This is a genomic window from uncultured Enterovirga sp., from assembly GCF_964242715.1.
Taxonomy (GTDB): domain Bacteria; phylum Pseudomonadota; class Alphaproteobacteria; order Rhizobiales; family Beijerinckiaceae; genus Enterovirga.
On sequence record NZ_CAXTAZ010000008.1, the window covers coordinates 1 to 111066 of the forward strand.

Annotated in this window: 113 protein-coding genes and 2 riboswitches (1 of these 115 only partly in view); of the genes, 70 read left to right on the plus strand and 43 right to left on the minus strand. The window is 69.4% G+C overall.

All coding sequences use genetic code 11. The features are described 5' to 3' along the window. The 23 genes from ACFE87_RS05990 to ACFE87_RS06100 all read left to right on the plus strand — a co-directional run. On the plus strand, nucleotides 1–277 hold a 277-nt coding region (locus tag ACFE87_RS05990), incomplete at its 5' end, for a division/cell wall cluster transcriptional repressor MraZ (RefSeq protein ID WP_375458710.1). Continuing rightward, nucleotides 274–1320 (plus strand): 16S rRNA (cytosine(1402)-N(4))-methyltransferase RsmH, encoded by a 1047-nt coding sequence (gene rsmH, locus ACFE87_RS05995; RefSeq protein WP_375458711.1) that lies wholly within the window; start codon nucleotides 274–276, stop codon nucleotides 1318–1320. The genes ACFE87_RS05990 and rsmH, both read left to right, overlap by 4 nt. Next, entirely contained in the window at nucleotides 1317–1796 is a 480-nt protein-coding gene (locus ACFE87_RS06000) for a hypothetical protein (RefSeq protein ID WP_375458712.1), read from the plus strand. The genes rsmH and ACFE87_RS06000 overlap by 4 nt, the downstream gene beginning before the upstream one ends. A 6-nt stretch (nucleotides 1797–1802) precedes the next feature. Beyond that, nucleotides 1803–3608 carry a peptidoglycan D,D-transpeptidase FtsI family protein gene (locus ACFE87_RS06005; protein ID WP_375458713.1) on the plus strand — a complete coding sequence of 602 codons (1806 nt, stop codon included), beginning with the start codon at nucleotides 1803–1805 and terminating at the stop codon, nucleotides 3606–3608. 110 nt (nucleotides 3609–3718) lie between these two features. Continuing rightward, on the plus strand, nucleotides 3719–5206 hold the full coding sequence (locus ACFE87_RS06010) for a UDP-N-acetylmuramoyl-L-alanyl-D-glutamate--2,6-diaminopimelate ligase (RefSeq protein WP_375458714.1): 1488 nt from the start codon (nucleotides 3719–3721) through the stop codon (nucleotides 5204–5206). Next, nucleotides 5203–6648 (plus strand): UDP-N-acetylmuramoylalanyl-D-glutamyl-2,6-diaminopimelate--D-alanyl-D-alanine ligase, encoded by a 1446-nt coding sequence (locus ACFE87_RS06015; RefSeq protein WP_375458715.1) that lies wholly within the window; start codon nucleotides 5203–5205, stop codon nucleotides 6646–6648. The genes ACFE87_RS06010 and ACFE87_RS06015 overlap by 4 nt, the downstream gene beginning before the upstream one ends. A gap of 1 nt (nucleotide 6649) precedes the next feature. Then, nucleotides 6650–7735, plus strand: a complete 1086-nt coding sequence (gene mraY, locus ACFE87_RS06020) for a phospho-N-acetylmuramoyl-pentapeptide-transferase (protein WP_375458716.1) — start codon at nucleotides 6650–6652, stop codon at nucleotides 7733–7735. Between the two features lie 25 nt (nucleotides 7736–7760). Next, a complete protein-coding gene (gene murD, locus ACFE87_RS06025; protein WP_375458717.1) occupies nucleotides 7761–9152 on the plus strand; it encodes a UDP-N-acetylmuramoyl-L-alanine--D-glutamate ligase in 1392 nt (463 codons plus the stop codon). A 3-nt stretch (nucleotides 9153–9155) separates the two neighbouring features. After that, a complete protein-coding gene (locus ACFE87_RS06030) occupies nucleotides 9156–10295 on the plus strand; it encodes an FtsW/RodA/SpoVE family cell cycle protein (protein WP_375458718.1) in 1140 nt (379 codons plus the stop codon). Next, entirely contained in the window at nucleotides 10292–11431 is a 1140-nt protein-coding gene (murG, locus tag ACFE87_RS06035; protein WP_375458719.1) for an undecaprenyldiphospho-muramoylpentapeptide beta-N-acetylglucosaminyltransferase, read from the plus strand. Before ACFE87_RS06030 ends, murG begins: the two co-directional genes overlap by 4 nt. 19 nt (nucleotides 11432–11450) lie before the next feature. Further along, the gene (murC, locus tag ACFE87_RS06040; RefSeq protein WP_375458720.1) at nucleotides 11451–12869 is read left to right on the plus strand and encodes a UDP-N-acetylmuramate--L-alanine ligase; all 1419 of its coding nucleotides are present in this window, start codon (nucleotides 11451–11453) and stop codon (nucleotides 12867–12869) included. 52 nt (nucleotides 12870–12921) lie between these two features. Beyond that, a complete protein-coding gene (locus tag ACFE87_RS06045) occupies nucleotides 12922–13104 on the plus strand; it encodes a type II toxin-antitoxin system HicA family toxin (RefSeq protein ID WP_375458721.1) in 183 nt (60 codons plus the stop codon). Continuing rightward, nucleotides 13104–13310: a type II toxin-antitoxin system HicB family antitoxin gene (locus tag ACFE87_RS06050; protein ID WP_375458722.1), complete on the plus strand. Its 207-nt coding sequence runs from the start codon at nucleotides 13104–13106 to the stop codon at nucleotides 13308–13310. The genes ACFE87_RS06045 and ACFE87_RS06050 overlap by 1 nt, the downstream gene beginning before the upstream one ends. Further along, nucleotides 13307–14272, plus strand: a complete 966-nt coding sequence (gene murB, locus ACFE87_RS06055) for a UDP-N-acetylmuramate dehydrogenase (protein WP_375458723.1) — start codon at nucleotides 13307–13309, stop codon at nucleotides 14270–14272. Before ACFE87_RS06050 ends, murB begins: the two co-directional genes overlap by 4 nt. A gap of 73 nt (nucleotides 14273–14345) precedes the next feature. Beyond that, nucleotides 14346–15281 carry a D-alanine--D-alanine ligase gene (locus ACFE87_RS06060; RefSeq protein ID WP_375458724.1) on the plus strand — a complete coding sequence of 312 codons (936 nt, stop codon included), beginning with the start codon at nucleotides 14346–14348 and terminating at the stop codon, nucleotides 15279–15281. Next, a complete protein-coding gene (locus ACFE87_RS06065; protein ID WP_375458725.1) occupies nucleotides 15248–16243 on the plus strand; it encodes a cell division protein FtsQ/DivIB in 996 nt (331 codons plus the stop codon). The genes ACFE87_RS06060 and ACFE87_RS06065 overlap by 34 nt, the downstream gene beginning before the upstream one ends. Then, a complete protein-coding gene (gene ftsA, locus ACFE87_RS06070) occupies nucleotides 16240–17568 on the plus strand; it encodes a cell division protein FtsA (RefSeq protein ID WP_375458726.1) in 1329 nt (442 codons plus the stop codon). Before ACFE87_RS06065 ends, ftsA begins: the two co-directional genes overlap by 4 nt. Nucleotides 17569–17638: 70 nt before the next feature. Then, nucleotides 17639–19330, plus strand: coding sequence for a cell division protein FtsZ (gene ftsZ, locus ACFE87_RS06075; protein ID WP_375458727.1), 1692 nt, complete (start codon nucleotides 17639–17641; stop codon nucleotides 19328–19330). Between the two features lie 263 nt (nucleotides 19331–19593). After that, on the plus strand, nucleotides 19594–20541 hold the full coding sequence (gene lpxC, locus ACFE87_RS06080; RefSeq protein ID WP_375458728.1) for a UDP-3-O-acyl-N-acetylglucosamine deacetylase: 948 nt from the start codon (nucleotides 19594–19596) through the stop codon (nucleotides 20539–20541). 160 nt (nucleotides 20542–20701) lie between these two features. Beyond that, complete coding sequence (locus ACFE87_RS06085; protein WP_375458729.1) at nucleotides 20702–21595, plus strand: outer membrane protein assembly factor BamD; 894 nt, start codon at nucleotides 20702–20704, stop codon at nucleotides 21593–21595. 12 nt (nucleotides 21596–21607) lie between these two features. Continuing rightward, nucleotides 21608–23272, plus strand: coding sequence for a DNA repair protein RecN (gene recN, locus ACFE87_RS06090; RefSeq protein ID WP_375458730.1), 1665 nt, complete (start codon nucleotides 21608–21610; stop codon nucleotides 23270–23272). A 187-nt stretch (nucleotides 23273–23459) separates the two neighbouring features. Further along, nucleotides 23460–25877 (plus strand): NAD-dependent DNA ligase LigA, encoded by a 2418-nt coding sequence (gene ligA / locus ACFE87_RS06095; protein WP_375458731.1) that lies wholly within the window; start codon nucleotides 23460–23462, stop codon nucleotides 25875–25877. A gap of 189 nt (nucleotides 25878–26066) precedes the next feature. Then, the gene (locus tag ACFE87_RS06100; RefSeq protein WP_375458732.1) at nucleotides 26067–27071 is read left to right on the plus strand and encodes a 3'-5' exonuclease; all 1005 of its coding nucleotides are present in this window, start codon (nucleotides 26067–26069) and stop codon (nucleotides 27069–27071) included. Between the two features lie 145 nt (nucleotides 27072–27216). Here ACFE87_RS06100 and ACFE87_RS06105 read toward each other — a convergent pair whose 3' ends face one another. Continuing rightward, on the minus strand, nucleotides 27217–29040 hold the full coding sequence (locus ACFE87_RS06105) for an aminopeptidase P family protein (RefSeq protein ID WP_375458733.1): 1824 nt from the start codon (nucleotides 29038–29040) through the stop codon (nucleotides 27217–27219). Further along, nucleotides 29037–29969, minus strand: a complete 933-nt coding sequence (locus tag ACFE87_RS06110) for a 50S ribosomal protein L11 methyltransferase (RefSeq protein WP_375458734.1) — start codon at nucleotides 29967–29969, stop codon at nucleotides 29037–29039. Before ACFE87_RS06110 ends, ACFE87_RS06105 begins: the two co-directional genes overlap by 4 nt. A 151-nt stretch (nucleotides 29970–30120) precedes the next feature. On the opposite strand from ACFE87_RS06110, the gene infA reads away from it, so the two are divergent. Next, nucleotides 30121–30396, plus strand: coding sequence for a translation initiation factor IF-1 (gene infA, locus ACFE87_RS06115; protein WP_375458735.1), 276 nt, complete (start codon nucleotides 30121–30123; stop codon nucleotides 30394–30396). On the opposite strand, the gene ACFE87_RS06120 is transcribed toward infA, so the two are convergent. Next, on the minus strand, nucleotides 30393–31349 hold the full coding sequence (locus ACFE87_RS06120; protein WP_375458736.1) for a hypothetical protein: 957 nt from the start codon (nucleotides 31347–31349) through the stop codon (nucleotides 30393–30395). The two genes, infA and ACFE87_RS06120, sit on opposite strands and share 4 nt — an antisense overlap. Nucleotides 31350–31728: 379 nt before the next feature. Between ACFE87_RS06120 and ACFE87_RS06125 the strand changes: the two genes are divergently transcribed. Both ACFE87_RS06125 and ACFE87_RS06130 read left to right on the plus strand, forming a co-directional pair. Further along, the gene (locus ACFE87_RS06125; RefSeq protein ID WP_375458737.1) at nucleotides 31729–32958 is read left to right on the plus strand and encodes a glycosyltransferase; all 1230 of its coding nucleotides are present in this window, start codon (nucleotides 31729–31731) and stop codon (nucleotides 32956–32958) included. Nucleotides 32959–33056: 98 nt separating this feature from the next. Further along, the gene (locus tag ACFE87_RS06130; protein WP_375458738.1) at nucleotides 33057–33803 is read left to right on the plus strand and encodes an ArsR/SmtB family transcription factor; all 747 of its coding nucleotides are present in this window, start codon (nucleotides 33057–33059) and stop codon (nucleotides 33801–33803) included. A 10-nt stretch (nucleotides 33804–33813) separates the two neighbouring features. On the opposite strand, the gene ACFE87_RS06135 is transcribed toward ACFE87_RS06130, so the two are convergent. After that, entirely contained in the window at nucleotides 33814–35691 is a 1878-nt protein-coding gene (locus tag ACFE87_RS06135) for an ABC-F family ATP-binding cassette domain-containing protein (RefSeq protein WP_375458739.1), read from the minus strand. 120 nt (nucleotides 35692–35811) lie between these two features. On the opposite strand from ACFE87_RS06135, the gene ACFE87_RS06140 reads away from it, so the two are divergent. Together ACFE87_RS06140 and ACFE87_RS06145 are read left to right on the plus strand one after the other, a co-directional pair. Then, entirely contained in the window at nucleotides 35812–36795 is a 984-nt protein-coding gene (locus tag ACFE87_RS06140) for a Gfo/Idh/MocA family protein (protein WP_375458740.1), read from the plus strand. 81 nt (nucleotides 36796–36876) lie between these two features. Next, the gene (locus tag ACFE87_RS06145; protein WP_375458741.1) at nucleotides 36877–37563 is read left to right on the plus strand and encodes a Crp/Fnr family transcriptional regulator; all 687 of its coding nucleotides are present in this window, start codon (nucleotides 36877–36879) and stop codon (nucleotides 37561–37563) included. 49 nt (nucleotides 37564–37612) lie between these two features. On the opposite strand, the gene ACFE87_RS06150 is transcribed toward ACFE87_RS06145, so the two are convergent. Then, a complete protein-coding gene (locus ACFE87_RS06150) occupies nucleotides 37613–39358 on the minus strand; it encodes an AsmA family protein (protein ID WP_375458742.1) in 1746 nt (581 codons plus the stop codon). Nucleotides 39359–39570: 212 nt separating this feature from the next. Here ACFE87_RS06150 and ACFE87_RS06155 point away from each other — a divergent pair, with 212 nt between their 5' ends. Both ACFE87_RS06155 and ACFE87_RS06160 read left to right on the plus strand, forming a co-directional pair. Next, nucleotides 39571–40311 (plus strand): CoA transferase subunit A, encoded by a 741-nt coding sequence (locus ACFE87_RS06155; RefSeq protein ID WP_375458743.1) that lies wholly within the window; start codon nucleotides 39571–39573, stop codon nucleotides 40309–40311. Between the two features lie 13 nt (nucleotides 40312–40324). Beyond that, nucleotides 40325–41005 carry a 3-oxoacid CoA-transferase subunit B gene (locus ACFE87_RS06160; RefSeq protein ID WP_375458744.1) on the plus strand — a complete coding sequence of 227 codons (681 nt, stop codon included), beginning with the start codon at nucleotides 40325–40327 and terminating at the stop codon, nucleotides 41003–41005. A gap of 9 nt (nucleotides 41006–41014) precedes the next feature. Here ACFE87_RS06160 and ACFE87_RS06165 read toward each other — a convergent pair whose 3' ends face one another. Further along, nucleotides 41015–41902, minus strand: coding sequence for a MaoC family dehydratase N-terminal domain-containing protein (locus ACFE87_RS06165; protein ID WP_375458745.1), 888 nt, complete (start codon nucleotides 41900–41902; stop codon nucleotides 41015–41017). Between the two features lie 201 nt (nucleotides 41903–42103). Here ACFE87_RS06165 and ACFE87_RS06170 point away from each other — a divergent pair, with 201 nt between their 5' ends. Both ACFE87_RS06170 and ACFE87_RS06175 read left to right on the plus strand, forming a co-directional pair. After that, nucleotides 42104–42469 (plus strand): SWIB/MDM2 domain-containing protein, encoded by a 366-nt coding sequence (locus ACFE87_RS06170; protein ID WP_375458746.1) that lies wholly within the window; start codon nucleotides 42104–42106, stop codon nucleotides 42467–42469. Nucleotides 42470–42626: 157 nt separating this feature from the next. Then, nucleotides 42627–43412, plus strand: coding sequence for an SDR family NAD(P)-dependent oxidoreductase (locus ACFE87_RS06175; protein ID WP_375458747.1), 786 nt, complete (start codon nucleotides 42627–42629; stop codon nucleotides 43410–43412). A gap of 161 nt (nucleotides 43413–43573) precedes the next feature. Here the strand turns inward: ACFE87_RS06175 and ACFE87_RS06180 are convergent, their stop codons facing one another. From ACFE87_RS06180 to ACFE87_RS06195, 4 genes are read right to left on the minus strand one after another with little or no spacing between them, the layout of a single operon-like run. Then, a complete protein-coding gene (locus tag ACFE87_RS06180; protein WP_375458748.1) occupies nucleotides 43574–44467 on the minus strand; it encodes an alpha/beta hydrolase in 894 nt (297 codons plus the stop codon). Next, complete coding sequence (purD, locus tag ACFE87_RS06185) at nucleotides 44464–45765, minus strand: phosphoribosylamine--glycine ligase (RefSeq protein ID WP_375458749.1); 1302 nt, start codon at nucleotides 45763–45765, stop codon at nucleotides 44464–44466. The genes ACFE87_RS06180 and purD overlap by 4 nt, the downstream gene beginning before the upstream one ends. Nucleotides 45766–45816: 51 nt before the next feature. Then, nucleotides 45817–46218: a type II toxin-antitoxin system VapC family toxin gene (locus ACFE87_RS06190; protein WP_375458750.1), complete on the minus strand. Its 402-nt coding sequence runs from the start codon at nucleotides 46216–46218 to the stop codon at nucleotides 45817–45819. After that, nucleotides 46218–46508 carry a type II toxin-antitoxin system Phd/YefM family antitoxin gene (locus ACFE87_RS06195; RefSeq protein WP_375458751.1) on the minus strand — a complete coding sequence of 97 codons (291 nt, stop codon included), beginning with the start codon at nucleotides 46506–46508 and terminating at the stop codon, nucleotides 46218–46220. Before ACFE87_RS06195 ends, ACFE87_RS06190 begins: the two co-directional genes overlap by 1 nt. A gap of 98 nt (nucleotides 46509–46606) precedes the next feature. Between ACFE87_RS06195 and xseA the strand changes: the two genes are divergently transcribed. Both xseA and ACFE87_RS06205 read left to right on the plus strand, forming a co-directional pair. Beyond that, nucleotides 46607–48199, plus strand: coding sequence for an exodeoxyribonuclease VII large subunit (gene xseA, locus ACFE87_RS06200; RefSeq protein WP_375458752.1), 1593 nt, complete (start codon nucleotides 46607–46609; stop codon nucleotides 48197–48199). Between the two features lie 36 nt (nucleotides 48200–48235). Further along, nucleotides 48236–48454 carry a DUF2093 domain-containing protein gene (locus tag ACFE87_RS06205; RefSeq protein WP_375458753.1) on the plus strand — a complete coding sequence of 73 codons (219 nt, stop codon included), beginning with the start codon at nucleotides 48236–48238 and terminating at the stop codon, nucleotides 48452–48454. On the opposite strand, the gene lpxK is transcribed toward ACFE87_RS06205, so the two are convergent. From lpxK to ACFE87_RS06230, 5 genes are read right to left on the minus strand one after another with little or no spacing between them, the layout of a single operon-like run. Further along, nucleotides 48451–49461, minus strand: coding sequence for a tetraacyldisaccharide 4'-kinase (lpxK, locus tag ACFE87_RS06210; protein WP_375458754.1), 1011 nt, complete (start codon nucleotides 49459–49461; stop codon nucleotides 48451–48453). The two genes, ACFE87_RS06205 and lpxK, sit on opposite strands and share 4 nt — an antisense overlap. Further along, nucleotides 49458–50759, minus strand: coding sequence for a 3-deoxy-D-manno-octulosonic acid transferase (locus tag ACFE87_RS06215; protein ID WP_375458755.1), 1302 nt, complete (start codon nucleotides 50757–50759; stop codon nucleotides 49458–49460). Before ACFE87_RS06215 ends, lpxK begins: the two co-directional genes overlap by 4 nt. After that, nucleotides 50756–51520, minus strand: a complete 765-nt coding sequence (locus tag ACFE87_RS06220) for a lysophospholipid acyltransferase family protein (protein WP_375458756.1) — start codon at nucleotides 51518–51520, stop codon at nucleotides 50756–50758. Before ACFE87_RS06220 ends, ACFE87_RS06215 begins: the two co-directional genes overlap by 4 nt. Before the next feature lie 10 nt (nucleotides 51521–51530). Then, complete coding sequence (locus ACFE87_RS06225) at nucleotides 51531–51761, minus strand: DUF4170 domain-containing protein (protein WP_375458757.1); 231 nt, start codon at nucleotides 51759–51761, stop codon at nucleotides 51531–51533. A 22-nt stretch (nucleotides 51762–51783) separates the two neighbouring features. Beyond that, nucleotides 51784–52587 carry an inositol monophosphatase family protein gene (locus ACFE87_RS06230; protein ID WP_375458758.1) on the minus strand — a complete coding sequence of 268 codons (804 nt, stop codon included), beginning with the start codon at nucleotides 52585–52587 and terminating at the stop codon, nucleotides 51784–51786. A gap of 223 nt (nucleotides 52588–52810) precedes the next feature. Between ACFE87_RS06230 and ACFE87_RS06235 the strand changes: the two genes are divergently transcribed. Further along, entirely contained in the window at nucleotides 52811–53272 is a 462-nt protein-coding gene (locus ACFE87_RS06235) for a DUF6101 family protein (protein WP_375458759.1), read from the plus strand. 25 nt (nucleotides 53273–53297) lie between these two features. On the opposite strand, the gene ACFE87_RS06240 is transcribed toward ACFE87_RS06235, so the two are convergent. Further along, the gene (locus ACFE87_RS06240; protein ID WP_375458760.1) at nucleotides 53298–53780 is read right to left on the minus strand and encodes a hypothetical protein; all 483 of its coding nucleotides are present in this window, start codon (nucleotides 53778–53780) and stop codon (nucleotides 53298–53300) included. Between the two features lie 154 nt (nucleotides 53781–53934). Here ACFE87_RS06240 and ACFE87_RS06245 point away from each other — a divergent pair, with 154 nt between their 5' ends. From ACFE87_RS06245 to ACFE87_RS06260, 4 genes are all read left to right on the plus strand, one after another. Next, nucleotides 53935–54681: a 16S rRNA (uracil(1498)-N(3))-methyltransferase gene (locus ACFE87_RS06245; protein ID WP_375458761.1), complete on the plus strand. Its 747-nt coding sequence runs from the start codon at nucleotides 53935–53937 to the stop codon at nucleotides 54679–54681. 127 nt (nucleotides 54682–54808) lie between these two features. Then, complete coding sequence (locus ACFE87_RS06250; protein WP_375458762.1) at nucleotides 54809–56176, plus strand: glutamate--cysteine ligase; 1368 nt, start codon at nucleotides 54809–54811, stop codon at nucleotides 56174–56176. 318 nt (nucleotides 56177–56494) lie between these two features. Beyond that, complete coding sequence (locus tag ACFE87_RS06255) at nucleotides 56495–56851, plus strand: DUF6481 family protein (protein WP_375458763.1); 357 nt, start codon at nucleotides 56495–56497, stop codon at nucleotides 56849–56851. A gap of 122 nt (nucleotides 56852–56973) precedes the next feature. Continuing rightward, nucleotides 56974–57765, plus strand: a complete 792-nt coding sequence (locus ACFE87_RS06260; protein WP_375458764.1) for a DUF937 domain-containing protein — start codon at nucleotides 56974–56976, stop codon at nucleotides 57763–57765. Between the two features lie 4 nt (nucleotides 57766–57769). On the opposite strand, the gene ACFE87_RS06265 is transcribed toward ACFE87_RS06260, so the two are convergent. Further along, nucleotides 57770–58096, minus strand: a complete 327-nt coding sequence (locus tag ACFE87_RS06265; protein ID WP_375458765.1) for a DUF1127 domain-containing protein — start codon at nucleotides 58094–58096, stop codon at nucleotides 57770–57772. A gap of 151 nt (nucleotides 58097–58247) precedes the next feature. On the opposite strand from ACFE87_RS06265, the gene ACFE87_RS06270 reads away from it, so the two are divergent. After that, the gene (locus ACFE87_RS06270; RefSeq protein ID WP_375458766.1) at nucleotides 58248–59138 is read left to right on the plus strand and encodes a LysR substrate-binding domain-containing protein; all 891 of its coding nucleotides are present in this window, start codon (nucleotides 58248–58250) and stop codon (nucleotides 59136–59138) included. Between the two features lie 22 nt (nucleotides 59139–59160). Here the strand turns inward: ACFE87_RS06270 and ACFE87_RS06275 are convergent, their stop codons facing one another. After that, nucleotides 59161–59328 (minus strand): Flp family type IVb pilin, encoded by a 168-nt coding sequence (locus ACFE87_RS06275; RefSeq protein ID WP_375458767.1) that lies wholly within the window; start codon nucleotides 59326–59328, stop codon nucleotides 59161–59163. Between the two features lie 164 nt (nucleotides 59329–59492). Here ACFE87_RS06275 and ACFE87_RS06280 point away from each other — a divergent pair, with 164 nt between their 5' ends. Next, nucleotides 59493–60458, plus strand: a complete 966-nt coding sequence (locus ACFE87_RS06280) for a homoserine kinase (protein ID WP_375458768.1) — start codon at nucleotides 59493–59495, stop codon at nucleotides 60456–60458. Continuing rightward, nucleotides 60446–60910 (plus strand): ribonuclease HI, encoded by a 465-nt coding sequence (gene rnhA / locus ACFE87_RS06285; protein WP_375458769.1) that lies wholly within the window; start codon nucleotides 60446–60448, stop codon nucleotides 60908–60910. Before ACFE87_RS06280 ends, rnhA begins: the two co-directional genes overlap by 13 nt. 197 nt (nucleotides 60911–61107) lie before the next feature. Here rnhA and ACFE87_RS06290 read toward each other — a convergent pair whose 3' ends face one another. Continuing rightward, nucleotides 61108–61614 carry a peroxiredoxin gene (locus ACFE87_RS06290; protein ID WP_375458819.1) on the minus strand — a complete coding sequence of 169 codons (507 nt, stop codon included), beginning with the start codon at nucleotides 61612–61614 and terminating at the stop codon, nucleotides 61108–61110. Between the two features lie 111 nt (nucleotides 61615–61725). Between ACFE87_RS06290 and ACFE87_RS06295 the strand changes: the two genes are divergently transcribed. Next, on the plus strand, nucleotides 61726–62352 hold the full coding sequence (locus ACFE87_RS06295) for a YqgE/AlgH family protein (RefSeq protein ID WP_375458770.1): 627 nt from the start codon (nucleotides 61726–61728) through the stop codon (nucleotides 62350–62352). Nucleotides 62353–62491: 139 nt separating this feature from the next. Here the strand turns inward: ACFE87_RS06295 and ACFE87_RS06300 are convergent, their stop codons facing one another. The 3 genes from ACFE87_RS06300 to thrC form a co-directional block, all read right to left on the minus strand. After that, on the minus strand, nucleotides 62492–65374 hold the full coding sequence (locus ACFE87_RS06300) for an EAL domain-containing protein (RefSeq protein ID WP_375458771.1): 2883 nt from the start codon (nucleotides 65372–65374) through the stop codon (nucleotides 62492–62494). Nucleotides 65375–65522: 148 nt separating this feature from the next. Next, entirely contained in the window at nucleotides 65523–66818 is a 1296-nt protein-coding gene (locus ACFE87_RS06305) for a M16 family metallopeptidase (RefSeq protein WP_375458772.1), read from the minus strand. Beyond that, the gene (gene thrC / locus ACFE87_RS06310; protein ID WP_375458773.1) at nucleotides 66815–68230 is read right to left on the minus strand and encodes a threonine synthase; all 1416 of its coding nucleotides are present in this window, start codon (nucleotides 68228–68230) and stop codon (nucleotides 66815–66817) included. Before thrC ends, ACFE87_RS06305 begins: the two co-directional genes overlap by 4 nt. Before the next feature lie 221 nt (nucleotides 68231–68451). Between thrC and ACFE87_RS06315 the strand changes: the two genes are divergently transcribed. Both ACFE87_RS06315 and sugE read left to right on the plus strand, forming a co-directional pair. Further along, nucleotides 68452–68703 carry a hypothetical protein gene (locus ACFE87_RS06315; protein ID WP_375458774.1) on the plus strand — a complete coding sequence of 84 codons (252 nt, stop codon included), beginning with the start codon at nucleotides 68452–68454 and terminating at the stop codon, nucleotides 68701–68703. A gap of 73 nt (nucleotides 68704–68776) precedes the next feature. Continuing rightward, nucleotides 68777–69091 (plus strand): quaternary ammonium compound efflux SMR transporter SugE, encoded by a 315-nt coding sequence (gene sugE / locus ACFE87_RS06320; protein ID WP_375458775.1) that lies wholly within the window; start codon nucleotides 68777–68779, stop codon nucleotides 69089–69091. Here sugE and ACFE87_RS06325 read toward each other — a convergent pair. From ACFE87_RS06325 to coxB, 8 genes are all read right to left on the minus strand, one after another. After that, the gene (locus ACFE87_RS06325) at nucleotides 69005–69850 is read right to left on the minus strand and encodes an SURF1 family protein (RefSeq protein WP_375458776.1); all 846 of its coding nucleotides are present in this window, start codon (nucleotides 69848–69850) and stop codon (nucleotides 69005–69007) included. The genes sugE and ACFE87_RS06325 overlap by 87 nt on opposite strands. After that, nucleotides 69847–70218, minus strand: coding sequence for a DUF983 domain-containing protein (locus ACFE87_RS06330; RefSeq protein WP_375458777.1), 372 nt, complete (start codon nucleotides 70216–70218; stop codon nucleotides 69847–69849). Before ACFE87_RS06330 ends, ACFE87_RS06325 begins: the two co-directional genes overlap by 4 nt. 95 nt (nucleotides 70219–70313) lie before the next feature. Beyond that, nucleotides 70314–71171 carry a cytochrome c oxidase subunit 3 gene (locus ACFE87_RS06335; protein ID WP_375458778.1) on the minus strand — a complete coding sequence of 286 codons (858 nt, stop codon included), beginning with the start codon at nucleotides 71169–71171 and terminating at the stop codon, nucleotides 70314–70316. A 92-nt stretch (nucleotides 71172–71263) separates the two neighbouring features. Further along, complete coding sequence (locus ACFE87_RS06340) at nucleotides 71264–71860, minus strand: cytochrome c oxidase assembly protein (protein ID WP_375458779.1); 597 nt, start codon at nucleotides 71858–71860, stop codon at nucleotides 71264–71266. Next, a complete protein-coding gene (locus ACFE87_RS06345; protein ID WP_375458780.1) occupies nucleotides 71857–72015 on the minus strand; it encodes a hypothetical protein in 159 nt (52 codons plus the stop codon). Before ACFE87_RS06345 ends, ACFE87_RS06340 begins: the two co-directional genes overlap by 4 nt. A gap of 2 nt (nucleotides 72016–72017) precedes the next feature. After that, nucleotides 72018–72974 carry a heme o synthase gene (locus ACFE87_RS06350; RefSeq protein WP_375458781.1) on the minus strand — a complete coding sequence of 319 codons (957 nt, stop codon included), beginning with the start codon at nucleotides 72972–72974 and terminating at the stop codon, nucleotides 72018–72020. A gap of 121 nt (nucleotides 72975–73095) precedes the next feature. Further along, the gene (gene ctaD, locus ACFE87_RS06355) at nucleotides 73096–74721 is read right to left on the minus strand and encodes a cytochrome c oxidase subunit I (protein ID WP_375458782.1); all 1626 of its coding nucleotides are present in this window, start codon (nucleotides 74719–74721) and stop codon (nucleotides 73096–73098) included. A gap of 34 nt (nucleotides 74722–74755) precedes the next feature. After that, nucleotides 74756–75568: a cytochrome c oxidase subunit II gene (gene coxB, locus ACFE87_RS06360; protein ID WP_375458820.1), complete on the minus strand. Its 813-nt coding sequence runs from the start codon at nucleotides 75566–75568 to the stop codon at nucleotides 74756–74758. Nucleotides 75569–75936: 368 nt separating this feature from the next. Here coxB and ACFE87_RS06365 point away from each other — a divergent pair, with 368 nt between their 5' ends. Next, nucleotides 75937–76467 (plus strand): invasion associated locus B family protein, encoded by a 531-nt coding sequence (locus ACFE87_RS06365; protein ID WP_375458783.1) that lies wholly within the window; start codon nucleotides 75937–75939, stop codon nucleotides 76465–76467. A 10-nt stretch (nucleotides 76468–76477) separates the two neighbouring features. Then, nucleotides 76478–77050, plus strand: coding sequence for a hypothetical protein (locus ACFE87_RS06370; protein WP_375458784.1), 573 nt, complete (start codon nucleotides 76478–76480; stop codon nucleotides 77048–77050). A gap of 3 nt (nucleotides 77051–77053) precedes the next feature. Here ACFE87_RS06370 and ACFE87_RS06375 read toward each other — a convergent pair whose 3' ends face one another. Next, the gene (locus ACFE87_RS06375; RefSeq protein ID WP_375458785.1) at nucleotides 77054–77758 is read right to left on the minus strand and encodes a DsbA family protein; all 705 of its coding nucleotides are present in this window, start codon (nucleotides 77756–77758) and stop codon (nucleotides 77054–77056) included. 82 nt (nucleotides 77759–77840) lie between these two features. Beyond that, nucleotides 77841–77942, plus strand: a riboswitch (glycine riboswitch). 1 nt (nucleotide 77943) lies between these two features. Then, a riboswitch (glycine riboswitch) is annotated at nucleotides 77944–78046 on the plus strand. Between the two features lie 77 nt (nucleotides 78047–78123). Here ACFE87_RS06375 and gcvT point away from each other — a divergent pair. From gcvT to gcvPB, 5 genes are all read left to right on the plus strand, one after another. Next, on the plus strand, nucleotides 78124–79284 hold the full coding sequence (gcvT, locus tag ACFE87_RS06380) for a glycine cleavage system aminomethyltransferase GcvT (RefSeq protein WP_375458786.1): 1161 nt from the start codon (nucleotides 78124–78126) through the stop codon (nucleotides 79282–79284). Between the two features lie 9 nt (nucleotides 79285–79293). Next, nucleotides 79294–79668, plus strand: coding sequence for a glycine cleavage system protein GcvH (gcvH, locus tag ACFE87_RS06385; protein WP_375458787.1), 375 nt, complete (start codon nucleotides 79294–79296; stop codon nucleotides 79666–79668). Nucleotides 79669–79676: 8 nt separating this feature from the next. Continuing rightward, nucleotides 79677–80147: an OsmC family protein gene (locus tag ACFE87_RS06390; protein ID WP_375458788.1), complete on the plus strand. Its 471-nt coding sequence runs from the start codon at nucleotides 79677–79679 to the stop codon at nucleotides 80145–80147. Between the two features lie 103 nt (nucleotides 80148–80250). Beyond that, nucleotides 80251–81597, plus strand: a complete 1347-nt coding sequence (gene gcvPA / locus ACFE87_RS06395; protein ID WP_375458789.1) for an aminomethyl-transferring glycine dehydrogenase subunit GcvPA — start codon at nucleotides 80251–80253, stop codon at nucleotides 81595–81597. Nucleotides 81598–81805: 208 nt separating this feature from the next. After that, on the plus strand, nucleotides 81806–83338 hold the full coding sequence (gene gcvPB / locus ACFE87_RS06400; RefSeq protein ID WP_375458821.1) for an aminomethyl-transferring glycine dehydrogenase subunit GcvPB: 1533 nt from the start codon (nucleotides 81806–81808) through the stop codon (nucleotides 83336–83338). A gap of 158 nt (nucleotides 83339–83496) precedes the next feature. Here gcvPB and ACFE87_RS06405 read toward each other — a convergent pair whose 3' ends face one another. From ACFE87_RS06405 to ACFE87_RS06440, 8 genes are read right to left on the minus strand one after another with little or no spacing between them, the layout of a single operon-like run. Continuing rightward, a complete protein-coding gene (locus ACFE87_RS06405; protein ID WP_375458790.1) occupies nucleotides 83497–83985 on the minus strand; it encodes an ATP F0F1 synthase subunit B in 489 nt (162 codons plus the stop codon). A gap of 9 nt (nucleotides 83986–83994) precedes the next feature. Continuing rightward, complete coding sequence (locus ACFE87_RS06410) at nucleotides 83995–84558, minus strand: F0F1 ATP synthase subunit B' (protein WP_375458791.1); 564 nt, start codon at nucleotides 84556–84558, stop codon at nucleotides 83995–83997. Between the two features lie 23 nt (nucleotides 84559–84581). Then, nucleotides 84582–84809 carry a F0F1 ATP synthase subunit C gene (locus tag ACFE87_RS06415; RefSeq protein ID WP_375458792.1) on the minus strand — a complete coding sequence of 76 codons (228 nt, stop codon included), beginning with the start codon at nucleotides 84807–84809 and terminating at the stop codon, nucleotides 84582–84584. 43 nt (nucleotides 84810–84852) lie between these two features. Beyond that, nucleotides 84853–85599: a F0F1 ATP synthase subunit A gene (locus ACFE87_RS06420; protein ID WP_375458793.1), complete on the minus strand. Its 747-nt coding sequence runs from the start codon at nucleotides 85597–85599 to the stop codon at nucleotides 84853–84855. A 57-nt stretch (nucleotides 85600–85656) separates the two neighbouring features. Continuing rightward, complete coding sequence (locus ACFE87_RS06425; RefSeq protein ID WP_375458794.1) at nucleotides 85657–86157, minus strand: AtpZ/AtpI family protein; 501 nt, start codon at nucleotides 86155–86157, stop codon at nucleotides 85657–85659. Nucleotides 86158–86202: 45 nt separating this feature from the next. Then, on the minus strand, nucleotides 86203–89655 hold the full coding sequence (locus tag ACFE87_RS06430) for a chromosome segregation SMC family protein (protein ID WP_375458795.1): 3453 nt from the start codon (nucleotides 89653–89655) through the stop codon (nucleotides 86203–86205). A 48-nt stretch (nucleotides 89656–89703) separates the two neighbouring features. Further along, entirely contained in the window at nucleotides 89704–90339 is a 636-nt protein-coding gene (locus tag ACFE87_RS06435; protein WP_375458796.1) for a DsbA family protein, read from the minus strand. Between the two features lie 36 nt (nucleotides 90340–90375). After that, nucleotides 90376–90912, minus strand: a complete 537-nt coding sequence (locus ACFE87_RS06440) for a DUF721 domain-containing protein (RefSeq protein WP_375458797.1) — start codon at nucleotides 90910–90912, stop codon at nucleotides 90376–90378. 97 nt (nucleotides 90913–91009) lie between these two features. On the opposite strand from ACFE87_RS06440, the gene ACFE87_RS06445 reads away from it, so the two are divergent. Together ACFE87_RS06445 and mutY are read left to right on the plus strand one after the other, a co-directional pair. After that, nucleotides 91010–91606, plus strand: coding sequence for a GNAT family N-acetyltransferase (locus ACFE87_RS06445; RefSeq protein WP_375458798.1), 597 nt, complete (start codon nucleotides 91010–91012; stop codon nucleotides 91604–91606). A 44-nt stretch (nucleotides 91607–91650) separates the two neighbouring features. Then, nucleotides 91651–92751, plus strand: coding sequence for an A/G-specific adenine glycosylase (gene mutY / locus ACFE87_RS06450; RefSeq protein WP_375458822.1), 1101 nt, complete (start codon nucleotides 91651–91653; stop codon nucleotides 92749–92751). Here mutY and ACFE87_RS06455 read toward each other — a convergent pair. The 3 genes from ACFE87_RS06455 to ACFE87_RS06465 all read right to left on the minus strand — a co-directional run bounded on the left by ACFE87_RS06455 (nucleotide 92729) and on the right by ACFE87_RS06465 (nucleotide 95799). Further along, nucleotides 92729–93916 (minus strand): site-specific DNA-methyltransferase, encoded by a 1188-nt coding sequence (locus ACFE87_RS06455; RefSeq protein ID WP_375458799.1) that lies wholly within the window; start codon nucleotides 93914–93916, stop codon nucleotides 92729–92731. The two genes, mutY and ACFE87_RS06455, sit on opposite strands and share 23 nt — an antisense overlap. A 138-nt stretch (nucleotides 93917–94054) precedes the next feature. Further along, a complete protein-coding gene (locus tag ACFE87_RS06460; RefSeq protein WP_375458800.1) occupies nucleotides 94055–94696 on the minus strand; it encodes a ribonuclease HII in 642 nt (213 codons plus the stop codon). Between the two features lie 68 nt (nucleotides 94697–94764). Continuing rightward, nucleotides 94765–95799: an L-threonylcarbamoyladenylate synthase gene (locus ACFE87_RS06465; protein WP_375458801.1), complete on the minus strand. Its 1035-nt coding sequence runs from the start codon at nucleotides 95797–95799 to the stop codon at nucleotides 94765–94767. Between the two features lie 45 nt (nucleotides 95800–95844). Between ACFE87_RS06465 and ACFE87_RS06470 the strand changes: the two genes are divergently transcribed. The 14 genes from ACFE87_RS06470 (at nucleotide 95845) to ACFE87_RS06535 (ending at nucleotide 109253) form a co-directional block, all read left to right on the plus strand. Further along, nucleotides 95845–97629: an acyl-CoA dehydrogenase gene (locus ACFE87_RS06470; protein WP_375458802.1), complete on the plus strand. Its 1785-nt coding sequence runs from the start codon at nucleotides 95845–95847 to the stop codon at nucleotides 97627–97629. A gap of 1 nt (nucleotide 97630) precedes the next feature. Further along, nucleotides 97631–98620, plus strand: a complete 990-nt coding sequence (locus tag ACFE87_RS06475) for a magnesium transporter CorA family protein (protein ID WP_375458803.1) — start codon at nucleotides 97631–97633, stop codon at nucleotides 98618–98620. Nucleotides 98621–98624: 4 nt separating this feature from the next. Further along, a complete protein-coding gene (locus tag ACFE87_RS06480) occupies nucleotides 98625–99188 on the plus strand; it encodes a DinB family protein (protein ID WP_375458804.1) in 564 nt (187 codons plus the stop codon). A 121-nt stretch (nucleotides 99189–99309) separates the two neighbouring features. After that, a complete protein-coding gene (locus tag ACFE87_RS06485; RefSeq protein WP_375458823.1) occupies nucleotides 99310–100032 on the plus strand; it encodes an SDR family NAD(P)-dependent oxidoreductase in 723 nt (240 codons plus the stop codon). Continuing rightward, nucleotides 100029–101138 (plus strand): hypothetical protein, encoded by a 1110-nt coding sequence (locus tag ACFE87_RS06490; protein ID WP_375458805.1) that lies wholly within the window; start codon nucleotides 100029–100031, stop codon nucleotides 101136–101138. The genes ACFE87_RS06485 and ACFE87_RS06490 overlap by 4 nt, the downstream gene beginning before the upstream one ends. Then, nucleotides 101135–101593 carry an NUDIX hydrolase gene (locus tag ACFE87_RS06495; protein ID WP_375458806.1) on the plus strand — a complete coding sequence of 153 codons (459 nt, stop codon included), beginning with the start codon at nucleotides 101135–101137 and terminating at the stop codon, nucleotides 101591–101593. Before ACFE87_RS06490 ends, ACFE87_RS06495 begins: the two co-directional genes overlap by 4 nt. 102 nt (nucleotides 101594–101695) lie before the next feature. Continuing rightward, nucleotides 101696–101947 carry a hypothetical protein gene (locus ACFE87_RS06500; RefSeq protein ID WP_375458807.1) on the plus strand — a complete coding sequence of 84 codons (252 nt, stop codon included), beginning with the start codon at nucleotides 101696–101698 and terminating at the stop codon, nucleotides 101945–101947. Between the two features lie 93 nt (nucleotides 101948–102040). Further along, nucleotides 102041–102916, plus strand: a complete 876-nt coding sequence (locus tag ACFE87_RS06505) for a YgfZ/GcvT domain-containing protein (protein WP_375458808.1) — start codon at nucleotides 102041–102043, stop codon at nucleotides 102914–102916. After that, a complete protein-coding gene (locus tag ACFE87_RS06510) occupies nucleotides 102913–103542 on the plus strand; it encodes a DNA-3-methyladenine glycosylase I (protein WP_375458809.1) in 630 nt (209 codons plus the stop codon). The genes ACFE87_RS06505 and ACFE87_RS06510 overlap by 4 nt, the downstream gene beginning before the upstream one ends. 41 nt (nucleotides 103543–103583) lie before the next feature. Beyond that, nucleotides 103584–104174, plus strand: coding sequence for a hydrolase (locus ACFE87_RS06515; protein ID WP_375458824.1), 591 nt, complete (start codon nucleotides 103584–103586; stop codon nucleotides 104172–104174). Between the two features lie 38 nt (nucleotides 104175–104212). After that, complete coding sequence (locus ACFE87_RS06520) at nucleotides 104213–106900, plus strand: DUF2339 domain-containing protein (protein WP_375458810.1); 2688 nt, start codon at nucleotides 104213–104215, stop codon at nucleotides 106898–106900. A 52-nt stretch (nucleotides 106901–106952) separates the two neighbouring features. Beyond that, nucleotides 106953–107246 carry an exodeoxyribonuclease VII small subunit gene (locus ACFE87_RS06525; protein ID WP_375458825.1) on the plus strand — a complete coding sequence of 98 codons (294 nt, stop codon included), beginning with the start codon at nucleotides 106953–106955 and terminating at the stop codon, nucleotides 107244–107246. Further along, nucleotides 107243–108007 carry a TlyA family RNA methyltransferase gene (locus ACFE87_RS06530; RefSeq protein ID WP_375458826.1) on the plus strand — a complete coding sequence of 255 codons (765 nt, stop codon included), beginning with the start codon at nucleotides 107243–107245 and terminating at the stop codon, nucleotides 108005–108007. The genes ACFE87_RS06525 and ACFE87_RS06530 overlap by 4 nt, the downstream gene beginning before the upstream one ends. Beyond that, nucleotides 107970–109253, plus strand: coding sequence for a class I SAM-dependent RNA methyltransferase (locus ACFE87_RS06535; RefSeq protein WP_375458811.1), 1284 nt, complete (start codon nucleotides 107970–107972; stop codon nucleotides 109251–109253). The genes ACFE87_RS06530 and ACFE87_RS06535 overlap by 38 nt, the downstream gene beginning before the upstream one ends. Nucleotides 109254–109255: 2 nt before the next feature. Here the strand turns inward: ACFE87_RS06535 and pdxH are convergent, their stop codons facing one another. Further along, nucleotides 109256–109864 (minus strand): pyridoxamine 5'-phosphate oxidase, encoded by a 609-nt coding sequence (gene pdxH / locus ACFE87_RS06540; RefSeq protein WP_375458812.1) that lies wholly within the window; start codon nucleotides 109862–109864, stop codon nucleotides 109256–109258. Between the two features lie 51 nt (nucleotides 109865–109915). On the opposite strand from pdxH, the gene ACFE87_RS06545 reads away from it, so the two are divergent. Next, a complete protein-coding gene (locus ACFE87_RS06545; RefSeq protein ID WP_375458813.1) occupies nucleotides 109916–110383 on the plus strand; it encodes an RT0821/Lpp0805 family surface protein in 468 nt (155 codons plus the stop codon). A 109-nt stretch (nucleotides 110384–110492) separates the two neighbouring features. Beyond that, nucleotides 110493–111066, plus strand: partial view of a DnaJ C-terminal domain-containing protein gene (locus ACFE87_RS06550; RefSeq protein ID WP_375458814.1) — the 5' portion only. Its footprint extends 338 nt past the window's final position; the window shows 574 of its 912 coding nt (coding positions 1–574); it begins with the start codon at nucleotides 110493–110495; its stop codon lies beyond the right edge, outside the window.

Here is a 111066-nt window from a genome sequence, read left to right on the forward strand (position 1 = left end):
GCGGGATCATCTCTCGACGGCCTTGTTCGGCACGAGCGAGATCCTCAAGGTCGATCCGGAGGGGCGCGTCGGCGTGACGGAGTCGGTAAGGGCACATGCAGGGCTGACGGATGCGGTCACCTTCGTGGGCCTGGGTCACAAATTCCAGCTCTGGCAGCCGGATCGGTTCCGCGCGCAACTCGAGGAGGCCCGGGAGCGCGTGCGGGAGCTGAAACGGAATCTCGGCCGGAATGGCGAGGCGAGTATGAGTTCATCACCGCCGAGAGCGCGGGAATGATGACGGGTTGCGGCGGAGGCCTGCATGCCGAAGCCGCTGGCGGACCGGCCCCTCATGTTCCCGTGCTCCTGGCCGAGATCTGTTCGGCGCTCAGGGCCGCCGAGGGCGGCATCTTCGTGGACGGCACCTTCGGGGCCGGCGGCTACACGCGTGCCCTCCTCGCCGCTCATCCGGCGACCCGGGTCGTGGCGATCGACCGCGATCCCGACGCGATCGCCCGGGGTGCGACGCTCGAAGCGTCATTCGAGGGGAGGCTGACGCTCGTCCCCGGCCGGTTCAGTGTTCTCGACCAGCTCGCCGCTGATGCCGGAGCAGAGGCCCCCGACGGCGTCGTCCTCGATATCGGGGTCTCCTCGATGCAGCTCGACGAGCCGGAGCGGGGCTTCTCGTTTCGCACGGACGGGCCGCTCGACATGCGCATGGAACGGTCCGGCCCGAGCGCGGCCGACCTCGTCAACGAGGCGCCGGAGGCCGAGCTCGCCACGATCCTGTACCGCTACGGCGAGGAGCGCCGCTCCCGCGCCATCGCCCGCGGCATCATCGAGCGGCGGCGGCGTGCCCCGATCCGGACGACGGCCGAGCTCACGGAGTTGGTGGCCCGGCATGTCAGGGCGGAGCCCGGCTTCAATCCCGCGACCCGCACCTTCCAGGCGCTTCGGATCGCCGTGAACGACGAACTGGGCCAGCTCGTCGAGGCGCTTCATGCCGCGGAGCGGGCGCTCCGGCCGGGGGGGCGGCTCGCGGTCGTGACCTTCCACTCGCTCGAAGACCGCATCGTCAAGCAGTTTCTCCAGGCCCGCACGAGCCGCCTCCCGCGCGGCTCGCGGCATATGCCGTCGCCCGATCCGGCGGTTCCGACCTTCGAGCCCGCGACCCGGGGTCCCGTCGTTCCCGGAGAGGCCGAACTGGCCCGCAATCCCCGCTCCCGGTCGGCGAAGCTCAGGGCCGCGATCCGGACCGCGGCCCCGCCGCTCGCCCCGCTCGCCGACCTCGCGGCGGCAGCAGGCCTTCCGGGTTCGACCCGGTCGGGAGGCGCCCGGTGATCCGCCTCCTGCACCTCGTCGCGATCACGATGCTGATCGCGTCGGCCGCCTACGCGTACTCGACGAAATACGAGACCCTCTACTACGCCGAGACCCTGGTGAAGACGAAGGCCAAGCGCGACCGGGAGCGCGAGGCCATCGCCGTCGCCAAGGCGGAATGGGCGCTGCTCACCCGACCGGACCGGCTGCAGCGGATGGTCGACCGGCATCTCGATCTGAAGCCGATGGGGATCGCCCAGCTCGTACGGCTCTCGGATCTCCCCGCAAAGCCCTCCAAGGGCGATGCGATCGGAGCGAAACTCGAGACCCTCGGTGTCGAGCCCGGCACGACCGGAAGCCTGAAAGGCGGTTCGCCGAGCCGCGTCGACCCGATCGGCGCCAAGCTCGACGCCCTGTCGAAGAACCGGCCGGCGGCGAAATCCGCCAAGGCCAAGCCGGCCGAGCCCAATACGTCTTCCAAGCCCTCGGCGAGGTAACCCGACATGTCGGTCGAGACCCATCGCGACCCCTACGAGGCCGACGGCGTGGAGCACGAGGTCGTGGACGACCTGCCGGAGGCGGAGCCCCGCGCCCCGCTCGGGCGTCGCCTGGTCGGCGGCGTGCGCGCCATGTTCCGGCTCAGACTCGACAAGAGCGCCGGCCGGGTGATCCTCGTCGGCGGAGCCTTCGCGGCCCTGTTCGCGACGATCAGCGGGCGACTCGTCTATCTTGCGGTTGCGCCGGTCGAGCAGGAGAGCATCCGGCGGTTCGCGTCGAGTGCCAGCGTCGCCTCGCGGCCCGACATCCTCGATCGCAACGGCGAGGTGCTGGCGACCGACGTCCGCACCGTCTCGATCTTCGCCGAGCCTCGGAACATCATCGACAAGGACGAGGCCGTCGAACTCCTGACCGCCGTCCTGCCCGACCTCAACGCGGCCGAACTCCGGGCCAAGCTGAACAAGAAGCGCGGCTTCGTCTGGGTGAAGCGCGAGGCGACCCCGAAGCAGCAGGCCGAGGTCCACCGGCTCGGCATCCCGGGCGTGGGCTTCGTCCCGGAATCGAAGCGCGTCTACCCGAACGGCGTCGCCGGGGCCCACATTGTCGGCTTCGCCAATATCGACAATGTCGGCATCGCCGGCATCGAGAAATACATCGACACCCAGGGCCTGCAGGACCTGAACGGCCTCGGCTTCGCCCGGACGTCCACCGATCTGAAGCCCGTCTATCTCTCGATGGACCTGCGAATCCAGCACGCGATGCGGGACGAGCTCGTGCAGGGAATCGCCCATTTCCGGGCCAAGGCCGCTGCCTCCATGCTGCTCGACGTGACGACCGGCGAGGTGGTCTCGCTCGTCTCGCTGCCGGATTTCGACCCGAACAACCCGGTGGACGCGCTGGAGAAGGACCGGATCAACCGGATGATCGTCGGCGTCTACGAGATGGGCTCGACCTTCAAGGCGCTCACGGTCGCCATGGCGCTCGATTCTGGAAAGGCCAACATCAACTCGAGCTTCGACGCCCGCTCGAAGCTGCAATATGGCCGCTTCTCGATCGGGGATTACCACGCCCAGCGCCGCGTCATGACGGTGCCGGAGATCTTCATCCACTCCTCGAATATCGGCACCGCCAAGATGGCGCTCGCCGTCGGCGTCGAGGGTCACAAGGCCTTCCTGCGCAAGATGGGCCAGCTCGACCGCATGAAGACCGAGCTGCCCGAGAGCGCGATGCCGATCGTGCCGGCCAAATGGGGCGAGCTCAACACGATCACGATCGCGTTCGGGCACGGCGTCGCGGTCGCCCCGATGCAGGCCGCGGCCGCGGTCGGCGCGCTCATGAACGGCGGCTACCTGATGACCCCGACCTTCCTGAAGCGCGAGGAGGCCGAAGCCAAGGCCGGCGCCACTCGGGTGATCAAGCCGGAGACGAGCGAGGCCCTGCGCTACATCATGCGGCTCAACGCCGTGAAGGGCTCGGCCTCGAAGGCGGCGCTCGCCGGCTATTTCGTCGGCGGCAAGACCGGCACGGCCGAGAAGGTCGTCGGCGGCCGCTATTCGAAGAACCGGCTCTTCACGACCTTCATGGCCGTGACCCCGTCGGACCAGCCCCGCTACCTCTTTGTCACCGTCTATGACGAGCCCCAGCCCGCGCCCGGCGACGGCGGCTACGCGACGGCCGCCTACAATGCCGGCGAGTCGACGGGCCGCATCCTCGAGCGCATCGCCCCGATGCTGTCGATCCCGCCCCGTTTCGACCCGCCCGCCAATCCCTTCCCGCTGATGGCCAAGCTCGGCGCCTGGGGCACGCGCTGATGGACGTCCGGCTGGCGCGAGATCGTGTTCTCCCGGCATCTCACCCGGGGACGGTCGGCTCGCGCCTGCCCGGGGGAAGCCATCCGGATACCAACCGTGTAGACATCGGCATGACACAGGGCCGGACCGCCACCCTTTCAGAGCTCTTCCCCGAGACCGGGCCGGAGGGCGAAGCGCTGCCGATCGCCGGCATCGCGGCCGACAGCCGCGGCGTCGCCGAAGGCTTCGCCTTCGTGGCGGTGCCCGGGACGAAGGCCAACGGCGCGGCTTTCATCGCCGATGCACTGGCGCGCGGCGCGACGGCGATCGTGGGCGAGGTCGAGCGACCGCCAACCCTCTTCCCCGAAGTGCCGTATATCCGCGTCGGCGACGCCCGGCGGGCGCTGGCGCTCGCGGCCGCGCGGCTTCATCCCGGCCAGCCCGGGACGATCGTCGCCGTGACGGGCACGAGCGGGAAGAGCTCGGTCGCGGATTTCACGCGGCAGCTTTTCGCGGCCCAGGGACGCGAGAGCGCGAGCCTCGGCACGCTCGGGATCGTGACTTCGCGCGGCGCCGATTACGGCTCGCTTACCACGCCAGACCCGATCACGCTGCACTACCAGCTCGAGGAACTTGCGGCCGACGGGGTGACCCACCTCGCCATGGAAGCCTCGTCGCACGGGATCGAGCAGCGCCGGCTCGACGGCGTCCGGCTCGCGGCGGCGGCCTTCACCAATCTCGGCCGCGACCATCTCGATTATCACGAGACGCTCGAGGCGTATCTCGAGGCGAAGCTCCGGCTGTTCCGTGAGTTGCTCGCCCCGGGTCTCCCCGTCGTCGTCAACATGGACGGCGCCGAGGCGGCGCGGGTGGTCGACGCTGCCGCGGCCCATGGCGCTCGTCTCGTTACGGTCGGGCGCGACGGCGAGGCGCTTCGGCTCCTCGATGTGGTCCGCGCCGGATTCGCCCAGCGCCTCACGGTTCGGATCGCCCGCCCGCGCGGCGGATCGCATCTGGACCTGCCGGTCGACCTGCCCCTCGTTGGGGGCTTCCAGGCGGAGAACGCGCTGGTGGCGGCCGGCCTCGTCATGGCGACGCTGCCGGATGTCGACCCTGCCGAAATCCTGGAAAGCCTGTCGGGGCTCACCGGCGTTCCCGGCCGCCTGGAGCGGGTCGGCGAGGTCCGGGGGGCGCTGGCCATCGTGGACTACGCCCATAAGCCGGACGCCCTCGAACAGGTCCTCGCGACGCTCCGGCCCTTTGCCTCCGGCCGGCTCGTCTGCGTGTTCGGCTGCGGCGGCGACCGCGACCGCGGCAAGCGCCCGATCATGGGCGGGATCGCCGCGCGAGGCGCCGACACCGTGGTCGTGACCGACGACAATCCGCGGAGCGAAGACCCGGCCGCGATCCGGGCCGAGATCCTCGCCGCCGCACCCGGCGCCCGAGAGATCGCCGATCGCGGCGAGGCGATCCGGACGGCCGTGCGAGGCCTCGGACCGGGCGACGTTCTCGTCGTTGCCGGCAAGGGTCATGAAACCGGCCAGATCGTGGGCGACCGGACCCTGCCGTTCTCGGATCATGATGCCGTGCGGACGGCCATCCGGGAGATCGCCGCGTGAGCCTGCAACCCCTCTGGACGCTGGACGAGCTGGCGGCGCTCCCGACAGCCCGGCTCGTCGGCGTGGCGAAGCCGGCGACCGGCATCTCGATCGATTCCCGCACCCTCGTCCCGGGCGACCTCTTCTTCGCGATCCGTGGCGTGGCGAGCGACGGGCATGACCACGTCCGCGGCGCCCTCGAAAGGGGGGCATCGGCCGCCGTGGTCGCCGAAGCGCGCGCGGGCGAGTTCACCGATGCCGGTCCTCTGGTCGCCGTCTCCGACACCCTGACGGCGCTTCAGGATCTCGGCTGCATGGCGCGGGCGCGGAGCCGCGCCCGGATCGTTGCCGTAACGGGCTCGGTCGGGAAGACCGGCACCAAGGAGGCGTTGCGGCTCGTCCTCTCAGGCTTCGGCCGGACTCATGCCGCGACGGCCTCCTTCAACAATCACTGGGGCGTGCCGGTCACGCTCGCCCGCATGCCGCGCGATGCCGAGTTCGGCGTGTTCGAGATCGGCATGAACCATCCGAGCGAGATCCTGCCGCTCACCGCGATGGTCCGGCCCCATGTCGCGGTCGTGACCACGGTCGAGCCCGTCCACATCGCCCACTTCCGCTCGGTCAGCGGGATCGCGGATGCGAAGGGCGAGATCTTTTCGGGCGTGGAGACGGGCGGGGTCGCGGTCATCACCCGGGACAGCCCCTTCTTCGACCGCCTCGCGGCCCATGCAGGGGCTTCGGCCGCCGGCCGGATCATCGGCTTCGGCGAGAATGGGAAGGCCGACGTGCGGGCGGTCCGGATTTCGGCCGGGCCGGATTCCTCCATGGTCGAGGCCGACGTGCTCGGCCGCCGCGTCGCCTACCGGATCGGGATGGCGGGACGGCATGTCGCCCAGAATTCTCTTGCGGTCCTCGCCTGCGCGGCCGCGCTCGGCCTCGACATCGGCCGGGCGGCCTCCGCCTATGCCGGCCTCACGCCGCCGGCCGGCCGCGGCGAGCGTTTGCAACTCTTCGCGCCTTCGGGCGAGTTCGTCCTGATCGACGAGAGCTTCAACGCCAACCCGGCCTCCATGCGGGCCGCCCTCGAAACGCTGGCCCTCTGCCACGTGCCTCCCGGCGGCCGCCGCATCGCGGTGCTGGCCGATATGGGCGAGCTCGGGGAAACCGGCCCGGCCGCCCACCTGGCGCTCGCCGGTTCGGTCGTGGCGTCCGGCGCCGATCTCGTCTTCGCGGCCGGCCCCCTCACGCGCCGCTTATGGGACGCGTTGCCCGAGCGGCTGCGCGGCGCCTATGCCGACGACGCCGGGGCGCTTGAGCGGCACGTCGTCGGCGCGGTCCGGGGCGGCGACGTCGTGATGGTCAAGGGCTCGAAATCGACTCTCGTGTCGAAGATCGCCGCCGCGCTCGCGTCACGTTTCCGCGCGCCCGCCGCCGACGCACGCGCCGCTACGGCCAGGACCTGACATGCTGATTTTCCTGGCCGACCTCAACGGCTACTTTTCGCCGCTCAACGTCTTTCGCTACATCACCTTCCGGACGGCGGGGGCGGTCGCGACCGCGCTCCTCTTCGTGTTCTGGCTCGGACCGGCGGCGATCTCCTCGCTCCGCATCCGGCAAGGCAAAGGCCAGCCCATCCGCGAGGACGGCCCGCAATCCCATCTCCTGACGAAGCGCGGCACCCCCACGATGGGCGGGCTGATGATCCTCGCCGGGCTCCTCGTCGCAACCGTGCTCTGGGCCGACCCGCGCAACCTCTATGTCTGGGTCGTGGTACTGGTGATGCTCGGTTTCGGGGCGATCGGCTTCTACGACGACTTTCTCAAGGTCACGAAACAATCCCATGCGGGTTTTTCCGGCAAGGGCCGGCTCACGCTCGAGATCCTGATCGGGCTCATCGCCTGCACGGCCATCGCCTTCATCGCGACGCCCGGCCTGTCGAACAAGCTATCGGTGCCCTTCTTCAAGGACCTGCTCCTTGATTTCGGCTGGTTCTACATCGCCTTCGGAGCCTTCGTGATCGTGGGCGCCGGCAATGCCGTGAACCTGACCGACGGCCTCGACGGTCTCGCGATCGTGCCCGTGATGATTGCCGGCGCGACCTTCGGCTTCATCGCCTATCTGGCCGGCAACGCGATCTTCGCCAACTATCTCCAGATCCGCTTCGTGCCCGGGACCGGCGAACTCGCGGTCCTGTGCGGGGCGCTCCTCGGAGCGGGCCTCGGCTTCCTCTGGTTCAATGCGCCCCCGGCCCAGGTCTTCATGGGTGACACGGGGTCGCTCGCACTCGGCGGCCTTCTCGGCACGACGGCGATCGCGACCAAGCACGAGGTCGTGCTCGCGATCGTCGGAGGTTTGTTTGTGGTCGAGGCCCTCTCGGTCTTCATCCAGGTCGGATATTTCAAGGCGACCGGAAAGCGCTTCTTCCGGATGGCTCCTATCCATCACCATTTCGAACAGATCGGCTGGACCGAGTCGCAGGTCGTGATCCGCTTCTGGATCATCGCCGCTTTGCTGGCCCTGGTCGGGCTATCCACGCTGAAGCTCCGGTGATGGACGCGGCGAGAGGCCCATTGCCGTGACCCCCGTCACGACCTTTGCGGGGCGGCGCGTCGCGCTGTTCGGGCTCGGCGGCTCGGGGCTTGCGACAGCGCTCGCCCTCCAGGCCGGCGGAGCCGACCTCGTCGCCTTCGACGACGATCCGGCGAGCGTCGGAAGGGCCGCCGGGGAGGGGGTTCCGACGGCCGAGCTCCGGGAGGAGGATTGGTCGCGCCTCGCGGCCCTGGTCCTGGCGCCGGGCGTGCCGCTGACCCATCCGGCCCCGCATTGGACCGTCGAGCGGGCGAAAGCCTCCGGGATCGAGGTCATCGGCGACATCGAGCTCTTCTGCCGCGAGCGGGCGAAGATCGCTCCGGACGCACCCTTCGTCGCGATCACCGGCACGAACGGCAAGTCGACGACGACCGCCCTCGTCGCCCACCTTCTGCGCGAAGCCGGGGCCGACGTTCAGATGGGCGGCAATATCGGCACGGCCATCCTGTCGCTCGCCCCTCCTGGGGACGAGCGCGTCCACGTGATCGAGATGTCCTCGTTCCAGATCGACCTCACGCCGTCGTTGGCGCCGAGCGTCGGCGTGCTGATGAACATCTCGCCGGATCATCTCGACCGGCATGGCAGCATGGAGCGTTACGCGGCCATCAAGGAGCGCCTGGTCGCGGGCGCCGAGACCGCGATCGTCGTGATCGACGACGCCCCGAGCCGGGCGATCTACGACCGGCGCGCGGCGAGCGGCCGTCCGGTCGTCGCCATCGCCGAAGATATGCTGCCGGCCGATGGCTACCATTACGAAGGCTCGCGCGTCTTCGCGACCCGGGGCACGACCACCCGCAAGGTCGCCGAATTGAAGGGGATCGGCTCGCTTCGCGGGGTGCACAACGCCCAGAACGCTGCCGTGGCTTTGGCCGTCGCCGACGCGCTCGGGGCCGAGGAGGAGAGCGTCGTCGCGGCACTCGCGACCTTCCCGGGCCTGCACCATCGAATGGAAGAGGTCGGACGGATCGGCACGGCGGTATTCGTGAACGACTCGAAGGCGACGAATGCCGATTCCGCTGAGAAGGCGCTCGCCTCCTTCGACGACGTTTTCTGGATTCTCGGCGGCCGGCCGAAGGAGGGCGGCATCGCCCCGCTCGCCGCGTATTTCCCGCGCGTCGCCAAGGCCTACCTGATCGGCGACGCGGCCCCGGACTTCGCCGCGACGCTGGAGGGTGCCGCGCCCTACCTGCATTGCGGCACGCTGGACCGGGCCGTCTCGGCCGCCGCCGCGGACGCCGCGGCCTCCGGCCTCGACGAGCCCGTGATCCTGCTCTCGCCCGCCTGCGCGTCCTACGACCAATATCCGAATTTCGAGCGCCGCGGCGACCATTTCCGCGATCTGGTCCGGGCTCTGCCCGGCATCACCCTGAAGGGCTGACCCATGTCCTCGCGCGCTGAACGGACCTTTGTCGGCGACTGGCTCTGGACGGTCGACCGGACCCTCCTGGCCGCGCTCGGCGCCCTGATGTTGGCGGGTCTCGTCTTTCTGATGGCGGGCGGGCCGCCGGTGGCCGAGCGATTGGGTCTCTCGCCCTTCCATTTCGTGAACCGGCAGGTTCTCTACCTGATACCGGCGGTCATGATCCTCGTCGCGGTCTCGTTCCTGCCGCTGCGGCTCGTGCGCCGGCTGGCTCTTCTCGTCTACGTGGCGGCCATCGCGCTCTGCGTTCTCGCCCTCCATTTCGGACCCGAGATCAAGGGCGCGCATCGCTGGATCCAGTTCGGGCCGCTCGGCATCCAGCCGTCCGAATTCGTGAAGCCGGCCTTCGTCATCCTGGCCGCCTGGGCCTTCTCCGAAGGCGCCCGGCGCCGGGACATGCCGGGCGCGCTGCTCGCCCTCCTGCTTCTGCCTGCGACGATCGCGCCGCTGATCCTGCAGCCGGATTTCGGCCAGACGATGCTGATCGCGATCACCTGGTGCGGCCTCTTCTTCGTGGCCGGCCTGCATTGGCTGTGGGTCGTCGGCCTCGGTGGCTTCGGCATGGTCGGGGTCGGGCTGGCCTACAAGCTCCTGCCGCACGTGCGCGACCGGTTCGAGCGCTTCATGAGCAAGGATTCCGGCGACAGCTTCCAGGTCGCGACCGCGCTCGACAGTTTCACCAAGGGTGGCTGGCTCGGCCGCGGCCCGGGCGAGGGGACCATCAAGCGCGTCCTGCCGGACGCCCATACCGACTTCATCTTCTCGGTGACGGGCGAGGAATTCGGCATCGTCGTCTGCCTCGCGGTGCTCGCGCTGTTCGCCTTCATCGTGCTCCGCGGTCTCGCGCTCGCGCACCGCAGCGAGGACACCTTCATCCGCCTCGCCGTGACCGGCCTCGTCCTGATGTTCGGCCTCCAGGCCTGCATCAACATGATGGTCAACGTTCATCTGATGCCGGCGAAAGGCATGACGCTTCCCTTCGTCTCCTATGGTGGCTCGTCCCTGCTCTCGCTCGCGCTCGGCATGGGCTTCCTGATCGCGCTGACCCGAAGGCGGCCCCGGGCCGAGATGCTGGACCGGCTGCAGCGGACGAGACCGTGACGGCACGGGCTCCGCTCGTCGTCATCGCGGCCGGCGGCACGGGCGGGCATCTCTTCCCGGCGGAAGCCCTGGCCGTGGTGCTGAACCGCCTCGGCGCCCGGGTGGCCCTCGCGACGGATGGGCGGGTCGACGAGATCGCCCGCACCTTCCCGGCCGAACGCGTCATGGAGATCCCGGCCGCAACCCCTTCCGGCGGCTCGATCCTGTCCAAGGGTTTCGCGGCGCTGAAGCTCGGACGGGGCGTGATGCGGGCGCTGTCGGCGCTCCGGGCCGACCGCCCGGCCTGCCTCGTCGGGTTCGGCGGCTACCCGAGCGTGCCGCCCGTCTTCGCCGCCACCATCCTGCAGATCCCGACCCTCATCCACGAGCAGAACGGCGTCGTCGGACGCGCCAACCGCTTCCTGCTCGGACGTGTGACCGCCATCGCGACCGGGTTCCAGATCGTGCGGGGCATCCCGGACGGGCTGGCCGGCAAGCGCTATCACACCGGCAACCCGATCCGTCCGGCCGTCGTCGAGGCGGCCCGCATCCCCTATTCGGAGCCGAGCCCCGACGGGGAGCTTCGCCTTCTCGTGTTCGGCGGAAGCCAGGGCGCCAGGGTGATGAGCGAGATCGTGCCGGCCGCACTCGCCTCGCTGCCGGCGGCATCACGGGAACGGCTCCGGGTCGCGCAGCAGGCGAGGCCGGAGGATTTCGAGACCGTGCGCCTCGCCTATGCCGAGGCCGGGATCTCGGCCGAGGTGGTCCCCTTCTTCGCCGACCTGCCTCGCCGGATGGGGGACGCGCATCTCGTCGTCTCGCGGTCGGGGGCCTCCACGGTCGCGGAACTCGCGGCCATCGGCCGGCCGGCGATCCTCGTGCCCCTGCCGGGTGCGCTCGACCAGGACCAGGCCGCCAACGCCGGCACGCTGGCCGAGATCGGCGCCGCGACCCTGATTACGCAGCCCGACTTCACGCCGGAGCGCCTCGCGGCCGAGATCGCGGCCCGCCTCGCCGACCCCTCCGGCTTGACCCGGGCTGCGGCGGCGGCGAAGAGCGCCGGCGTCACCGACGCGGCGGAGCGCCTCGCCGCGATCGTCCTGAGCCTCGGCAAGATCCCGGTTCCGGGCGATCAGCAAGGGGGCGCCGGGATATGACGATGTCAGGAAGACCCTCATGAAACTGCCCCCGAAGCTCGGCCCCATCCACTTCATCGGCCTCGGCGGCATCGGCATGTCGGGCATCGCCGAGGTGATGCACAATCTCGGCTACACGGTGCAGGGCTCTGACGCGGCTGACAATTACAATGTTCGCCGCCTCGCCGAGAAGGGCGTGAAAACGTTCATCGGCCACGAGGCTTCGAACGTCGACGGCGCCGCGGTTGTCGTCGTGTCGACCGCCATCAAGCGCAACAACCCCGAACTCACGATGGCGCGCGAAAAGCGTCTGCCGGTCGTCCGCCGCGCCGAGATGCTGGCCGAGCTGATGCGCTTCAAGAGCTGCGTCGCGATCGCCGGCACCCACGGCAAGACCACGACGACCTCGCTCGTTGCCACGCTCCTCGATGCCGGCGGGATGGACCCGACCGTGATCAACGGCGGCATCATCAACGCCTACGGCACCAACGCCCGCATGGGCACGGGCGACTGGATGGTGGTCGAGGCGGACGAATCCGACGGCACCTTCCTGAAGCTGCCGGCCGACGTCGCCATCGTGACGAATATCGATCCGGAGCATCTTGACCATTTCGGCTCCTTCGACGCGATCAAGGATGCCTTCCGGTCCTTCATCGACAACATCCCGTTCTACGGCTTTGCCGTCATGTGCATCGACCATCCGGTGGTGCAGGACATGGTCGGCCGGATCGAGGATCGCCGGGTCATCACCTACGGCGAGAACCCGCAGGCCGACGTCCGGCTGATCGACATCGACCAGAGGGGTGGCCGCAGCCGCTTCCGCGTGCTGATCCGCGACCGGAGGCCCGGTTACCGGCTCGAGCTCGACGGGCTCGAGATGCCGATGCCGGGCAAGCACAACGCCCTGAACGCGACCGCCGCGATCGCGGTCGCGCACGAGCTCGGCATCTCGCCGGACAACATCCGCAAGGGCATCGCCGGCTTCGGCGGGGTGAAGCGCCGCTTCACCCGCACCGGCGAGTGGAACGGGGTCGAGATCTTCGACGATTACGGCCATCATCCTGTCGAGATCGCGGCCGTGCTGCGGGCGGCCCGCGCCTCGACCGACGGGCAGGTGGTCGCGATCGTGCAGCCGCACCGCTACACCCGGCTGTCCTCCCTGTTCGAGGATTTCTGCACCTGCTTCAACGACGCCGACACGGTCATCGTGGCGCCCGTTTACGCGGCCGGCGAGCTGCCGATCCCGGGTGCCGACCGAGACGGTCTCGTCTCGGGATTGAAGTCGCGCGGCCATCGCAACACCATGGCGCTCGAGCGTTCCGAGGACCTGGCCGGCATCGTCCGAGGGCAGGCCAAGCCCGGCGACTACGTCGTCTTCCTGGGCGCCGGCAACATCACGCAATGGGCCTACGCGCTTCCGGGCGAACTCGCAGGCCTCGGCGCGGCAGAGGCGGCGTAACGGCGGGCGGATGAGGGCGCTGACGTAGGCTGGCGTGAGGGTCCGGGACGTCATGCGTCGGATCGAGGGCGAGGGCTGGTATCTCGTTGCAACCCGCGGCAGCCACAGGCAGTACAAGCACCCGGACCAGCCGGGACGGTCACGATCGCCGGAAAACCGTCCGACCGATATCGCGCCGGGAACATTGGGCAGCATCCTGAAACAGGCCGGCCTCGAGCCGGAAGGGAGACGGTGATGCGCTACGCTGTCGTCATCGAGGAGGCGGGCGAGGGTTACTCCGCCTATGTTCCGGACCTCCCGGGCTGCATCGCGACCGGTCGGACGATCGATGTGGTCGAGCAGGAAATTCGCGAAGCCATGCGCTTCCATCTCGAGGGAATGGCCGAGGACGGGGTTCCCGTTCCGCGTCCTACCAGTCGTGCGGAATACATCGAGGCGTGAACATTCTTCGGTCCCGACCAAGAGAGGGGGGACAGGGCGCGCTCGCCGCCGACCTCCGGGCCGCCATCCCGGGCCTGCGCGGATCGCTCGAACCGGATGCGCCCATGGCGCCGCTCTCGTGGTTCCGGGCGGGCGGGCCGGCCGAATTGCTGTTCACGCCGGCCGACGAGGCCGATCTCGCGCTCTTTCTCGCGCGCTGCCCCGAGGACATCCCGATTCTCGTGGTCGGGCTCGGCTCGAACCTCCTCGTGCGCGACGGCGGTGTCGTGGGGGTCGTGGTCCGGCTCGGAAAGCCGTTTGCCGCCGTCGAGATCCTGACCGGCCACCGGGTCCGGGCCGGCGCAGGCGCGCCGGATGTGAAGGTCGCGCGCGCGGCAGCGGAGGCCGGCATCGACGGGCTTACCTTCCTGCGCGGCATCCCGGGGGCCATCGGCGGCGCCTTGCGGATGAATGGCGGCGCCTATGGCGGAGAGACCGCCGACGTCCTCGTCGAGGCGCGCGCGCTCGATCGGCAGGGCAGGGCGGTGACGCTCACCCGTGACGACATGCATTTCACCTATCGGCATTGCGGCGTTCCGGAGACGCTGATCTTCACCGAAGCCCTGTTCCAGGGCCGTCCCGGCGATCCGGCCGCGATCCTGGCGGCGATGGGCGCGATCACCGACCAGCGCGCCGCGACCCAGCCCGTGAATACCCGAACCGGCGGCTCGACCTTCAAGAACCCGCCCGGTGCGAAGGCCTGGGAACTCGTCGACCGGGCCGGCTGCCGCGGCCTCCGCCGCGGCGCGGCCCAGGTGTCGGAGCTGCATTGCAACTTCCTCGTCAATCATGGCGGAGCGAGCGCGGCCGATATCGAGAAGCTCGGGGAGGAGGTCAGGCACCGCGTGCGGGAGCAGAGCGGGGTCGAACTGGAATGGGAGATCCGGCGCGTTGGCTCTGGACCGAACGGTTCCGAACGCTAAGGGTAGCTCACCCTCGGACCAGCGGAACGACTCGATCGTCTGCGTTGACCCGTCCTGACGAAAGTAGCTGCCGATGCCCACCACCGCCCCCAAACACGTCGCCGTCCTGATGGGTGGCTGGTCGGCCGAGCGGGAGGTGTCGCTGAATTCCGGGCGGGCCTGCGCCAAGGCGCTTCAGGAACAGGGCTACCAGGTTACGCCAATTGACGTGCAGCCGGACGTGGCGCGCGTGCTCCAGGCGGTGAGGCCGACCGTGTGCTTCAATGCCCTCCACGGCCGCTACGGCGAGGACGGCACGATTCAGGGCCTGCTAGAGCTGCTGCAGATCCCCTACACCCATTCCGGCGTGCTCGCCTCCGCGCTCGCCATGCACAAGGAGCGGGCGAAGCAGGTCATGCGGGCGGCGGGCGTGAGCGTGCCCGACGGGGTGGTCGTGAAGCGTGGCGAGGCGGCCACACGCCACGTGCTTCCGCCGCCCTACGTCGTGAAGCCCGTGAACGAAGGCTCGTCGGTCGGCGTCATCATCGTGCGCGAGGACAGGACCCATCCTGCGCAGGAGGTGGGCCGCGAGGATTGGCCGTTCGGCGACGAGGTCCTGGTCGAAAAGTTCATTCCCGGCAGGGAGTTGACCTGCGCCGTGATGGGCGACCGGGCGCTCGGCGTGATCGACATCAGGCCCGCCACGGGCATCTTCTACGACTATGACGCGAAGTATGCCGAGGGCGGCTCGATCCACGTCCTTCCTGCTGAAATTAAACCAAATATTTACCAGCGCGTCCAAGAGTTGGCGTTAACGGCGCATCAAGCACTCGGGTGTCGCGGCGTCAGCCGCACCGACCTTCGATACGACGACACGCCCGGTGGAACGGACGAGGTCGTCGTGCTGGAGGTCAACACCCAGCCTGGAATGACGGCAACGTCCTTGGTGCCCGAAATGGCGGCCTATGCAGGCCTTACGTTCGGCGAGCTTGTGAAATGGATGGTGGAGGACGCGTCCTTGAACCGCTGACCGGCAGCGCCGGTAGCGCCGGCGCAAGCCGGCCTGCGGCGGCGCGCCAGGACAGCCTTCTCGACCGCCTTCCCCGTCACCTGTTCAGGCTGTCCTCGCCCCTCGATTCTCTAGGTTTCCGGCGCCGCTCGTCGGTCGCCGTGCCGCTGTCCCGGCGGATCCCCCACCTCGCCGGCACCTTCCTGACGCTCGGCTTCTTCGGCCTGATCGCCGGCTACGGTCTCGTCCTGAACGGTGACTATGCCGAATTCGCCCGCACTCACGGCGACCCGCGCGACACGGTTGCGCGGGCGCTCGGCTTCGGGATCGAGAAGGTCACGATCGCTGGAATCGCGAGACTGCCGGAGAGCTACATCCTCGACCTCGCCGGCATCACGCCGGGCAGCTCGATGCCCTTCCTGAACGCGGCCGAGGCCCGCGAGCGGCTCCTCGCCGACCCCTTCATCCAGAGCGTCGAGGTCCGCAAGCTCTATCCGGGCGAGCTCGTCCTGACGCTGGTCGAGCGCGAGCCCTACGCGCTGTGGCAGCGGGACGGCGAACTCTTCGTCGTCGCGCGGGACGGAACCGCGATCGACCGGCTGCGCGACCGTTCGCTTGCCTCGCTTCCGCTCGTCGTGGGCGAAGGGGCGAACCTCCAGGCCCCGGCCTATCTGGCGCTCCTGGAGGCCGCAGGGCCGCTCCGCTCCAAGGTCCGGGCCGGCATGCTGATCTCCGGCCGCCGCTGGACCCTCAAGATGGAGAACGGGCTCGACATCCGGCTCCCGGAGGAGGGTGCCCCGGCCGCCATGGCCCGGCTCGTCCGGCTCGACCGCGAATCCGGTCTCCTCGGCAAGGATGTCCTGGCGATCGACCTCCGCATGTCGGACCGGGTCGTCGTTCGGCTCACCGAAGAGGCGGCGGCTGCCCGGAGCGAGAACGGCAAGAAGAAAATTCAGCGTGGCGTGAAGGGGATCGAGACGTGAGCCTGCAGGACCACGGACTGACACCCCGCCTGAAACCCCTCCCGACGCGCCGGACGGCGACGCTGTCGGTGCTGGATGTCGGCACGAGCAAGGTCGTCTGCCTGATCGCCGAGCTGCGCCCCGTTCCCGAGGGCGAGGCGCTCCGCGGTCGGACGCATCTCGCCCGCGTCCTCGGCATCGGGCACCAGCGATCGCTCGGCCTGAAGGGCGGCGCCGTGATCGATCTTGAAGCGGCCGAAAGCGCGATCCGGCCGGCCATCCACGCCGCCGAGCGCATGGCCGGCGTCGAGGTGAAGTCCGTCATCGTGAATCTCACGGGCGGCCGCCTCGCCTCGCATCATTTCGCCGCTCACGTGCCGGTTCGGTCCGGGATGGTCTGTTCTTCCGATATCGGTGGGGTGCTGGAGGTCGCGAGCAACCACACGCTTCGTCCCGGCCGCGCCGTCCTGCATGCGCTGCCGACCGGCTTCTCGCTCGATGGCCAGTCGAGCATCGTCGAGCCCTCCGGAATGATCGGCGAGAGGCTCGGGGTCGATCTCCACGTCGTCACGGCGGAAGCGGCCTCGTCCCGCAACCTGATGCTCGCGATCGAGCGCAGCCATCTCGACATCGAGGCCGTGATCGCGACGCCCTACGCGTCCGGCCTGTCCACGCTCGCAGACGACGAGGCCGAAATGGGCGTCGTCGTGATCGACATGGGCGGCGGCACGACCTCCTGGGGCGTGTTCTCGGGCGGCCACCTCGTCCATGCCGACGCGATCGCGGTCGGCGGCCATCACATCACCATGGACCTCGCCCGCGGGCTCACCACGACGGTGAACGCGGCGGAGCGCCTGAAGACGCTCTACGGGACTGCGCTGTCGTCGGGCTCGGACGACCGCGACATGGTTGCCGTGCCCCATATCGGCGACGACGACGAGCGCGAGAGCGCCCGCCACGTGCCCCGGGCCCAGCTCGTGCGGATCATCAAGCCGCGCGTCGAGGAGATCCTCGAACTCGTCCGCGACCGCCTCCGGAATGCCGGCTACGCCGCCCAGGCCGGGCGCCGGATCGTGCTGACCGGCGGCGCGAGCCAGCTGATGGGCCTGCCGGACGTCGCGAGCCGCGTGCTGCAGGGGCAGGTCCGGATGGGGCGCCCCCTCGGCATCAAGGGGTTGCCGGAAGCCGGCAAGGGCCCGGCCTTCTCGGCCGCGGTCGGCCTGCTGGTCTATCCGCAGGTCGCGCATATCGAGCATTTCGAACCCCGAGGACGGCGGCCTTTCGCCGGGTCTGGGACCGGGGGCTATTTCGAGCAGGTGAGACGATGGATCGGCGAAAGTTTCTGACGACGCAGGCGACGTTGGTCGCCGGCGCAGCACACGGGGCCAATCACGGGGCCAAGGAGAGGGTTCGGTCATGATCAATCTGCAAGCCCCGGACATCCGGGAACTGAAGCCCCGCATCACCGTCTTCGGTGTGGGTGGCGCCGGCGGAAACGCCGTGAACAACATGATCGAATCGGGCCTGATGGGCTGCGATTTCGTCTGCGCGAACACGGACGCCCAGGCGCTGTCGTCGTCGCGTTGCGAGCGCATCATCCAGATGGGCCTCGGCGTGACCCAGGGCCTCGGCGCGGGTTCGCAGCCCGAGGTCGGGCGCGCGGCGGCCGAGGAGGTCATGGACGAGGTCCGCGACCAGCTCTCCGGCTCGCACATGGCCTTCATCACGGCCGGCATGGGCGGCGGCACCGGCACCGGCGCCGCGCCGGTCATCGCCAGGGCTGCCCGCGAGATGGGCATCCTGACGGTCGGCGTCGTGACGAAGCCGTTCCAGTTCGAGGGCGTGCGCCGCATGCGGGTCGCCGAGGCCGGCGTCACCGAGTTGCAGCAGCATGTCGACACGCTGATCGTCATCCCGAACCAGAACCTGTTCCGGGTCGCGAACGAGAAGACGACCTTCGCGGACGCCTTCGCGATGGCCGACCAGGTGCTCTATTCGGGCGTCGCCTGCATCACCGACCTGATGGTCAAGGAAGGCCTCATCAACCTCGACTTCGCCGACGTCCGCGCCATCATGCGGGGCATGGGCAAGGCGATGATGGGGACCGGCGAGGCCACCGGCGAGAAGCGCGCCAGCCGCGCGGCGGAAGCCGCGATCGCGAATCCGCTCCTCGACGAGGTCTCGATGAAGGGGGCCCGCGGCCTCCTGATCTCGATCACGGGCGGGCGCGACCTGACCCTCTACGAGCTCGACGAGGCTGCCACCCGCATCCGCGAGGAGGTCGACAGCGAGGCGAACATCATCCTGGGCGCCACCTTCGACGAATCGCTCGAAGGCACGATCCGGGTGTCGGTCGTGGCGACCGGCATCGACCAGCCGGCGATCGCCGAAGCCCCGCTCTCGGCGACCGAGCAGCGGATCGCCGAGGTGGCCGAGCGGCTTCGCGCCGAGGCGCGCCTCCGGGCGACACCTCCGGCCGAGGCCGGCCGTCCGCCGGAAGTCTCGTCCAACGCCCGTGCCGCGGAAATCGTGGCTCAGGCGGCGGCCGAGATCCCGATGCCGAGCGTCGTCCATAACGACGTGACGCTGACCCCGGCCCCGGCCAAGGGCGCGGCTTACGAGCCGATCGCACCCGTCGCCCAGCCGAAGCCGGAATCGGTCGCCCCGCAGCCGACTCACTTCCTCCCCCCGGAAGCGGAGCGCGCCCTGCGCTCGCCCCGCATGCCCCGGATGGAAGAATTGCCCCAGCCGGCGCAGAAGAAGCTGCGCGCGCATCGCGGCGAGGGCGAGAGCATCGGCCAGGAGGCAAGGGGATTGCTCCGTAAGCTCGCGACCGTCGGCTTCGGCCGGCGGGAGGAGCCCGCGGCCCAGCCTCACGCGTCCTATTCGGAGCCGGCAGGCCTGCCGCCGCAGATCCCGGCTCCCGAGCCGGCCCCGCGGACGATGCCGTCCACCCATGCCGAATATGCCAAACGCGCCCCGGCCGCGATCCCGTACCGGCCCGCGACCGGCGGCCTCGACGCGCAGGGCCGGGTCGCCTCGCCGCCGCGCGCCAATGACGAGGATCACCTCGAAATCCCAGCCTTCCTGCGCCGCCATTCGAGCTGAACGCCCCTCCAGGACGCGACGGCCCCGACGTGTTTCGGGGCCGTTCGCGTTGGGAGAGCCGCGCGAAACACCTTTGTAACAGAGCGTAAGAAACCGTGATTTGGCCCCTCCCCGCGCCTGGACTAGGTTCTCCAGGCACATGTTGATGGGCAGCGCGTCCGCGTTGACAAGGACCGCGCCCGATCGGGGCATTAAACGGGCGAGATCAGGAAGCTGGCGGATGCAATGTCACGCCGCGGCGGAACTCGGCCCTAGGTGAGCGAATGAAATCGAGCCTGCAAGCCACTCTTGGCGCACCTGTCTCGCTGTCCGGCATCGGCGTTCATTCCGGCAAGACGGTCAATGTTCATCTCCACCCGGCGCAAGCCAATCATGGCATCGTCTTCCTGCGCACCGGTCTGCCGAATGGCCGTGACCGGCTGATCGAAGCCCGGCATGCTTCCGTGACCGCGACGGAACTCTGCACCGTCCTCGGCCAGCGTGAATCGGGCGCCGTCGCTACTGTCGAGCACCTGATGTCGGCCCTGAGCGGCCTTGGCATCGACAACGCCCTCATCGAGATCGACGGCGCCGAGGTGCCGATCCTCGACGGCTCCGCGGCCGCTTTCGTCGACGCGATCGACCAGGTCGGGATCGTCCGGAGCCGCGCCGTCCGCAAGCAGATCCGTGTGCTGCGGCCGGTACGGGTCGAAAAGGGCATCGGCTCGGCGGAATTGCTGCCGAATTCCAAGGGCTTCCGTCTCGACGTCGAGATCGATTTTCAAAATCCCATCATCGGCCGTCAGCGCAAGGTGGTCGACCTGACCCCGGTCTCGTTCCGGCGCGAAATCTCCCGGGCCCGGACCTTCGGCTTCATCGGCGATGTCGAGAAGCTCTGGAAGGCGGGCTTCGCGCTCGGCGCCTCGCTCGAGAACACCGTCGCGATCGGCGACGATCAGGTGATAAACCCCGAAGGCCTTCGCTTCGCCGACGAGTTCGTCCGTCACAAGATGCTGGACGCCGTCGGCGATCTCTCCCTCGCGGGTTACCCTCTTCTGGCGACGTACCGGTCCTATTGCAGCGGCCATCGCCTCAATGTCGCCGTCTTGGAAGAGCTTCTCTCCGATCGGGCAAACTACGCCATCGTAGACGGCGAGGCACGGCGCGAGTCGGGTTACGCGGAGATCGGAAACGGCATCGCCGTTCCGGCCTACGCCCCCGACCTGCACTAGGCAAGGCACCGGACATCACCACGGACGCATGGGGCCGAATACGGTTCCGGCCGGGTGTGGCGGAAGGGTCATAGCCGCTCTCGCCCCGATGTCGTAGTCGTCCTGCGAGACTGGGTGGCGTGTTGCCATCGCCGCCGCGACGAACGAGGGCCGACGCCGCATGTTCGACATCACTGCCTGGAAACGAGGGGCAACCCTTGCTCTGCGTGCCGCGCTGATCGCGGGGGCCGGTGCCGGTCTCGCCGGTTGCGATACGCTGTCCTCGCTCAATCCGTTCGATACCGCCGAAAAATACGAGATGAAGATCGTGGCCGACGTGCCGGCCGAGAAGGTCTACGATCAGGGCCTCGGTCGCATGAAGAACAGCGATCACGAGGGCGCCGCCAAGCGGTTTGCCGATCTCAGCAAGAACTATCCGTATTCGGAATGGGCGCGCAAAGGTCTCATCATGGAGGCCTACGCCAATTACGAAGGCCAGAAATGGGACGACGCGATCACGGCGTCCAAGAGCTACATCAGCAAATATCCGAACACGAAGGACGCGGCGTACGCGCAATATCTGTACGCGATGTCGAACTACAACCAGATCCCTGATACGAGCCGCGACCAGGAACGGGCAGAAAAGGCGCTGGTCGCTCTAACCGAACTCGTGCAGCGCTATCCGCAATCCGAATATGTCAGCGACGCGCGCTATCGCATCCAGGTGGCTCGCGATCAGCTCGCGGGCAATCAGATGGAGGTCGGCCGCTACTATCTCGAGCGCCGGAACTACACCGCGGCCATCAACCGGTTCCGCGACGTCGTCGCCAAGTACCAGACCACACGGCACATCGAGGAGGCTCTCGAACGGTTGACCGAGGCCTATATGGCGCTCGGCCTGACTGGCGAGGCCCAGACTGCCGCGGCGGTGCTCGGGCACAACTTCCCCGACAGCCAGTGGTACAAGGATTCCTACGCGCTGCTCCGCAGCGGCGGGCTTGAGCCGCGCGAGGATAGCGGCTCCTGGATCAGCCGGTCGTTCAAGGGGCTCAAAGTCGCGGTCGTCGGAGAGTAGAGCGGGCCGCGCATGCTTGCGCAGCTTGCGATCCGCAACATCGTCCTGATCGAACGGCTCGAGATCCGTTTTCCGGCCGGCCTGACCGTGCTCACCGGCGAGACCGGCGCCGGCAAGTCCATTCTCCTCGACGCATTCGCCCTCGCCCTCGGCGGGCGGGGCGACGGCGCGCTCGTTCGTCACGGGGAATCCCAGGGTCAGGTCACGGCCGTCTTCGACGTGCCGGTCGACCATCCGGCCCGGCGCCTCGCCGAGGCGGCCGATCTCGAGATCGATGGCGACTTGATCCTACGGCGCGTGCAGTTCGCCGATGGCCGCACGCGCGCTTTGGTCAACGACCAGCCCGTCAGTGTCCAGGCCCTGCGCTCGATCGGCGCGAGCCTCGTCGAGATCCACGGGCAGCATGCGGACCGGGCCCTCGTCGACCCCGCAAGTCACCGCGCCATCCTCGACGGCCATGCCGGCCTTGGCGCCGACGCCCGGGCCGTTGCGGACGCAGCCCGGCGGGTCCGCGACTCCCGGTCGGCGCTGGCCGAGCACGAGGCCCGGATGGCGGAGATCCGCAAGGAGCGGGATTACCTCGCCCATGCGGTCGAGGAGCTAATGATTCTCGCGCCCGAAGCCGGCGAGGAGGTTGCGCTCTCCGAACGGCGTCAGCTCATGCAGGGCGCCGAGAAGGTCGCGGCCGACCTCGCCGACACGGCCGAATCGATCTCGGGCCCGGTGCCCGGGCTGCTCGCCGCTTTGCGCAAGCTTGAACGGCGCTCCGCCATGGCGGCGTCCATCGTCGCCCGCCCGGTTGCCGCGCTCGACGCCCTGATGGTGGCTTTCGACGAGGCTGAATTGGCCTTGGCCGAAGCCATGCGGGCCGCGGAATTCGACCCGGCCGAACTCGAGCGGACCGAGGAGCGGCTGTTCAAGCTCCGGGCCGCCTCGCGCAAGTTCAACGTTCCGGCGGATGATCTCGCCGTCCTCCGCGACCGGTTCGCGACGGAGCACGCCGCGATCGAGGCCGGGGAAGAGGAACTGGCACGGTTAGCCACGTCGCTGGCCGAAGCCGATCTCGCCTATGTGGGCGCGGCCGACCGATTGTCGAAGGCCCGCCACGCGGCGGCCGCGACGCTCGATCGCGCCGTCGGCGAGGAACTCGTGCCCTTGCGGCTCGGACGCGCCCGCCTCTTCACCCGCATCGAGACCGACCGCAGCGCGCGCGACCCGGCCGGGTTCGACCGCGTCGAATTCTGGGTCGAGACCAATCCCGGCACCCGGCCTGGGCCTCTGATGAAGGTCGCCTCGGGCGGGGAATTGTCGCGTTTCATCCTCGCACTGAAAGTCGTCCTCGCCGATCGCGGCTCGGCCCCGACGCTCGTCTTCGACGAGGTCGATACGGGGGTCGGCGGCGCCGTCTCGGACGCGATCGGCCAGCGCCTGGCGCGGCTTGCCGACCGGGTGCAGGTGATGGCCGTCACCCACGCGCCCCAGGTCGCGGCGCGGGCGACGAGTCACTTCTTGATCGCAAAGTCCTCGCCCCGTGGCAGCGACCGTGTCCTGACCGAAGTCTCGGCCCTCCAGCCCAGCTCCCGCCGCGAGGAGATCGCCCGCATGCTGGCCGGCGCCCAGGTCACCGAGGAGGCGAGGGCGGCCGCCGGACGGCTGATCGAGGCGGGGCAGGTGTGAGGCCGATCTCGTTCGCTGAACGCGTCAGTGCGAACGGCCGTCATGGCGAGGAGCGTCAGCGACGAAGCAACCCAGGAGCCAGCGCGCCGGCCTCTGGGTTGCTTCGCTACGCTCGCAATGACGGAGAGAGGCCAAGCTCGCCGAAACCCTTCAATATGGCGCCGTGAGCGGAACGTCTGACAACGACATGCCGATAGATACCAAAGCTCGCGGCATCCCGGTCACCGATCTCACGCCCGATGCGGCCCGTGCGGAGCACGAATGGCTCGGGGCCGAACTCGCGGAGCACGACCGGCGCTATTTCCAGGACGACGCGCCCACAATTTCGGACGGAGAATACGACGCGCTTCTCCGTCGCTACGAGGCGCTCGAGGCGGCGCATACCGAACTCGCCACCGCCGACAGCCTGACCGAGACGGTCGGCGCAAAACCCTCCGACCGCTTCGCCAAGCGTCGGCACCGGGTGCCGATGCTGTCGCTCGGCAAGGCCTATTCCGAGGGGGACGTAGCCGATTTCGTCGCCCGGGTGCGGCGCTTCCTGCGGCTCCCGGACGATGCGCCGCTCGCGATGACGGCCGAGCCCAAGATCGATGGCCTCTCGCTCAGCCTGCGCTACGAGGGTGGCATTCTCGTCCACGCGACGACGCGCGGCGACGGCGCTGTTGGCGAGGATGTGACGCCGAGTGCCCGCACCGTCCGGGACATCCCGGAGCGGCTCAAGGGCGAGGGTTGGCCCGAGATCTTCGAGGTGCGGGGCGAGGTCTATCTCACTCACGCGGATTTCGCCGCGATCAATGCCGAGCAGGTCGCGGCAGGGAAGCCCGAGATCGCCAATCCGAGGAACGGAGCCGCGGGAAGCCTGCGGCAAAAGAACGTCGCGGTCACCGCGTCGCGTCCGCTCCGGTTCCAGGCCTATGCCTGGGGCGAGGTCGCCCCGGAGATGCCGGCCGCAACGCAAGCCGGCATGGTGGCCGTGCTGGCGGAATGCGGTCTCGAGACGAGCCCGCTCCTGCGGCTCTGCCACAACGTCGAGGAGATGCTGGCGCAGTATCGGGCGATCGAGGCCAAGCGCGGGGCCCTCGGCTACGACATCGATGGCGTGGTCTACAAGGTGGACGATCTCGCGCTCCAGGCCCGGCTCGGCTTCGTGTCGCGCGAGCCGCGCTGGGCCATCGCCCACAAATATTCGGCCGAGAGGGCCGTCACGATCCTGGACGACATCGAGATCCAGGTCGGCCGCACGGGCTCGCTGACCCCTGTTGCGAAGCTTCGGCCCGTGACGGTCGGCGGCGTCGTCGTCCGGAACGCGACCCTGCATAACGAGGACGAGATCGCCCGCAAGGACGTGCGGGTCGGCGACACCGTCGAGATCCAGCGCGCCGGGGACGTGATCCCACAGGTCTTGGGCGTGGTCGAGGGCAAGCGCCCGCCCCGGTCGTCGAAGCCCTACGACTTCCCGAAGACCTGCCCGGTCTGCGGCTCGAACGCGACGCGCGAGATCAATCCCCGCACCGGCCGCGAGGACGTGGTGCGGCGCTGCACCGGCGGGCTGATCTGCGCAGCGCAGGCCGTCGAGCGGCTCCGCCATTTCGTGGCCCGCAACGCCTTCGACATCGAGGGCCTCGGCGGCACGCTGGTCCAGGCCTTCCACGACCGCGGCCTCGTGCGGGACCCGGCCGACCTCTTTCGGCTCGGTTATGACGACGTGAAGGCGGCGCTCGAGGAGCACCGGGCGGCGCTCTCGGCCGAGCGCTACGAGCGCGAGGGGAGGGTGCCTCCGAAGAAGGGAAAGGCCAAGGCCGCAGCCGAGGAGGCGGTCTCCGTCAGAAAACTTCTGGACGCCATCGCGGAACGCCGGCGCGTGCCGCTGCAGCGTTTCATCTTCGCGCTCGGCATCCGGCATGTCGGCGAGACGACAGCGCGGGCGCTGACCCGGCATTTCGCGGATGTTGCGGCCCTCGTGGCCGGGCTCGATGCGGCCCGGGCCGCCCAGCCCGGAGCCGCCTGGTTCGAGCTCAGCACCGCGGAGAATGTCGGAGGCGTCTCGCGCGACGCGCTCGTCGCCTGGGGCGCCGAGCCGGCGCCGCCTGCCGAACTCTCGCTTGACGAGGTCCCCGTGCGCCTCAACACGAAGCAGCGCGAGGCCCTGCGCGAGCGCTACCCCGATGCTGCCGCTCTGCACGCGGTCGCGTCGCGGGCGGCGACCGGCGTTGCCGGCGAGGCCTATCTCGAACTCGCGCGCGACCCCGATATCGGCCCGGTCGCGACCGAGGCGCTGATCCAGTTCTTCGAGGAGGCGCATAACCGCAAGGCCGTGGAGGCTCTCGCGGCCGAGGTCGCTACCGATCCGCCGGAGAAAACAGCCTCTGCCTCGCCCGTGACAGGCCAGACCGTCGTCTTCACCGGCTCGCTCGAACGCATGACCCGCGACGAGGCCAAGGCCACGGCCGAGCGCCTCGGCGCGAAGGTGTCCGGCTCCGTTTCGAGCAAGACCGACCTCGTCATCGCCGGGCCGGGAGCCGGGTCGAAGCTCGCCCAGGCCGAGAAGCTCGGCGTGCGGGTGATCTCGGAAGACGATTGGTTCGTGCTGATCGGGCAGGGCTGAGCGGGGTGCGTGCTTCGAGACGCGGCCTCCGGCCGCTCCTCAGCATGACGCCGTTGGTGGATGGGACCCTTCAACCCGGCGTCATGCTGAGGAGGCCTGCGCAGCAGGCCGTCTCGAAGCACGCACCAGGGCTGCGCCCGTGACTCCGGCCCTCTACAATCGCCTGATTCGTTTAACCCCGAGAGGCCCATGCGGGCGGTGGCCATCGATTTCGAGACGGCGAACGAGCAGCGGACCAGCCCCTGCGCGGTCGGTCTCGCCTGGATCGAGGACGGCCGCGTTACGCGGCGCGCCTACAGCCTGGTGCGGCCGCCCGAGATGCGGTTCGAGCCCGGCAACGTCCGCGTCCACGGCATCCGGCCGCGGGATGTCGAAGGCGCGCCCGAATTGCCGGACGCGATCGCACCCTTCATGGCCGACCTCGTCGGCGCGACGGTGATCGCCCACAACGCGGCGTTCGACATCGCGGTCCTCTGCGGCACCCTCGCGCTCTACGGCCACGCGGTCCCGCGGCTGACCTATCTCTGCACCCGGACCATGGCGCGCCGGGCCTGGCCGCACGAACCGCGCTTCGGCCTCGCGGCGCTTTCCGCGAAGGTCGGGGTCACCTTCCGGCATCACCACGCCGAGGAGGACGCCTATGCCTGCGCCCGCGTCGCCCTCGCGGCCGCGGCCCAGGCCGGAACGTCCCGGATCGGGGAGGCAACCGAGCGGCTCGGCATCCGGGTGGGGCTCGTCGACGGACCCCTGCGCTCACCCTGCATGTCGATGCTGCAGGAGCGGCGGCGCGAAATCAGGGTGGCGAGGCGGGTCGCGCCTTCCGGCGAGGGCAGGCTCGCCTTCACGATCCGGGGTTCGACCGGCAGTCACCACGAGATCACCGGCGCCTTCGCGGGACAAGGCTACGCGCTGCGCTGCTCCTGCATGGCGGGGCGCCATCGGCTCCGATGCCGGCATGTGACCGCGCTCCTCGACGGCGAGATCACCGATTTGATCTCCGAGAACCACTACGATCTCGAGAAGCTGCGGGCCGTCGTGCAGGCGATCGGGGACGCCGGCATCCTCCCGCAGGAGGGGGTGTGCGCCCGAAAGGCTCAGCGCGACCCGGAGCCCGACGCCACCTCGCCCCCGATCTCCGCCGCGAAGGCGGCCGAGAGCAAGGCAGAGATCCGCCTCGGCTGGAGATCCGTGTAGGGGGTCGCTTCGGCCAGCTCTTGGGTAGTTGGAGCGGGTTCGCCGAACCATCCACGAATTTCGAGCCGATCTGCGTGATGTAGAGCACACGCTTCTTCTGGTCGTAGGGGTCGGCGAAGCCTGATCCTGGAGACGTCGAGAGTCTTCAGCTGAGCGGGCGGGTGGCGTTCGCGAGCCAGTCGACCGTGCCGGCGTCGACGAGGCCGGCGAGTTCGTGCGCCACTCGGGCATGGTAGTCGTCGAGCCAGGCGCGCTCCTCGGCGTCCAGCAGGCGCGGCTCGATGAGCTTGCGGTCGATCGGGGCCAGCGTCAGCGTCTCGAAGCCGAGCATCGGGCGCTCGCCGCCCGGGATCTCGCGCGGCTCGAGCAGGATCAGGTTCTCGATCCGGATGCCGTAGGCGCCGGTCTTGTAATAGCCGGGCTCGTTCGAGAGGATCATGCCGGCCTCGAGCGTCGCGGTGCCGAGTTTCGATATCCGCTGCGGGCCCTCGTGCACCGACAGGTAGCTGCCGATGCCGTGGCCGGTGCCGTGGTCGAAATCGAGCCCCGCCTCCCAGAGCGGCCGCCGGGCGAAGCCGTCGATCTGCGCGCCCGACGTTCCCTTCGGGAAGACGGCCCGGGCGATGGCGATATGGCCCTTCAGCACCCGCGTGAAGCGGTCGCGCATCTCGTCCGTGGGCTCCCCGACCGCCACGGTCCGGGTGATGTCGGTCGTGCCGTCGACATATTGCGCGCCGGAATCGACCAGGAAGAGCTCGCCTGCCTGCAGGGCGCGGTCGGTCTGCCGCGTCACCCGGTAATGCACGATGGCGCCGTTCGGCCCCGATCCCGAGATGGTCGGGAAGGACACGTCCCGGAGCGCCCCGGTCTCCTGCCGAAAATGCTCCAGCGCCTCGACGGCCGAGATCTCGGTCGGTTCGCCCGCGATCGTCTCGCGGTCGAGCCAATGCAGGAAGCGCGTCACGGCGGCGCCGTCGCGGCGATGCGCCTCCCGGGCGCCCGCGATCTCGGTCGCGTTCTTCACGGCCTTCATGGCGGTCAGGGGATCGGGGCCGAGATCCGCATCGAGCCCGATCTCTCTGAGCTGGCCCTTCAGCGCTTCCGCGCCTGTCGCCGAATCGAGGCGGATCCTGCCTTGCCCGACCGCGAGCCGTTTCAGCTCGGCGGGCAGCCGATCGGGCGAGGTGATGTCTGCGACGCGGCCGAGCACATCGGCGACGTCGTTCGTGACCTTGTCGGGATCAAGCAGGAGAACCGGGCGACCTTCGCTCGGCACGATGCCGTAACCGAGCGCGACAGGCGTGTGCGCGATATCCGCCCCGCGCAGGTTGAACAGCCAGGCGAGGTTGTGCGGATCCGAGATCACGAGGCCGTCGACGCGGTCATGCGCGAGCTTCGCGCGCAGGCGCTCAAGCTTCTTGCCGGTCGGCTCGCCCGCAAGGTCCTCGGGATGAAGCGCGACGGCGCCCCGCGGAGGAGCGGGTCGGTCCGACCATACGGCATCGAGCGGGTTCGTCTCGACCGGGTAGAGGCTCGATCCGACTCGCTCGACCGCCTTCCGAAGCGCCTCGGCGCCCTTGGCGGTGTGGAGCCAGGGATCGTAGCCGAGCACGCGGCCCTGGCCGAGATGCGCTTCGATCCAGGCCTCGGCCGTCGTCTCGGCCATCGGCACGACCGTCAGGAGGGAGGTGTCGACCTGATGCGCCGCCTGAAGGGTATAGCGCCCGTCGACGACGAGAGCGGCGTCGTCCCGCAGGATCACGGCCGTGCCGGCCGAGCCGGTAAAGCCGGTCAGCCAGACGAGGCGATCGGCCGAGGGCGGCACGTATTCCGACTGGTGCTCGTCCGCGCGCGGCACGACGAAGCCGTCGAGCCCCCGCCTGAGGAGTTCCGCCCGGAGCAGCGGAATGCGCTCTGTCCCCTGCGAGGGGCTCGCGAGGTCGTCGAAGGTCTGAAAACGGGCGGTCATAAGCGAGATCCGAAGAGAGGCCGCGGGCCCGCCCCGCCTCGGGCGAGGACCAGCGTCGCCCAGCCTTCGCGACTGGACCGGCTGCGGAGCGCGAGACCCTGGGTCCGGTAGGCGGCGACGATGCCGGCGACGTCGCGGTCGAGAAGGCCGGACAGGATGAGGCGGCCACCCGGCGCGAGCACGCGGGCGAGGGCAGGCGCGAGGCGGGCGAGGGGGCGGGCCAGGATATTGGCCATGACGAGGTCGAAGCCGCGCGTCCGGTTGGCCAGCCGATGCCGCACGCCGGGCGCGACGTAGAGCGCGAGATGGGGCGCGACCCGGTTCAGCCGGGCATTGCCGCGCGCCACCTCGATCGCGATTGGATCGATGTCGCCCGCGACCACGCGGGACCTGAGGGCCCGGGCGGCCGCGAATGCCAGGATGCCGGTCCCGGTGCCGACGTCGAGCACGCGGCGAGGACGCCCGCGCTTCAGCTCGGCCGCGAGCGCCGCGAGGCAGCCGCTCGTCGTGCCGTGATGGCCGGTGCCGAAGGCGAGCGCGGCCTCGATCTCGATCGCGACATCGTTCGGCCGGACGGCGGCGCGATCGTGGGCGCCGTGGACGACGAAGCGCCAGACCCGGACCGGTTTCAGCCCGTCGAGCGAGGCCCGGACCCAATCGGCGCCGGCGAGGGTCGAGAAGGTGGCCGCATCGACATCGTCGCCGACCGACGGGCGGGCGAGCTCGCGGATCGCCTCCTCGTCCGGCTCCGAGGCGAAATAGGCTTCGAGGAGCCAGGTCCTGCCGTCCTCGGATTCGAAGGCCGCGACCGCGGTCTCGGCCGGGTCGAAGACCTCGCCCAACAGCTCGGTCAGGGCGCGCGCCCGCACCTCGTCGGTCCTGAGCCGCAGGACATGCGTCGGCGCGTGCGGCGGCAATCCTTCCAGCATCGCCGGCCTGTAACAGAGGCCCGCGATCCGGCCAACGACCGGGAGCGGCCTCCTGCCCCCGCTTCCGCTTTTTCGTCGCGCGCCGGGCGGTTCTCGTGTAGAGCCGCCGCGCGCAAGCGACACGGCGACGCGACCGAAGGCACAAGGCTCGATGGCGAAAGAGGAACTGATCCAGTTCGAAGGTCTCGTGACCGAGGCGCTTCCCGATACGCGTTTCCGCGTGCAGCTCGACAGCGGCCACGAGATCATCGCCTACACGGCCGGGAAGATGAAGAAGAACCGGATCAAGACCCTCGCCGGTGACCGGGTCACCGTCGAGATGTCGCCCTACGATCTCGAAAAGGGTCGTCTCATCTTCCGGCACAAGGACGAGCGCGTCTCCACGGGTCCGCGCCCTCCCTTCCGGGGCGGCATCAGGCGTCGCTAGACCGGGGCGGTCTCGATCCCGGCGCGCGCCGCCTCCGCCCGCCGGCGTGTCTCGGCTGCGAGGTCGAAGCCGTCATCGGGAACGCGCGCGAGGAAGCGCTCGGCGATCTCGGTCACGAGGAGGTCCGGCTTCACGCTCGCGACGTGTTCCCAATCCACGCTCGCCGACCAGACGAAATGGACCTCCCGGAAGGTCTCGGCCAGCAGCGCCGTGAGCCGGAACGGATGATAATGCGCGCAGGAATCGCCGTAGAGGAGCAGCCGGCGCGGATCGGCCTCCGCTGACGGGTTCGTGTAGACGACATGCACGGCGGTATGCGGCGAGACGGGCGCCCGGCCTTCTTCGTAGTCAGTGACGATTTCGTTCGCGAAGGTCCGGACGGCGTCGCGTTGCAGGCCATAGACCCGGTAAGGCTCCGGGACCGGCGGGATCATCTTCGAACCGAGGTCCAGGAGCGAGTCCGTTTCGAGGAAGGGACGGTCCGTGAAGCCGCCCTGCGGGGTCGCGCCGAGCGCCCGGCAGAGTTCGCGATAGGCGACCAGGCAGCCGGCCAGCGTCCAATGGGTGTCGGTCCGCCAGTACAGGGCCTGGTTCCTGCCGGCCGACAGCATCGGAGGGACGAGATCGAGGACGAGGCGGGGCCGGCCTCGTGCCGCGACGGCCGCTGCGAGCCGCAAGGCCGGGGACTGGCCGGGATCCACGAGCGGCGTCGCACAAAGATGCGGGTAGACGGTCAGCTTCTCGGGGACGACCATGTGGAGATAACGGATCCGGGCGGCCCGTGCGCGATCGGCGCGGTGCTCGATCAGCCGGGACCAGGCGCGGAGCCGCCGCCAGCGCCCGAGGGTCGCCCGGTATTGGCTGAGGGCCGCGTTGCTGCCGCCGGTCAGGAAGAGCCAGCCGTCCCGCCCGACATGAATGGCGCGGGGCTGCCGCGAGGGGGAAACCTGCAAAGGCCAATCCGGATGCGCGGCCGGCTCCTGTGCCGGTCGCGTTCCGCTTACCAGCCCTGACCGCGATCCTGCCAATCTCCGGCGTTGGAGATGGCGGCGGGTGTGCGATACCGTCGCCTACCGCAGCGGACGGAGCTTGTGGCCCTGACCATCCCGAAGCTGCGCATCGTCCTGTCCCCGCCCGACGGCGTCATCCGCCTGGGTCCGCTCCCGGAAGGAAGACCTCGACGTGGGGCGCGCGCCGCAATCCAGGGCCTCGGCAAAGCGACCGGGGCCCTCATCGAGCGCCGGCAGTCCGGCGATGGCGAGCGCATTCCCTCGGGCGTTCGGGCGGAATGCGCCCACGCTCCGGCACGCCGGCGCTGAGCCAGCAGCCGCCTTGGCCAACATCCTCTTCGTCCACAACAACTTCCCGGCGCAGTTCGGACATCTCGGCGAGGCGCTGCCGGAGCGCGGACACCTGTGCCGGGCGATCTCCTCGCCGACGGGCCGGCCCTTGCCGGACGTGCCGGTGTCGCGCTGGGTGCTTGGGAGGGGAACGACGCAGGGCATCTTCTCGCCCGCCACGCGGGCGGAGGCCGACCTTCTGCGGGGCGAAGCGGCGGCCCGGGTGGCGTTGCGGCTGAAGGCCGACGGGTTCTCGCCGGATCTCGTGATCGGACATCCGGGCTGGGGCGAGACGCTGTTCCTCCGCGAGGTGTTTCCGCGCGCACGCCAGATCCTCTACGGCGAATTCTACTACCATGGCAGCGGCGGCGATGTCGGGTTCGACCCGGAATTCGGGGAGCCGGATTTCGACGAGCGCGTTCGGGTCTATGCCAAGAACGCGACCGGCGCGCTCGCCTATGCGGCAGCCGACCGCATCGTGTCCCCGACGGCCTTCCAGGCCGGATTGCTGCCGAACGTGTTCCGCGCGCGCCAGGTCGTCCTGCACGAGGGCATCGACACCGAGGCGATCTCTCCCGGGCCGGCCGGCCGAATCCGGCTTTCGGACGGGACAATGCTCGACGGGACGATGCCGGTCGTCACCTTCGCCAACCGCCGCTTCGAGCCTATGCGCGGCGTCCACACCTTCATGCGCGCGTTGCCGGCCTTGCAGGCGCGCGTTCCGGAGGCGAGGATCGTCATGATCGGGGCGGACGAACCCGGCGGCTACGGCGCCTCGGCGGGCGAGGGGACCACCTGGAAGGCCCGTCTGCTGTCAGAACTCGAGGGCCGTCTCGACCTGTCGCGAATCCATTTCACGGGCACGCTGCCGCACGCCCACCTTCACGCGGTGATGCGGCTCTCGGCCGCCCATGTCTATCTCACCTACCCGTTCGCCCTGTCCTGGTCGCTGCTGGAAGCGATGTCGCTCGGCTGCCTCGTCGTCGGGTCGGCGACAGCGCCCGTGCAGGAGGTGATCCGGCACGGCGAGAACGGTCTCCTCGTCGACATGCTCGACCCCGCAGCCATCGCCGAAACGCTCGTCGATGCCTGCACGGGCCCGCGGGAGCGCTTCGCGCCGCTCCGCATCGCGGCCCGCGGCACCGCATTACAGCGCTACGACCGCGAGCGGGTGTGCCTGCCGGCCTGGCTCGATCTCGTCGACGAGGTACTGGCCGGGTAGGCCGAGCTTGCCGCCAAGGCTGCCATCGAGATGATACGGCGCAGCCCGAAGCGCCCGGCTCTCAATTCTGGCATGGTGCCGGGACACGAGGCCTAAAGATGCTCAGCACGTCTGCCTTCGCCGAAACGGCTGCTCTGATCGGGGATCCCGCCCGGGCCAACATGCTGACCGCGCTGATGGATGGACGCGCGCTCACGGCGTCGGAACTGGCCCGCCATGCGGGCGTCGCTCCCCAGACCGCGAGCGGCCACCTCGCGCGGCTGACCACCGCCGGGTTGCTCGCCATGGAGCGGCAGGGGCGGCATCGCTATCACCGGCTGGCCTCGGCCTCGGTCGCCCAGATGCTGGAGAGCATCATGGCGGTCTCGGCCGATCTCGGTGGCGCTGGTGCAAACCGGCGGAAGAGTCCGGTCGTCGGGCCGAGGGACCAGGCGCTCCGGCGCGCCCGGACCTGCTACGACCACCTCGCCGGGCAGATCGCGGTCGCGATGGCAGACCGCCTGGTCGAGCGTGGATATATCGAATTCACGTCGGACGGGGGCGCGCTGACCGAGGCCGGAGCCGTGTTCCTCCACGGCATCGGCGTCGATCTCGACACCGCGTCCGCCCGATCGGCCGGCCGTGGAAGCGGCCGGGTCTTCTGCCGGCCCTGCCTGGACTGGAGCGAGCGACGCCCCCATCTCGCCGGCGCGGTCGGGGCCGCCCTCTGCCGGACCTGTTTCGACAAGGGCTGGATCCGGCGCGCCGACAACACGCGGGCCGTCGCGGTCACGCCGGCCGGTCAGCGAAGCTTGTCGGAGACGTTCGGCTTGCGGATCGGAAGCGAGGCGGTCGGCCTCGCCTGAACCGCCGGCCTCACCCGGCCGCAGCCTCGATCTCCCCGGACAGCGTCAGCCACTCGTCCTCGGCGCTGGCCAAGGCGGCCGCCGCCTCGCCCCGCATCCGGGCGATGTCGCGGGCCTTGGCCGGGTCCTCGGCATAGGCCCGGCCGCCGGCCATGGCGGTGTCGATCTTCTTGATCGCGGTGCCGAGCTTGTCGATGCGGATCTCGAGCGCGTGCAGGCGCTTGCGCAGGGGCGCGGCGGCGGTGCGGCGGTCGGCGGCGCGCTTTCGCTCCTCCGCCCGCTCGGCCTTGTCCTCCTCGGGCCGCGCCTTGGCGGGCGCGGGATCGGCCTCGCCCGAGAGGACGAATTTCCGGTAATCGTCCATGTCGCCGTCGAAGGATTTGACGGCGCCGTTGCCGACGATCCAGAGCCGGTCGGCGCAGGCCTCGATCAGGAAGCGATCGTGGCTGACGAGGATGACGGCACCCTCGTAGTCGTTGATCGCCTCCATCAGCGCGGTGCGCGAATCAATGTCGAGGTGGTTCGTCGGCTCGTCCAGGATCAGCATATGCGGGCTGTTGAAGGCGGCGAGCCCCATCAGGAGCCGGGCCTTCTCGCCGCCGGACAGGTTCTCGACCGGCGTGTCCGCCTTCTGGCCCGGGAAGCCGAACCGGGCGCAGCGCGAGCGGATCTTCGCCTCCGGCTCGCCCGGCATGCGCTCGCCGACCTGGAGGAAGGGCGTGGCGTTGGGCCTGAGCTCGTCGAGCTGGTGCTGGGCGAAATAGGCCACGTCCATCTTGGCTGAACGCCGGATCGTGCCGGCCTGCGGTTCGAGCCGGCCGCCGAGGATCTTGCAGAAGGTCGACTTGCCGTTGCCGTTCTGGCCGAGGAGCGCGATCCGGTCGTCCGGCAGGATGGTGAGGTCGAGCCGCTTCAGGATCGTTCGGTCGCCGTATCCGGCCGCCACGCCCTCCATCGCGATCAGCGGCGGCGACAGCGCCCGCTCGGGCGAGGGGAGGATGAAGGGCAGCGTATTCTCGTCGACCATGGTCGAGGATGGTTCGAGCTTCGCCAGCCGCTTCACCCGCGACTGGGCCTGGCGCGCCTTCGAGGCCGTCGCCCGGAACCGGTCGACGAAGGCCTGCAGATGCTTGCGCTCGGCCTCCTGCTTGGCCGCGAATTTCTGCTCGAGCCGGCGCTTCTCGGCATGCTGCTTGGCGAAGGACGTGTAGTTGCCGCGAAACAGCGTGAGCTTTCCGCGCTCGAGATGCAGGATGTGGTCGACCGAAGTGTCGAGGAGGTCGCGGTCGTGGCTGATGACCACGATCGAATGCGGGTAGCGGCCGAGATAGTCGTAGAGCCAGAGCGTGCCTTCGAGATCCAGATAGTTCGTCGGCTCGTCGAGGAGGAGCAGGTCGGGCTCGGCGAAGAGGACCGCGGCCAGCGCGACCCGCATGCGCCAGCCGCCCGAGAAATCCGAGCACGGCCGGGCCTGGGCGGCCGCATCGAAGCCGAGCCCGTGCAGGATGGTCGCGGCCCGGGCCGGGGCGGCATGCGAGCCGATATCGGTGAGCCGCGTCTCGATCTCGGCCCGCCGCATGCCGTCGGCCTGCTCGGCCTCCGCCATCAGGGCGGCACGCTCCGTGTCGGCCGCGAGGACGACCTCGACCAGCGTCTCGGGCCCGCTCGGGGCCTCCTGGGCGACCGCGCCGATCCGGGTCTGGCGCGGCAGCGAGATCCCGCCCGATTCGGAGGCGATCTCGCCCTGGACGAGCCGGAACAGGGTCGACTTGCCGGCGCCGTTCCGGCCGACCAGCCCGACCCGCGCCCGCGCGGGCAACGCCGCGCCCGCATGATCGAGGATCAGCCGGTCGCCGATGCGATAGGTTAGATCGGTGATGTGGAGCATGCCGGGTTCATGGCCGGGCGAGCCTCGCGAGGCAAGCGCCGGTCCGTGGAAGGACGGGCCGGCTCGACCCTGGGATCGCGCGCCGGTAGAGCAGCGCCCGACACTCTGGTGCAGGACGGCATGACCGAGCGAGCGGGACAGGACGGGCCCAAGGTGGCCGTGGTCGGGGTCGGGATGTGGGGCCGCAACCACGCCCGCAACTATGCCGAAATCGGCGCCCTCGCGGCGATCGTCGACCGCGACCTCGAAGCGGCAGCACGGCTGTCGGCCCAGCACGGGGTGCCGGTCGCGAGCTTCGACGAGGTACTGGCCGATCCCGGGATCAGCGCGGTCGCGATGGCGCTGCCGCCCTCGCAAAACCTGTCCCTCGGCCGCCGGGCGCTCGAGGCCGGCAAGCACCTCTTCGTCGAAAAGCCGATGGCGATGACGACCGGGGAGGCGGCGGAACTCCTGGCCGTCGCCGCCCGGCACGAACGCCGGCTCATGGTCGGCCATATCCTGCAATATCACCCGGCTTTCCTCGTTTTGCTCGAACTGGTTCGGGCTGGCACGCTCGGGCGGCTCCTGTCTCTCGTCTCGACCCGGCTCGATCTCGGCCGCATCCGCCGCGAGGAGGATGCGCTCTGGGCGCTCGCCCCCCACGACGTCTCCATGATCCTGGCCCTCGTCGGCGAGGAGCCGGACGCGGTGACGGCGCAGGGCGGCTATCACACGCACCCGACGATCGCCGACACTGCCGGCGTGGATCTCCGCTTCCCGAGTGGCGTCAGGGCCGAAATCCGGGTGTCCTGGCTCCACCCGTTCAAGGAGCAGCGCCTGGTCGTCGTGGGCGAGCGGGCGATGGCGGTGTTCGACGACCGGGAGCCCTGGGAGCGGAAGCTCGTCCTCTACCGCCACCGGATCGAGGATCGCGGCGGAATGCCCTTCGCGGAGCGGGCCGAGCCGGAGCCGGTCGCCGTCGAGCCCGGCGAACCGCTCCGCCGGGAATGCCTGCATTTCCTCGACTGCGTCCGGACCGGCGCGCGTCCGACGAGCGATGGGGAGGAGGGCCTGCGCGTTCTGCGCGTTCTGGAGAGGGCGAGCGCGAGCCTTTCGTGCGGCTGATCGCGGTCCTGTAGGCGTCCGCCCGAGGTCGGCTTGACAGGGGAGGCGCCTTGGTTCCTGCCTCCGGCGAGGGTGGATGGCATGCACCGGCTGGCCAATGTGGCGCTGTTCAAGGGGGCTGAGATCGATCTTGCTCCCTATGGGGCGCGCTCGCATTGCCGCTCGTTCAAGCCCGACGAGATCCTGGTCGATTTCGACGATTCCTCGACCGACGTGTTCTTCCTGATCTCGGGCGACGTCCGGGTGCTCATCCGGACGCGCTCCGGCAAGGAGGTCATTCTTGGCGAGATGCGGGCCGGCGCCCTGTTCGGAGAACTCGCGGCGCTGGATGGCATCGCCCGCTCGGCGAATGTCACCGCCCTGACCCGGGGCGAGGTCTGCGTCATGACCTCGGCCGTGTTTCGGGAGCTCGTCCTGTCCTCGCCGGTCGTGGCCGATCGGCTGTTCCGGCTGCTCACCGGCCGGATCCGCGAACTCGACGCCCGGATCATGGAGCATACCGTGCTCGATCTCCGGCACCGCCTCTATGCCGAACTTCTCAGGCTCTCGATCCCGCGGAGCGGCCATCCGGGCGAGCGGGTCGTGACGCCGCCGCCCTACCATCATGTGCTCGCGGCCCGGATCGGCTGCCGGCGGGAGCAGGTGACACGCGAATTCACCGCGCTCGATTCCGAGGCGCTGATCGAGCGGACGCGGGGCGCCCTCGTGCTCCGAAAGCCCGACCTCCTTCAGTCCCGCGTGGCCGCCGCCATGCGCGAGGATCCATGACCCGCGCCATGGGCCGCGAAGGAGACTCGGAGCAGCGCACGCCCGCTCGTCAGTGACGGATGTCCGTCGCTCCGGTCACGTCTTCGGGCGCCCTCGAACTCACGACCGGCTTTTCGATGGGTCCCCGGACGTCGAGGACGAGAAAGGGCCGCTCGGTCGCGGGTGGGTCGACCAGGCGGGTCGTGGCCTGGAGCGCGAGCGCCCCGTCGGAGAGAGAGATGCGGCCCCTGACGCGGGTCTGGGTGGTGATCGTCTGGACGCGGCCGTCGGTGATCTCGGCCACCCCGTCCGCGAAGTTCAGGTGGAGCTGGGCCTCGCCGAAACGGGTCCGGCCGCCGCGCCAGTCGGGCGTCGCTCCCGCCGCGCGCCTGACGTCGACCCGCTTCGCCGCCTCGTTCAGGGCAATGCCTGAGATCTCGCCGTCGCGGGCCACCAGCATCACCCGGCCGCGGAGATGGCGCGAGAGGTCGGCCTGGCTCTCGCCCAGCGCCTCGAAGGTCGCCTGACCACCGATCGTGCCTGAGATACCGCGGCCTGGCGCCGTCTTCGAGAGCAGGCTTTCGAGGTCGACCTTGTCGATCGAGACCTGGCCCCGCATGTCGCGTCCTTCGCCGTCGAGCGCGGCCGAGAGGCGGCCCTTGACCGAGCCGCCCGCCAGCGTCGCGCGTGCCACGGACACTTCGAGTCGCTCGCCGCTGACCAGGATGCCGGCCGCAAGATCGCCCAGGCGGAGATCGCCCATCCGCATGCCGGAGGCGGAGAGGCGCACGTCGTAATCGCCGCGGGGTGCGGTCGCCCGGGTCGGGTTGGCGACAGGCATCACCCAGCCGAGATCGAGGTCGCCGCCGGCGAGCGTCGCGCGCAGTTTCGGGCGCTCGCCGTCGACCCTGTAGGCAAGGCTGCCGTCGAGCCGGTCCCGTCCCAGGTCGAGGACGGCTTTGGGCCATTCGACGCCGGCCGAATCGAGCCGCGCGTCCCCGCTGAGCCCCGCCGGCTGGTCGAGATCCTGAAGATCGAGCCCGAGCCCCGTCCAACGGGCGAGCGATCCCAGCGAGGGGGTCTGGATCGCGAGCAATCCGGCATAATGCGGCGTCGGGCCGAGCGTGACGGAGCCCAAGAGATTCACGCGGCCGAGGCGGCTCGTGGCCCGGATGTCGAGCCTGTCGCTCGCGCCCCCGAGAAGCAGGCTTGGCGTCAGACCGGAGAGCGCGACCGAGACGAGTTCGCCTTTCCACAGGCCCGAGGCCGAGAGGTCGACATCGCCTCCCGCTTCCGGCCAGCGGATCGTCGCGTTCAGCCGGCGCCATTCCGTGACCTGCCCGTCGCCCGGATGGACGAGCGCGAGCTCCGAATCCGTGACGATGATCCGGTCCACCCTGGAGGGTCCTGGATCGCCGCCCGTCAGGCGCTCGCGCAGGCGATCGAGACCTGCCGTCCAGGCATTCCGGCCGGCGCCGTCGAGCGCCACCTGGATGCGCGCCCTCACGATCCGGACGTCGGAAAACCGCACGCGGGCGGTCAGGAAGGAGAGAAGCCGTAGGTCCCCGTTGAACTGGCCCACGGCCGAAAACGCGCCGGCTTCGTCGGCGAGCGTCACGCCCTGTATCTTCAGACGCGGGACTGGGAGAAACACCAGGGTGGCCCGGCCCTGCATCCCAAGCTCCAGTCCGAACTCATTCCGGATCTGGCGCGCAACCGCGCTCCTCAACCGATCGGACGAAATCTCCCAAGGGATCAGCGCCAGCACCAGAGCCATCACGGCCAACAGGCAGAGCGCGACGGATCGTCGGGACATTCAGGCGGCGGAGGCTGTCATGCGGGGGCGTCTGCCATGGCTTGGCCGGCGAAAGCGGGGCCGTGTCGCGTTCCGTCTAGCCCTCCCGGGCGAATTTGTCCAAGAGCCGACACAGGGTCCCGGTCGTCTTAGGAGCAACGCGCTTGGTTCGCGCAAGGCGCCCGGATATGGTCGAGGCAGGGAGGCGGCGCTCGCCGCGGGGAGAAAAGCGAATGAAGAAGGTCCACCCGGACGCGACGGCGGCCCTGTCCGGAATTCTGCGCGACGGCATGTCGATCATGGCCGGAGGCTTCGGGCTCTGCGGCATACCGGACGTGCTGATCGCCGCGATACGGGACTCCGGCGTGAAGGATCTGACGGTCATCTCGAACAATGCCGGAATCGATGCGGTCGGGCTCGGACTCCTCCTCGAGACGCGGCAGATCCGTAAGATGATCTCGTCCTATGTCGGCGAGAACAAGACCTTCGCGACGCAGTATCTCGCGGGCGAACTCGAGATCGAGTTCAATCCGCAGGGCACGCTCGCCGAGCGGATCCGGGCCGGCGGCGCCGGCATCCCGGCCTTCTTCACCAAGACCGGTTACGGCACGCTGATCGCGGAAGGCAAGGAGACCCGCGAATTCGACGGCGAGCATTACGTGATGGAGCGCGGCCTCTTCGCCGACCTCGCGGTCGTGCATGCCTGGAAGGGCGATACCGAGGGTAATCTCGTCTATCGAAAGACGGCCCGGAATTTCAATCCGATGATGGCGAGCGCCGCCAAGGTGACGGTGGCGCAGGTCGAGCATCTCGTCCGTCCGGGCGAGATCGACCCCGACCACATCATCACGCCCGGCATCTACGTGAAGCGCATGATCCACGTGCCGCAGGCCGAGAAGCGGATCGAGCAGCGCACGACCCGCAAGCGATCGCCAGAGCCCGCCGCCGCCTCGGCTGGCGGCGGCCCCATCTGATAAGGACAGTATCATGGCCTGGACACGCGATCAGATGGCGCAGCGCGCCGCCCGCGAGCTGCGGGATGGCTATTACGTCAATCTCGGGATCGGCATTCCGACCCTCGTCTCGAACTTCATTCCGGACGGAATGAGCGTTCAGCTGCAATCCGAGAACGGCATGATGGGGATGGGACCCTTTCCGTATGAGGGGGACGAGGATCCCGACCTCATCAATGCCGGCAAGCAGACCATCACGGAATTGCCGTCGACGAGTTATTTCTCGTCGTCCGACTCCTTCGCGATGATCCGCGGCGGCCATATCGACCTGTCGATCCTCGGCGCCATGCAGGTTGCCGAGAATGGCGACCTGGCGAACTGGATGATCCCGGGCAAGATGGTGAAGGGGATGGGCGGCGCCATGGACCTCGTCGCAGGCGTCAAGAAGGTCGTCGTCGTGATGGAGCATTCCGCCCGCAACAAGGACGGCACGACGGAGCCGAAGCTCCTCCACCGCTGCAACCTGCCGCTGACCGGCGCCAATGTCGTCGACATGGTGATCACAGATCTCGGCGTCTTCGCCATCGACAAGAAGGGCTCGGGCGGCATGACGCTGATCGAACTCGCGGACGGCGTTTCCGAGGAGGAGATCAGGTCGAAGACCGAGGCGTCCTTCGCGGTCTCCCTGTCCGGTCCGGCGCGGCAGGCAGCCTGAACGGTCCGGTCAGGCGCCGAGCGAGGCTCTGGCCGTCATCGTCGGGCGGCCTTCGGCGTCGAGCACGCGAAGGATCGCCTCGCTCTCCTCCTGCCGCCCCTCGATCCGGAAGGGAGCGAGGTCGAAGAGCGGCCGCTCGGCCCGGAACTCGAACCGGGCCGGGTGCCGGCCGAGGATCTCGGCCGCGAGCCCCATCAGCAAGGTCGCCTGCAGCGGGCCATGGACGATCAGGCCCGGATAGCCCTCCACCTCGGTCACGTAGCTGCGGTCGTAATGGATGCGGTGGCCGTTGAAGGTCAGCGCCGAGTAGCGGAACAGGAGGACCGGGGAGGGCACGATTTCGCGACCGGACCCGCCGTTCGGTTCTCGCCTCTCGGCAGGCGGGACGGCACGTGGCACGGCGGCGGGTGCAGACGGGGCCGCGACGTCCAGACCGCGATAGACGATGTCGTGTTCCTCCACGATCGCGACGCCTTGCTCGGTCACGACCTCATGCTCGACGAGGACGAAGACGAGCGGTCCTGTCCGGCCCTGCTTCATCTCGACCGAGACCACGCGCGAGCGTCGCTCGACCTCGTCCCCGACCCGCAATTCGCCCGGGAAACGCAGCCGGCCCCCGGCCCACATCCGGCGTGGGAGCGGCACCGGCGGCAGGAAGCCGCCACGTGCCGGATGGCCGTCTTCGCCGAGCTCCCGCATCGGAACGGTGGGCAGGGCGAGACACCAATGGATGCCGAGCGGAGCCGGGGCGCCGGGCGGGACCGCTTCCGGCCGGTCGAGAATCGCCCGGAACGCCTGGTCGAGCCAGGGTGTGATTGTCCCCGAGGCGCTTTCGGTTCGGCCCTGCCAGGTCTTCAGGTGGCCGATATCGACCGGATGCGAGGCGGCGGATGTCATTTTGTTTCGCCTCCAAGGAGAATGGACGTCATACCGAATTTCTGCCTCCAGCGCCCGGGTTGCGCCTGTTTGAGCCTAAAACGCCCGCCATGAGGGCCGAAATGGGCAAAAACTCACAGCGGAGTCGAGATTCCCCCGTTGACGCGGCCGTCAAGGCCGCACAAGGCTCGAAATCCTTATAAGCCGTAGAGGAGAGGCGGAATGGCCAAGGAAACCAAGACGACGACCGCGAAGGCGAAGGCGCCCCCGAAGGAAAAGGCGGCCCCGAAGGCGGCTGCTGCTCCCAAGGCTGCTGCGGCTCCCAAGGAAAAGGCCGCCAAGAAGGTGAACCCGGCCCTGATGAAGCCGATGAACCCCTCCAAGGAACTCGGCGCCATCGTCGGAACGAAGCCGCTTCCCCGCACCGAGGTCGTGTCCAAGGTTTGGGAATACATCAAGAAGAACAAGCTGCAGAACCCGAAGAACGGTCGCGAGATCCTGGCCGACGACAATCTGAAGAAGGTTTTCGGGATCGACAAGGTGACGATGTTCGAGATGAACAAGCACCTGTCTCGCCACCTCAGCTGACGTCCAGTCGCCTATCTGCTTCCTGAACGCGCCTCGGACGCTCGGCCTCTGCCGGGCTCCGTAGGTGGGCTGATCCGGTAGCCAGGCCATCGTCGCCACACCCTGCCATGCAGGGCGTCGGACGGGGAGGGTTACGCTCGGAAGGGGGCCGATCGCCATGAAAGTCGCCGGCAAGGTTGTCGTGGTGACAGGCGGGGCCGACGGCATCGGCCGCGCGCTCTGCGAGGCCTTTCATCGCGAAGGCGCGAGCGCGGTCGTCGTTGCCGACATGAACGGTCCGGGTGCCGAGGCCGTCGCTCGGAAGGTCGGCGGCGCGGGTTTTGGCTGCGACGTGTGCTGCGAGGCCGACATTCTGCGGGTCATTGCGGCGACGGAAGAGCGCTTCGGGCCGATCGGCCTGTTCTGCTCCAATGCCGGAATTCTGGCCGGCCTGGACCGGCGATCCGAGCATCCAGCGGGAGCGCCGGACGAGCTCTGGGCGCGGAGCTGGGCCGTGAACGTCATGGCCCATGTCTGGGCGGCTCGGGCGCTCGTGCCCCGCATGAAGGCACGGGGCGGCGGCTGGTTCCTGCACACGGTGTCCGCCGCAGGTTTGCTGTCCCAGGTCGGCAGCGCGATCTATTCCACCACCAAACACGCGGCCGTCGGATTCGCCGAAAACCTGGCCATCGCGCATCGCGACGATGGAATCCGGGTAGCTATCCTGTGCCCGCAGGGCGTGGACACGGCCATGCTCGGGCGCGATCGGTCGAACCCGGCCGCGCTAGACGGGGTGCTATCCCCGGACCAGGTCGCGGAGGCCGCGGTTAAGGGGCTCGATTCCGAGACCTTCCTGATCCTGCCGCACGAGCAGGTCGCCGGCTATATGCGGAACAAGGCCGAGAATTACGACCGCTGGCTCGGCGGCATGGTCAAGCTGCAGCGGCGAGTGCGGGAGATGTAATCGGGTCAAGTAGACGACTGCTTTGCCCGACGTGGAGCGTGCTTCGAGACGCCCGCTGCGCGGGCTCCTTAGCATGGCGCCGGTAGTGGATAGCAGCGGAGACTATCCCGGCGTCATGCTGAGGAGCGGCGCAGGCCGCGTCTCGAAGCACGCACGACCCGTCAGCCCAGGAATCGCTGCAACCCGGCGAGCGTCGCCTCTGACGCTTCTTCCGCCACGAAATGGCCGCTGGCGACCTCCGCGTCGATGATCTCCGGCGCGAAGGTCCTTCGCCACGTCTCGGGCGGCGCTTCCGCGCCCTCCCGGCGAAGATAGTGCGAAGTCCAGACGAGAAGGCTCGGGCAGCCGATTCGCCGCCCCGCCGCCATGTCGGCCTCGTCATCGGCGACGTCGGTCGTCTTGCCGGCCCGGTAATCCTCGCAGAAGGCGTGGATGCGCGAGGGATCGTTGCAGCTCTGCCGATAGGCATGCAGCGCGCGCGAGTCGAAGACGTCGAGCGATTTCGGGCCTGACCATTGGCGCATCAATCCCTCGAAATAGGGCGGGGGGTCACGGCCGATCTCCTCTTCCGGCACGGGCTCCGGCCGGGCGAGGTCGTCCCAATGTGCCGTGGGCTGGATGCCGGCCCGGACCCGGTTCCAGACCTCGAAGGTCGGCAGGATGTCGAGAAGCGCGAGCCGCTCGATCCGGCCGGGCTCGTCGAGCGCCAGCCGGTAGCCGACCCGGGCGCCGCGATCGTGGCCGGCGAGCGCGAAGCGGACATGGCCGAGATGCTCCATCACGGCGACGACGTCGCGGCCCATGGCGCGTTTCGTGTAGCGCTCCCCGCCGTGGCTGCCCGGCGCCGAGGACCAGCCGTAGCCGCGAAGGTCCATGCAGACGACCCGGTGCGTGCGGGCGAGCGCCGGAGCGATGCGGTGCCACATGGCGTGGGTCTGCGGAAACCCGTGCAGCAGCACGAGCGGCGGGCCCTCGCCGGCCGAGCGCGCGAAGATCCGGCCGGCCTCGGTGTCGATCCAATGCGAGGCGAAGCCGGGAAAGAGGTCGTCGCTCATGTCGCGTCCCCCTTGACGCTCGCCTCGCGCTCGACCGCCCGCCGGCCGATATCGCTCCGGCAGAATCCCTCCGGCCAGTCGATGGCGGCGATGCCCTCATACGCCCGCGCCTGAGCCTCCGCGAAGGTCGGCGCGAGCGCGGTCACGGCGAGGACCCGGCCCCCGGCGGCAACGAGCCCGCCGTCTGCGTCCCGCGCCGTGCCAGCCTGGAACACGGTCACGTTCTCCATCTGGCCCGCCTCGTCGACGCCCCGGATCGCCGAGCCGCGCTCGACCGGACCCGGATAGCCCTTCGTCGCCATCACCACGGTGACGGCCGGGAAATCCGACCAGCTCAGGCCACGAATCTCTTCGAGCACGCCGTCGCGGGCCGCCAGCATGGCGGCGACGATGTCGGTGCGAAGCCGCGGCAGCAGGACCTGCGCCTCGGGATCGCCGAACCTCACATTGTACTCGATCAGTTTCGGGCCATCCGCCGTCACCATCAAGCCGGCATAGAGGATGCCGACGAAGGGTGTCCCGCGCTGCCGCATGCCGTCGAGGGTCGGCCGGATGATCCGGGCCATGATCTCCTCGTCCAGTTCGGGCGTGATCAGGGTGGCCGGCGAATAGGCGCCCATGCCGCCGGTATTCGGGCCGCGGTCGCCGTCCTCCGCCCGCTTGTGGTCCTGGGCCGTGCCGAGCGGGAGCGCGCGCGTGCCGTCGCAGAGCGCGAAGACGCTCGCCTCCTCGCCGAACAGGCATTCCTCGACCACGATCTCGGCCCCGGCCAGGCCGAGCCCGCCGCCCAACATCAGGTCGATCGCGGCCTCTGCTTCTTCGACCGTCTCGGCCACGACGACGCCCTTGCCGGCCGCGAGCCCGTCCGCCTTGACGACGATCGGGGCGCCGGTGTCCCGGACATAGGCCTTCGCGGCGGCCGGATCGGTGAAGCGTGCGAAGGCAGCGGTCGGGATGTCGAAGTCGCGCGCGAATTCCTTGGTGAAGCTCTTCGAGCCTTCGAGTTGCGCCGCCGCTCGGGTCGGCCCGAAGACTTTGATCCCTTCCGCCTCGAGGTCGTCGACGATGCCAGCGACGAGCGGCGCCTCCGGCCCGACGACGACGAATTCCACGACCTCGCGCCGGCAGAGTTCCGCCACCGCCTGATGGTCGCTGATGTCGAGGGCGACATTCGTACCGTGCTCTGCCGTGCCCGGGTTGCCCGGCGCGATCAGGAGGCGCGCGCAAAGCGGGCTCGCGACGATCGCCTGGGAGAGCGCATGCTCGCGCCCGCCTGAGCCGATGAGAAGGATGTTCATAGGTGTGAGCCCGGCCCGGTCAGCGCTGCCTAGCCGCGCAGGCTTGCCGCATCAACAGGCGACGGCTTGCACGTGGCCCGCGGCCGCGTAGGCGAGGATATGGCGGTCGCGGGTAACGATCGGCACGCGGAGAGATCGGGCGGTTGCGACAAGGAAGCGGTCGGCGGGGTCGCGGTGGAAGTCGCCAGGCAGGTTTGTGGCAGCGAAGGCCGTATCCGCGTCCAGCGACACGACTTGGATCGACGATCCGGCAGTCGCCATCTCGAACCAGGCTTCCGGCGATGCGCTCAGGCTCGGACGCCCTACTCTGACCAGCGTTTCGATCTCCCATGCGCTCACGGCGGATACGTAGATTCCGTCCGCGAGAAGGGCCTCGTCGATCGCCATATCAGCGGCTTTCGACAGGCCTTGCCCGAAGCCGAACCAGAGCAGGGCGTGGGTGTCGAGCAGCATCAACGGTTCTGCTCGTCCCAATCCCGCAGCATCTCCTCTTCCCATTCCGGGTGGATGACGGGCTCGGTGATATCGACGCCCGGGGGGATCGAGACGGTTCCTCGGAGCCGTCCATAGAGGTCTTCGACACCAAGTTTGGCATCGGGCGGAGCGGCCGACACCGTGGCAACGGGCCGCCCACGCTTCGTCACGGTGATCCTGCCGATCTCGCCTCGCGAGAGCTGGTCGAAGAGCTTCAGGCTCTTGGCCTTGAATTCCGTGACGTTGAGGGTGAGTTCGGCCGCGGCCATGGCTGCTGGATCCAGATATGGCTGCATCATATGGCCATGTCGGTCGCGATCAACATCGGCTCGTGTCGTCGCGCTCAGAGCTGCGCTAGAATGACGGGATGAGTCCCGCCGCTGCCCCGTCCCTACCCGAGGTCACGAACGCGCCCGAATGGACGGTGTCGGAGCTCGCGGGTGCGCTCCGCCGCACGCTCGAGGATCGGTTCGGCCATGTCCGGCTGCGGGGCGAGATCTCGGGCTACAAGGGCCCGCACGCCTCGGGTCACGCCTATTTCTGCCTGAAGGATCGGGAGGCGCGGCTCGACGCCGTCATCTGGAAGACAGCCTTCGCCCGGCTGCGCTTCAAGCCGCAGGAGGGGCTGGAGGTGATCGCGACCGGCCGCATCACGACCTTTCCGGGCAAGTCGACCTATCAGATCGTCATCGAATCGTTGGAGCCGGCGGGCGTCGGCGCGCTCATGGCTTTGCTCGACGAGCGGCGGCGGACGCTCGCGGCCGAGGGCTTGTTCGCGGCTGAGCGGAAGCGCCGGCCGCCCTTCCTGCCGCGCGTCGTCGGCGTCGTCACGTCGCCGACCGGCTCGGTGATCCGAGACATCCTGCACCGGCTGGAGGACCGCTTCCCGCGCCACGTCCTCGTATGGCCCGTTCGGGTTCAGGGCGAGACCTGCGGGACCGAGGTGGCTGCCGGCATCGCCGGGCTGAACGCGTTGCCGCCCGGCGGGCCGATCCCGCGACCGGACGTGCTGATCGTGGCGCGGGGCGGCGGCTCGCTGGAAGACCTGTGGGGCTTCAACGACGAGGCCGTGGTCCGGGCAGCGGCCGCGAGCACGATCCCGCTGATCTCGGCCATCGGCCACGAGACCGACTGGACCCTCCTCGACCACGTCGCCGACCTCCGGGCCCCGACGCCCACCGGCGCGGCCGAAATGGCGGTGCCGGTGTGGCAGGATCTCGTCTTTCAGGTGGCCGCGCTTGCCGCTCGGTCGCGCGAGGCGACCGGACGGGTCGTCGAGGCCCGCCGGACGGAGCTTCGCTCCGCCGCCCGCGCGCTGCCGAGCGCGGAAGGGCTTCTCGCAACCCGGCGCCAGCGCCTCGACCTTGCCGCGACACGGCTCGCCCCGGCGCTCCTCGCCCATGCCCGCCTGCACGAGACACGGCTTCGGACCGCCTCCGACGCGCTTGCGCGCCATACACCCCGGATCGAACTCGCGACGGCCCGCACCCGGTTGGACGCGGTCGGCACCAAGCCGCAGGACGCGATCAGGCGCGGGCTGCGGGAGCGCGGCGACCGCCTCGGTGACCTCGCCGGACGGCTTCTCGTGGCGCGAAACGCGGTGCTCCATGCCGAGCGCCTCCGGCTGGACAGGTGCCGTGAGCGCATCGCAGGGCTCGCGGGCCGGGCCGAGCACGCCGCGCGCGGCGGACTCGAACGACGGCGCGCGCAGGTCGGTGCGGCGGCAGGCCTGCTTCAGAGCCTCGGCTACCGCTCCGTGCTCGAGCGCGGCTACGCCCTGGTCCGCGACGGCGAGGGGAGGGCGGTGCGCCGGGCGGAGGGGGTCGTGGCGGGCAGGGCGCTCGAGATCGAATTCGCCGACGACCGCCGCAGGGTCCTGGCCGAGGGCGGGTCCGTGCAGGCCAGCAGGGCGCCCCGGAAGGCCGCGCCCCTTGTCCAGGACACGCTGTTCGATATGTGAAGCGGTACGGCCGGGTACCGGCCAGGCGAGGCGGGGATGAACAGGCACGAAGGCGGCGGCGAGGCCGTCATCGAATACCGCGACTCGAATATCCGCGTGATCCGTCCCGGACGCTTCGTGCGCTGTGCGGCGACGGGCGAGGCGATCCCGCTCGAGGAGCTGAAATATTGGAGCGTCGAGCGGCAGGAGGCCTATGTGTCTCCCGACGCGGTGCTGCAGCGGCTCGGGCTTCCGAGACCCGGGCAAGCCGGCTAGCTCGGGCGGCCGCCGGGCAGCCTCTCCGCCAGGAGCCGCCGAAGCTCGTCCGGTTGAGCGAAGGCGAGCGTGACGGGAAGCGTGCGGATCAGCCCGAGGCGCGGCTCTGAGCCGGCGAGCGCCCGAAGCCGGACCTCGTCCTTCTCCGTCGTGACCGGCACGAGGTGATCGCGCTCGGCCGCGTCGAGCAGGTCCGAGATCTCGGGCGCCGTGAAGGGATGATGATCGGGAAAGTCGCGTGTCGCCGCGACCTCCAGGCCGGCCTCGCGGCAGGTCCGAACGAATTTTGCCGGTTGCCCGATTCCCGCAAAGGCGAGCACGCGGCGGCCGGCCAGCGACGCCGCTGCCTCCGGGGCGGGGATGAGCGCCGCCCGCAACACCGGGACGGTCCGGGCGGCGGCGTCGGCGGCGAACGCGTCGCCCCTTGGCCCCGGGCCCACGATCACCACGGCATCGATCCGGGACCATTGCGCCCGGAGCGGCGCCCGAAGCGGGCCGGCCGGCAGCACGCGGCCGTTCCCGATTCCGACTGCGCCGTCGAAGACGGCGAGGCTCAGGGTCTTCGCCAGAGAGGGGTTTTGGAGGCCGTCATCCATGACGATGACCTGCGCTCCGAGCGCCACCGCCTCGGCCGCGCCCGCGGGCCGGTCGCGGGACACGATCGTCTGGGCGTGACGGGCGAGAAGCAGCGCCTCGTCGCCGACGTCGCCGGCGACGTGACGAGCGGGATCGACGGAGACCGGCCCGGCCAGCCGCCCGCCATAGCCCCGCAGCAGGAAGGCCGGTCCCCATCCGGCCTCGCGCAACAGCGAAGCGACAGCGATGGCGGTCGGCGTCTTGCCGGACCCGCCCACGGTGACGTTGCCGACGCAGATGATCGGCACGGCGGCGCGTACGCCCTCCTGGCCCATGCGGCGCGCCGCGACCGCGCCATAAGCGAAGGCGACGGGTGCGAGACAGGCGGCGGCGAGGCCGGGCGGCCGCCACCAGAAGTCCGGCGCCTTCACCAGAGCGCCTCGCGGGGATCGCGGGGCGGCGGCAGGAAGGGCTCGATCGCGGCCAGCGTACGGGCAAGCGCGCCGCCGAGGCCGCCGACGGTCGCGGCCGCGGTCCGGGCCATGTCGCGCACGAGCCCCGGCTGCCGGAGAAGGTCCTCGGCCGCGGCCGCCAGCGCGTCGTCGTCAGCGACCGCCAACGCCCCGCCCGACCGGTCGAGCGCGGCATAGACGTCGGAGAAATTCGCGACATGCGGCCCGTGCAGAATCGCGGCCCCGAGCCGGGCCGGCTCGATCGGGTTCTGACCGCCATGCGGGACCAGCGATCCCCCCATGAAGACGAGCGGCGCCAAGCGGTAGAACAGCCCGAGGTCGCCGACCGTGTCGACGATGTGCAGGTCACCTGCCTCGTCGGGCCGGCCACCTTCCGATCGCCGCGTCACGGAGAGCCCGGCCGAGGCCGCATAATCCGCGATCTCGTCGCCCCGGGCCGGATGGCGCGGCGCCAGGAGGGTCAGGAGGTTCGGGCGACGCTGGCGCATCTGGAGATGGGCCCAGATCACGGCTTCCTCCTCGCCCGGATGGGTGCTGGCCGCCATCCAGATCGGCCGCCCCGCCAGGAGGCCGGCGAGGCTTTCGACGGCCCCGGGATCGGCCGGAAGGGGCGCGATGTCGAATTTGAGATTGCCGGCGACCTCCGTATGCGGAGCGCCGAGGGCGGAGAGCCGCTCCGCATCGGCCCGGCTCTGGGCCATGCAGAGCGCGAACCGCCCGAACAGGGAGGCGGCGACGCTCGGGGCACGGCGCCATCCGTCGAAGGAGCGGACCGAAACCCGACCATTCACCAGCACGAGCGGCACGTGCCGGCGGTCGAGTTCCAGGATCGTGTTCGGCCAGATTTCCGATTCGGCGAAGACGGCGAGGCAGGGCTGCCAATGGGCGAGGAAGCGGGCCACGAGATGGGGCACGTCGAGCGGCAGATATTGGTGGCGCGCCCCGGGAGGCAGGCGGCGGGCCAGGATCTCCGCCGAGGTGCGCGTGCCCGACGTGACCAGCACCTTCAGCCCGCGGCCGACGAGAGCCTCGACCACCGGCAGCAGGGCCTGCGTCTCGCCGATCGAGGCGCCATGCGCCCAGACGAGGTTGCCCGGGGGGCGTGCCCGGCCCGGCCGCGCCCGCCGTTCTCCCAGTCGGTCGGGATCCTCCTTGCCCTTGCCGGCGCGCCAGCGGAGCAGAGCCGGGGCCAGGGGCGAGAGGAGGATCGTGGCCGCCCGGTAGGCGAGAAGCGGTGCCGGGAGGCGGCGGGTCACGGCCCGGTCTCGCCCGGATCCTCGGCCGTGGCGTCGGACGAAGGGCGGTCGCGCAGCCCCGCACCGGGATCGCTCCGCCCGACGAGCGCAAAGGCGCGTTCGTTGACCCGGTCGAGCTCCCGTTCGACGGCGAGCCGCTTCTCCTCGAGGACGCCCTCGTCCGCGTCGGGCGGCACTGCGACGGCCTCACCGACGACCATCGCGCCGCGCCCAAAAGGCAGGCCGAGGCTCGCCCGGTCCCAGCTCCGGAACTCGCGGCGCCGGCTCGTCGCGACCGCGACCGGCACGATCGGCCGCCCCGACATGCGGCCCAGCAGCACGATGCCGGTGCCGCAGTGGCGAGCGATCTTCGGGATGTCGGCTGTGAGAAACATGTTCTCGCCGTCCGAGAGGGCCCGCAGCATGGCGCGGAGCGCGCTCGATCCGCCCTTCAGGCGCTGGTCGCGCCCCCGCGCGCCCGAGCCCCGGATCGCCCGGATGCCGAGATGATGGAGCGCGATCGCGTTCAGCTCGCCGTCGCTCGATCGGGAGACGAGGCTCGCCGCCCGGTCCTCGGGGCGGCGAAGGTAGGGCGCCATGAAATGCTGGCCGTGCCACATCGCCCCAATGAAGGGCTGCATCGGCCCGAGGCGGGCATAGGCGTCCGCCGGTTCGATCGTGAAGCGGTTCGTCCGCCGCACGAGGTCGAGATAGCGGGCGAACGACCAGCCGACCGCCTGCTGCACCGCAGGTTTCCGGGCGAGGTTTTTCAGCCGAGGCATCGCGCGAGGCTTACGCCGCAGCCGGATCGAGGAGGCGGTGCAGGTGGACGATGAAATAGCGCATGTGGGCGTTGTCGACGGTCGCCTGCGCCTTGCCCTTCCAGGCGGCGTGCGCGGCTGCGTAGTTCGGGAAGACCCCGACCATCTCGACCCGGGACAGGTCGCGGAACTCGGTCCCGTCCAGCCGCTCCAATTCGCCGCCGAACACGAGATGCAGGAGCTGCTTGCTGTCTTGACCCATCACGTCCTCTTCGCCGGCTCGTTCAGGGCGACGTGATGGCCTCGATCACGCGCTCTTGCAACGCCGCCGGGGCCGCCACGAGCTCGCCATGGCAGGGGTCGGGGCGGTTATACGGTGGCGCGGCGCCGGCGAGGTCGCTCAGGCGACCGCCGGCCTCGGTCAGGATGATGTCGGCGCCCGCGATATCCCAGTCTCGGGCGTCCGCCGAGATCAGGCCGAGATCGACCGCGCCCTCGGCGACCCGGACGATGCGGAGCGCGAGGGAGGGGATCCGGGGCGGCCGCCCAATCCGGGGATGCCGGCGCGCGAGCCGGTCCACCTGCGGCTTCGGACCCGCGACGCTGCACGAACCGAGATCCGTCGTGGCCGAGACGCGGATGGGCTCGCCGTTGCGAAATGCGCCCGCGCCCCGAGTGGCCTCGTACAGCGTCTTGTGCGCCGGCGCATGCACGATGCCGAGGACCGGATGGTCCTCGAAGAGGAGCGCGATCGCGACCGACCAATCGCGGCTGCCGGAGAGATAGGCGCGCGTGCCGTCGATCGGATCCACGATCCAGACGAGGTCGCGGCCGATCCGGCGGGCATCGTCGGCCGTCTCTTCGGACAGCCAAGCGGCGGCGGGCAGAAGCTGGCTTAGCCGCACCTTCAGGAACGTATCGACGGCGACGTCTGCCTCGGTGACCGGGGAGCCGCCGGCCTTGGACCAGATCCGGGCGGAGGTGGCGGCGCCCGGCCGGAAGTATCTCAAGGCGAGGTCGCCCGCCTCCCTGGCAATGTCCCGCACCTCGGGAAGCAAGCGTCGGGAGAGGTCTGCGGCGTCTCGCATGGGGGTCCGGGCTGTTGAGGACCTGTAGGGGAGGGCTGTCCCGGGAACAAGCCAATCCGATCGATCCGGGCAAGCTTCCGTTGATGATCGCGCCGGAAAGCGGAGGCGTGGCGGCACTTTGCCGGGTCGAATTAAGATGGCGGGAAAGGCCCGGGTCGCACCCTCCCGGCATCCGAGCGGCTCACCAGCACAGAAGCGGCCGGACTGATACAGGGCATCGACGATGACGAAGGACGACATGGCGGGAGCCTGGAGCGGGTCGGTCGGCGGCGAGGGTCTGCCGCTCGGCATCAGCACCTTGTCTAGCCGGATAGCGGGCGCGGCCCGCCCTGCGGGCCTGGCGCTGAAGCTCGACGGCGACGCGTTCAGGATCTCGGTCGCGGATGCGGCCGGGGCGTGCCTCGTCGAACTCGGGCCGTATGACGAAGACGAGGTCGTGGCGGTTTGGCGTTCGCTCGCCGCTTCGTCGGGCCTCCCGCTTCTGGTGCCAGGGGTCGATGGCGCCCTGGATCAGGCCTATCCGCAGATGGGGCGGCTCGTGCTCGGCCCGCGCGTGGACCGCCGAAGGCTCGCGGTCCTCTCCGGCCGCAGGCCGCGTTTTCTCGTCAGGCGGAAGCCTGCACGGCTGCCGCGGCGCCCGGTTATCTATCGTGAAAAAGAGATGGCCGCCGGGCGGAACCCCTGACCCGGGGGCGCTCAGTCGAACATCGTCAGAGAGCGCCCTGAGGCACCTGCGTCGCGCCCGACAAACCGTTACCGCCGAGAAGGCTGCTGGCTCCCCCGCCCTGGCCGCCGCCGCCATTCTTGGCCTGTTTCTCCATCTCGGTCTGTTTCGCCGCGACGGTGCAGGCCTTGCCCCGGATCTGCGACGCCTTGTCATGGTCGAGCTTGATGCTCTGCATGAAGGAATCCGGGATCTGGCACCAATCCTTGTTGGCCGTCGCCCATTTCAGGAGCGTGTTGCCGTTCTGGACGAGCTGGTTGAAGCCGGCGCAGGCGACCCGCGCGTCGATCTGCTTCTTGCCCGCCGTGGAGAGCTTCTCGGCGATCACCTTGCGCTGACCGAGATGGGTCTGCAGGTCGCCGCAGCCCGAGGCCTGCGCTGACGCTTCGCCGGCCGCCAGGACGGACATGGCGCTGGCGATGGCGAACGAGGCGAACCTCGCGGACTGGGTCCGGGACTTCGGCGACATGAGCACCCCCTTTGGCAACCTCCGCTCAGGCCGGAGATCATTATCACGAAACGGCGAGGCGACGCTGTGCCGTCGCAGCCACGCCTGGCTCGCTCGTGCGACCCGAAACACAGGATTGTGGCGGCTTTGGTGCGGGCCGGGATAGATTGGCCTCATGTCCCCTCGTGAAGTCTCCTTCCGCCGCCTCTTCGTCGAAGCCTCCTTGCGGGAGGGAGGAGAGGTCGAACTCGATCGGGCGGCCGCGAACTATCTCCTCAACGTCCTCAGGCTCTCGTCCGGCGCGGAGATCCTCGCCTTCAACGGCCGCGATGGGGAATGGCGGGCCGGGATCGAAGCGTCCGGCCGCAAGGCGGCGATGCTTGTGCCCACCTCCCTCCTGCGTGCGCAGACGCCGAGGCCCGATCTCCTCCTCCTGTTCGCTCCCCTGAAACACGGACGCCTCGACTACATGGTGCAGAAGGCGGTCGAGATGGGGGCCGGATCGATTCGCCCTGTCTTCACGGCCCGCACCGTGCCGTCGCGCATCAATCGGGACCGGATGCGGGCGAACATGATCGAGGCGGCGGAGCAATGCGGAATCCTGTCCGTACCGGAGGTCCTCCCCGAAATGGACCTGCCCGCCGCGCTCGAGGCGCTGGAACCCGACCGGCTTCTCGTCTTCTGCGACGAGGAGGCTCCGATCGGTCCGCCTGTCCAGGCCCTGACCTCGCCCGGGGGGCCGGGCGGGCCCGTGGCCGTGCTGATCGGCCCGGAGGGCGGGTTCGATCCCGAGGAGCGCGCATCCCTCCTTCGGCGCGAGCCGATCCGGCGGATCTCGCTCGGCCCCCGCATCCTCAGGGCCGACACCGCGGCGGTCGCGGCGCTCGCGGTCGTGCAGGTGGCGCTCGGGGATTGGCGCTGACCTACCCGTGCGTTGCAGCGCCGGGCCGAATGGTCCTATGAAGCCCCGCCCTCGGGGCCGGCGGCGCAATGCGCGCGTCGCATTCCCGCATCACGATCCGGGCTCTCGCCCAAAGCCGAGGTAGCGCATGGCGCGCGATGTCACGGACGCGGCCCCGATCTCCACGCGCGACGAACTCGTCGCCTGGTTCGCGGAGGGCGAGAAGCCGAAATCGGAATGGCGGATCGGCACCGAGCACGAGAAGATTCCGTTCTACCGGGCCGACCATTCCCCGGTTCCCTATGAGGGCGACGCCGGGATACGGGCGGTGATCGAGGGCCTCGCCTCGCTGAACGGCTGGGAGCCGATCCTCGACGACGGTCGGCCGATCGGGCTCGGCGACGAGGCCGGCGGCGGCGCGATCTCGATCGAGCCGGGCGGGCAGTTCGAACTCTCGGGCGCGCCCCTCGCGAGCGTCCATGACACGATGCGGGAACTCGAGCGTCACCTCGGCGAGGTGCGCCGCATCGCCGACCCGCTCGGGATCGGGTTCCTGACCCTCGGCATGAGCCCGCTCTGGACCCGGGCCGAGACGCCCGTGATGCCGAAACGTCGCTACCGCATCATGGCGGGCTACATGCCGAAGGTCGGCCGCTACGGGCTCGACATGATGTTCCGCACCGCGACCGTGCAGGTGAACCTGGATTACGGCTCCGAATCCGACATGGTGCGGAAGCTCCGGACCGCGCTCGCCCTGCAGCCGGTCGCGGCCGCGCTCTTCGCCAATTCCCCTTTCACCGACGGCCGGCCGAACGGCTTCCTCTCGATGCGTTCGGAGATCTGGCGGGACACGGATCCGAACCGGACCGGGCTCCTGCCCTTCGCCTTCGAGACGGGCATGGGCTACGACCGGATGGTCGACTACGCGCTCGACGTGCCGATGTATTTCGTGAAGCGCGGCGACACCTATCACGACGTGACCGGGCTCTCCTTCCGGGACCTGATGGACGGGCGGCTCGCGGCTCTGCCCGGCGAGCGCGCGACCCGGTCGGATTGGGCGAACCACATCTCGACGATCTTTCCCGAGGTCAGGCTGAAACGCTATCTCGAAATGCGGGGCTCGGATGTCGGTCCGCCCGCGATGATCGCCGCCCAGGCGGCCTTATGGACCGGGCTCCTCTACGACGAGGCCGCGCTCGACGGGGCCGCGGACCTGGTCCGGTTCTGGTCGGCCTCCGACCGCCAGGCGTTGCGCGACGAGGTCCCGCGCCTCGCGCTCGATGCCACGGTCGCGGGACGGAGCGCCCGGGACGTGGCGCGCGACGTGCTGGCGCTTTCCCGCGCTGGCCTCGCCCGGCGTGGGGCGAGGGACGATTCGGGACCGGACGAGACCGCCTTCCTCGATCCGCTGGACGAGATCGTGGCCGGCGAGGTGCCATCCGCGCGGTGGCTTCGGGCCTATGAGGGGCGGTGGAACCGGTCCGTCGACCAGAGCTTCAGCGAGGCGACATTCTGAACGGCCTTCGATGCCGGCGACGAGCGTTTGTTCATCATGCCCGCCATCGCCTCGTCAAAGGCGAAGACGAGGCGTGTTTCGCCTTGAATTCGAACGCGCGCGGATGCACATGCGGGTTGATCCTGGCGTCGTGGCGCAGGCCTTCGGGCCGCCGTGACGGGATCGATCCCGGACGAGGTCGAATGGGACAGGGACGTGAACCCGCGAGCCGAGCGTCGGCCCGCGGCGTTGGTGTCCGACCCGCGCCATGGTCGAGGCGTAGTGACGGCGAGGTTGGACGGCTGGTCCTGCAGGATTCGGCCGCGGATGGAGTGAGCATTGAAGGATCTTAAGTTCGACGAACGGGCCTCGGCTTCGCAAACCGCGAAGGCCGCCATGCTGGAGCGTTTTCGCGCCCGTCCCAAGGCGGATGATCCGGCGGTGCTCGCCCGGCAGGCCGAGCGCGCCGAGATCGCGAAGGCACGCGAGGCGCGGAGCGCGGAGCGCGAGAAGGCCCGCATCGCGGAAGAGGCTCGTCTCGAGGCCGAGCGCATCCAGCGCGAGAAGGAAGAGCACGAGCTCAAGGAACGCGAAGAACTTGACCGGATGGAGCGGGAACTCGCGCTCGAATCCGCCCAGAAGGCCGCTCGCGACGCCCGCTATGCCGCCCGCAAGGCTGCGAAACGCCGGAAATAGGCTTCTCTCGCGGCTCGCGCCGGGCTCTGCGTCCTGGAGCGGATCGTGTTACGGAGACGGGGGCGTCGCGGCCCGGATGTGGGCGCGACGACCAGGCCGGTCGAACCGGTCCGGAGCGCCGTATGGTCCATCTCTTCGACATCGCACGCCAGGCCCATGACGGGGCCGGCTTCGATGCCCTCTCGGGTCAGTTCGGGCTTGGTCCTGCCCAGACCCAGCGCGCCGTGGAGGCCCTGCTCCCGGCCTTCAGCCTGGCCTTCCAGCGCAACATGATGAACCCGTCGACCTTCGCCGACATGCTCGGCATGGTCTCGTCGGGCCGTTACGCCCCGTTTTTCGACGGGGCGGCGTCCCCCTCCTTCTTTCCCGGTGGGCAAGGTTCGGCCGACAAGCTCATGCAGCAGCTTTTCGGCTCGCCCGAGATCGGCCGGCAGGTGGCGAGCCAGGTCTCGGCCGTGACCGGGATCGGAGCCCAGGTGCTGCAGCAGATGATGCCGGCCCTGGCCGCGACGTTGATCGGAGGCATGTTCCGGCATGCGTCCGTGGGAGGCTTTGCCGAATTCCTGGATCGCTGGTCGAAGGCGATCAAGGCCGCCGTCCCGGCGCCGCGCCCGGCAGCGCCGCCTCCGCCCCAGGACCCCTGGACGGCCTGGGCCGATGTCGCAGGCCGCATGATGGGGAGCGGCGCTCGACCGGCCCCGCCTCCGCCCCCGCCCGACACCCCGCTCGAAGCCTGGACGAAGGCGATCGGGACCATGCTGGGCAGCGTCCCGAGCACACCGGCCTCGCCCATTCCGGACCCGTTCAAGGCCGTCTCCAGCATGTTCGAGACGGGACGCGAGGTGCAGGAACAGCACCTCGCGCAGCTTCAGCGCATCATCGGCGGAGCCTGGGCCACCCCCGCCAGGGGTTGAACCCTCAGAGGCAGGATTCGACCGCCCTCACGCGCCCAGCCGCAACCTGGAGCGCGCGCTGTCGGGCGCGATGGTCGACCGATCGAAGACGCAGCACGATCGAGGGATCGTGCGCGAGCGGCCCGGCGAGCGCGCCCCGCACGTCGCAGCGATCGAGGCCGATATCCTTCAGCATGCGGTCGTCGAGTTCGAGCATCTCCGTCACCCGCCGGCGGTTCGCGATGGCTTTTCCCATGGCCAGGATCCCGCGCACCAGATGCCGGACGCCGCGCTGCAGGACGTGCTGCGGGCGGGCTGACGTGGCGGCGAGCGATTCGAGGATCGTGGACATGACTGAGCTCCTGGTCGAGGCTCCTGGCGTCCCGCCTGCGGCGGGACCCGACGCGAAAGGCGTCGATGCAGGCCTATGGTCCCGGAGCTTGCATTCGTAAAACGAATGACTGAGATGGAATACATCACTAGCAGTGGTGGAGGGCCGTTCCATGCCGCACATGCTCGACATCGACCAGCTCCGCACCTTCGTGGCTATCGCCGATAGCGGGTCCTTCACCCGGGCCGCCGAGATCGTCCACAAGACGCAATCCGCCGTGTCCATGCAGATGAAGCGGCTCGAGGAAAGGGTCGGACGACCCGTCTTCGAGCGCGACGGCCGGGCCTCCAAGTTGAACGAGGATGGCGAGCGCCTGCTCGACTATGCCCGCCGGATCGTTCGGCTGAACAGCGAATGCGTCGCCTCCTTCGCCGAGACCGACCTGGTCGGGCGCATCCGGCTCGGGCTTCCGGACGATTACGCCGACCGCTACCTTCCCGAGATCCTGGCCACCTTCTCGCGGTCCAATCCGCGCGCGGAGGTGACGGTCGTCTGCGAGCCCACCCCTCTTCTCACGGCCGGAATGCGGGACGGCGAGCTGGACCTCGCCATCATCACGCAGGTCGACGGCCATACGATCTCGGAGGTGGTGCGGGTCGAGCAGCTGCTCTGGGTGGCCTCGGCCCGACACGGCGTCCAGGACGAGAACCCGGTCCCGCTGGCCCTCGGCCGCCATACCTGCGACTGGCGGCGCGCTGCGACGGACGCCTTGTCGGAGGCCGGGCGTCCGTTCCGGATGGCTTACGTCAGCTGGTACTCGACCGCGGTCAGCGCCGCGGTGGTGGCCGGCCTCGCCGTCTCCGTCCTGCCCGAGAGCGCCATCAAGAGCGGCATGCGCATCCTCGGCCAGCGCGAGGGGTTTCCGGCGCTTCCGACCTGCAAGATCGGCCTGATGCGGGCGCCGGGCGGGAGAAATCCCCTGGCCGACGCTCTGGCCGACCAGATCCGCGAGAGTCTGGACAATCTCGGATCGGGGCGGCAGACGGCGTTGGCTGCCGAATAGCGAGCCTCGCGCCGCCGCGGCCTCAGGGCAGGTAGGTGATGAAAGCCGTCTTCACCTTCACGAACAAACCGTTCGTGCCGGAGCCGGTGGCCGCCACCGACACGATGATCACGGCCGCGATCAACGCAGCGATCATCCCGTATTCGATCGCGGTCGCCCCCGACCTGTCCTTCAGCCAACGACCGATCATGTCTCTTCCACCCGAGAGAAGGACTATCGCAGGCCCATGTTTTCCCGGGGTTAACGGGATCGCACACGAGGCGGCTGCCCCGAACGGGCACCGGCGTCTTGACAGCTCGCCCCCCGCTTTTGCAGATGCCGCATGCTCCATTCCGTCCGCGGCCGCTCGACCTGATGGCCGTCTATACCGACGTGTCAGACGAGGAGTTGCGGGCCTTTCTCGCAGCCTATGATCTCGGTGACATCCTGGCCTTCAAGGGGATCGCCGAGGGTGTCGAGAACTCGAATTTCTTCCTCCAGACCTCGCGCGCCCGCTTCATCCTGACCCTCTACGAGAAGCGGGTGAGGAGCGAGGACCTGCCTTTCTTCCTGGGCCTCATGGAGCACCTCGCCGGGCGCGGCCTCACCTGCCCGGTTCCTGTTCGGGCGCGGGGGGGACAGGCGCTCGGGGAACTCGCCGGGCGCCCGGCCGTGATCGTGACCTTTCTCGAAGGGCTCGCCGTGCGGCGTCCGGCCCCGGCGCATTGCCGCGCCGTGGGCGCCGCCCTGGCGCAGCTCCACGAGGCGGGCAGCGATTTCGCCATGCAGCGGCCGAATGCGCTGTCGCTGCCCGCCTGGGAGCCGCTTCTGGCCCGTGCCGGAAACGACGCCGACCGCGTCGCGCCTGGATTGACCGAGCGAATCCGTCGGGAACTCGACCACCTGCAGGTCGCGTGGCCGTCACGGCTGCCGCCCGGGATCGTCCATGCGGACCTCTTCACGGACAACGTCTTCTTCGTCGGGGCCGAGCTCTCCGGCCTGATCGACTTCTATTTCGCCTGCACGGATGCCTTTGCCTACGACCTCGCCATCTGCCTCAACGCTTGGTGCTTCGAGCCGGACGGGTCCTACAACGCCACGAAAGGTGCCGCGATGATCGGCGGTTATGAGAGTGTCCGGCGCCTCGGCCCGGACGAGGTCGCCGCCTTGCCGACACTCGCGCGTGGGTCGGCCCTTCGCTTCCTGCTGACCCGGCTCGTGGACTGGCTGAACGTTCCGCCGGGCGCCCTCGTTCGCCCGAAAGACCCGCTCGAATACGATCGCAAACTCGCCTTCCACCGCCGCGTCGAGAGCGCGCGCGAATATGGATGGCGCTCGTGAGCGAGACGACGACCGAACGCGTCACCGTCTACACGGACGGCGCCTGTTCCGGGAATCCCGGCCCGGGCGGCTGGGGGGCGCTCCTCGTCTTCGGCGGGCGGGAGCGCGAGATATCCGGGGCGGAGCCGCATACCACCAACAACCGCATGGAGCTGATGGCCGCGATCTCCGCGCTCGACGCGCTGAGCCGGCCCTGCAAGGTCGATCTCTACACGGATTCCCAATATGTCCGGAACGGGATTTCGAGCTGGATCAAGGGCTGGAAGGCGAAGGGCTGGCTCACCGCCGACAGGAAGCCGGTCAAGAACGACGACCTCTGGCGCCGCCTCGACGACGCGAACCGCCGCCACGACGTCACCTGGCATTGGGTGAAGGGCCACGCGACCGACGCCCGCAACAACCGCGTCGACGGGCTCGCGCGGGCCGCGATCCAGTCGATGCGGGGCCGGTAGCGTAGGGGGCAGGCGGCCCGCCGAGGATCAGGCCGGCAGGCTGTGCGTCCTCGAGACCCCGCTTTCGCGGGGCGCCTCAGGATGAGGAGCGTGGCGGAAATTCCGGATCCACCCACGTCCTCATGCTGAGATGCGGGCCGGTCCCGCGAAGCGGGTGGGCGAGCCTCGAAGCACGCAGCCGGCTTAAGCTACATTGCTCAGGCGGCCTGCTGGCCTTCCCCGAACTGCTTCAGGAAATTCTCGGCGCCCGAGATGTCGGCCTTGCCGGGTGAATCCTCGATGTTGAGCGACTTCACCACCCCATCATCGACCAGCATCGAATAGCGCTGCGAGCGCGTGCCGAGCCCGAAGCCGGACCCGTCGAAGGACAGCCCGAGCGCCTTCGCGAAATCGCCGTTGCCGTCGGACAGCATCTCGACCTTGCCGTCGGCGCCGGTCGAGGCGCTCCAGGCCTTCAACACGAACACGTCGTTCACGGCCGTCACCGCGATCGCGTCGATCCCGAGCGCCTTGATCTCGTCGACGTGGCTGACATAGCCGGGCAGGTGGTTGCGGTCGCAGGTCGGCGTATAGGCGCCCGGCACTGCGACCAGCGCCACCTTGCGGCCCTTGAAGATATCGTCGGTCGTCTTCGCGGCCGGGCCGTCTGGCGTCATGACGCGGAAGGTCGCCTGCGGAAGCTGGTCGCCGAGCTTGATCGTCATCTGCATGTCTCTCCGTCTGAATGCGTCCGCTTATCCCGGCGCCGGCCGTCCGTCGAGGTCGCGGCCGGCCTGGTCGCTGGACAATGGCGGGCCGGCGCGTAGCATGGTGGGATGCGCACGAGCCGATCACCGGATCCGGCCACGAGCCGGGGAGCCCATGCCGGGTATCTCGACGGGCAGATGCTCGTCGCCATGCCCGGGATGCAGGACGACCGCTTCCGCCGCACGGTGATCTACATCTGCGCCCATTCCGCCGAGGGCGCGATGGGCATCGTGCTGAACCGGCCGGCGGCCGATGTCAGCTTCTCGGAGCTGCTCGTCCAGCTCGACATCATCCCCGAGGGCGACGAGATCCGGCTCCGGCCGCAGACCGAGCGCATGAAGGTCCTGATGGGCGGCCCCGTCGAAACGAGCCGCGGCTTCGTGCTGCACACGCCCGATTTTTTCCTGGATCAGTCGACGCTCGCCATCGACGAGGAGGTCTGCCTGACAGCGACGGTCGACATCCTGCGCGCCATCGCACGGGGCGACGGGCCGGAGAACGCCGTCCTGGCGCTCGGCTATGCGGGCTGGTCGCCGGGCCAGCTCGAGAGCGAGATCCAGGCGAATGGCTGGCTGAACTGCCCGGCCGATTCGAGCCTCGTCTTCGAGGCTTCGATCGAGCTGAAATACGACCTCGCTCTCCGCAAGATCGGCATCCATCCCGGCATGCTGTCGAGCGAGGCCGGGAGGGCGTGAGAGCACGCCGTCATTCCGGGGCCGCGAAGCGGAACCCGGAACCTACGGACGGGCGGGAGAACAGGAAGCAATCCACGCCCCGTGCGGCCGCGGGTTCCGGGTTGGCGGCTTCGCCGAGCCCCGGAATGACGATCGAACCTCAGGCGTCCGCCTTCGCTGCTCCGACGAGCTGCCGGGCCTGGGCGACCGTCATCGGCTCGCCGAAGACGAAGCCCTGCGCGTAGTCGCAGCCGGTATGGTAGAGTTCGATGGCCTCGCTCTCGCTTTCGGCGCCCTCGGCGACCACGTCCATGCCGAGTTCCTGGGCGAGTTTCACGATCGAGCGCAGGATCACGGGCTTGCCGGCGGTGAGGTCGCGCACGAAGGACTGATCGATCTTGATCGTGTCGAATGGGAAGCGCTGCAGGTAGGACAGCGCCGAATAGCCCGTGCCGAAATCGTCGAGCGAGAGCCCGGCGCCCAGCTCGCGGATGCGAGTCAGGATCTGGGCCGCATATTCCGGGTTCTCCATGACCAGGCTCTCGGTCAATTCGAGCTTGAGGGAGCCCGGGGCCACGCCCGTGCGAGCCAGCACCGTCTTCAGATCGTGCAGCAGGTCCTGTTTCAGGAGCTGACGGCTCGACACGTTGACCGAGGCGAAGATCGGCGGGTCGACGTCCAGCGCCCGCTGCCAGGCCGCGAGTTCATGCGCGGTGCGCTCCAGCGCGAACAGGCCGAGATCGACGATCAGTCCCGTTTCCTCGGCGATGGGAATGAAGGTCTGCGGTCCGATCGCGCCGAAGCGGGGATGGTCCCAGCGCAGTAGCGCCTCGAAACCGGCGATGGTCCGGTCCTCGAGCCGGACGATCGGCTGGAAGGCGACCCGCAGCTCCTCGCGGTCGATCGCGCGTCGAAGATCGCCCTCGAGGCCGAGCCGGTCGCCGCGCGACGTTTGCCGCATCGACGGGTCGAACCGCTCGACCTGATCGCCGCCGAGCCGTTTCGCATGAGCGACCGCGATCTCGGCCGTTCGGATCAGTTCCTCGGCCTTGACCCGCGCCTCCGGGTCATGGCGCGCCACGCCGATCGAGCCCGTGAGGAAGATCTCGCGTTCGGAATAGGTGATGGGGGTCGAGAGCGCCTGCCGGATCTGTTCGGCCAGGACGTCGATCCGCTCCTCCTTGTGCTCCGACAGGAGCAGGATCGCGAACTCGTCGCCGGCGAAGCGGGCCAAAGTGTCCTGCGGTCGGAGCAGGCGCGAGAGGCGGCGCGACGAGGTGAGGAGGATCGAGTCGCCGGCCGAATGCCCGACCGACTCGTTCACATGCCGGAACCGGTCGATGTCGAGCACGATCACGGTGGGGCGGAAGGCGTCGTCGCCGCTGGTCAGCGCCAGCACCGCCTCGAGCCGATCCAGGAACAGGTGCCGGTTCGGCAGCCCGGTCAGGTTGTCGTGGACCGCGTCGTGCAGGATGCGTTCTTCTGCGGTCTTGGTGTCGGTGACGTCGGCGAGCGTGCCGATGATGCGGATCACCTCACCGTCGGTCCCGACCACCGGGCGAGCCTTGAGGCGGAACCAGTGAAAAGCCCCGCCGGCTGAGCGCAAGCGGAAGTCCAGGGCGAGCCGGCCGCGCCGGTTCTCGATCACCGAATCGAGGGAGGCCCGGTATTTCTCGCGATCGAGCGCGTTCACGGCGTCCAGCCAATCGGCGCCGCCTCCGCTGAGGGTGCCGCGCTTCAGTCCGAGCTGGTGTTCGAGGTCGGGCGAGACATAGACGCGATCTCCGACCACGTCCCAATCGAAGACGAGATCGCCCGAGCCCGTCAGCGCCAGTGCGCGCCGCTCGGCGTCGTGCCCCAACCCGCTGGCCAGCGTGCCGCCCGAAAAGGCATGCTGCATGACGGTGAAGCCGATCAGCATCACGATGAGGACGAGCCCGCCGATCAGAGCCGGCTGGACGAGGTCGTTGCTGAGCTGCCCGACGACGGTCAGGCCGGCCGCCCCGACCCAGACCACCAGCAGGAGCCAGGTCGGGATCAGCATGATGGCGCGGTCGAAACCCCGGATCGCCAGGTTGAGCACGAGGATCAGGCCGACGACGGCCAGGACCCCGATCGAGATGCGGGCGACGCCGGCCGCGATCGGAGGGTCGACGACGGACAATCCGATCAATGCGGCCAGGAAGACGAGCAGGAACAGGCTGACCGTCGAGTAGCGGACATGCCAGCGATTCAGGTTCAGATAGGCGAAGAGGAAGACGAGAAGCGTCGCGGCCAGGACCGCTTCCGCCCCCGCCCGATAGATCCTCTCGGCCTGTTCCGGGATCGGGAAAATGCGCTGGAAGAAGCCGAAGTCGATACAGGCATAGGCGAGCACCGACCAGGCCAGCGCCGCGGCCGCCGGGAAGACGAGGGCGCCCTTGACGACGAAGACGATGGTGAGGAACAGCGCGAGCAGCCCCGCGATGCCGATGATGATGCCCTTGTAGAGGGTGAGGCCGTTCAGCTTCTGCTTGTAGGCCTCGGCTTCCCAGAGATAGACCTGCCCGACATTGCCCGTCGCGAGCTCGGCCACGAAGGTGACGGTCGTGCCGGGATCGAGCGTGATCTGGAACAGGTCGGCATCCGATGACGGCTCACGCTCCGGCCGGATGCCTTCGCTCGCCGTGATCGCAGCGATGCGGGTCGAACCGAGATCGGGCCAGACCACGCCCGAATTGACCAGACGGAAATGCGGCGTGACGAGCAGGCGCTCGATCTGCTCGTCGGATGAATTCGTGAGCGCGAAGGCGATCCAGCCGGGGCTCGTCCCGGATTCACGCGCCTTCACGGCGATGCGCCGCACGATCCCGTCGCGACCCGGGGCGGTCGAGATCTGGATGAGGTCGCCGCTCGAGTTGTAATGCTCGATCATCGGCGTGAGGTCGATCGCCACGTTCTGGGGCGAGACCCGGACGGCTTCCACGGCCGCGGCCGACCCGGACACGAGAATCGGACCGAGGAGCGCGGCGATGAGCCCGATGAAGAGGTGGAGAAAGCGCAACGTGGAGAGGGTCCGGGCCCTGGGATCCGGCTTCGGCCTTGGTACCGGCGCTCCTGCCCGGCGGCAAGGCGGAACGGGTTGAAAGGACCGGCCGGCCTCGCGGGATCGATGGATGGGAATGTGGAGTTGCGCGCTCTTTGCGGCTGAATCAGGGTCGCGGGTCAGCCTGGAATCCCGCGCCGATGCGGGCCGTCGACTGCAGCGTCCGGATCGGCCCGATCGCCGCGACCGTGACCGGCCCGGCGAGGGTGCGGCGGCCGGCTTCGCGGACCTGATCGAGCGTCACCGCATCGACATGCGCGACCGTCTCTTCCGCCGGGATGATCCGGCCCCAGGCGAGCAACTGCCGGGCGGCGCGCTCGATGCGCCCCGCCGGCGATTCGAGGGCGGCCAGCAGCGACACCTTGAGCTGCGCCTTGCCGCGCGCGAGTTCGTCCGCCTCGAGCCCTTCGGTCGTGGCCCGGGCCGTCGCGGTGACGACATCGACGAGTTCAGCCAGGTCTTCCCGCGATGTGCCCGCCCCGATGCCGAAGAGGCCAGAATCGGTGAAGGGCCAGTGGAAGGCATCGATCGCGTAGGCGAGGCCGCGCGTCTCGCGGACCTCGTACCAGAGCCGGGAAGTGAGGCCGCCGCCGAGCGCCTGGGCGAACATGTGCAGGGCGAAATAGGCCGGGTCGCGGAAGGAGACGCCCGGCAGGCCGATGACGAGATTGGCCTGTTCCAGCTTGCGGCGGAGGCGCTTCTCGCCTCCGGTGTAGCTCGCGGGCCCGAGCGTCGGTGCGTCTCGGGCCGGGATCCCGCCGAGCGCGGCCGCAGCGCTCGCGACGACCGCCTCGTGCTCGACCGCTCCGGCCGCGGCGACGACCATGCGGGCGGGCGTGTATTCCCGCTCCATGAAGCGCTGGATCTTGGCGGCGTCGAAGCTTCGGATCGTCTCAGGCCGGCCCAGGATCGGGCGCCCGATCGCCTGGCCGGCGAAGGCATGCTCCATGAAGGCGTCCATGACGACGTCGTCCGGAGAATCCTCGACCGAGGCGTATTCCTGCAGGATGACGTTCACCTCGCGGGCGAGTTCGACCTTGTCGAAGAGCGAGCCCGTCAGAATGTCGCCGAGCACGTCGATGGCGAGGCCGGTATCCTCGCCCAGCACCCGCGCCGTGTAACTCGTGAACTCGGTCGATGTCGCGGCATTGATCTCGCCCCCGACATTCTCGATGTCCTCGGCGATGCGGCGGGCGCTGCGCCGCGTCGTGCCCTTGAAGGCCATATGCTCGATGAGATGCGACAGGCCGTGCTCGTCGTCGTGCTCGTGGCGCGATCCCGCCGCGACCCACACCCCGACGCTCGCCGTCTTCACGCCCGGCAACGCCTCGCTCACGACCGCGATGCCGTTGTCCAGATGCGACACCCGGATGCCGGGCTCCGACGTTACTGCGCCGCTCATGCCGCGTGGTTCCGGACCGCACGCGCTTCGCGCCGGATATGGGCTTCCACCGCGGCGGGGTCGTTCGGCAGGATCGTGATGCGTTCGGGCTGGGTCATGAGTTCCGCGAGATGTGGGGGGAGGGCGGGCCGCATGCCGCTCGCGCGCAGGACCGCGTCCGGGAATTTGGCCGGATGCGCGGTCGCGAGCGCGACGACCGGCACGTGGGGATCGGCCGCGAGATGCGCCCGGGCCGCCCGAACTGCGATGGCGGTGTGCGGGTCGAGCAGGTAGCCGGCCTCGCGCCAGGTCCGGCCGATCTCGTTTTCGACCTCGCTCTCCGGGACGGCATGGCCTTCAAACTCGGCCCGGATCGCCGCGAGCGGCGCGTCCGCGATGGCGAAGGACCCCGATTGGGCGAGGCCCGCCATCAGGCGGCGCACCGCCTCCGGGTCGCGGCCATGCGCCTCGAAGAGAAGCCGCTCGAAATTCGACGAGACCTGGATGTCCATGGAGGGTGAGGTGGTCGGCACGACCGCCGTCACCTCGTAGCGGCCGGTTGCGAGCGTGCGGGCCAGGATGTCGTTCGCATTCGTCGCGATGACGAGCCGCTCGATCGGCAGGCCCATGCGCTTGGCGACCCAGCCGGCGAGCACATCGCCGAAATTGCCCGTGGGAACGGCGAAGGAGACGGGGCGATGAGGTGAACCGAGCGCGACGGCTGCCGTCACATAATAGACCGCCTGCGCGGCGATGCGGGCCCAGTTGATGGAATTCACGCCCGAGAGTTGCATCTCGTCGCGGAAGGCCGTGCGCCCGAACAGGGCCTTCACGATCGCCTGGCAATCGTCGAACGAGCCCTCGATCGCGACGGTGTGGATATTCTCGGCCGCGATCGTCGTCATCTGCCGGCGCTGGACGTCCGACACGCGCCCGTGCGGGTAGAGGATGAAGACGTCGACACGACTCGAGCCTTCGAAGGCGGCCACGGCCGCGCTGCCGGTGTCCCCCGACGTCGCGCCGACGATCGTGGCGCGCCTGCCCCGGGCCGCGAGCGCGCTCTCCATCATGCGGCCGAGGAGCTGCATCGCGACGTCCTTGAAGGCGAGCGTCGGGCCGTGGAAGAGTTCCTGTACGAACAGGCCGTCGCCGATCTGCACGAGCGGGCAGGTGGCCGGATGACGAAATCCGGCATAGGCGTCGTCGATCATCCGGACGAGATCCGCGTCCGCGAACTCGCCTCCCGTGAGACGACGCAGCACAGCGGCGGCGACCTCGGGGTAGGGCCGGCCCGCGAAGGCCGCGATCTCGGTCCTGCCGAGACTCGGCCAAGTCTCGGGGACGTAGAGGCCCCCGTCGCGCGCGAGACCGGCGAGCATCGCGTCGGTGAATGACAGGGCGGGCGCCTCGCCCCGTGTCGAGATGTGCAGCATGTGGGTTCCGCTGTCGCGTTGCGACCCTAGTGTCTCGGCCGCGAGAGGCCAAGACGAGGGTGGATCGGGCGGCCCTGAACCCACGATGACGGCGGAACGATTTCGGCCTTCCAAAATGTTCTCATTCACAAGAAACTATCTGGGCGGAGTGGTCGTTTGTTCTCGTGCTTCGGTCGGCGGAACCGCCCGGTTATCGTCGTGAAGCCCTTCGGGAGAAGATAATGCGATTCACCCTGTCTGCCTTGGTCGTGTCCGTCGGCCTCGCCGGCTTCGGCATGGCTGCGCACGCTGCGCCGGTTTCGACCACGAACCCGCTCGGCTCCATCGAGTCCTCCGACATCCACAAGGTCCAGATGATGGACCGGATGGAGCGCCGCATGATGCGTCGTCGCATGGAGCGCCGTATGGATCGCCGGATGGAGCGCCGCGTCATGCGCCGGAAGGTCGAGCGCCGCATGATGCGTGGCATGTGATCGGACGGGCGTTCCCGGTGATGCGGAACGCCTGTCATCGTGACGCGGGCCGAGGTTCTGCCTCGCCCGCGTCATGACTTGGTTCATCCTCATCGTCGCTGGGCTGTTCGAGATCGGCTGGGCGATCGGACTCAAATACTCGGAGGGATTCACGCGCCCGCTGCCGACGGCGATCACTGTGGTCAGCATGGTCGTGAGCATCGTTCTCCTCGGAATCGCGCTAAAGACATTGCCGGTCGGCACCGCCTATGCGGTCTGGACGGGCATCGGCACCGTCGGTGCCGCGCTTCTCGGCATGACGCTATTCGGCGAACCGGCGACCCTGATGCGGCTCGGCTGCATCGGACTGATCGTGGCCGGTATCGCGGGCCTCAAGCTCGCCGGCTGACCCGGGCTCCCGGCCCGTCCAACGGCGCCATGCGAAGGCGCCGAACACCGCGATCAGGGTTCCGGCCAGGCCGAACCATGTCACGGCATATTGCAGGTGGCTGTTCCGAAGCGTCAGTTGGGTCTGCCCTCCCTTCGGCCACCCACCGGTCTGCGGAGTCGCGTCGGCATCGACGTAGAACGGGGCGACACGCGTGAGCCGCTTCGCCTCCGCAATATCGGACAGATTTCGGACGAACCAGCTGTTACGCCCCGCGTCGTTCCCGGGGACGAATAGCGCCCGCGTTTCCGGAGCGCGAACCAGGCCCACGATGCGGGCTTCGGACGGGCCGCTCGCGGCCGCGCTCAGGGTTGCGTCGCGCAACTCGGTCGGCACGAAGCCGCGATTGACGACGACGACCGAGCCGTCGGAACGCCGGAGAGGCGTGAACAGGTAGAAGCCCTGCACGGCCAGCCCGCGACGCTCTTCTGCCAGCCCGTGGATCGGAACCGTGAGATCGTGCAGGAGGGTGCCACGAAGTTCGATGCGTCGGAACTCGTCGGCTTCCGCGCGCCAGTCGGACCACGACGCCTCGGGCAGGACCTCGCCCGCCTCGCCGTAGGCGCGGCTTTCGATCTGGGCAAGAAGGCCCTCTTTCCAGCTCTTGCGATCGAGCTGCCAATTCCCGAGCGAGACCAGGACAGCCAGTGCGATTCCAGTCGCGACGGCGGGCATCGCGAGCGATGCGAGGCGTGTCCGAACCGCCGGTACCTCGCTCATGACTTCAACCGGCCCTGCTCGGCCTTCCGCCCGAATTGCAGCGCGATGAGAAGGCCCTTGGCGGGCCGGAGAAGCGCCAGACTGAGCCCCAACATGGTCGGCCCCCAGAGCAGGGCGTGGACCCAGAGCGGCGGCTCGTAGGTGAATTCCACCATCATCGCGAGCCCGACCACGACGATCCCGACGAAGCTCATCACGAAGAAGGCCGGACCGTCGCCCGAATCGGCGAAGGCGAAATCGAGACCGCAGACTTCGCAGCGTGGGCTCACCGTCAGGTAGCCGTCGAAGAGATGCCCGCGCCCGCAGCGGGGACAGCGGCCTCGCCATCCTGTGGTGAGAGCCGGAGGCGTCGCACGGTCGAAAGCCAAAGCTTGGAACTCCCGGCGGACCGCAGCCACAATCCGCAAAATGAAAAGGGCGGCTCGGGGCCGCCCATTTCATATGGTGTCGAGATACGTGCTCGTCAGTGTGCCGCCGTCGCGCCGCCCGAGCCCCAGACGTAGATCGCGGCAAACAGGAACAACCACACCACGTCGACGAAATGCCAATACCAGGCCGCGAATTCGAAGCCGAGATGCTGGGTCGGCGTGAACTGGCCCCAATACATCCGAAGCAGGCAAACGGCGAGGAAGATGGTCCCGATGACGACGTGGAAGCCGTGGAAGCCCGTCGCCATGAAGAAGGTCGCGCCGTAGATGTGGCCCGCGAAGCCGAAGGCGGCGTGGCTGTATTCGAAGACCTGGCAGACGGTGAACAGGACGCCGAGGGCGACGGTCAGCCAAAGCGCCTGCTTCACGCCGTTCCGGTCGCCCTCGATCAGGGCGTGGTGGGCCCAGGTCACGGTCGTGCCCGAGGTGAGCAGGATCAGCGTGTTGAGAAGCGGCAGATGCCAGGGATCGAAGGTCTCGATGCCCTTGGGCGGCCACACGCCGAGCTTGTCCGCCCGGAGATACTGCATCGCATCGCCGGCATAGAGCGCGGCGTCGAAATAGGCCCAGAACCAGGCCACGAAGAACATCACTTCGGATGCGATGAACATCATCATGCCGTAGCGGTGGTGCAGCTGCACGACGCGCGTGTGGTGATGGCCGGGCCCGGCCTCCCAGGCGACGTCGCTCCACCAGCTCATCATGGTGTAGAGGACGCCGAGGATTCCGGCGCCGAGCACGTAGGGTCCGATCTTGAACGTCTCGGGACCAAGCCCCTTCATCGTCATGACGAGGCCGATCATCATCGTGAAGGCCGAGAGCGACCCGATCAGGGGCCACGGGCTCGGATCGACGAGGTGGTAATCGTGCTTGACCTGGGTGGCCTCTGCCATGATCCGCTCTTCTCCGCCGTCCCGCGGGCCGGCAAACCTGCTTCCATTCGCTCCGCCCGGCTTACGCCGGTCGGCTGCATTCTGTCACGCCTTCACGTCTTCGGCTTGCCCGAGTCAACGGCTGCGACCGGCTCGCCGTTCCGGGAGGCGAAATAGGTGTAGGACAAGGTGATGGACGAGAGACCGTCGAGATTCCGGTCCTTGGCGAGTGCCGGGTCCACGTAGAATACGACCGGGAAATCCATCGACTCGCCCGGTGCCAGGGCCTGCTCGTCGAAACAAAAGCACTTCATCTTGACGAAGAAGGCTCCTGCCTGGCCGGGCTGGACGTTGTATGTGGCGATCCCACGGCTCATGGCCGGGCCTTCGTTCTTGACCCGAAAGAACACGGTCCGGGTCTCGCCGATACGGGCCGCCACCTCGGGCATCTCAGGGGAGAAGCTCCAGCGGAGCCCGGGCGCGACATTCGTATCGAAGCGGACCGAGACCTTCCGGGAGAGGGTTTCGGACGCTTCCGTCGAGCGGACCATCGGCGTGCCGTCATAGCCGGTGACCCGGCAGAACATGTTGTAGAGCGGCACGGCGGCATAAGCCGCGCCCACCATGAGCAGCGCGAGCGAACCGCAGGCGACGAGCGTCATCCGGCGGCCACGGCGATTGCCGACGTCCGTCGTGACGCGCGCGGTCACATCGGCCTCGCCAGGATCTGGGGCCCGATCTTCGCGATCGTCACGGCGTAGAACAGCAACACCATGAAGCCCAGCGAGATCGCGATGGCGATCGAGCGCGACCGCCGCCGCTTAAGGTCCGCCTCGCTCGGAGGAGGGAGGCTCGGCCCTGGCATGCTCACGTCGCCGACCATGGCAATGCCCGGAAGAGACCGAATCCGTGTTCCGACAGGAGCGTCGCGAAGAGGAGCAGCAGGTAGAGGATCGAGAAACCGAACAGTTCCATGGCGGCCCGGTCCGCGGACTCGCCGGTCCGGCGCCGGTAGACCTTCACGGCCAAGGCCAGCATCGCCCCGCCCGAAAGGGTCGCGATCGCCATGTAGCCGGTACCGCCGAAGCCAAGCGGGCCCGGCATGAGGGCGAGCGGCACGAGGACGAGCGTGTAGAGCAGGATCTGCAGGCGCGTCGCGTCCGGGCCGGCGACATTCGGCAGCATCGGAATGCCGGCGCGGCCATATTCTCCCGACTTGACGAGCGCCAGCGCCCAGAAATGCGGTGGCGTCCAGACGAAAATGATTGCGAAGAGGACGATGGTGTCCAGGTGGACGGCGCCGGTCACGGCAGCCTGACCGATGATCGGGGGAAGAGCGCCCGCGGCCCCGCCTATCACGATATTCTGTGCCGTGACCCTTTTCAGGCCCATCGAATAGACGACGACGTAGAACAGGATGGTGAGCGCGAGAAGAAGCGCGGAAAGCCAGTTCGCGATGAGCCCGAGCGCCAGGACGGAGCCCACCGAAAGGGCGGTTCCGAATGCGAAGGCTTCGCCCGGCGTGACCCGCCCGGCCGGGATCGGACGCGTCCGCGTGCGGGTCATCACCGAGTCGATGTCGGCGTCCCACCACATGTTGAGGCAGCCCGACGCGCCGGCGCCGATCGCGATCATCAGGAGCGACGCGGCCGCCAGGACCGGATGGATGCCAGACGGCGTCACCAGCATGCCGACCAATGCCGTCAGCACGACGAGCGACATCACCCGCGGCTTCAGAAGCATGAAATAGTCGCGCACCTCCCCGCCGCCGGCAATCGCGGCGGGAGCAGTGATGGGATCGAAGGTCTTGGACAGCGTGGTCATAATGCTCAGTCTGCAGTGACGGCATCAGAGCCTTGCCGCTCATCCCGGCGGAAGCCGGGATCCAGCGGGCATAGGCTGAGAAGGCTCCTCGGTCCCGGCTTTCGCCGGGATGAGCGGTTGGTCAATGGTGATCGGTGTCGGCGATGACCGGCAGCGTCTCGTATTGGTGGAACGGCGGCGGCGACGGCAACGTCCATTCGAGCGTGGTCGCGCCGGCACCCCATGGGCTGTTCGCGGCCTGCTCCTTCGACTGGAAGGCGCGCCAGAGTCCGTACAGGAAGATCAGGAGGCCGAAAGCGAACAGGTAGGAGCCGAACGAGGCGACCCGGTTCCAGCCCGCGAAGGCATCCGGATAATCCGCATAGCGTCGCGGCATGCCGGCCAGGCCGAGAAAGTGCATCGGGAAGAAAAGCACGTTCGCGCCGATGAACGAGACCCAGAAGTGCAGGATGCCAATATTCTCCGGAATGATGCGGCCCGACATCTTCGGGAACCAATAATAGATCCCGCCGAAGATCATGAACACGGCGCCGAGCGACAGCACGTAGTGGAAGTGCGCGACGACGTAATAGGTGTCGTGCATGTAGCGGTCGATGCCGGCATTCGCGAGCACGACGCCGGTGACGCCGCCGACCGTGAACAGGAAGATGAAGCCGATCGCCCAATGCATCGCGGCCGAGAAGCGGATCGAGCCGCCCCACATGGTCGCGATCCAGGAGAAGATCTTCACGCCCGTCGGCACCGCGATGACCATCGTGGCGAAGACGAAATAGGCCTGCGTCTGCAGCGAGAGGCCGACCGTGTACATGTGGTGGGCCCACACGACGAAGCCGACGACGCCGATCGCGACCATCGCGTAGGCCATGCCGAGATAGCCGAAGATCGGCTTCTTCGAGAAGGTCGAAATGATGTGCGACACGATGCCGAAGGCCGGCAGGATCATGATGTAGACTTCGGGGTGGCCGAAGAACCAGAACAGGTGCTGGTAGAGGACCGGATCGCCGCCGCCGGCCGGATCGAAGAAGGTCGTGCCGAAATTGCGGTCGGTCAGCAGCATGGTGATCGCTCCTGCCAGGACAGGAAGCGCGAGCAGCAGCAGGAACGCCGTCACCAGGATCGACCAGGCGAAAAGCGGCATCTTGTGCATCGTCATGCCGGGCGCGCGCATGTTCAGGATCGTGGTGATGAAGTTGATGGCGCCCAGGATTGACGCCGCGCCCGCCAGGTGAAGCGACAGGATGGCGAAATCGAGCGCCGGGCCCGGATGCCCGGTGGTCGAGAGCGGCGGGTAGACCGTCCAGCCGCCGCCGAAGCCGAGAGACCCCGGCGCGCCCTCGAAGAAGAGGGAGACCACGAGAAGGCCGAAGCCCGCGACCGTCAGCCAGAACGAGACGTTGTTCATGCGCGGGAAGGCCATGTCGGGCGCGCCGATCATCAACGGCACGAACCAGTTCCCGAAGCCGCCGATCAGCGCGGGCATAACCAGGAAGAATACCATGATCAGGCCGTGGCCCGTCACGAAGACGTTGTAGGTCTGCGGGTTCGAGAAGATCTGCAGCCCCGGCTCCTGCAATTCGAGCCGCATCGCGATCGACAGCGCCGCGCCGACAAGACCCGCGCAGAAGGAGAAGATCAGGTAGAGGGTGCCGATGTCCTTGTGGTTGGTCGAATACAACCACCGACGCCAGCCGGTCGGCGTGTGGTGCTCGTGATCATGGGCGTGATCGAGGTGGGCTGCATGTGCCATCGGGAGACCCTTCGGTCCTCGTGTTCTGACGGAATCAGTTCTGGATGCGGGAGTCGGCAAGCTTGCGTGCCGCTGCCGGCGGTTCGATCGCGGCGTATTTGGTCTGCGCTTCCGCAACCCAGGCCGCGTACTCGGCGTCGCTGACGACCCGGATGGTGATCGGCATGTAGGCGTGGCGCTGCCCGCAGAGTTCCGAACACTGGCCGTGATAGGTGCCCTCGCGCTCGGCCTTGAACCAGGTCTCATTCAGGCGCCCCGGCACGGCGTCGACCTTGATGCCGAAGGACGGCATCGCGAAGGCATGCAGGACGTCTGCCGCGGTGACCTGAACCCGCACGACTTTATTCACCGGGACGACGACGTCATTGTCGGTCGCCAGGAGGCGGATCTGGCCGGGCTTCAGGTCCTTTTCCTCGACCAGGTTCGCGTCGAACTTGAACCCGCCCTTGCCGTCCTTGTCGCCCGGATACTCGTACCCCCAATACCAGGCGTTCCCCGTAGCCTTAATGGTCATGTCGGCCGGCGGGATGATGAGCTGCGCGCGCAGAAGCCGGAAAGACGGGATCGCGATGATGACGAGGATCAGGACGGGGAGGATCGTCCAGGCGATCTCGATCGCCGTGTTGTGCGCGGTCTTGGACGGTGTCGGGTTCGCCTTCTCGTTGAAGGCGAAGGCGCAATAGGCGATCAGGCCCGCAACGAAGAGGGTGATGGCCGTGATCAGCCACATCAGGATGGTGTGGAAGGAATGCAGCTGTTCCGCGATCGGAGTGACCGGATTCTGCATCGCGATCTGCCAGGGTTCGGGCCGGCCCGTGCCGGCGGCAAGCGCGACGCTCGCCCACATGCCCACGACGACAGCACCCAGTCCGGTGCCCACGGCCTTAGCACTCACTCTCACGATTCCAGACCCTCTCGGACCCTGCGGGTTCGGCTCTGCGTCTCGGTCTGCGGCAGCGAGATCCTGGGAACGCCCGGTCGCAGATCAGGCGCCTCGGCGCCGCACTTTCGAACCGTTTAAGACCACAAGGCGCAGGCCGACGCAATCGCGCGGGCCGGTCCGGAAATGCGTCATAAGGGCCTCTCCCGGAGCTCCGGCGACGGGCGCCGCGTCCAGCCGACCAGGCCGCCCGGTTCGCGCTTGACAGCCCCGCCCCCGCATGGTCCGAAACCGCGCTTGCGAGCGGGCTCCCCTTCGAGCCCGGAGGAGTGGTGATGTCGACGCGTTTCCCTTCGGGGCGGTGCTGCCGGCGATGGACCCTGGCGGCCGTCGCGCTGGTGGCTTTGGCCCTGTCAGGTTCTCCGCCGGCCTTCGCTCAGGGCGTCGTCCGCAACTCCTTCCGGGATTGGCAGCTCCGCTGCGAGACACCGGCCGGCGCTCAGGCCGAGCAATGCGCGCTCGTCCAGAACGTCGCGGCCGAGGATCGCCCCAACATCACCCTCCTGGTCATCGTGCTGAAGACCGCGGATGCGAAAAGCCGCCTGCTCCGGGTCGTCGCGCCGCTGGGCGTGCTTCTGCCGGCCGGGCTCGGCCTCAAGATCGACAATGTCGATGTCGGGCGGGCGGGCTTCGTCCGGTGCCTCACGACGGGTTGCGTCGCCGAGGTGGTGATGGAAGACAATCTCTTGAACCAGCTCAAGACCGGCAAGCAGGCGACCTTCATCGTCTTCCAGACGCCGGAGGAGGGGGTCGGGATCCCGGTCTCTCTGGAAGGTTTCGGGCCCGGATTCGACGCGCTGCCCTGAGGTCGATGCGATGCGGTTCACGATAAAGTTGGGTTCGGGGCCGCTTCTCCTCGTCGCCATGCTGGCGCTGCCGGCCTGCACCTCGTCCGGCTCGGGGGGCAGCGACATGGGATCGACCCTCGGCAACATGCTCCGTTACGGCAGCACGACCGAGCCCCCGCTCGCACGTGCGGTCGAGGTCGAGGCCACGGAATGTCCGGCCGTCACGGTGGCGGACGGCGGAGCCGCCCTCCGGCGCGGCACGAGCCAGATTTCCATCGCCAATGTCGCCCGGGAATGCATCGAGCGGGCGGGAGGCGCGATCTCCGTCAAGGTCGGGCTGGAAGGCAGGGCGCTGCTGGGGGCGGGCGGCGGCGGTGGCCGCTTCGACGTGCCCGTCACCTTTCAGATCAAGCGCGGCGATCGCGTGATCGTGAGCCGGCTCAAGCGGGTCGCCGTCACCATTCCGGCGAACGACACGCAGAGCTCGTTCATGGCGATCGAGAGCGACATGATCGTGCCGCCCGGCACGGGAGAATACGAGATCGAGGTCGGGCTCGGGGGCGCGGCTGCTGCTGCATCGCCCCGCCGCCGCCGGGGTTGACGATCAGCAGCTGATCGACCCGCAGCGCCGGGCGGAGGCCACGATCCGGGCAAGCGCCTGGGCACCGGGATAGCCCAGCACGGTCGCGCCCCCCACCACGTAGGACGGCGTCGCCGAAATACCGAGCGAGGCCGCGAGCCGCTGTTGGCGGGCGAGCATCTCGCCGATTTCCGAGGACGCGGCCAGCGTTTCGAGTTTTCCCCGCTCGGCGCCGAATTCGACAGCCGCGTCGAGCGCTCTTGGCCCGTCGATCCGGCCGGGCGTCTCGAAGAGGCGCCGATGCAGGCCGTAGGATGCGCCCGCGCCCTTCAGCGTGAGGAGCGCGAGATCCACCTTGGCGGCCGCGGCCGAAGCCGGCGACAGGATCGGGTTGTTGACGAGCCCGACCCGCAGGTCGGGCTCTTCCATCCGGAGCGCGTCCCGCGCCTTTTCCGCTGCCCGACACCAGGGACAGTTATAATCGTAGAATTCGATGAGCTTCACCGAGGCGGAGCGCGGCCCGGCCCAGATCGCACCGGGCAAGTCCTCGATATCCTCGACGAGTTCCACCGGTGCGCGGTAGTTCGGCACGGGCTGGCCATTGTCGCCCATGACGGCGAACCACTGGTTCGCGGCCTGGGCCCGGGCCGGGGCCGAGAGGAGGCCGAGCCCGCCCGCAAGGGCGAGCGTTCCGAGACGTCGTCGATCGATCAGGCGGATGGCGGTCATGGGCCCTGGATGCCGGAGCGAAGCGGCGGAAGCGCGGCGGCGATTGACAGCTTCGTCGCACCCTCCCTAAGAAACGGTGCCGCTGATCCCCGCGGGAGAGTTCGGACGGAGCCGCGAGGCATCGTTCGACGCCGAAGGCGCAACCGCCCCGGAAACGCTCAGGCACCAGGACCGCGGGGAGCTGGCACTCTGGAAAGCGACGCCGCGACACACGCGGCGTCCACCGAAGGGCGTAACCCGTGCGGCACAGGCCGCAGGGGGAAATCTCTCAGGTCCCGGGACAGAGGGGGCGCGTTTCTTGCGGCTGCGAACCCTCGGGTTGCGCGGTCCGCGGGAGAGCAGCGCAACCGTGTCCGGGGTGATCGATGGCCGACCAAGAGACCGCCGAGCCCGCCCAGCAGGCGGAGGCACCCCTCGCAGAGACGCCGCTTGCGTCCCTCCATATCGCTGCGGGCGGCCGTATGGTCGCCTTCGCCGGCTATGCGATGCCGGTCCAGTATCCGTCCGGAATCCTGGCCGAACATGCCTGGACGCGCGAGCAGGCCGGCCTGTTCGACGTCTCCCATATGGGCCAGGCCAAGCTCGTCGGCCCCGATTTCGCGACCTCGGCGCGCGCGCTCGAGGGCATGGTGGCCGCCGACGTGCTCGGCCTTCGTCCCGGCCAGCAGCGATACACCCAGATCCTGAACGAGGAGGGCGGCATCGTCGACGACCTGATGGTCGCGCGGCCCGCCGATCCCGCCCAGGACGGTGAGATCCTCCTCGTCGTCAATGCGGGCACCAAGGATGCGGATTATCGCCTCATGGCCGCCACCCTTCCGGACGGTGTCTCGCTCCAGCCGATGCCGGACCGCGCTCTCCTCGCGCTGCAGGGTCCGCAAGCGGCGGACGTGCTGGCCCGGTTAGAGCCCTCGCTGGCCACGATGAGCTTCATGCAAACCGCCTCCGCGACCCTCGCCGGGATGCCGGTTCATCTCAGCCGGTCGGGCTATACAGGCGAGGACGGCTTCGAGATCTCGGTCGCGGCCGGGCAGGCGGCCGACCTCTGGGCCCTGCTCCTCCGGGACGAACGCGTGCGCCCGAGCGGGCTCGGCGCCCGCGATTCGCTGCGGCTCGAGGCGGGGCTTCCGCTCTATGGTCACGATATCAACCAGGAGACCTCGCCCGTCGAGGCCGGCTTGACCTGGTCCATCGGCAAGCGACGGCGCGAGGCGGGCGGCTTCCCGGGCCAGATTCGCATCGCGCGCGAGATCGCGGAGGGCCCGGTGCGGCGCCGCGTCGGCATCCGGGTCGAGGGCCGCAGCCCCGCCCGCGAGCATGCCGACATCCTCGACGCGGCCGGCGAACTGATCGGCAAGGTGACGTCGGGCGGCTTCGGCCCGACCGTCGGGGCGCCGGTCGCGATGGGCTATGTCGTCCCGGATTTCGCCGCCGTCGGCACCGCGGTCGGACTGGTGGTCCGCGGCCGCACCGTGCCGGGCCAGATCGTCAAAATGCCGTTCGTCCCACACCGCTACAGGCGCTGAGGAGCATCCATGACCGTTCGCTACACCAAGGATCACGAATACGTCTCGGTCGAGGGCGACGTCGCGACCGTCGGGATCACCGACTACGCGCAGTCGCAACTCGGCGACGTGGTCCATGTCGAATTGCCCACGGTCGGCCGGACCCTCGTCAAGGGCGAGGAGGCCGCGGTGGTCGAGAGCGTGAAGGCGGCGAGCGAGGTCTTCGCGCCCGTATCCGGCACGGTGACGGCCGTGAACGGCGAGCTCGAGGACATGCCCGCGACCGTGAACGAGGATCCGGCCGGCCGCGGCTGGTTCATGCAGCTCGAATTGTCCGATCCGGCGGAGCTCGACGGGCTCATGACCGAGGCGGATTACGCGGCCTATGTGGCCTCGATCAGCTGACCGTAGCGATGTCGCACAGCTACTCGGCGGTGGTGGAGTGGAGGCGGGGCAGCGATGCCTTCCTCGACAACCGCTACAGCCGCGGCCATCGCTGGCTCTTCGACGGCGGCGTCGAGGTGCCGGCTTCCTCCGCGCCCTCGTCGGTGCCTTTGCCTTATTCGCGCGAGGACGCCGTCGATCCCGAGGAGGCCTTCGTGGCGGCCCTCTCCAGCTGCCACATGCTGTTCTTCCTCCATCTCGCGGCGAAACGCGGCTTCGTGGTCGAGAGCTACCGGGACGCGGCGAGCGGGCACATGGCCCGCAACGCGAACGGCAAGCTCTTCATGAGCGCGGTCACGCTCTCGCCGGAGGTCATCTTCGGCGGCGACGCCGTCCCGGATGCCACCGCCATCGAGGCGCTCCACCATGCCGCTCACGACGAATGCTACCTCGCGAATTCGGTCCTGACCGAGATCACGATCGCGGCGCCGGCCCGATGACCGGCGCCCCTCTCCCGCTCGTCCCGGCTCAAGCCGGGACCCAGAACCCCTCCTGGGCCCCGGCTTGCGCCGGGGTGAGCGGCCAAACCCGAAGGTTTGCCTGATGCGCTTCCTCCCGCTGACCGAGACCGACCGCGCCACGATGCTCGGCCGGGTCGGCATCGACTCGATCGACGCCCTCTTCGCCGACGTGCCCGAAGGCGCGCTCCTGCCGGAGCCGCCCGACTTGCCGCGGCATCGGGGAGAATTGGAGGTCGAACGCATCCTCGGCCGCATGGCCGCCCGGAACGTGCCCGCCTCGAGCGTGCCCTTCTTCGTCGGCGCCGGCGCCTACAAGCATCACGTCCCGGCAAGCGTCGACCACCTGATCCAGCGCTCGGAATTCCTGACGAGCTACACGCCCTACCAGCCCGAGATCGCGCAGGGGACGCTGCAATATCTGTTCGAGTTCCAGACCCAGGTCGCGGCGCTGACCGGCATGGAGGTCGCCAACGCCTCGATGTATGACGGCTCGACCGGCACGGCCGAGGCGGTGCTGATGGCCCACCGGGTCACGAGGCGCCGCCGGGCGGTGCTCTCCGGTGGCCTGCACGCGCATTATGGCGAGGTCGTCCGCACCATCTCGCACATGTCGGGCGACGACGTCGTCTCTCTGCCGCCGGACGTGCGGGCGAGCGAGGACATCGTGGCCGCGATCGACGGCAGCACCTCCTGCGTCATTGTCCAGAGCCCGGACATGTTCGGCAACCTCCGCGACCTCCGGCCGATCGCCGAGGCGGCGCACCGCCACGGGGCGCTCCTCATCGCCGTCTTCACGGAGGCCATGTCGCTCGGCCTCGTCGAATCGCCCGGCGCGATGGGGGCCGACATCATCGTCGGCGAAGGCCAGTCGATCGGGAACGCGCTTTCCTTCGGCGGCCCCTATGTCGGCCTGTTCGCGACCCGCACGAAATACATCCGCCAGATGCCGGGCCGGCTCTGCGGCGAGACGGTCGACGCCGAGGGCCGCCGCGGCTTCGTGCTGACCCTCTCGACACGCGAGCAGCATATCCGCCGCGACAAGGCGACCTCGAATATCTGCACGAATTCAGGCCTTTGCTGTCTGGCTTTCACCATTCACATGACGCTTCTGGGCGAGACAGGCCTCGCCCGCCTGGCCCGGGTCAATCACGCGAATGCCGTCGCGTTGGCCGACAGTCTGGCCGACTTGCCGGACGTCGCGGTTCTCAACACGACCTTCTTCAACGAATTCACAATCCGGCTCCCGAAGCCAGCTGCCGCGATCGTGGAAGCCTTGGCGGAGCGTGGCATCCTGGCCGGGGTGCCCGTGTCGCGCCTCCTCCCCGGACAGGGCCTCGACGACCTCCTCCTCGTCGCCTCGACCGAGGTGAACACGGATGAGGACCGGGCGGCTCTCGTCCAAGGCCTCTCGGAGGCGTTGACTCGATGAGGGCAGCCCCAACCTCGCTCTCCCCCCGCAAGGCGGAGGGGAGGGCCGGCTCGCCGCAGGCCGCAATCGACCCCGACACGGGAATCGCATCATGTTGAACCGCCAAGGTCGCCAGACCTCCCTCACGGCTGTCGCCGACGAACCCGCCGTGTCCGGCGCGCCGGATGGCGAGCGCCCGCCGGTCGGGCGCGCGGATGCGTCCGGCTCGATGCGGGCCCATCATCCGACCTTCACGGGCAATCGGGCGCTGGCCCAGATCGAGCCGCTGATCTTCGAGATCGGACGGCTGGAGGCGACGGGGGTCGATCTCGACGAGCCCGGCCCCCACCGGACGCGGCTCGGCGGGCTGGAGCGGCAGGAGCCCATCGGGCTGCCCGGCCTCTCCGAACCCGAGACGATGCGGCATTACGTGCGGCTCTCCCACCAGAATTACGGCATCGATACGGGCCTGTTTCCGCTCGGCTCCTGCACGATGAAGCACAATGCCCGGCTGAACGAGCGCATGGCCCGGCTGCCGGGCTTCGGTGACATCCACCCGCTGCAGCCGATCTCGACCGTGCAGGGCGCACTCGCGCTCATGACGGAACTCGCCCGCTATCTCACGACGCTTACCGGCATGCCGGCCGTCGCCCTTCAGCCGAAGGCGGGCGCGCATGGCGAACTCCTCGGCATGATGGCGATCAAGGCTGCCATCGCGGCGCGCGGCGAGGCCGCGACCCGTAACGTCGTGCTCGTGCCGGAATCGGCGCACGGCACCAATCCGGCGACCGCCGCCCTGATCGGCTTCAAGGTGAGGCCCGTCCCGGCCCGCGACGACGGTTGGGTCCACATCGCCGATGTCCGCCCGCTGCTCGGCCCCGACATCGCGGCCATCATGCTGACGAACCCAAATACCTGCGGCCTCTTCGAGCCGCGGGCCAAAATGATCGCCGACGCTCTGCACGAATGCGGCGGCTACTTCTATTGCGACGGCGCCAATTTCAACGCCATCGTCGGCAAGGTCAGGCCCGGCGATCTCGGCGTCGACGCCATGCATATCAACCTGCACAAAACCTTCTCGACCCCGCACGGGGGAGGCGGGCCCGGCGCCGGACCTGTCGTCCTGTCCGAGGCGCTCGCGCCCTTCGCGCCGGTGCCCTTCGTGCGCGACGATGGCCAGGGCTTCCAGCTCGTGGAGAATGCGGACGACGTCGAGGGCGCATCGCCTTTCGGCCGGATGACCGCCTTCCACGGCCAGATGGGCATGTTCGTGCGGGCGCTCGCCTACATGCTGTCGCACGGCTCGGATGGGATGCGGCAGGCTTCAGAGGACGCCGTGCTGAACGCCAATTACGTCCGGGCCTCTCTGTCCGACCTGATGTCGCTGCCCTTCGGCGACAAGCCCTGCATGCATGAGGTCTTGTTCGACGATCAATGGCTCGAAGGGACGGGCATCACCACGCTCGACATGGCCAAGGCGATGATAGACGAGGGCTACCATCCGATGACGGTGTATTTCCCGCTCGTCGTGCACGGCGCCATGCTGATCGAGCCGACCGAGTCCGAATCGAAGGCCTCCCTCGACCTCTTCATCGCTTCCCTGCGCGACCTCGCCATGGCCGCGAAAGCGGGAGACACGGCCCGTTTCAAGGGCGCACCCTATCACGCTCCGCGACGGCGGCTCGACGAGACGCAAGCGGCGCGGAAACCGGTGCTCAGGTGGGTGCCGCCGGCTCCCATGCCGGCCCAGGCGGCGGAGTAGCAGAACTCGCCTGCGCCTCCCTCATCATCTCAAGGAGCTGGTGGCGAACGCCGTCGGAGTCTCAAGGTACGCAGGGCGCTCTTCGCGTCAAACCGTCATGCGTGCTTCGAGACGCAAGGCTTCGCCTCGCTCCTCAGCATGACGCCCTGGGGTGCTCCCTACGAATGCAGCTTGCTGCGAATCTCGCCGAGCGAGCGGACGAGGAGGTCCTCCCCGCCTTGGCCGCGAACCTGCTCGCGGAGCACGGCTTCGGAAACCTTGACGGCGGCCTCGGCAGCGGCCGCACGGACCTGCTGCGTCGCCTGCACCTCGGCCTGGGCGATCTTCGCCTCGGCCGCGGCGGTGCGACGGGTGACGAATTCAGCCATCCGCTCGTGGGCCTCGCGGGCCACGCCCTCGGCCTCGACGCGGGCGGCGGCGACCATCTCCTCGGCCTCGCGCTCGGCTTCGTCGCGACGGCGGGTATAGTCGGCAAGGACGGCGGCAGCCTCCTCACGGAGGCGCTTCGCCTCGTCGAGTTCCGCTTGGACAAGGCGGCCGCGGCCGTCGATCGCGTCGGTGATCTGCCGGAATCCGCCGACATACCAGATGACCCCCATCAGGATCACGAAGGCGACGAGGACCCAGAATTCGGCCGTGAAAAACATGACGGGCGCCTAGTTCCGAAGGGTGCGCTCGAGCGCGGATTCGACCGCGTTCGGGTCGGGAGCCCGGCCGGTCAGCCGTTCCACGATGGCGGAGGCCGCCTCCGAGGCGATCGATCGGACATTCGACATCGCAGCTTCCGTCCCCGACCGGATCGTGGCCTCGGCCGCGGCGAGCTTCTCGGCGAGGTCGGCTTCCAGCGCCTTGCGCCTGGTCTCGGTCTCGGCCGTCAGCCGGTTCCGAGTCTCCTGGGCGATGGCCTTGGAACTGGCCCGGGCCTCCGCGAGCGACTGCTCGTAGGCCGCCTCGGCGACATGCGACTGGTCGCGAAGACCTTGCGCCTCGTCGAGGTCGCGCCGGATGCGCTCCTGGCGATCCTTGAGGATGGCGCCGATCTTCGGGAGCGTGAGCTTCGACATGACGTAATAGAGCAGGCCGAAGGCGATCGCGAACCAGATGAGCTGGCCCGCGAAGGTTTCGGCCTGGAAGGGCGGGAATCCCGGCTGGTGGGGAGCCTGTTCGGCCACCTGCGACCCCGTGCGAGGGGTCCCGGCGGGCGCCTGCGCCTGTGCCATCGGCGTGTCCCGTGACCTCTCGATCAGACCGCGAACAGCAGCAGCAGCGCGACGAGCAGCGAGAAGATCCCGAGCGCCTCAGTCACGGCGAAGCCGAAGATCAGGCGCGCGAACTGTCCGTCTGCGGCCGACGGGTTGCGCAGGGCACCGGCGAGATAGCTCGAGAAGATGTTCGCCACGCCGATGGCTGCTGCGCCCATGCCGAGGGTGGCCAGGCCGGCGCCGATGTACTTGGCAGCAACGGGATCCATTGTGAAAGGCTCCTAAACGAAGATCAGAGGGGAGGAAGTCGGCTCAGTGGCCGGGGTGAAGCGCGTCGTTCAGATACATGCAGGACAGAAGCGCGAACACGTATGCCTGCAGGAACGCCACGAGGAACTCGAGCGCCGTGAAGGCGACAGCGAGGGCCAGGGGCAGCGGTGCCAGCAGGACGGTCCAGGCGCTGTAGCTCAGCAGCGACGCCACGAAGGCGGCGAAGATCTTCAGAGCGATGTGCCCGGCCAGCATATTGGCGAAGAGGCGGACCGACAGGCTGATCGGCCGCGAGAGGAAGGAGATGACCTCGATCACGGCGACGAGCGGCAGGATGTAGCCCGGGATGCCGGACGGAACGAAGAGCTGGAGGAAGTGCGTGCCGTGCTTTGCGAAGCCGTAGGCGATGACGGTCGTCACCACCACCATGGCGAGCGCGAAGGTGACGATGATGTGGCTCGTGACCGTGAAGCCGTACGGGATCATCCCGAAAAGGTTCAGCACGAGCACGAAGGTGAAGAGCGAGAAGACGAGCGGGAAGAAGCGCATGCCCTCTTCGCCGGCGGATTGCCTGACCGTCGTCGCGACGAACTCGTAGCTGAGCTCCACGAGCGACTGCAACCGTCCCGGAACCAGCGCGGCCGTGCGGCTGGCCGAATAGACGGCCAGCGAGATCAGGCCCGCGGCAGCCAGCATGTAGAGGCTGGATTGCGTCAGCCCGATCTGCGGGATGATGGGCAGAAGCTCGAACTGATGGATCGGGTCGATCTTCGTCGTCGGATCGGCCATCTCAGCGTCAGTGCCTTCGCGTTCTCGCCAGCGTCGAACCTCTCGACGCCGTTCGACCTATGGATCCGGCTTCCGTGCACCACCTTCTCGTCCCAGTACCGCCGACGTTCCGGCAGACCGAATGACGTTGAAGACGCCGGCCACGAAGCCGAGCAACAGAAAGACGATCAAACCCCAGGGCGAGGTTCCGAGGCCCTTGTCGAAGGCCCAACCGAGCCCGCCGCCGACAAGAACGCCGGCGATGAACTCGCTCGATGCACGAAGCGCGCGAGCGAGACCCGAGGGATCGGACGACGACGCGCGTGCGGCCGATCCTGGTGGCGGGGCAGGGCGCCTCGCTTCCAGTTCGGCCCCGAGACGCTGAAGTCTCCCGGACAGATCGCCTCCGGGGGCCGCCTCCGACCTCTCCCCTCGACCGTCGCGCGAGTCTTTGCCGTTCATGGCGAAACCCGAATGCCGACGAGCAGGATGGTCCGGACACCCCCCGAAGCCGGCGGCACCATAGTTTCCGGGTCCTGAGGTGTCAAGAATGAGGCGGAACCCGTAAGTCACTGACATCGCACGAGATACGTGCTTTTCCGCGATCCTGGCCCGAGATTCTGGCTAGCCCGCCTCACGCAGGCGCTCGGCCGCTTGAAGGTCGACGGACACGAGCTGGGATATCCCGCGCTCCGCCATCGTGACCCCGAAAAGCCGGTCCATCCGGGCCATGGTGATGGGGTTGTGGGTGATGACCAGGAAGCGCGTATCGGTGTCGGCGATCATCGCCCGCAGGAGATCGCAGAAGCGCTCGACATTGGCGTCGTCCAGAGGGGCGTCGACCTCGTCCAGGACGCAGATCGGGGAGGGATTCGTCAGGAACACGGCGAAGATGAGCGCGGTCGCGGTGAGTGCCTGTTCGCCCCCCGAGAGGAGGCTCAGGGATTGCGGCCGCTTTCCCGGCGGTCTTGCCATGATCTCGAGACCCGCTTCGAGCGGGTCGTCCGAATCGACCAGCGCCAGCTCGGCCTCGCCGCCGCCGAACAGGGTCGAGAACAGCCGGCGGAAATGGCCGTCTACGATGCCGAAGGCGGCGCGGAGACGTTCGCGGCCCTCCCGGTTCAGGGCCGAGACGGCCTGCCGCAGACGCTTGATCGCCTCGACCAGGTCGTCCCGCTCGGCGGCGAGCCGGTCCCGCTTCCCTTCAGCCTCGGCGAGCTCCTCCTCGGCCCGAAGATTGACCCCGCCGAGCCGCTCCCGGTCGCCCTTCAGGCCGGCGAGTCGGGTCTCGACGGTCACGGGATCGAAGGGCTGATCGCGCTTCAGGCCCGACTGCGCGACGAGGTCGGCCGGGCTCGTGTCGAAGGTGTCCGTGATCGAGCGCGCGAGGTCCGCGACGCGGCGGGACAGGGCCTCGCTGCGCGCCTCAGAGGCCGCGCGGGTTTCCCGGGACCGAGCGAGATCCTCGAGAGCGGCCCGGGCGGCCCGGTCGGTCTCCACGACGGCGCGCTCCGCTCCCCGCAGCCGGTCGGCGGCTTCGGTCCGGTGGCTGTCAGCAGCCGAAATCTCGGAGGCGAGGCCGCGGCGGCGCTGGATGAAGGCGTCGGGCGCGCTCTCGAGTTCGGTCCGTTCGGACGTGGCCTCGGCGAGACGCTGGCGGAGTTCGGCCGAAGCCGCCTCGCTCCGGGCGGTACGCTCCTGCCAGAGGCGGAGGTCGGCGGCGAGCGCGGTCCGGCGCTGCACCGCGATTTCCGATTCGCGAAGAAGGGCGGCCAGCAACGAGCGGGTCTCCGCAGCTCGCGCCCGATCCTCCGCCGCTCTGGCGCGCGCTTCGGCGTGACGGCGCTCGCCCGCCGCGCCGTCCGGCAGCTCGGCCAGGAGGCGCTCAGCTTCGGCGGCGCGGGAGAGGGCCTCGCTCTCGCCCGCCTCGACGCGGAATGCCGCCTCGACCAGGGCCGAAAGCCTGGCCCGCGCCTCCGCTTCGCGGCGCTCGGCCCGGGCGAGCTCGTCCCGGGCGACGTCGAGCGTCCGGCGGCTGCGGGTCGCGGCTTCGACCGCAGCGCTCTCTGCCCGGGCGGCGTCGCGCGAGCGGGTCTCCGCCGCGATTGCGACGGTTCGGCGCTCCTCGGCCACGGCCCGGGCCGAATCCGCCTCGCGGGCGAGGCCGGCGATCCGGTTCTTCTCGGCCAGCCGGCGGGCTGCGGGCGAGGGCGAATCGGCCGTCGCGGCGAGCCCGTCCCAGCGCCAGAGGTCTCCCTCAACCGAGACGAGCCGCTGCCCGACGGAGAGCTGATTCGCGAGGCGCGGCGCGTCGGCGCGCGTAACGAGGCTGATCTGCCGCAGACGCCGGCGCAGAGCCGGCGGTCCATCAACGACGGCAGAGAGCGGCGTCGTGCCGGCAGGAAGCGGAGGATCGCCCTCGCCGCTCCCCGTATCCTGCCAGCGCAGCGACGCGGCCGGATCGGTCGACGCCTCGAGATCCTCGCCGAGTGCAGCCGCAAGGGCGCGCTCGTAGCCGGGCTCCACGCTGAGGGTTTCGAGAATCGTGGCAGGTCGTTTGCCGCTCTCGGACGAGAATAACCGTCGCAGCGTCGCAAGCTCGGTCTCCGGCCGTTGGGCTGCCTTCTCGGCATCCGCCACGACGCCCCGCTCGCGCCTCTCGGCCTCGCGGGCGCCGCCCAGGGCCTGCCGGGCCGCGGCGGCCTGCGCCTCGGCGTCGCGGACTGCCTCGGTCGCGGCGGCAAGCGCCGTGCGCAGAGGGGCTGATCCGGTTCCGGCGAGGCTCGCCTCGATCGCGACCCGCTCGGCCCGGACGCGGGCCACCTCCTTGGCGGCACGTGCGGCGCGCTCGGCCTCGCCGTCGCGCTCCCGCCGCAAGGAGGCGCGCCGGGCGGTCAGGTCCGCGACGTCGCGCTGCGCGGCGGCAAGCTCGGCCTCCGAGGACGAGAGCGCCGCGTCGGCTCCGGCGAGGGCCGTCTCCAGCTCGGCTCTCCGGGCCAGTCCCGCCTCTTCGCCGCCCTCCAGGCCGTCCCATTCCGCGAGGAGGCGCGCGATCGTGTCCTTGGCGTCGCGGCTCAGCTGAGCCTGCCGCCCCGTGTCTCGTTCGAGTTCGGCGATCCGGCGGCCGAGTTCCGCGAGCCGGTCGGCCGCGCGGCGCTCCTCCCCTTCGAGGTCGGTCCGGGCCTGCGCCAGCCGGCGCAGGGCAGCCGCGGTCGCAGCTTCGGCCTCCCGGAGGGGACCGAGTTCGTGCGCGGCGACGGCCTGGGCCTTGGCGGCCTCCACCTGTGCAAGGGTTCGGTCGGCCACCACGCGCATATCCGCCCGCGCCGCCTCTTCTGCGGCAACGCGTTCCCGTTCCGCCTGGAGCCAGGCCGCGGCGGCGAGCCTGGCTTCTAGCGTCCGGATTTCGGCCGAGAGGCCGCGGTAGCGCGAGGCTTGCCGCCCCTGCCGCCGCAGGCTGTCGGCTTGGGAACCGAGTTCCCGAAGCACGTCCTCGACGCGGACGAGGTTCTCCTCCGCCTGCCGGAGCCGGAGTTCGGCCTCGTGCCGACGGGCATGGAGCCCGGCAATGCCGGCGGCGTCCTCGAGGATGCGGCGCCGCGCCTGCGGCTTCGCGGCGATGAGTTCGCTGATCTGGCCCTGCCGGACCATGGCTGGCGAGCGGGCGCCGGTCGCGGCATCGGCAAAGAGGAGCTGGACATCGCGCGCCCGGGCTTCGCGGCCGTTCACGTGGTAGTTCGACCCCTGCGCCCGCTCGATCCGACGCGACACCTCGAGCAGATCCGCATCGTTGAAGGCCGCTGGCGCCGAGCGGTCGGAATTATCGATCGCGAGCGTGACGTCGGCCGTGTTGCGGCTTGGGCGGGTCGCGGAACCGCCGAAGATGACCTCGTCCATGCCCGAGGCCCGCATGTTCTTGTGCGAGCTCTCGCCCATCACCCAGCGCAGGGCCTCGACGAGGTTCGACTTGCCGCAGCCGTTGGGTCCGACGATGCCGGTCAGGCCGGGCTCGATCGGGACATCGGTCGGTTCGACGAAGGTTTTGAAGCCGACGATGCGGAGCTTCGTCAGCCTCATGGCCGCAGGCCCTCCGGCCGGCGCGCTCGCGCCGGGGTCAGGCGAGGATCAGGCGCCGATGATCGGCTTGATGATCGTCTCGAGTTCGTCAATCGACTGGGCGCCGGTCTTCCGCTGGCCGTTGATGAAAAAGGTCGGCGTCGATTCGACCTTGAAGGTCTCGGCCGCACGGTTCTTGACCGCGTTGACCGCCTCATAAAGGGCCTGGTCGCGCAAGATCGCGTCGAACCTTTCCTGTGAGTATCCGGCCTGACGGAGCGTCTGGCGCATGCCGTCGAGCGGCTTCGCGCCCGCGATCCAGCTTTTCTGTGTTTCGAAGAGAAGATCTACGACCGGGTAGTATTTGGCGGACTTGTCGGCGCGGGCGAGCATGAAGCCGGCGGTCGCGATCGGATCGAGCGGAAACTCGCGGAGAGCGAAGCGGACCTGCCCGGTATCGACCCAGCGCTTCTTCAATTCGGGCCAGGTCGTGTTGTGGAAGGTCGCACAATGCGAGCAGGTGAGCGACGCGTATTCGATGATCGTGACCTTGGCGGTCTCGGAACCGACCCAGGCATCGCCGAGCGGGCCTGGCTTCATCAGCTCGGTCGCCGAGACGTTCTGGGCCCGGGCCGGTGACAGGCCCGCGAGGGTGGCGCCGGTCGCGGCAGCCGCGAGGACGATCGTGTCGCGCCGCGTGATCATGGTCGTTCTCCGGGATGACCGGTGTCAGCTAAGACCTCACCCGGATCGTGGCAAGGCAAGGTCGGCCTCATCCGGCTCGTCCGGACGGGTCGCCATGGCGCGGCCGAGCCGCTCCATCGCCTGTCGCAGCGCCGCCTCGTCGAGCCCGGCGACCGCTTCCGCGATCCGGATTCGGGCCGATTCGGGGAGCGGCGCCTTCTCGGCTTTCGGTGGCTGCAACCGGCCCACCGGACCCTGTTTCAGGACGAGTCGTCCCACGCAGCGCCAGCCATAGACGGCGTTGATCCGCTCGAGGACGAGCGGCGCCAGATGCTGCAATTCGAGCGCGAAAGCCCCGACGACCCGCACGACGAGCGTCGCGGGGTGCGGCGCGCCGTCGCTCTCCCCCGGCCGACGCCGCGGCCACTCGACGCGGACCGGTCGCGAGGCCTCGGCCATGCGCTCGCCCACGATTTCGGCCCAGGACGCGACGAGGTCGGCTCCCGTAAAGCCCTGCGCGGCGAGGGCCGGCCCGAGGACCGGCCCGACGAGATCGGCGAGCGGCTGCGAGCGGCCCTGTCCCTTGCGCTTCATCCGGCCATGCTAGCCGGCCTGCCCCGCTGGGCAAACCGCGACCGCGACGCCTCTCGTCGACGGTGACGGCAGGCGCCGCTCCCGTTAGGACCAAGCCATGGAATCGCCCGCGCTCCCGGGCTCGGACGGACCCGCGGCGCTCCTCGCCCGCGCCTTCATGGACGAGCCGCTCTTCACCTATCTCTGGCCGGACGCGGGGCAGCGCCGCCGCCGGGTGCCGGGTTTTTTCGACCTGATGGTGTCGACGGGCCGCGAACACGGCCTGTGCGAAACGAGCCCGGGTCGGGAGGGCGCCGCGATCTGGCGCAGGCCCGGCGAGTGGCAGCTCGGATGGGGAACGGTGGCCCTGAACCTGCATCGCTTCCTGCCGCTGTTCGGGACGGCTGTCGGGCGCGCGCTCCGCATCATCCGCCTCGTCGAGCATCGTCATCCGACGAAGCCGCATTGGTATCTCGCCTATCTGGGCGTCGCCCCGGAATTCCGGGGCAGGGGGGTCGCGCGCTCTCTCCTTCGGAGCCGACTCGATCTTTGCGACCTCGAGGGGTTGCCGGCCTATCTCGAGACCCAGAAGGCCGACAATCTCGGGCTGTACCGCTCGGTCGGGTTCGAGCTCGTGGGCGAAGAGCGCGTTCCGGGCGGACCTCCCTGTTACTTCATGTGGCGGGAGCCCCGATCAGGGCCGGAGGTCGCCTGAGCGCCTCGGCCCCGCCCCGGCGCAAGGCGGCGGGACCGCCGGCGATCACCGAACCCGACCGCGCAAAGGCCGAAGACCTGCTGCGCTGGTATGACCGGCACCGGCGCGACCTGCCCTGGCGCGCGAAGCTCGGCGAGGCCGCCGACCCCTACCGGGTCTGGCTGTCCGAGATCATGCTCCAGCAGACCACGATCGCGGCGGTCCGGCCCTATTTCGCCCGGTTCCTGGAGGTGTTTCCGACCATCACGGCACTCGCTGCAGCCCCGAGCGAGGCCGTGATGAGCGCCTGGGCCGGCCTCGGCTATTACTCCCGCGCCCGCAACCTGCATGCCTGCGCCAAGGCGGTGGCGGAGAGCGGCGGGGCGTTCCCCGACACGGAGGATGGTCTTCGCCGCCTGCCCGGCATCGGCGCCTACACGTCTGCCGCCATCGCTGCCATCGCTTTCGGCCGGAACGCGGCCGCGGTGGACGGCAATGTGGAGCGCGTCGTCTCCCGGCTCGAGCGGATCGAGACGCCGATCCCGGCCTCTCGGCCCGAGATTCGGCAGGTCACCCTGGCGCTCGTCCCGCCAGACAGGCCGGGCGATTTCGCCCAGGCCGTGATGGATCTCGGGGCCACGATCTGCACGCCGCGCCGACCTGCCTGCGCGATCTGCCCCTGGATGCAGCCCTGTCTCGCCCGCGCGGCGGGAATGCAGGAACTCTACCCACGCAAAATCCCGAAACGCGAGGGCGTGCTGCGGCGGGGCTCGGCCTTCGTCGCGCTCCGCGCTGACGGCGCCGTGCTCCTCGGCACCCGCCCGCCGCGTGGACTGCTCGGCGGGATGGCCGAGGTCCCGACGAGCGCTTGGGCCGCGGATTACGATCCCGCGACTGCGATGCTCGACGCGCCGCTCGAGGCGCGCTGGCGCCGGCTGCCGGGCGAGGTGCGCCACGTCTTTACCCACTTCCCTCTGGAACTGGCCGTCCTCTTCGCCAAGGTGCCGCGCGGAACCCCGGCCCCCGATGGCCTGCGCTGGACGCCCCGCGAAAGCCTGGGCGACGAGGCGCTGCCGAACGTCATGAAGAAGGTGCTGGCGCATGCGCTCGACGGCGCGACTGCGGCCGCGCCGAAAGCTCGGGTCAGGCGGACAAAGCCGACCTGACCTGGGACCGGAAGCTGTCGATGACGAGGCGCGAGCCACCCCGGTCGGCATGCCAGAAGGTCCAGCCGTTGCAGGCCGGCAGTCCCTGGACGAGAGCGCCGATCTTGTGGATCGAGCCGATCGCGGGGCCGGCCAGGAGGGTGCCGTCGGCCCGCACCATGGCCCGGTGGCGGCCGGCCGCGCAGGAGAGCGTCTCGCCAGCCGTGAGGTGTCCGGCTTCCAGTACGGAGAGGAAGGGGATGCGGGTCTCCGCCCGTTTCGCCGGGAGGGCGGCGACAGCCCCAGCCGCGAGCGGCTCGACCGCCTCGATCCGGCGTCGCGCCACCTCGGCATAGGCTGGCTCGCGCTCGATCCCGACGAAATGCCGGCCGAGCTTGCGGGCGACGGCGCCCGTCGTGCCGGTGCCGAAGAAGGGATCCAGCACCACGTCGCCCGGATTCGAGGCGGCCAGCAGGATGCGGGAGAGGAGGGCCTCCGGCTTCTGGGTCGGATGCGCCTTGCGGCCGCTCTCGTCCTTCAGCCTCTCGTCCCCGGTGCAGAGCGGGAAGAGCCAGTCCGACCGCATCTGGACGTCGTCGTTGCCGGCCTTCATCGCCTCGTAGTGGAAGGTATAGGCCTTGGCCTCCGGTCCCTTCGAGGCCCAGATCAGGGTCTCGTGGGCGTTGGTGAAGCGGCGGCCGCGGAAATTCGGCATCGGGTTGGCCTTGCGCCACACGATGTCGTTCAGGATCCAATAGCCGAGATCCTGGAGAGCGGCGCCGACCCGGAAGATGTTGTGGTAGGAGCCGATAACCCAGAGGGTCGCGTTCGGCTTCATGACGCGACGGACCTCCCCGAGCCAGGCCCGGGTGAAGCTGTCATAGGCCGCGAAGCTCGCGAACTTGTCCCAATCGTCGTCGACGGCGTCAACCACGGACTGGTCGGGGCGGCTCAGCGCCCCTTCGAGCTGCAGGTTGTAGGGCGGATCGGCGAAGACGAGATCGACGCTGCCCGTCGGCAGCTGTCGAAGCGCGTCCACGCATTCGCCGAGGATGATTTCGTCACGGCGACTTCCGTCCTGAGACGGGGAGGCGCGGAGGATCCGTGGCGCCGACGCGATCGACCCGGTACGCGAGACCTGTTTCCGGGCGATGGCGCCGGCGACCGCGGTACGCGGGGTACCCATGGCCAACACCGGTTACGCAACTGAACGACCGGGATCATGCTCGCGCAGGGTAAAAACGAGGTGTGACGGCCCGGGGATGTCGCGTCCCGTTTTGGGGCTGCAGAATCTGCCGGGCGCGCCGGAGAGGTTTCGCTCCCGTTAAGCGCCGTGTTCTTCGGGCAGGGCCGCGTCGGCGATCCGGACCGGGGCGAAGCTGCGCCGGTGGTAGGGGCAGGGGCCGCCGGTCGAGAGCGCGGACAGGTGGGTGGCGGTCGAATAGCCGACATTCGTCGTGAAGCCGTAGACCGGATAGCTCTCGGCGAGCCGCCGCATCATCCGGTCGCGGACGACCTTCGCCACGATCGAGGCGGCGGCGATCGACGGGATCGAGGCGTCACCCTTGATCACGGTGTGGACCGGGCAGGGCAGGTTCGGCGGATCGTTGCCGTCGACCAGCGCCACGTCAGGCCGGCAGGGCAGGGCGTCGAGCGCCCGGCACATGGCGTGGAGTGAAGCCTGCCGGATGTTGCGGCGGTCGATCTCGTGCGCCGGGATCGAGGCGATGCCGACCGCGGAGGTGGCGAGGATCTCGAGAAACAACTCCTCGCGCCGCTCGGGCAGGATCGCCTTCGAATCACCGAGACCCTTCGGGATCCGCTTCAGGTCGAGCACCACGGCCGCCGCCACCACCGGGCCCGCGAGCGGGCCGCGCCCGACCTCGTCCAGGCCCGCGACGGTGCCGTGGCCGCACCGCATGAGCTGGCGTTCGCGCTTCGGTTTCAGGATCGGCAGGGGTGGCATGGTGCCCGTGATTCGGTCGCCGCGATCAGAGAGGGTCGCGGGCAGGATGTCACCTGCGCCGAGGCTGCTCAGCGGTCGGCTGCGGCCCGTCGCAGCCGGTCGACGATCGCTTCGCCGAGGCCGAGCGGCGGGATGGCCGCGACCGCGATCGTGGCGGCTCCGCTCGAATCGAGCCGGCGCAGGAAGCCGAACAGGTTCGCGGCCGCTTCCGTAAGGTCTCCGGCCGGGCTCAGGTTCAGCACCGTCGCGGAGCGGTCGACACCGACCGGACTGTTGGGTCCGAACAGCAGCACGGCCTCGCCGGGCCGGACGGACACGGCATCGAGCCGCACCGCCGCGCGCGGCGCGTAATGCGAGGCGAGGAGGCCCGGCGATACTGGCGCTCCGCTCTTGTTCAATTCCGAGCCGATTCGGTGCCCAAGGGCCTGCTCGATCGCCTCACGCGAAACGCCGCCCGGGCGGAGCAGGATGGGGGCACCGCCGAGGCAAGCGACGATCGTCGATTCGACGCCGATCGCGGTCGCGCCGCCCTCGACGACCGCGTCGATCCGGCCGTCGAGGTCGGCCAGCACGTGGTCGGACGCGGTCGGGCTGATCCGGCCGGACAGGTTGGCCGAGGGCGCAACGACGGGGAAGCCGCAGCGCGCCAGGATGTCGCGAGCGACCGGATGCGACGGCACCCGGATGCCGACGCTGCGGAGGCCGGCCCGGGCGAGGTCGCAGACCGACGTCTCGTCCGCGAGCGGGACGACCAGTGTCAGGGGGCCGGGCCAGAAGGCCTCGGCAAGAGCCACGGCAGTCCGGTCGAAATGCCCGACCGTCCGGGCGTCGGCCGGCGTGCCGACATGGGCGATCAGCGGGTTGAAGCGCGGGCGGCCCTTGGCGGCGTAGAGAGAGGCGACCGCAGCCGCGTTCCGGGCATCGGCGCCGAGCCCGTAGACGGTCTCCGTCGGGAAGGCGACGAGGCCGCCGATCGCCAGCAGCGAAGCGGCGCGCGCGATCCCGGCCTCGTCGGTGCCGAGCCGCTCGGTCGCACGGCGATCCGGGCCGGCCTCCGTTGACGCGCTTCCTCTCACGTCACATTGATCCCGCCGCGACAGCATGGCCGCTAGGTGAGGGCGGCCCCGACGTCAATCTCGGGAGACGCCATGAACTACCGTGCCCCCACGGCCGACATGCTGTTCACGATGCGCCACGCCGCCGGGCTCGACCAGGCCGCCGCGTCCGGTCTCTACGGTGACCTCACGGCGGAGGATGTCGGCGGCATCCTGGACGAGGCCGCCCGCTTCGCAGGCGAGGTGATCGCGCCCCTGAACCGGGTCGGCGACACCGCGGGCACTCCTCTGGAGGACGGTCGGGTGACGATGCCACCCGGCTTCCGGGAGGCCTACCGGGCCTGGACCGAGGCCGGCTGGAACGCGCTTCCTGGTCCGGTCGAGCATGGCGGGCAGGGTCTGCCGACGCTCATTGCCGTCGCCTGCGCCGAGATGTGGAATGCGGCCGCCATGGCCTTCGGCCTCGGCCCGTTGCTCACGGCGGGCGCCGTCGAGGCGCTCGACCGGCACGGCTCGGAGGAATTGAAGGCGCGCTACCTTACCAAGCTCGTCTCCGGCGACTGGACCGGGACCATGAACCTGACCGAGCCCCAGGCCGGCTCGGACCTTGCCGCCCTGCGGGCGCGTGCAGAGCCCGCGGGAGACGGCACGTACCGGATCACCGGCACGAAGATCTACATCACCTATGGCGAGCACGACCTGACGGAGAACATCGTCCATCTCGTCCTCGCCCGGCTCCCGGACGCTCCGGCCGGCACGCGCGGCATCTCGCTCTTCCTCGTGCCGAAGGTCCTGCCGGACGGATCCCGGAACGACCTCCGCTGCGCCGGGATCGAGCACAAGCTCGGCATCCACGGCTCGCCCACCTGCACCATGGTCTATGGCGATGGGGGCGGGGCGACCGGCTGGCTGGTAGGCGAGGAGAATCGCGGCCTCGCCTGCATGTTCACGATGATGAACAATGCCCGGCTGCTCGTCGGCATCCAGGGCGTCGCCGTCTCCGAGCGCGCCTATCAGGCCGCGCTCGCCTATGCGGGGGAGCGCCGGCAGGGCCGCGCGCCGGGCAGCGGCCACGAGGGAATGAGCCCGATCCGCGACCATGCCGACGTGCAGCGCATGCTTCTCACCATGAAGGCCTCGACCGCGGCCGCGCGCGCGATCTGCTACCTGACCGCGGCCTGTCTCGACCGGTCCCGCCTCGCCGGGGATGCGGACGAGCGGGCCAGGGCTTTCGCCCGAGCCTCGCTGCTCACGCCCGTGGCCAAGGCCTACTCGACCGATCTCGGCGTCGAGATCGCCTCGGTCGGCATCCAGGTCCATGGCGGGATGGGCTTCGTCGAGGTGACCGGGGCGGCCCAGCATCTCCGCGACGCCCGCATCCTGCCGATCTACGAGGGCACGAACGGCATCCAGGCGATCGACCTCGTCACCCGCAAGCTCCCGCTCGCAAGCGGCGCGGCGGTGCGGGCCGAGATCGCCGCCATGCGGGGGATCGTGCGCCGCCTCATCGCGCGCGGGGCTCTCGACGCCTTCGGCGCGGCCGCGCCCCGGCTGCGGGACGCCGTCGAGAGCCTCGACAAGGCAACGAGTTTCATGCTCCGGGCGCTCGCCGGCAACGACCCTGGCCCGGCCCTCGCGGGGGCGGCGCCCTATCTCCGCCTCTTCGGTCTCGCGAGCGGCGGGACGCTCCTCGCCGAAATCGCGCTCGCCGCCTCCGCCGCCCGGGAAGCCGGGGACGTCGATCCGGCGCATCTCGCCCGGATCGCGCTCTGCCGCTTCTTCGCCGAGAATGTCGCGGTCGCGGCCGGCGGGCTCGAGGCCACGGTCCTCGGCGGCGCCGATTTCGCGGCCGGCGCCCCGCTCGCCCTCGCCAGCTGACATGATCATCATCCATCAGCCGCAGGATGCCGTGACCCCCGGCCTGCTCGGCCGGCGCGTGCTGGCCGACCACGAGCCGATCCCGACGGACGCGCTCTGGATCGACCTCGTTCGGCCGACCGTCGAGGAAGACCGCAAGACGGAGCGCTTCCTCGGCATCGAGGTCCCGACGCGCGAGGACCAGCAGGATATCGAGCCCTCGGAGCTCCTCTATGCCGAGCATGGCGCCCGCTATCTCACGACCCGTCTCCTGACCAAGGCGGACGAGGACGAGCCGGAACTCGCCGGCATCACCTTCATCCTGAAGGACAATGCCCTCGTCACCGTCCGCTACGCGGATCCGCGCGCCTTCTCGATGTTCTCGCAGAAGGCCGCCCGGCCTTTCGGCTGTGGCCGCACCGGCGAGGAGATCCTGGGCGGCCTCGTCGAGACGATCATGGACCGGGCCGCCGACATCCTGCAGCTCGCCGGCGAGCGAATCGACGGGCTGTCCCGCAGCGTGTTCCGGACCGGGCAGGACCCGGGCGCGCGCAACGCCGAATACCAGGACACGCTACGGGCCCTCGGCCATTGGGGCGACCTGATCTCGAAGCAGCGCGAAAGCCTCGTCTCGATCGAGCGCACGCTGCTCTTCCTCTCCGCCAGCTACCGGGCGACCAAGGTGCCGAAGGACCTGCGCGACCAGATGCGCACGACGCTGCGCGATCTCCAGTCGCTCGAGGAGCACGCGACTTTCCAGGCCAACAAGATCCAATTCCTGCTCGACGCGACGCTCGGCCTCGTCAATCTCGAACAGAACAACATCATCAAGCTGTTCTCGGTCATGGCGGTCGTGTTCATGCCGCCAACCCTGATCGCCTCGATCTACGGCATGAACTTCAAGCACATGCCGGAACTCGAGAGTACGCTCGGCTATCCGCTGGCGCTCGTCCTGATGGTGGGCGCGGCGGTCGCACCCTATTTCTTCTTTCGCTGGAAGCGCTGGCTATAGCGACATGCCGGCGTCGAACCTGCAAACGCTTCGGTCCCTCGCCTACAACAACGGCTGGGCCAATCATCGCCTGCACGCCGCCTGCGCGGGGCTGAGCCAGGGCGAGTTCGAGGCAGGGCGGTCGGGCTTCTTCCCCTCCATCCAGGCGACGTTGAACCACATCCTCGTGATCGACTGGTTCTATGTCGACGCGCTGGAGGGCGGCAGCCTCGGCCATTCCGCCTGGGACGACCGCATCCCGTGCCCGACGATGGCGGATCTCGCCCCCGCGCAGGCGCAGGTCGACCGGCGGCTCGTCGCCTGGTGCGAGGCGATGGGCGAGGCCGGGCCGGACCGGATCGTCGAGGTGCATCGCCCGTCCGGCATCCAGCGCGAGCGCGCCGACCGGCTTCTCCTGCACCTCTTCCAGCACGACATCCACCATCGCGGACAGGTCCATGCGATGCTGAGTTCGACCTCGGTCTCGCCGCCCCAGCTGGACGAGTTCTTCGCCCTCGGCGAAGCGCCGTTCAGAGCCGACGAGTTCGGGGCACTCGGCTGGAGCGAGGAGCGGATCTGGCAGGGCTGAGCGGCAAGCCCGCCTGGCTCCATGGACGGAGCGGCCGAGGCGCACTACCTTCGCGCTGTTCCCATCACCGGATCGGATTTGCCGCGTGTCGTCCGAGCGTTCGAACCAGCCGCGCCGCGTCATGCTGCTCACCGGCGCGAGCCGGGGAATCGGCCACGCGACCGTGAAGCGCTTCCAGGCGGCAGGATGGCGGGTGATCACCTGCTCGCGCCACGCCTTCCCGGAGAATTGCCCTTGGGAGATGGGTCCCGATGACCACCTTCAGGTCGACCTCGCGAGCGCCGAGGACACGTTGCGGGCGGTCTCCGAGACGAAGGCCCGCCTGGTCGCCGAAGGGGGCCGGCTCGATGCGCTCGTCAACAATGCCGGGATCTCGCCGAAGGACACGGGCGGCGCGCGCCTGAGCGGCCTCCGGACCGAGCATGCGGACTGGATGCGGGTGTTCCAGGTGAACTTCTTCGCCCCGATCATGCTGGCGAAGGGTCTTTGCGACGAACTCGCCCGCGCCAGGGGCTCGATCGTCAACGTGACCTCGATCGCAGGCTCGCGAGTCCACCCCTTCGCCGGGGCCGCCTATTCGACCTCGAAAGCCGCGCTCGCGGCGTTGACCCGGGAGATGGCCTCCGATTTCGGTCCCCTCGGGGTGCGGGTGAATGCCATCTCGCCGGGCGAGATCGACACCTCGATCCTGTCGCCCGGGACCGAGAAGATCGTCGAGACGATCCCGCTGAAGCGGCTCGGGACGACGGACGAGGTCGCCAAGGCGATCTATTTCCTCTGCACCGACACCTCCTCCTACGTGAACGGCGCCGAACTGCACATCAATGGCGGGCAGCACGTGTGAGCATCGGGCGTCGCGAGCTGATCCTCCGCGCAGCGACGCTGGCGGCCCCTGCGATCCTCGGCGTCCACCCCGCCTGGGCCGAGCCCAGCCTCAAGATCCTGCCGCTCGGCTTCGCCGCCACCGAGTTTCGCGGCCCGGCGAGCCGGGTTGCCGCGACCATCGCCTCGATCGACGGCTACCGGGAGAGCCGGCCGCCGCTCGTCGGCCCGCTCGCGGTCTGCTGGGGGCAGGGCGGGTCGGCCGCGCTGGTCGCGGCCGGAGACGAGATCCGGATCCGGCCGGCGGCGCGCCGGGCAGGCGACCTCGCCGGCCTTGAACGCGGGCGAGGGGCGATCCCGGATTCGCGACTTCAGAGTGCCGGCGCGCTGACGATCCAGCTCGAGGATCCGACCCGCGACTACGCCCACGAGGCGCTCGGCTCGGCAATCCATGCCCGGGCGCTGTCGGTCACCGAACGCCGCGCCTCCCCGCCGACGAGCAGCCCGAAGCCCGTCCAGAGCGACGTCGCCTGGATCGAGGCCGGGCCGGGGGCCGTGTTCGAGGACCGCGAGCCGCAGGTCGTCGATCTCGACCGCGACGGCTCGCCGGAGATCCTGGCCATCCGGTCCTATCTCGACCGCGGCTCGGCCCTCGCCGTCATCGGGCGGCGCGAGGGGACCTGGCGCATCCTGGCCGAGACGCCGCCCGACGGCGAGCCGTTCCGGTGGCTGAACCCCGTCCCGGGCGGTCTGGGCGCGGCGCGCCCGGGCGAATTCGCGCTCGTCCGCCGGCCCCATCTCGACGGCCTGCTCCAGATCTGGCGCTTCGAGCGCAACACGGTCACGCTGGTCGAGGAGAAGGCCGGCTACGCGAACCATGCCTATAGCAGCCGGGCCCAGGCCCTCTCGGTCGGCTTCGAGGCCGAGGACGGGACGACGCGGCTTGCGATCCCCTCCCTGGACCGGCACTCGCTGGCGATCCTGTCGCTTGCGGGCGGAATCCGGGAGATCGCCCGCATTCCCCTGCCGGCCAGGATCCTCACCGGCGTCGCTTCGCTCGGCCGGGGACGGGATATCCACCTTCTCCTCGGTCTCGAGGACGGGCGCGTGGCCGACCTGCGGCCGTGACGGAGACCGCCGGTTCACGCCTCTATCCGGCGCGCCCGTATCTCGCCGCTTCCGTTGCGGTGCTGCGAGGCCGGCGTGTTCTCCTGGCGGCCCGGGGACGGCCGCCCCTCGACCATGTCTTTTCGCTTCCGGGCGGGCTTGTAGAGACGGGCGAGACGCTGGCGGACGCCGCGCTTCGCGAATTGCAGGAGGAGACCGGCGTCACGGCCGACCTGATCCGCTTCGTGGGGCCGATCGAGTTCATGGACCACGAGCCGGATGGCCGGGTGCGCCACCATTATGTCATCTGCGCCCATGCGGCCCGATGGCGCTCGGGCGAAGGCATGGTGGGGGCGGAGGCGAGCGCCATCCGCTGGCTCGCGGAAGGCGAGATGGGGTCCCTGCCGACCACGCCCGGCCTCCTGCCGATCCTGCGGGCGGCATTCGCGATCGGCCGCGATGCGGGCTGGCCGTAGATCATCCACGGCTTTTCGGCTGCGCCGTTAACCTCTTGGTCAAGCTTTGCTGGCAGCCGGTTCCCGTCCTGGTACACAGGCCGCGAAGAGCCGGCCAGAGATATGAACGACAACGATACGAGCGCATACGAGGATTCGGGATACGCCAAGCGTGTCGCCATGGGCTATGTGGCCGCGGCCTTTGCGGAGGCCGAACTCGACGGTCTCGACAGCGACTTCGTGGTGCAGGCCGCCCTGTTCGAGGCCTTCCGGCACCTCGTCGATCTCTACGGCGAGGAGCAGACCGCGACCTATGCCGAATCCATCCCCGACCGCATCCGCGGCGGCGGATTCTCGGTCGCGCCGCGCCATTGAGCCGGCCGATCCGACGAGGCGGTTGAGGGGACGGCCTCGGAGGCCTACACCGTCCCGGCCCGGCGACGACCCGACCGCGGCGCGGAGGTGACGATGCCGTCGGCCCGTCTCGACGATCGAGGTTTGGTGGAGGTCGCAGGCGCGGAGGCGAGGTCCTTCATCGACCGCCTGGTGACCTGCGAGATCGAGACGATGAGCGCGGGGGCGGCCCGCTACGGCGCGCTTCTGACCCCTCAGGGCAAGGTCATCGCCGACTTCATCATCTTCGTCGGTCCCGAACCCGACGCGTTTCTTTTCGACACGCCAGCATCTTGCGTCGGCGATCTGATCAAGCGCCTGAACCTGTATCGGCTGCGCGCGAAGCTGACGGTGGCAGATCGGTCGGCTCTGTTCCGGGTGGTCGTGGGCTGGGACGAGGCGACCCATCCGCCCGACGCGATCACGATGGCGCCCGACCCCCGACGGCCCGAACTCGGCTGGCGGGCGATCGTGCCGGTCGAGAGCCGCGCACCGCTCGGGGATGTCGCCGATTCCGACGCATACCACGCCCATCGCATCGGCTTGGGCATCCCCGAGGCCACCCGGGATTTCGCGGCCGGCGACGCCTTTCCGCACGAGGCCCTGATGGACCAGCTCGGCGGGGTGGATTTTCACAAGGGCTGCTATGTCGGGCAGGAGGTCGTGTCCCGCATGCAGCATCGCGGCACCGCCCGGACCCGGATCGTGCGGCTCCGATATGAGGACGAGGCCGGGCATGCCGGCGCGGAGATCACCGCGGGCGAACGCGCCCTCGGCCGAAGCAGCAGCGCGCCCGGCTCCTCCGGGCTCGCCATGATCCGCCTCGACCGGGCGGGCGACGCTCTCTCGGCCGGGGAACCGATCCTGGCCGGCGGCGAGCCGATCCGGTTCGATAAGCCGGATTGGGTGCGTTTTCCCTATCCGGGAGAGCAGCCCGCTTCTCCCGCATGACCGAGGGGATCGTTCTGCATCCTGACGGCCGGTCGCGCTGCTGGTGGCCGGGCACGGACCCGCTCTACGTCGCCTATCACGACACCGAATGGGGCGTGCCGGAGCATGACGGTCGTGCCCTGTTCGAGAAGCTGATCCTCGACGGGTTCCAGGCCGGCCTTTCCTGGATCACCATCCTGCGCAAGCGCGAGGGATTCCGGCGCGCGTTTGCCGGGTTCGATCCCGAGGCGATCGCGCGCTTCACGCCGGCCCATGTCGAGGCGCTGATGCTGGATGCCGCGATCGTGCGGAACCGGGCCAAGATCGAGGGCACGGTGGCCTCGGCCCGATCCTGGATCGAGATGGGCGGGGCAGAGCCGTTCGCGCGCTTCCTCTGGGACAGGGTGGACGGCCGGCCGCTCCAGACGAACCGCGTGAGCCGCGCTGCCATTCCGACAGCTGATGACCTCTCGCGCGACCTCTCGAAGGCGCTGAAGACGCGCGGCTTCACCTTCGTGGGCCCGACCATCGTCTATGCCTTCCTGCAAGCGACGGGGCTCATCAACGACCACCTCGTCGGCTGCTTCCGCCACGCGGAATGCGCCACCCTGCCCGGGCCGGCGGGGTTGGGCGCCGCCGGCCCTTGAGCCGTCCCGCCGCCGCCCCACCGCCCCGCGCCTGGCAACGGATGCTGTCCGGCCGGCGGCTCGACATCCTCGATCCCTCGCCGCTCGACGTCGAGCTCGACGACATCGCGCACGGCCTGGCCCGCGTCGCGCGCTGGAACGGGCAGACCTCGGGGCCTTTCGTGTACTCCGTCGCCCAGCATTCCTGTCTCGTGGAAGCGCTCGCAGTGGAGCTCGATCCCGGCCTCGCCGACTCGGAGCGGCTGGCGCTCCTGCTCCACGACGCGCCCGAATACGTGATGGGCGACGTGATCACGCCGCTGAAGGCGGCGCTCGGGGACGGGTTCGCGACCATCGAGCGGCGGCTCCTCCAGGCGGTCCACATCGCCTTCGGACTGCCGGCAGAGCTGCCCCCGGCCCTCGCGAGCCTCCTCAAACGCGCCGACCGCATCGCCGCCTGGATCGAGGCGACGGAGCTTGCAGGCTTCTCGCGTCCCGAGGCGATGCGAACCTTCGGCCGGCCCGAACTCGTCCCGGCTTCGGTCGCCCCGCTCCTCGTACCCTGGCCGTCGGAGGTGGCGGAGAGCCGATTTCGAGAGCGTGTCGCCGTGTGTGCGGCCACGAAACAGTCGGGACACCCGCCGGGGCTATAGGCGCGTTGCCGCCGATACGGCGGTCGGAAAGGTCATCCGTGTTCGAATTGTTCGTCCTCGTCGGCGGCCTCGCGACGATCCTTCTCGTGGGGCGGCGGTTCACGCAGCTCGAGGCACGGATCGTCCAGCTCGAGACCTTTGCGCACGGCGCGGCGTTCGGGCAGCCCGCTGCCGTATCCAGCCAATGGGGCCTGCCGGTCGAGCCTCCGTCACCAGCGGGCGAGCCTCCTGTCGAGGCTCAGCTACCTCCGGTTTCGGTGGCCCCGCTGGAGCCTCCTGCCGCCCTTCCTCCCGCCCGGCCGGCGACCCTCCCGCCGGTCGTCGGGGCGACCTCGCCTGCTCCGGCCACCGGCGGCGGATTCGAGGAGGCGCTCGGCTCGCGTTGGGCCGTGTGGGTCGGCGGCCTGGCACTCGGGCTCGGCGGCATCTTCCTCGTCCGCTACTCGATCGAGCAGGATCTGATCGGGCCGGGCTTGCGGGTCTTTTTTGGCCTCCTCTTCGCGGCCGGGCTGATGTCGTCAGGCGAATGGCTGCGCCGGCGCGAGGAGCCGCTTGCTCTTCCAGTCGCCGCCCACGCCAATGTGCCGGCGATCCTCACCGCGGCCGGAACGTCGACGGCCTTCGCGTCGATCTACGCCGCCTATGGCCTCTACGGCTTGATCGGTCCGGCTTTGGCCTTCGTGGCGCTCGGCGCAGTCGCCCTCGTGACGATGGCCGCTGCCCTCCTGCACGGCCCTGCGTTGGCCGCGCTCGGCCTCGTCGCAGCACTCGCTGCGCCCGTTCTCGTTGAGTCCACCGATCCCAGCCCCATCTCGCTCGTGCTCTACCTGGTCTTCGCGGTCGGGGCGGCTTACGGCGTCGCCCGGCTGAGGCTCTGGCGCTGGCTCGCCATCTCGGCCTCGGCCGGCGCCTGCCTCTGGGGCGTTCTCCTCGTATTCGAGGGAGCGGCCTGGCAGGTCGCGGCCATGGCGCATGTGCTCGTCCAGCTCGCGCTCGCGATCCTGTTCCTCGCCCTCGATCCTCACAGGGACACCTATTCGGCCGCAGCCCGGACCGACCGGCTCGTCGCGTTCGTCCTGTTCGCCTTCGCCGTGCTGGCGGTCGGGGCGACGGTCGACCTAGGTGCCGGCCTCGCCCGGCCAGCCTTCATCGCGGCGATCGTGCTGTTGCTCTTAGGGGCGGCCTGGCGCGTCCCGTCCGCCGCCTCGGGGGCCGCCGCTGCGGCCTTGGCCGTTGTCGGCCTGCTGGCGCTCTGGCCCGTCGCGAGCGAGGCGGCCCGCGAACCCCTCACCATCATCCGGGACCTCGCCTCGTCGCCCCGGCCCGAGGCGCTCACCGCCTATCTCACGGCGGCGTTTCTCCTGAACGCCCTCCTCTTCGTGGGAGGACTCGGGCGCGTCGCACTCGGCCGGGACCTCCGGCCCGCGCTCGCCGGCTGGTATGTCGGAGCGGCCATTCTGGGCCCGCTCGCGTCCCTGGTGGTCGCCTATTGGCGGGTCACCGCCTTCGACCGGAGCATCCCGTTCGCGCTTGCGGCGGGAGCGCTCGGCGCCCTCTACGCCGCCTCGGCCGGGTGGTCGCGAAAGCAGGATCCCGAAGAGCTGAGCCCGGCCCTTCGGCTCGCGGTCGGCGCGACCGCCTCGGCCGCCGTCGCCGCGCTGGCGGCGGGCCTTACCTTCGCCTTTGACCGCGGCATCCTGACGGTGGCGCTCTCGCTCTCGGCTCTCGCCACCGCCGTCATCGCCGAGCGGACGCGGCTCGTTGCGCTCCGCTACGTGGTCGGCGCGCTGGCGATCGCGGTCGCCGCGCGCCTGGCCTGGGACCCGAGCATCATGCGGGGCGAGATCGGCCGGACGCCGATCCTGAACTGGCTCCTCTGGGGCTACGGGGTCCCGGCGCTGAGCTTCGCGCTCTCCGCCTACATCCTCGGCCGATCGGGCCGGGACCGTATCGTCCGCTTCACGGAAAGCCTCGGCATCCTGTTCGCGGCGCTCCTCATCTTCCTCGAAATCCGCCACGCCCTCCATGCCGGCAATCCCTTTGCGGCGCGGTCGAGTCATCTCGAGGCCGGGCTCGTCGTGACGGAGGCGCTCGGCTTCACGCTTCTCATGACCCGCCTCGACCTCCGCAGCCCGGATTCAGTCTACCGGATCGCATCACTGATCTTCGGGGCAATCTCGCTGCTGGGCGCCGCCGTCGCGCTCGGGGTGGTGCACAACCCCTATCTCAGCGGCGAGACGGTCTTCGGCGGGGCGGTCTTCAACTCGCTCCTGCCGGCCTACCTGATCCCGGCCGGAATGGCGGCAGGGGTCGCCGTCGCGGCACAGTGGAACCGGCCAAGGGCCTTCGTCCTCGCCGCGGCCGGCCTCGCGCTCCTGCTCGAGCTCGCCTACGCGTTCCTGGAAGTCCGGATGCGGTTCCAAGGGCCGAAGGTCAGCTTCTTCCGCGCGACCTCGCAATCCGAGTTGTGGTGCTACTCGCTCGTCCTCCTCGCCAATGGAATCGCGCTTCTCGCGCTCGGTTTCCTGCGCGACTGGCGTGTCGCCCGGCAGGCCTCGCTCGGCTGCATCGTGCTGGCGGTCCTCAAAGTGTTCCTGATCGACATGTCGGCCCTGGAGGGGCTGACTCGCGCCTTCTCCTTCGTCGGTCTCGGCCTCGCCCTCGTCCTGATCGGGATGATGTATCAGCGCGTGCTTTCGGCCCGGAGCGTCGGTCCGCGCGTGTGACCGCGATCCCGGTTCCTTGTCAGGCCGGGCCGTCTCCGCCTACATCTCGGTCATGACGAGGTCCGATCCGCGCGCCAGCGCGCCTGCCGCAGAGGCCCCGCCCGCCTCAGCGCCCGACGTGGCGACTTTGCCCTTCGAGGCGGCCCTGGCCGAACTCGAAGGCATCGTGAAGCAGCTCGAAGGTGGCCGGGTGCCGCTCGAGGATTCGATCGTCATCTACGAGCGCGGCGAACTCCTGAAGCGCCATTGCGAATCGCTCCTGAAGCGCGCCGAGGCTCGGATCGAGCGGATCACGCTCGGCCCCGACGGTCGGCCGACCGGGACCGTCCCGCTGGATCCGGCCTGACCACCACCTCTCCGTCCCGGGTCGCGGGCGCGCGCGTCCGAGCCGATCTTCTGCTGGTCGCCCGCGGCCTCTTCGAAAGCCGCGCCAAGGCGCGGGCCGCGATCGAGGCCGGCCTCGTCAGCGCCGACGGTAACCTCGTTCGGCGTCCCTCCGACATGGTCGCGGACGGCGCGGAGATCGCCGCCGAGAGCCCGCATCCCTGGGTGTCGCGAGGCGGCGTGAAGCTCGCGGCCGCACTCAAGGCCTTCGCCATCGAGCCGCACGGCCTCTCCTGCCTCGACGTCGGCGCCTCGACCGGCGGGTTCACGGACGTTCTTCTCGCCAGGGGCGCGGCCCGGATTCATGCCGTCGACGTCGGGCGCGGGCAACTTCATCCCCGCCTTGCCACCGACCCGCGGATCGTGTCCCTCGAGGCAACCGATGCGCGCCGGCTGGACGGGCTGCTCGATCCGGCTTCCTTCGATCTCGCGACCGTGGATGTGAGCTTCATCTCACTCCGGCTCGTCCTGCCGGGCCTGGTGCCCTTCCTCAAGACAGGTGCGCCGATCATCGCGCTCGTGAAACCCCAATTCGAGGTCGGGCGCGCCGGCCTCGACCGAGGCGGGATCGTCCGCGACGCGGCCCTGCGCGAGGCGAGCCTGGCCGCCATCGTCGAGCTGCTGCCCGAGATCGGCCTGAGCCTCGTCGGCCGGATCCCATCTCCGATCGCGGGCGGCGACGGCAATGTCGAGTTTCTCGTCGCGGCACGCCGCCATGATTGAGCGCGTCGGGATCGAGCGGCTGGGCTCCGGGGGAGACGGAATCGGTGACGGGGAGGGCGGTCCTCTCTTCGTGCCCTATTCGCTCCCGGGCGAGATCGTGACCGTGGAGCGGCGCGAAAAGCGGGCGCGGCTCATCGACGTCGAGCGGGCGAGCCCGGACCGGATCGAGCCGTTCTGCCCCTATCACGGCCGATGCGGCGGCTGCGTCGCCCAGCATATCGCGCCCGGCCTGTACGAAAGCTGGAAGCGCGGCAAGGTCGTGGCAGCCCTGGAGCGGGCCGGCCTCGCCGTCCCGGTCGACCCGCTTCGCGACGCGCATGGCGAGGGACGCCGCCGCATCACGCTCCACGGCCGCGTGGTCGAAGGCGAGATGCGGGTCGGGTACATGGAGGCCGGCAGCCACAGCCTGGTCGAGATCGCATTCTGCCCCGTCTCGGCCCCCGGGCTCGACCGGGCGCCGGCCGCCGCCGCGATCCTGGCCCGCGACCTCGCCGGCATCGGCAAGCCGCTCGACATCGCCGTGACAATGACCGAGGCCGGGCTCGACATCGATCTTCGCGGCTCCGGCCCGCCCGGAGAGGCGAGACGGCAGCGCCTCATTCGCCGGGCCGGCGAGCTCGATCTGGCCCGGCTCTCGGTCCATGGCGATGTCCTGATCGAGCGACGCCCTCCCGGGATCAGGGTCGGGGACGCCCTCGTCCTGCCGCCCCCCGGCGCCTTCCTCCAGGCGACGAGTGCCGGGGAGGAGGCGCTCGCGACCGCGGTCGCCGAGGCGCTCGCCCCGTGCCGGCGGGTGGCCGATCTGTTCGCCGGGATGGGTCCTTTTGCGCTGCGGCTGGCCCGCCGCTCCGAGGTGCATGCGGTCGACGGGGACGGGGCCATGCTGGCCGCGCTCGATCGGGCGTTCCGCGCAACTCCGGGCCTGAGGCGGGTCACGGTCGAGACACGGGACCTGTTCCGGCGGCCGCTCCTGCCTTTGGACCTCGAGCGGTTCGACGGACTCGTCCTCGACCCGCCGCGCTCCGGCGCGGAGGCACAGGTCGCTCAGCTGATCCTGTCATCCCTGGAGCGTGTCGTCATGGTCTCCTGCGATCCCGGGACCTTTGCGCGGGATGCGGCGTCGCTCGTCGCCGGCGGCTTCGCGATCGAGCGGGTGCTGCCGGTCGATCAGTTCAAATGGACGGCGCATGTCGAGATCGTCGGCGTGTTCCGACGCTCCGTGAAGCGGGTCCGGCGCCGGCGCTAGGCTCAGGGATAGAGCCGCGTCCGCCCCCAGCCTTCGGCGGTACGCAGGAACTGCACCCGATCGTGCAGCCGGAAGGGCCGATCCTGCCAGAACTCCATCGCGACCGGGGTGATCCGGTACCCGGCCCAGTAAGGCGGGCGCGGGATCTCTCCGATCGCGTGCTTGGCGGCGTAGAAGGCGACGGACTTCTCGAGCGCGAAGCGGGTCTCGAGCGGGCGTGATTGCTGGCTCGCCCAGGCGCCGATTCGGCTGTCGCGATGGCGGCTCGCGAAATAGGCATCGGCCTCGGCCTGCGACACCCGAGAGACGGGCCCGCGCACCCGGACCTGTCGCCTCAGGCTCTTCCAGTGGAAGACGAGGGCTGCTTTCGGCTGTGCCGCGAGTTCGGTCCCCTTCGCCGATTCCGTGTTGGTGTAGAAGACGAAGCCGGCCTCGTCGGCGCCCTTCAGGAGCACCATCCGGACGTCCGGCAAGCCGTCCGCATCGACGGTCGCGAGCGCCATGGCATTCGGATCGTTCGGCTCGGATGCGGTCGCCTCGTCCATCCAGGACGCGAACAGACGGAAGGGCTCCTCCGCTTCGGTAAACTCACCGGATGTTAAGGCGTCCAAGATGTTATCCAGCTCTCTCGCGTGCGTACCGACCACAACGGCCGGATGATGATGAAGCGATATAGGGCAGGGTGGGGTCTGCGCGAAGCGCACCTCACCGGTTTTGGGATGGCTGCGGTCGCGCTCCTCGCAGCCGGCCTCTCGGGCTGCAGCATCGCGGTGCCCGGTCTGTCGGACGAGCGGGTCGAAAGCACGGGCTCGATCGGGCGCCTGGATGCCTCGCCACTCTCGCCCGATCTCGGCCAGGAGGATTGGCGCCGCGCCAAGGGCGCCCTCGCGATCGCCCTCGACCCGCAAGGCAACGGCTCGGCCGTGAAATGGGACAACCCGGACAGCGAGATCGGCGGCACCTTCACGCCCGTGGCGCAGCCTTTCGTGAAGCAGAACGAGATCTGCCGCTCCTTTATCGCCACGATCAATTTTCCGGGTCGGACGTCCTCCTTGCAGGGGACCGCCTGCAAGCTGTCGGCCGACGAGTGGAAGATCCTGGACGTCGGTCCCTGGCGAAAACCGGCCTGACGAAGCACCGGAGCTTGGCCAAGTCGTTGCATTCCGGCAACACTGGACCTACATCGGGGAGATGGAATTCTCCTCCGCGCCGAGTGGTGGGCGGAGGCCGGAGCCCCACATGCGAGACCCTTACGATATCCTGGGCGTGACACGTCGGGCGGACGAAGCGGAGATCAAGAAGGCGTTCCGCAAGCTCGCCAAGCTGCACCATCCGGACCGGAACGCGGGTGAAGCCGCGGCGAAGGACAGGTTCGCCGAGGTCAACTCCGCCTACGAGATCCTGGGCGATCCGGCGAAGCGGGCGCAGTTCGATCGCGGCGAGATCGACGCCGAGGGCAAGCCGAAATTCCAAGGTTTCGAGGGTTTCGGTGCCGGCGGCCGGGAGGGATTTGAAGGCTTCTCCTTCGGGTTCGGCCAGGGCGGACAGGCACCACCGGGGGGCGGGCCGCGGGGCGGCGCGGGCGAGGACATTTTCTCGCATCTCTTCGGCGAAGCCATGCGGGGCGGGCGCTCGCGCTCGCGCCGCGGCGAGGACATCCAGGCCGTTCTCACCGTTACGATCGAGGAGATCGCCTCCGAGGCGCGCCAGCGGCTAACTCTGCCCGGGGGGCGCGAGGTCGACGTGACGCTGCCGCCGGGCGTCGTGGAGGGCCAGACCATTCGCCTACGGGGCCTCGGCGCCCCTGGTCAGG

Coding starts and splice junctions, on each gene's coding strand:
- ACFE87_RS06175 (WP_375458747.1), top strand. CDS start 42,627: ATGAAAGTCGCCGGCAAGGTTGTCGTGGTGACAGGCGGGGCCGACGGC.
- ACFE87_RS06500 (WP_375458807.1), top strand. CDS start 101,696: ATGAACGACAACGATACGAGCGCATACGAGGATTCGGGATACGCCAAG.
- ACFE87_RS06065 (WP_375458725.1), top strand. CDS start 15,248: ATGGATGGTGGAGGACGCGTCCTTGAACCGCTGACCGGCAGCGCCGGT.
- ACFE87_RS06155 (WP_375458743.1), top strand. CDS start 39,571: ATGAAGAAGGTCCACCCGGACGCGACGGCGGCCCTGTCCGGAATTCTG.
- ACFE87_RS06140 (WP_375458740.1), top strand. CDS start 35,812: ATGACCGAGCGAGCGGGACAGGACGGGCCCAAGGTGGCCGTGGTCGGG.
- ACFE87_RS06160 (WP_375458744.1), top strand. CDS start 40,325: ATGGCCTGGACACGCGATCAGATGGCGCAGCGCGCCGCCCGCGAGCTG.
- ACFE87_RS06085 (WP_375458729.1), top strand. CDS start 20,702: ATGTTCGACATCACTGCCTGGAAACGAGGGGCAACCCTTGCTCTGCGT.
- lpxC (WP_375458728.1), top strand. CDS start 19,594: ATGAAATCGAGCCTGCAAGCCACTCTTGGCGCACCTGTCTCGCTGTCC.
- ACFE87_RS06545 (WP_375458813.1), top strand. CDS start 109,916: ATGAAGCGATATAGGGCAGGGTGGGGTCTGCGCGAAGCGCACCTCACC.
- ACFE87_RS06335 (WP_375458778.1), bottom strand. CDS start 71,171: ATGGCAGAGGCCACCCAGGTCAAGCACGATTACCACCTCGTCGATCCG.
- sugE (WP_375458775.1), top strand. CDS start 68,777: ATGACTTGGTTCATCCTCATCGTCGCTGGGCTGTTCGAGATCGGCTGG.
- ACFE87_RS06145 (WP_375458741.1), top strand. CDS start 36,877: ATGCACCGGCTGGCCAATGTGGCGCTGTTCAAGGGGGCTGAGATCGAT.
- purD (WP_375458749.1), bottom strand. CDS start 45,765: ATGAACATCCTTCTCATCGGCTCAGGCGGGCGCGAGCATGCGCTCTCC.
- ACFE87_RS06005 (WP_375458713.1), top strand. CDS start 1,803: ATGTCGGTCGAGACCCATCGCGACCCCTACGAGGCCGACGGCGTGGAG.
- gcvPA (WP_375458789.1), top strand. CDS start 80,251: ATGCGCTTCCTCCCGCTGACCGAGACCGACCGCGCCACGATGCTCGGC.
- ACFE87_RS06365 (WP_375458783.1), top strand. CDS start 75,937: ATGTCGACGCGTTTCCCTTCGGGGCGGTGCTGCCGGCGATGGACCCTG.
- ACFE87_RS06190 (WP_375458750.1), bottom strand. CDS start 46,218: ATGCTGCTCGACACCCACGCCCTGCTCTGGTTCGGCTTCGGGCAAGGC.
- rsmH (WP_375458711.1), top strand. CDS start 274: ATGATGACGGGTTGCGGCGGAGGCCTGCATGCCGAAGCCGCTGGCGGA.
- murC (WP_375458720.1), top strand. CDS start 11,451: ATGAAACTGCCCCCGAAGCTCGGCCCCATCCACTTCATCGGCCTCGGC.
- ACFE87_RS06325 (WP_375458776.1), bottom strand. CDS start 69,850: ATGAGCGAGGTACCGGCGGTTCGGACACGCCTCGCATCGCTCGCGATG.
- ACFE87_RS06390 (WP_375458788.1), top strand. CDS start 79,677: ATGTCGCACAGCTACTCGGCGGTGGTGGAGTGGAGGCGGGGCAGCGAT.
- ACFE87_RS06410 (WP_375458791.1), bottom strand. CDS start 84,558: ATGGCACAGGCGCAGGCGCCCGCCGGGACCCCTCGCACGGGGTCGCAG.
- gcvH (WP_375458787.1), top strand. CDS start 79,294: ATGACCGTTCGCTACACCAAGGATCACGAATACGTCTCGGTCGAGGGC.
- ACFE87_RS06100 (WP_375458732.1), top strand. CDS start 26,067: ATGCGGGCGGTGGCCATCGATTTCGAGACGGCGAACGAGCAGCGGACC.
- ACFE87_RS06430 (WP_375458795.1), bottom strand. CDS start 89,655: ATGAGGCTGACGAAGCTCCGCATCGTCGGCTTCAAAACCTTCGTCGAA.
- ACFE87_RS06060 (WP_375458724.1), top strand. CDS start 14,346: ATGCCCACCACCGCCCCCAAACACGTCGCCGTCCTGATGGGTGGCTGG.
- ACFE87_RS06165 (WP_375458745.1), bottom strand. CDS start 41,902: ATGACATCCGCCGCCTCGCATCCGGTCGATATCGGCCACCTGAAGACC.
- ACFE87_RS06415 (WP_375458792.1), bottom strand. CDS start 84,809: ATGGATCCCGTTGCTGCCAAGTACATCGGCGCCGGCCTGGCCACCCTC.
- thrC (WP_375458773.1), bottom strand. CDS start 68,230: ATGCTGCACATCTCGACACGGGGCGAGGCGCCCGCCCTGTCATTCACC.
- ACFE87_RS06480 (WP_375458804.1), top strand. CDS start 98,625: ATGCCGGCGTCGAACCTGCAAACGCTTCGGTCCCTCGCCTACAACAAC.
- ACFE87_RS06265 (WP_375458765.1), bottom strand. CDS start 58,096: ATGTCCACGATCCTCGAATCGCTCGCCGCCACGTCAGCCCGCCCGCAG.
- gcvT (WP_375458786.1), top strand. CDS start 78,124: ATGGCCGACCAAGAGACCGCCGAGCCCGCCCAGCAGGCGGAGGCACCC.
- ACFE87_RS06445 (WP_375458798.1), top strand. CDS start 91,010: ATGGAATCGCCCGCGCTCCCGGGCTCGGACGGACCCGCGGCGCTCCTC.
- ACFE87_RS06440 (WP_375458797.1), bottom strand. CDS start 90,912: ATGAAGCGCAAGGGACAGGGCCGCTCGCAGCCGCTCGCCGATCTCGTC.
- recN (WP_375458730.1), top strand. CDS start 21,608: ATGCTTGCGCAGCTTGCGATCCGCAACATCGTCCTGATCGAACGGCTC.
- ACFE87_RS06280 (WP_375458768.1), top strand. CDS start 59,493: ATGGCCGTCTATACCGACGTGTCAGACGAGGAGTTGCGGGCCTTTCTC.
- ACFE87_RS06050 (WP_375458722.1), top strand. CDS start 13,104: ATGCGCTACGCTGTCGTCATCGAGGAGGCGGGCGAGGGTTACTCCGCC.
- ACFE87_RS06250 (WP_375458762.1), top strand. CDS start 54,809: ATGGCGCGCGATGTCACGGACGCGGCCCCGATCTCCACGCGCGACGAA.
- mraY (WP_375458716.1), top strand. CDS start 6,650: ATGCTGATTTTCCTGGCCGACCTCAACGGCTACTTTTCGCCGCTCAAC.
- ACFE87_RS06515 (WP_375458824.1), top strand. CDS start 103,584: ATGCTGTCCGGCCGGCGGCTCGACATCCTCGATCCCTCGCCGCTCGAC.
- ACFE87_RS06245 (WP_375458761.1), top strand. CDS start 53,935: ATGTCCCCTCGTGAAGTCTCCTTCCGCCGCCTCTTCGTCGAAGCCTCC.
- ACFE87_RS06455 (WP_375458799.1), bottom strand. CDS start 93,916: ATGGGTACCCCGCGTACCGCGGTCGCCGGCGCCATCGCCCGGAAACAG.
- ACFE87_RS06475 (WP_375458803.1), top strand. CDS start 97,631: ATGATCATCATCCATCAGCCGCAGGATGCCGTGACCCCCGGCCTGCTC.
- ACFE87_RS06180 (WP_375458748.1), bottom strand. CDS start 44,467: ATGAGCGACGACCTCTTTCCCGGCTTCGCCTCGCATTGGATCGACACC.
- ACFE87_RS06130 (WP_375458738.1), top strand. CDS start 33,057: ATGCTCAGCACGTCTGCCTTCGCCGAAACGGCTGCTCTGATCGGGGAT.
- ACFE87_RS06525 (WP_375458825.1), top strand. CDS start 106,953: ATGACGAGGTCCGATCCGCGCGCCAGCGCGCCTGCCGCAGAGGCCCCG.
- ctaD (WP_375458782.1), bottom strand. CDS start 74,721: ATGGCACATGCAGCCCACCTCGATCACGCCCATGATCACGAGCACCAC.
- ACFE87_RS06105 (WP_375458733.1), bottom strand. CDS start 29,040: ATGACCGCCCGTTTTCAGACCTTCGACGACCTCGCGAGCCCCTCGCAG.
- ACFE87_RS06510 (WP_375458809.1), top strand. CDS start 102,913: ATGACCGAGGGGATCGTTCTGCATCCTGACGGCCGGTCGCGCTGCTGG.
- ACFE87_RS06275 (WP_375458767.1), bottom strand. CDS start 59,328: ATGATCGGTCGTTGGCTGAAGGACAGGTCGGGGGCGACCGCGATCGAA.
- gcvPB (WP_375458821.1), top strand. CDS start 81,806: ATGCGGGCCCATCATCCGACCTTCACGGGCAATCGGGCGCTGGCCCAG.
- ACFE87_RS06295 (WP_375458770.1), top strand. CDS start 61,726: ATGCGCACGAGCCGATCACCGGATCCGGCCACGAGCCGGGGAGCCCAT.
- ACFE87_RS06045 (WP_375458721.1), top strand. CDS start 12,922: ATGCGTCGGATCGAGGGCGAGGGCTGGTATCTCGTTGCAACCCGCGGC.
- ACFE87_RS06345 (WP_375458780.1), bottom strand. CDS start 72,015: ATGCCAGGGCCGAGCCTCCCTCCTCCGAGCGAGGCGGACCTTAAGCGG.
- ACFE87_RS06420 (WP_375458793.1), bottom strand. CDS start 85,599: ATGGCCGATCCGACGACGAAGATCGACCCGATCCATCAGTTCGAGCTT.
- ACFE87_RS06405 (WP_375458790.1), bottom strand. CDS start 83,985: ATGTTTTTCACGGCCGAATTCTGGGTCCTCGTCGCCTTCGTGATCCTG.
- ACFE87_RS06270 (WP_375458766.1), top strand. CDS start 58,248: ATGCCGCACATGCTCGACATCGACCAGCTCCGCACCTTCGTGGCTATC.
- ACFE87_RS06485 (WP_375458823.1), top strand. CDS start 99,310: ATGCTGCTCACCGGCGCGAGCCGGGGAATCGGCCACGCGACCGTGAAG.
- coxB (WP_375458820.1), bottom strand. CDS start 75,568: ATGTGGGCGAGCGTCGCGCTTGCCGCCGGCACGGGCCGGCCCGAACCC.
- ACFE87_RS06225 (WP_375458757.1), bottom strand. CDS start 51,761: ATGGGTCAAGACAGCAAGCAGCTCCTGCATCTCGTGTTCGGCGGCGAA.
- ACFE87_RS06305 (WP_375458772.1), bottom strand. CDS start 66,818: ATGAGCGGCGCAGTAACGTCGGAGCCCGGCATCCGGGTGTCGCATCTG.
- ACFE87_RS06260 (WP_375458764.1), top strand. CDS start 56,974: ATGGTCCATCTCTTCGACATCGCACGCCAGGCCCATGACGGGGCCGGC.
- ACFE87_RS06505 (WP_375458808.1), top strand. CDS start 102,041: ATGCCGTCGGCCCGTCTCGACGATCGAGGTTTGGTGGAGGTCGCAGGC.
- ACFE87_RS06230 (WP_375458758.1), bottom strand. CDS start 52,587: ATGCGAGACGCCGCAGACCTCTCCCGACGCTTGCTTCCCGAGGTGCGG.
- ACFE87_RS06195 (WP_375458751.1), bottom strand. CDS start 46,508: ATGGCCGCGGCCGAACTCACCCTCAACGTCACGGAATTCAAGGCCAAG.
- ACFE87_RS06350 (WP_375458781.1), bottom strand. CDS start 72,974: ATGACCACGCTGTCCAAGACCTTCGATCCCATCACTGCTCCCGCCGCG.
- ACFE87_RS06110 (WP_375458734.1), bottom strand. CDS start 29,969: ATGCTGGAAGGATTGCCGCCGCACGCGCCGACGCATGTCCTGCGGCTC.
- ACFE87_RS06370 (WP_375458784.1), top strand. CDS start 76,478: ATGCGGTTCACGATAAAGTTGGGTTCGGGGCCGCTTCTCCTCGTCGCC.
- ACFE87_RS06135 (WP_375458739.1), bottom strand. CDS start 35,691: ATGCTCCACATCACCGATCTAACCTATCGCATCGGCGACCGGCTGATC.
- ACFE87_RS06235 (WP_375458759.1), top strand. CDS start 52,811: ATGACGAAGGACGACATGGCGGGAGCCTGGAGCGGGTCGGTCGGCGGC.
- ACFE87_RS06170 (WP_375458746.1), top strand. CDS start 42,104: ATGGCCAAGGAAACCAAGACGACGACCGCGAAGGCGAAGGCGCCCCCG.
- ACFE87_RS06010 (WP_375458714.1), top strand. CDS start 3,719: ATGACACAGGGCCGGACCGCCACCCTTTCAGAGCTCTTCCCCGAGACC.
- ligA (WP_375458731.1), top strand. CDS start 23,460: ATGCCGATAGATACCAAAGCTCGCGGCATCCCGGTCACCGATCTCACG.
- rnhA (WP_375458769.1), top strand. CDS start 60,446: ATGGCGCTCGTGAGCGAGACGACGACCGAACGCGTCACCGTCTACACG.
- ACFE87_RS06205 (WP_375458753.1), top strand. CDS start 48,236: ATGAACAGGCACGAAGGCGGCGGCGAGGCCGTCATCGAATACCGCGAC.
- ACFE87_RS06425 (WP_375458794.1), bottom strand. CDS start 86,157: ATGTCAGTGACTTACGGGTTCCGCCTCATTCTTGACACCTCAGGACCC.
- ACFE87_RS06470 (WP_375458802.1), top strand. CDS start 95,845: ATGAACTACCGTGCCCCCACGGCCGACATGCTGTTCACGATGCGCCAC.
- ACFE87_RS06465 (WP_375458801.1), bottom strand. CDS start 95,799: ATGCTGTCGCGGCGGGATCAATGTGACGTGAGAGGAAGCGCGTCAACG.
- ftsZ (WP_375458727.1), top strand. CDS start 17,639: ATGATCAATCTGCAAGCCCCGGACATCCGGGAACTGAAGCCCCGCATC.
- ACFE87_RS06315 (WP_375458774.1), top strand. CDS start 68,452: ATGCGATTCACCCTGTCTGCCTTGGTCGTGTCCGTCGGCCTCGCCGGC.
- xseA (WP_375458752.1), top strand. CDS start 46,607: ATGAGTCCCGCCGCTGCCCCGTCCCTACCCGAGGTCACGAACGCGCCC.
- ACFE87_RS06150 (WP_375458742.1), bottom strand. CDS start 39,358: ATGTCCCGACGATCCGTCGCGCTCTGCCTGTTGGCCGTGATGGCTCTG.
- infA (WP_375458735.1), top strand. CDS start 30,121: ATGGCGAAAGAGGAACTGATCCAGTTCGAAGGTCTCGTGACCGAGGCG.
- ACFE87_RS06535 (WP_375458811.1), top strand. CDS start 107,970: ATGTCGAGTTTCTCGTCGCGGCACGCCGCCATGATTGAGCGCGTCGGG.
- ACFE87_RS06435 (WP_375458796.1), bottom strand. CDS start 90,339: ATGATCACGCGGCGCGACACGATCGTCCTCGCGGCTGCCGCGACCGGC.
- ACFE87_RS06240 (WP_375458760.1), bottom strand. CDS start 53,780: ATGTCGCCGAAGTCCCGGACCCAGTCCGCGAGGTTCGCCTCGTTCGCC.
- ACFE87_RS06220 (WP_375458756.1), bottom strand. CDS start 51,520: ATGCCTCGGCTGAAAAACCTCGCCCGGAAACCTGCGGTGCAGCAGGCG.
- ACFE87_RS06030 (WP_375458718.1), top strand. CDS start 9,156: ATGTCCTCGCGCGCTGAACGGACCTTTGTCGGCGACTGGCTCTGGACG.
- ACFE87_RS06290 (WP_375458819.1), bottom strand. CDS start 61,614: ATGACGATCAAGCTCGGCGACCAGCTTCCGCAGGCGACCTTCCGCGTC.
- ACFE87_RS06375 (WP_375458785.1), bottom strand. CDS start 77,758: ATGACCGCCATCCGCCTGATCGATCGACGACGTCTCGGAACGCTCGCC.
- ACFE87_RS06460 (WP_375458800.1), bottom strand. CDS start 94,696: ATGCCACCCCTGCCGATCCTGAAACCGAAGCGCGAACGCCAGCTCATG.